The 102,297-nt window shown below is 61.1% G+C and carries 99 protein-coding genes, 1 tRNA gene and 7 pseudogenes (1 of these 107 running past the window's edge); 58 read left to right on the plus strand and 49 right to left on the minus strand.

All coding sequences use genetic code 11. The annotated features are described in order from the left end of the window. From X733_RS150050 to X733_RS150025, 6 genes are all read right to left on the minus strand, one after another. Positions 1-803, minus strand: partial view of an ABC transporter permease gene (locus X733_RS150050; RefSeq protein ID WP_031193354.1) — the 5' portion only. The gene continues 322 nt to the left of window position 1, outside the view; 803 of the gene's 1,125 nt are visible here — the first part of the coding sequence; it begins with the start codon at positions 801-803; its stop codon lies beyond the left edge, outside the window. Beyond that, positions 800-2,377 carry an ABC transporter ATP-binding protein gene (locus tag X733_RS150045; protein WP_023682524.1) on the minus strand — a complete coding sequence of 526 codons (1,578 nt, stop codon included), beginning with the start codon at positions 2,375-2,377 and terminating at the stop codon, positions 800-802. Before X733_RS150045 ends, X733_RS150050 begins: the two co-directional genes overlap by 4 nt. Before the next feature lie 209 nt (positions 2,378-2,586). Next, positions 2,587-3,564: a quinone oxidoreductase gene (locus X733_RS150040; protein ID WP_023818898.1), complete on the minus strand. Its 978-nt coding sequence runs from the start codon at positions 3,562-3,564 to the stop codon at positions 2,587-2,589. A gap of 18 nt (positions 3,565-3,582) precedes the next feature. Further along, complete coding sequence (gene pcsA, locus X733_RS150035) at positions 3,583-4,413, minus strand: phosphatidylcholine synthase (RefSeq protein WP_023682522.1); 831 nt, start codon at positions 4,411-4,413, stop codon at positions 3,583-3,585. Next, positions 4,410-5,024, minus strand: coding sequence for a DUF1326 domain-containing protein (locus tag X733_RS150030; protein WP_023706821.1), 615 nt, complete (start codon positions 5,022-5,024; stop codon positions 4,410-4,412). The genes pcsA and X733_RS150030 overlap by 4 nt, the downstream gene beginning before the upstream one ends. A 14-nt stretch (positions 5,025-5,038) precedes the next feature. After that, positions 5,039-5,926, minus strand: coding sequence for a DUF2182 domain-containing protein (locus X733_RS150025; RefSeq protein WP_023688485.1), 888 nt, complete (start codon positions 5,924-5,926; stop codon positions 5,039-5,041). Positions 5,927-6,021: 95 nt separating this feature from the next. On the opposite strand from X733_RS150025, the gene X733_RS150020 reads away from it, so the two are divergent. Then, positions 6,022-7,233, plus strand: coding sequence for a UbiH/UbiF family hydroxylase (locus X733_RS150020; RefSeq protein WP_023818899.1), 1,212 nt, complete (start codon positions 6,022-6,024; stop codon positions 7,231-7,233). Here the strand turns inward: X733_RS150020 and X733_RS150015 are convergent. Then, positions 7,210-8,172, minus strand: coding sequence for an AEC family transporter (locus X733_RS150015; protein WP_023734007.1), 963 nt, complete (start codon positions 8,170-8,172; stop codon positions 7,210-7,212). The two genes, X733_RS150020 and X733_RS150015, sit on opposite strands and share 24 nt — an antisense overlap. A 224-nt stretch (positions 8,173-8,396) precedes the next feature. Between X733_RS150015 and hspQ the strand changes: the two genes are divergently transcribed. Further along, a complete protein-coding gene (gene hspQ / locus X733_RS150010) occupies positions 8,397-8,720 on the plus strand; it encodes a heat shock protein HspQ (RefSeq protein ID WP_023668971.1) in 324 nt (107 codons plus the stop codon). 81 nt (positions 8,721-8,801) lie between these two features. Here hspQ and X733_RS150005 read toward each other — a convergent pair whose 3' ends face one another. Then, entirely contained in the window at positions 8,802-9,425 is a 624-nt protein-coding gene (locus tag X733_RS150005) for an invasion associated locus B family protein (protein WP_023668972.1), read from the minus strand. A 260-nt stretch (positions 9,426-9,685) separates the two neighbouring features. Here X733_RS150005 and X733_RS150000 point away from each other — a divergent pair, with 260 nt between their 5' ends. Beyond that, complete coding sequence (locus X733_RS150000) at positions 9,686-11,506, plus strand: extracellular solute-binding protein (RefSeq protein WP_023688488.1); 1,821 nt, start codon at positions 9,686-9,688, stop codon at positions 11,504-11,506. 49 nt (positions 11,507-11,555) lie between these two features. Beyond that, positions 11,556-12,236, plus strand: a complete 681-nt coding sequence (locus X733_RS149995) for a DsbA family protein (RefSeq protein ID WP_023688489.1) — start codon at positions 11,556-11,558, stop codon at positions 12,234-12,236. 6 nt (positions 12,237-12,242) lie between these two features. Here X733_RS149995 and X733_RS149990 read toward each other — a convergent pair whose 3' ends face one another. Beyond that, positions 12,243-12,650 (minus strand): hypothetical protein, encoded by a 408-nt coding sequence (locus X733_RS149990; RefSeq protein WP_196813629.1) that lies wholly within the window; start codon positions 12,648-12,650, stop codon positions 12,243-12,245. Positions 12,651-13,281: 631 nt separating this feature from the next. On the opposite strand from X733_RS149990, the gene X733_RS149985 reads away from it, so the two are divergent. Both X733_RS149985 and mgtE read left to right on the plus strand, forming a co-directional pair. Then, the gene (locus X733_RS149985; protein WP_023818900.1) at positions 13,282-15,168 is read left to right on the plus strand and encodes an ABC transporter ATP-binding protein/permease; all 1,887 of its coding nucleotides are present in this window, start codon (positions 13,282-13,284) and stop codon (positions 15,166-15,168) included. A gap of 289 nt (positions 15,169-15,457) precedes the next feature. Further along, on the plus strand, positions 15,458-16,825 hold the full coding sequence (mgtE, locus tag X733_RS149980) for a magnesium transporter (RefSeq protein WP_023818901.1): 1,368 nt from the start codon (positions 15,458-15,460) through the stop codon (positions 16,823-16,825). Between the two features lie 73 nt (positions 16,826-16,898). Here mgtE and gor read toward each other — a convergent pair whose 3' ends face one another. The 3 genes from gor to rpiA form a co-directional block, all read right to left on the minus strand. Continuing rightward, positions 16,899-18,290, minus strand: coding sequence for a glutathione-disulfide reductase (gene gor / locus X733_RS149975; protein WP_023818902.1), 1,392 nt, complete (start codon positions 18,288-18,290; stop codon positions 16,899-16,901). Between the two features lie 124 nt (positions 18,291-18,414). Then, on the minus strand, positions 18,415-19,032 hold the full coding sequence (locus tag X733_RS149970; RefSeq protein ID WP_023668979.1) for a DUF2059 domain-containing protein: 618 nt from the start codon (positions 19,030-19,032) through the stop codon (positions 18,415-18,417). Beyond that, positions 19,019-19,750 (minus strand): ribose-5-phosphate isomerase RpiA, encoded by a 732-nt coding sequence (rpiA, locus tag X733_RS149965; RefSeq protein ID WP_023748796.1) that lies wholly within the window; start codon positions 19,748-19,750, stop codon positions 19,019-19,021. The genes X733_RS149970 and rpiA overlap by 14 nt, the downstream gene beginning before the upstream one ends. 155 nt (positions 19,751-19,905) lie before the next feature. Between rpiA and X733_RS149960 the strand changes: the two genes are divergently transcribed. Both X733_RS149960 and X733_RS149955 read left to right on the plus strand, forming a co-directional pair. Next, positions 19,906-20,589, plus strand: coding sequence for a phosphoglycolate phosphatase (locus X733_RS149960; protein WP_023818903.1), 684 nt, complete (start codon positions 19,906-19,908; stop codon positions 20,587-20,589). Between the two features lie 128 nt (positions 20,590-20,717). Continuing rightward, positions 20,718-20,792, plus strand: a tRNA-Val gene (locus tag X733_RS149955). Positions 20,793-20,830: 38 nt separating this feature from the next. Here the strand turns inward: X733_RS149955 and X733_RS0134855 are convergent. After that, positions 20,831-21,103, minus strand: coding sequence for a hypothetical protein (locus X733_RS0134855; protein ID WP_023818904.1), 273 nt, complete (start codon positions 21,101-21,103; stop codon positions 20,831-20,833). Between the two features lie 197 nt (positions 21,104-21,300). Next, positions 21,301-23,481 (minus strand): DNA/RNA non-specific endonuclease, encoded by a 2,181-nt coding sequence (locus X733_RS1000000167180; RefSeq protein ID WP_023818906.1) that lies wholly within the window; start codon positions 23,479-23,481, stop codon positions 21,301-21,303. Between the two features lie 605 nt (positions 23,482-24,086). Here X733_RS1000000167180 and X733_RS149950 point away from each other — a divergent pair. Continuing rightward, positions 24,087-24,773, plus strand: coding sequence for a Crp/Fnr family transcriptional regulator (locus tag X733_RS149950; RefSeq protein ID WP_023752266.1), 687 nt, complete (start codon positions 24,087-24,089; stop codon positions 24,771-24,773). Between the two features lie 7 nt (positions 24,774-24,780). Here the strand turns inward: X733_RS149950 and X733_RS149945 are convergent, their stop codons facing one another. Both X733_RS149945 and X733_RS149940 read right to left on the minus strand, forming a co-directional pair. Next, positions 24,781-29,103, minus strand: a complete 4,323-nt coding sequence (locus X733_RS149945; RefSeq protein WP_023818907.1) for a cytochrome P450 — start codon at positions 29,101-29,103, stop codon at positions 24,781-24,783. A gap of 129 nt (positions 29,104-29,232) precedes the next feature. Continuing rightward, positions 29,233-31,005, minus strand: a complete 1,773-nt coding sequence (locus tag X733_RS149940) for an adenylate/guanylate cyclase domain-containing protein (protein ID WP_023714203.1) — start codon at positions 31,003-31,005, stop codon at positions 29,233-29,235. A gap of 351 nt (positions 31,006-31,356) precedes the next feature. On the opposite strand from X733_RS149940, the gene X733_RS149935 reads away from it, so the two are divergent. From X733_RS149935 to X733_RS149930, 4 genes are all read left to right on the plus strand, one after another. Further along, positions 31,357-31,614 carry a PepSY domain-containing protein gene (locus tag X733_RS149935; protein ID WP_023668990.1) on the plus strand — a complete coding sequence of 86 codons (258 nt, stop codon included), beginning with the start codon at positions 31,357-31,359 and terminating at the stop codon, positions 31,612-31,614. An 83-nt stretch (positions 31,615-31,697) separates the two neighbouring features. Then, a complete protein-coding gene (locus X733_RS1000000170825) occupies positions 31,698-32,072 on the plus strand; it encodes a hypothetical protein (protein WP_245274433.1) in 375 nt (124 codons plus the stop codon). Positions 32,073-32,144: 72 nt separating this feature from the next. Beyond that, complete coding sequence (locus X733_RS1000000170830) at positions 32,145-32,438, plus strand: hypothetical protein (RefSeq protein WP_245259919.1); 294 nt, start codon at positions 32,145-32,147, stop codon at positions 32,436-32,438. Positions 32,439-32,529: 91 nt separating this feature from the next. Continuing rightward, the gene (locus tag X733_RS149930) at positions 32,530-33,000 is read left to right on the plus strand and encodes a hypothetical protein (protein ID WP_023682505.1); all 471 of its coding nucleotides are present in this window, start codon (positions 32,530-32,532) and stop codon (positions 32,998-33,000) included. Positions 33,001-33,096: 96 nt separating this feature from the next. On the opposite strand, the gene X733_RS149925 is transcribed toward X733_RS149930, so the two are convergent. Next, the gene (locus X733_RS149925; RefSeq protein WP_023682504.1) at positions 33,097-34,977 is read right to left on the minus strand and encodes a murein L,D-transpeptidase; all 1,881 of its coding nucleotides are present in this window, start codon (positions 34,975-34,977) and stop codon (positions 33,097-33,099) included. A 229-nt stretch (positions 34,978-35,206) separates the two neighbouring features. Next, positions 35,207-35,935: pseudogene (locus X733_RS149920) on the minus strand (3-oxoacyl-ACP reductase family protein); the annotation flags it as partial. A gap of 101 nt (positions 35,936-36,036) precedes the next feature. Between X733_RS149920 and X733_RS149915 the strand changes: the two are divergent. Both X733_RS149915 and X733_RS149910 read left to right on the plus strand, forming a co-directional pair. Beyond that, positions 36,037-36,645, plus strand: a complete 609-nt coding sequence (locus X733_RS149915) for a TetR/AcrR family transcriptional regulator (protein WP_023668995.1) — start codon at positions 36,037-36,039, stop codon at positions 36,643-36,645. Between the two features lie 62 nt (positions 36,646-36,707). After that, positions 36,708-37,106, plus strand: coding sequence for a rhodanese-like domain-containing protein (locus tag X733_RS149910; RefSeq protein ID WP_023682502.1), 399 nt, complete (start codon positions 36,708-36,710; stop codon positions 37,104-37,106). Between the two features lie 45 nt (positions 37,107-37,151). On the opposite strand, the gene X733_RS149905 is transcribed toward X733_RS149910, so the two are convergent. After that, a complete protein-coding gene (locus X733_RS149905; RefSeq protein ID WP_023668996.1) occupies positions 37,152-38,060 on the minus strand; it encodes an alpha/beta fold hydrolase in 909 nt (302 codons plus the stop codon). Between the two features lie 48 nt (positions 38,061-38,108). Here X733_RS149905 and X733_RS149900 point away from each other — a divergent pair, with 48 nt between their 5' ends. Further along, positions 38,109-38,561 (plus strand): MarR family transcriptional regulator, encoded by a 453-nt coding sequence (locus X733_RS149900; RefSeq protein WP_023668997.1) that lies wholly within the window; start codon positions 38,109-38,111, stop codon positions 38,559-38,561. Positions 38,562-38,587: 26 nt separating this feature from the next. On the opposite strand, the gene X733_RS149895 is transcribed toward X733_RS149900, so the two are convergent. Beyond that, positions 38,588-39,199 (minus strand): pyridoxamine 5'-phosphate oxidase family protein, encoded by a 612-nt coding sequence (locus tag X733_RS149895; protein WP_023668998.1) that lies wholly within the window; start codon positions 39,197-39,199, stop codon positions 38,588-38,590. Between the two features lie 65 nt (positions 39,200-39,264). Next, positions 39,265-39,618: a DUF971 domain-containing protein gene (locus X733_RS149890; protein WP_023714205.1), complete on the minus strand. Its 354-nt coding sequence runs from the start codon at positions 39,616-39,618 to the stop codon at positions 39,265-39,267. A 198-nt stretch (positions 39,619-39,816) separates the two neighbouring features. Between X733_RS149890 and moaA the strand changes: the two genes are divergently transcribed. From moaA to X733_RS149825, 14 genes are all read left to right on the plus strand, one after another. Then, positions 39,817-40,812: a GTP 3',8-cyclase MoaA gene (gene moaA, locus X733_RS149885; protein WP_031193366.1), complete on the plus strand. Its 996-nt coding sequence runs from the start codon at positions 39,817-39,819 to the stop codon at positions 40,810-40,812. Between the two features lie 52 nt (positions 40,813-40,864). Beyond that, positions 40,865-41,365: a hypothetical protein gene (locus tag X733_RS149880; RefSeq protein ID WP_023818909.1), complete on the plus strand. Its 501-nt coding sequence runs from the start codon at positions 40,865-40,867 to the stop codon at positions 41,363-41,365. Between the two features lie 96 nt (positions 41,366-41,461). Then, positions 41,462-41,818, plus strand: coding sequence for a hypothetical protein (locus tag X733_RS149875; protein WP_023669002.1), 357 nt, complete (start codon positions 41,462-41,464; stop codon positions 41,816-41,818). Beyond that, positions 41,815-42,039: a hypothetical protein gene (locus X733_RS1000000170500; RefSeq protein ID WP_155924212.1), complete on the plus strand. Its 225-nt coding sequence runs from the start codon at positions 41,815-41,817 to the stop codon at positions 42,037-42,039. The genes X733_RS149875 and X733_RS1000000170500 overlap by 4 nt, the downstream gene beginning before the upstream one ends. Before the next feature lie 5 nt (positions 42,040-42,044). Next, positions 42,045-42,965, plus strand: a complete 921-nt coding sequence (locus X733_RS149870; protein ID WP_023730566.1) for a DMT family transporter — start codon at positions 42,045-42,047, stop codon at positions 42,963-42,965. Positions 42,966-42,972: 7 nt separating this feature from the next. Next, positions 42,973-43,605, plus strand: coding sequence for a molybdenum cofactor guanylyltransferase MobA (gene mobA / locus X733_RS149865; RefSeq protein ID WP_023706846.1), 633 nt, complete (start codon positions 42,973-42,975; stop codon positions 43,603-43,605). Then, positions 43,602-44,105 carry a molybdopterin-guanine dinucleotide biosynthesis protein B gene (mobB, locus tag X733_RS149860; RefSeq protein WP_023738823.1) on the plus strand — a complete coding sequence of 168 codons (504 nt, stop codon included), beginning with the start codon at positions 43,602-43,604 and terminating at the stop codon, positions 44,103-44,105. Before mobA ends, mobB begins: the two co-directional genes overlap by 4 nt. 319 nt (positions 44,106-44,424) lie before the next feature. Continuing rightward, positions 44,425-45,210: an ABC transporter substrate-binding protein gene (locus X733_RS149855; protein ID WP_023688509.1), complete on the plus strand. Its 786-nt coding sequence runs from the start codon at positions 44,425-44,427 to the stop codon at positions 45,208-45,210. Positions 45,211-45,285: 75 nt separating this feature from the next. Further along, the gene (locus X733_RS149850; RefSeq protein WP_023669007.1) at positions 45,286-46,002 is read left to right on the plus strand and encodes an ABC transporter permease; all 717 of its coding nucleotides are present in this window, start codon (positions 45,286-45,288) and stop codon (positions 46,000-46,002) included. Then, entirely contained in the window at positions 45,999-46,829 is an 831-nt protein-coding gene (locus X733_RS149845; protein WP_023688511.1) for an ABC transporter permease, read from the plus strand. The genes X733_RS149850 and X733_RS149845 overlap by 4 nt, the downstream gene beginning before the upstream one ends. A gap of 103 nt (positions 46,830-46,932) precedes the next feature. Next, entirely contained in the window at positions 46,933-47,802 is an 870-nt protein-coding gene (locus X733_RS149840; protein WP_023750707.1) for an NAD(P)-dependent oxidoreductase, read from the plus strand. Between the two features lie 9 nt (positions 47,803-47,811). Continuing rightward, positions 47,812-48,516 carry a DNA alkylation repair protein gene (locus X733_RS149835; RefSeq protein ID WP_023738821.1) on the plus strand — a complete coding sequence of 235 codons (705 nt, stop codon included), beginning with the start codon at positions 47,812-47,814 and terminating at the stop codon, positions 48,514-48,516. Further along, positions 48,476-49,060, plus strand: a complete 585-nt coding sequence (locus tag X733_RS149830; RefSeq protein WP_023818910.1) for a GNAT family N-acetyltransferase — start codon at positions 48,476-48,478, stop codon at positions 49,058-49,060. The genes X733_RS149835 and X733_RS149830 overlap by 41 nt, the downstream gene beginning before the upstream one ends. A gap of 46 nt (positions 49,061-49,106) precedes the next feature. Further along, a complete protein-coding gene (locus X733_RS149825; protein ID WP_023818911.1) occupies positions 49,107-49,676 on the plus strand; it encodes a DUF3299 domain-containing protein in 570 nt (189 codons plus the stop codon). Between the two features lie 48 nt (positions 49,677-49,724). Here X733_RS149825 and X733_RS149820 read toward each other — a convergent pair whose 3' ends face one another. The 4 genes from X733_RS149820 to X733_RS149805 form a co-directional block, all read right to left on the minus strand. After that, a complete protein-coding gene (locus X733_RS149820) occupies positions 49,725-50,216 on the minus strand; it encodes an Lrp/AsnC family transcriptional regulator (protein WP_023669013.1) in 492 nt (163 codons plus the stop codon). Positions 50,217-50,359: 143 nt separating this feature from the next. Next, positions 50,360-50,977 carry a uracil-DNA glycosylase family protein gene (locus X733_RS149815; protein ID WP_023714215.1) on the minus strand — a complete coding sequence of 206 codons (618 nt, stop codon included), beginning with the start codon at positions 50,975-50,977 and terminating at the stop codon, positions 50,360-50,362. Continuing rightward, positions 50,977-51,588, minus strand: coding sequence for a glutathione S-transferase (locus tag X733_RS149810; RefSeq protein WP_023752261.1), 612 nt, complete (start codon positions 51,586-51,588; stop codon positions 50,977-50,979). The genes X733_RS149815 and X733_RS149810 overlap by 1 nt, the downstream gene beginning before the upstream one ends. Before the next feature lie 39 nt (positions 51,589-51,627). After that, entirely contained in the window at positions 51,628-52,251 is a 624-nt protein-coding gene (locus X733_RS149805; protein ID WP_023750711.1) for a thermonuclease family protein, read from the minus strand. Between the two features lie 75 nt (positions 52,252-52,326). On the opposite strand from X733_RS149805, the gene X733_RS149800 reads away from it, so the two are divergent. After that, on the plus strand, positions 52,327-53,850 hold the full coding sequence (locus X733_RS149800; protein WP_023818912.1) for a HAMP domain-containing sensor histidine kinase: 1,524 nt from the start codon (positions 52,327-52,329) through the stop codon (positions 53,848-53,850). A 9-nt stretch (positions 53,851-53,859) separates the two neighbouring features. On the opposite strand, the gene X733_RS149795 is transcribed toward X733_RS149800, so the two are convergent. Further along, a complete protein-coding gene (locus X733_RS149795; RefSeq protein ID WP_023818913.1) occupies positions 53,860-54,858 on the minus strand; it encodes a nicotinate-nucleotide--dimethylbenzimidazole phosphoribosyltransferase in 999 nt (332 codons plus the stop codon). Between the two features lie 187 nt (positions 54,859-55,045). On the opposite strand from X733_RS149795, the gene X733_RS149790 reads away from it, so the two are divergent. Next, complete coding sequence (locus X733_RS149790) at positions 55,046-55,279, plus strand: DUF1289 domain-containing protein (protein ID WP_023824914.1); 234 nt, start codon at positions 55,046-55,048, stop codon at positions 55,277-55,279. 13 nt (positions 55,280-55,292) lie between these two features. Beyond that, entirely contained in the window at positions 55,293-55,997 is a 705-nt protein-coding gene (locus X733_RS149785) for a TIGR02281 family clan AA aspartic protease (protein WP_023818914.1), read from the plus strand. 5 nt (positions 55,998-56,002) lie between these two features. Here the strand turns inward: X733_RS149785 and dusA are convergent, their stop codons facing one another. Next, positions 56,003-56,995, minus strand: coding sequence for a tRNA dihydrouridine(20/20a) synthase DusA (gene dusA, locus X733_RS149780; protein ID WP_031193371.1), 993 nt, complete (start codon positions 56,993-56,995; stop codon positions 56,003-56,005). Positions 56,996-57,122: 127 nt separating this feature from the next. Here dusA and X733_RS01000000166270 point away from each other — a divergent pair, with 127 nt between their 5' ends. Next, a complete protein-coding gene (locus X733_RS01000000166270; RefSeq protein ID WP_245274434.1) occupies positions 57,123-58,136 on the plus strand; it encodes a site-specific integrase in 1,014 nt (337 codons plus the stop codon). Continuing rightward, positions 58,025-58,273: a tyrosine-type recombinase/integrase gene (locus tag X733_RS1000000170835; protein WP_245274440.1), complete on the plus strand. Its 249-nt coding sequence runs from the start codon at positions 58,025-58,027 to the stop codon at positions 58,271-58,273. The genes X733_RS01000000166270 and X733_RS1000000170835 overlap by 112 nt, the downstream gene beginning before the upstream one ends. A gap of 96 nt (positions 58,274-58,369) precedes the next feature. On the opposite strand, the gene X733_RS01000000166275 is transcribed toward X733_RS1000000170835, so the two are convergent. Next, the gene (locus X733_RS01000000166275; protein WP_196813733.1) at positions 58,370-59,287 is read right to left on the minus strand and encodes a LysR family transcriptional regulator substrate-binding protein; all 918 of its coding nucleotides are present in this window, start codon (positions 59,285-59,287) and stop codon (positions 58,370-58,372) included. Between the two features lie 33 nt (positions 59,288-59,320). Next, positions 59,321-60,511, minus strand: coding sequence for a YcaO-like family protein (locus tag X733_RS1000000168110; protein ID WP_155924213.1), 1,191 nt, complete (start codon positions 60,509-60,511; stop codon positions 59,321-59,323). Between the two features lie 192 nt (positions 60,512-60,703). On the opposite strand from X733_RS1000000168110, the gene X733_RS149770 reads away from it, so the two are divergent. Further along, positions 60,704-62,410 (plus strand): tetratricopeptide repeat protein, encoded by a 1,707-nt coding sequence (locus X733_RS149770; RefSeq protein WP_155924214.1) that lies wholly within the window; start codon positions 60,704-60,706, stop codon positions 62,408-62,410. A gap of 26 nt (positions 62,411-62,436) precedes the next feature. Here the strand turns inward: X733_RS149770 and X733_RS149765 are convergent, their stop codons facing one another. Then, on the minus strand, positions 62,437-62,754 hold the full coding sequence (locus X733_RS149765; RefSeq protein ID WP_023738810.1) for a hypothetical protein: 318 nt from the start codon (positions 62,752-62,754) through the stop codon (positions 62,437-62,439). 186 nt (positions 62,755-62,940) lie between these two features. Here X733_RS149765 and X733_RS149760 point away from each other — a divergent pair, with 186 nt between their 5' ends. Next, positions 62,941-64,377 (plus strand): S8 family serine peptidase, encoded by a 1,437-nt coding sequence (locus X733_RS149760; RefSeq protein WP_023818918.1) that lies wholly within the window; start codon positions 62,941-62,943, stop codon positions 64,375-64,377. Between the two features lie 594 nt (positions 64,378-64,971). Here the strand turns inward: X733_RS149760 and X733_RS149750 are convergent. Further along, positions 64,972-66,345: an FAD-binding oxidoreductase gene (locus X733_RS149750; RefSeq protein WP_023818920.1), complete on the minus strand. Its 1,374-nt coding sequence runs from the start codon at positions 66,343-66,345 to the stop codon at positions 64,972-64,974. 247 nt (positions 66,346-66,592) lie between these two features. Here X733_RS149750 and X733_RS149745 point away from each other — a divergent pair, with 247 nt between their 5' ends. Together X733_RS149745 and X733_RS149740 are read left to right on the plus strand one after the other, a co-directional pair. Then, positions 66,593-70,147, plus strand: a complete 3,555-nt coding sequence (locus X733_RS149745) for an adenylate/guanylate cyclase domain-containing protein (RefSeq protein WP_023818921.1) — start codon at positions 66,593-66,595, stop codon at positions 70,145-70,147. A gap of 52 nt (positions 70,148-70,199) precedes the next feature. Beyond that, positions 70,200-70,460, plus strand: coding sequence for a DUF4242 domain-containing protein (locus X733_RS149740; protein ID WP_023738806.1), 261 nt, complete (start codon positions 70,200-70,202; stop codon positions 70,458-70,460). Between the two features lie 198 nt (positions 70,461-70,658). On the opposite strand, the pseudogene X733_RS01000000166280 reads toward X733_RS149740, so the two are convergent. From X733_RS01000000166280 to X733_RS0134895, 3 genes and pseudogenes are all read right to left on the minus strand, one after another. Then, positions 70,659-71,303, minus strand: a pseudogene (locus X733_RS01000000166280) (alpha/beta hydrolase); the annotation flags it as partial. Between the two features lie 303 nt (positions 71,304-71,606). Then, a pseudogene (locus X733_RS1000000168115) lies at positions 71,607-72,068 on the minus strand (adenylate/guanylate cyclase domain-containing protein); the annotation flags it as partial. 474 nt (positions 72,069-72,542) lie between these two features. Next, positions 72,543-73,334 carry a DUF1194 domain-containing protein gene (locus tag X733_RS0134895; RefSeq protein WP_196813734.1) on the minus strand — a complete coding sequence of 264 codons (792 nt, stop codon included), beginning with the start codon at positions 73,332-73,334 and terminating at the stop codon, positions 72,543-72,545. Between the two features lie 250 nt (positions 73,335-73,584). On the opposite strand from X733_RS0134895, the gene X733_RS1000000170840 reads away from it, so the two are divergent. The 6 genes and pseudogenes from X733_RS1000000170840 (at position 73,585) to X733_RS1000000171465 (ending at position 80,041) form a co-directional block, all read left to right on the plus strand. Beyond that, positions 73,585-74,367, plus strand: coding sequence for a winged helix-turn-helix domain-containing protein (locus tag X733_RS1000000170840; RefSeq protein WP_245274435.1), 783 nt, complete (start codon positions 73,585-73,587; stop codon positions 74,365-74,367). Positions 74,368-74,384: 17 nt separating this feature from the next. Next, positions 74,385-74,483: pseudogene (locus X733_RS1000000171455) on the plus strand (hypothetical protein); the annotation flags it as partial. Beyond that, positions 74,467-76,455: pseudogene (locus X733_RS1000000171460) on the plus strand (AAA family ATPase); the annotation flags it as partial. The pseudogenes X733_RS1000000171455 and X733_RS1000000171460, both read left to right, overlap by 17 nt. A 297-nt stretch (positions 76,456-76,752) precedes the next feature. Beyond that, a pseudogene (locus X733_RS1000000170235) lies at positions 76,753-78,042 on the plus strand (type I secretion system permease/ATPase); the annotation flags it as partial. Between the two features lie 19 nt (positions 78,043-78,061). Continuing rightward, positions 78,062-79,399, plus strand: coding sequence for an HlyD family type I secretion periplasmic adaptor subunit (locus tag X733_RS149735; protein WP_023818925.1), 1,338 nt, complete (start codon positions 78,062-78,064; stop codon positions 79,397-79,399). Positions 79,400-79,666: 267 nt separating this feature from the next. Then, complete coding sequence (locus X733_RS1000000171465) at positions 79,667-80,041, plus strand: conjugal transfer protein TraD (RefSeq protein ID WP_081740675.1); 375 nt, start codon at positions 79,667-79,669, stop codon at positions 80,039-80,041. On the opposite strand, the gene X733_RS149730 is transcribed toward X733_RS1000000171465, so the two are convergent. Next, entirely contained in the window at positions 79,981-80,319 is a 339-nt protein-coding gene (locus X733_RS149730; protein WP_023818926.1) for an AIPR family protein, read from the minus strand. The two genes, X733_RS1000000171465 and X733_RS149730, sit on opposite strands and share 61 nt — an antisense overlap. A gap of 237 nt (positions 80,320-80,556) precedes the next feature. On the opposite strand from X733_RS149730, the gene X733_RS149725 reads away from it, so the two are divergent. Together X733_RS149725 and X733_RS149720 are read left to right on the plus strand one after the other, a co-directional pair. Then, positions 80,557-80,745: a hypothetical protein gene (locus X733_RS149725; protein WP_155924215.1), complete on the plus strand. Its 189-nt coding sequence runs from the start codon at positions 80,557-80,559 to the stop codon at positions 80,743-80,745. Between the two features lie 121 nt (positions 80,746-80,866). Beyond that, positions 80,867-81,406: a hypothetical protein gene (locus X733_RS149720; RefSeq protein WP_023818928.1), complete on the plus strand. Its 540-nt coding sequence runs from the start codon at positions 80,867-80,869 to the stop codon at positions 81,404-81,406. Between the two features lie 22 nt (positions 81,407-81,428). Here X733_RS149720 and X733_RS149715 read toward each other — a convergent pair whose 3' ends face one another. The 10 genes from X733_RS149715 to X733_RS149670 form a co-directional block, all read right to left on the minus strand. After that, entirely contained in the window at positions 81,429-82,022 is a 594-nt protein-coding gene (locus X733_RS149715; RefSeq protein ID WP_023818929.1) for a hypothetical protein, read from the minus strand. Further along, the gene (locus X733_RS149710) at positions 82,019-82,606 is read right to left on the minus strand and encodes a L,D-transpeptidase (protein WP_023818930.1); all 588 of its coding nucleotides are present in this window, start codon (positions 82,604-82,606) and stop codon (positions 82,019-82,021) included. Before X733_RS149710 ends, X733_RS149715 begins: the two co-directional genes overlap by 4 nt. Next, on the minus strand, positions 82,587-83,753 hold the full coding sequence (locus X733_RS149705) for an AAA family ATPase (RefSeq protein WP_023818931.1): 1,167 nt from the start codon (positions 83,751-83,753) through the stop codon (positions 82,587-82,589). Before X733_RS149705 ends, X733_RS149710 begins: the two co-directional genes overlap by 20 nt. Then, positions 83,750-84,346, minus strand: coding sequence for a TadE/TadG family type IV pilus assembly protein (locus tag X733_RS149700; RefSeq protein WP_245274436.1), 597 nt, complete (start codon positions 84,344-84,346; stop codon positions 83,750-83,752). The genes X733_RS149705 and X733_RS149700 overlap by 4 nt, the downstream gene beginning before the upstream one ends. Positions 84,347-84,387: 41 nt before the next feature. Continuing rightward, positions 84,388-84,915, minus strand: a complete 528-nt coding sequence (locus tag X733_RS149695; protein ID WP_023818933.1) for a TadE/TadG family type IV pilus assembly protein — start codon at positions 84,913-84,915, stop codon at positions 84,388-84,390. 4 nt (positions 84,916-84,919) lie between these two features. Then, positions 84,920-86,380 carry a pilus assembly protein TadG-related protein gene (locus X733_RS149690; protein WP_023818934.1) on the minus strand — a complete coding sequence of 487 codons (1,461 nt, stop codon included), beginning with the start codon at positions 86,378-86,380 and terminating at the stop codon, positions 84,920-84,922. A gap of 72 nt (positions 86,381-86,452) precedes the next feature. Beyond that, entirely contained in the window at positions 86,453-86,731 is a 279-nt protein-coding gene (locus tag X733_RS149685; protein ID WP_245274437.1) for a hypothetical protein, read from the minus strand. A 4-nt stretch (positions 86,732-86,735) separates the two neighbouring features. Next, complete coding sequence (locus tag X733_RS149680) at positions 86,736-88,181, minus strand: type II and III secretion system protein family protein (RefSeq protein ID WP_023818936.1); 1,446 nt, start codon at positions 88,179-88,181, stop codon at positions 86,736-86,738. Positions 88,182-88,235: 54 nt separating this feature from the next. Beyond that, positions 88,236-89,291 carry a Flp pilus assembly protein CpaB gene (cpaB, locus tag X733_RS149675; protein ID WP_023818937.1) on the minus strand — a complete coding sequence of 352 codons (1,056 nt, stop codon included), beginning with the start codon at positions 89,289-89,291 and terminating at the stop codon, positions 88,236-88,238. 89 nt (positions 89,292-89,380) lie between these two features. Continuing rightward, positions 89,381-89,563, minus strand: a complete 183-nt coding sequence (locus X733_RS149670; protein WP_023818938.1) for a Flp family type IVb pilin — start codon at positions 89,561-89,563, stop codon at positions 89,381-89,383. Positions 89,564-90,461: 898 nt separating this feature from the next. Here X733_RS149670 and X733_RS149665 point away from each other — a divergent pair. From X733_RS149665 to X733_RS149635, 7 genes are all read left to right on the plus strand, one after another. Then, positions 90,462-91,838, plus strand: coding sequence for a CpaF family protein (locus X733_RS149665; RefSeq protein WP_023818940.1), 1,377 nt, complete (start codon positions 90,462-90,464; stop codon positions 91,836-91,838). Further along, complete coding sequence (locus tag X733_RS149660; RefSeq protein ID WP_023818941.1) at positions 91,838-92,809, plus strand: type II secretion system F family protein; 972 nt, start codon at positions 91,838-91,840, stop codon at positions 92,807-92,809. Before X733_RS149665 ends, X733_RS149660 begins: the two co-directional genes overlap by 1 nt. 10 nt (positions 92,810-92,819) lie before the next feature. Further along, entirely contained in the window at positions 92,820-93,770 is a 951-nt protein-coding gene (locus tag X733_RS149655; protein ID WP_023818942.1) for a type II secretion system F family protein, read from the plus strand. 51 nt (positions 93,771-93,821) lie between these two features. Next, positions 93,822-94,373: a tetratricopeptide repeat protein gene (locus tag X733_RS149650; RefSeq protein ID WP_023818943.1), complete on the plus strand. Its 552-nt coding sequence runs from the start codon at positions 93,822-93,824 to the stop codon at positions 94,371-94,373. A gap of 1 nt (position 94,374) precedes the next feature. Beyond that, a complete protein-coding gene (locus tag X733_RS149645) occupies positions 94,375-94,881 on the plus strand; it encodes a prepilin peptidase (protein ID WP_023818944.1) in 507 nt (168 codons plus the stop codon). A gap of 269 nt (positions 94,882-95,150) precedes the next feature. Next, positions 95,151-95,840 carry an isoprenylcysteine carboxylmethyltransferase family protein gene (locus X733_RS149640; RefSeq protein ID WP_155924216.1) on the plus strand — a complete coding sequence of 230 codons (690 nt, stop codon included), beginning with the start codon at positions 95,151-95,153 and terminating at the stop codon, positions 95,838-95,840. Between the two features lie 279 nt (positions 95,841-96,119). Beyond that, positions 96,120-96,866, plus strand: coding sequence for a phosphatase PAP2 family protein (locus X733_RS149635; RefSeq protein ID WP_031193386.1), 747 nt, complete (start codon positions 96,120-96,122; stop codon positions 96,864-96,866). Between the two features lie 219 nt (positions 96,867-97,085). Here the strand turns inward: X733_RS149635 and X733_RS1000000168140 are convergent. After that, a pseudogene (locus tag X733_RS1000000168140) lies at positions 97,086-97,313 on the minus strand (helix-turn-helix domain-containing protein); the annotation flags it as partial. 325 nt (positions 97,314-97,638) lie between these two features. On the opposite strand from X733_RS1000000168140, the gene X733_RS149630 reads away from it, so the two are divergent. From X733_RS149630 to X733_RS1000000169605, 3 genes are all read left to right on the plus strand, one after another. After that, complete coding sequence (locus X733_RS149630; protein ID WP_023818948.1) at positions 97,639-97,854, plus strand: hypothetical protein; 216 nt, start codon at positions 97,639-97,641, stop codon at positions 97,852-97,854. 544 nt (positions 97,855-98,398) lie between these two features. Beyond that, the gene (locus X733_RS149625) at positions 98,399-98,620 is read left to right on the plus strand and encodes a hypothetical protein (RefSeq protein ID WP_023818949.1); all 222 of its coding nucleotides are present in this window, start codon (positions 98,399-98,401) and stop codon (positions 98,618-98,620) included. Between the two features lie 427 nt (positions 98,621-99,047). After that, positions 99,048-99,233, plus strand: coding sequence for a hypothetical protein (locus X733_RS1000000169605; protein WP_023818950.1), 186 nt, complete (start codon positions 99,048-99,050; stop codon positions 99,231-99,233). Positions 99,234-99,422: 189 nt separating this feature from the next. Here X733_RS1000000169605 and X733_RS149620 read toward each other — a convergent pair whose 3' ends face one another. Beyond that, positions 99,423-99,644, minus strand: coding sequence for a DUF768 domain-containing protein (locus tag X733_RS149620; RefSeq protein ID WP_023818951.1), 222 nt, complete (start codon positions 99,642-99,644; stop codon positions 99,423-99,425). A 1,321-nt stretch (positions 99,645-100,965) separates the two neighbouring features. Between X733_RS149620 and X733_RS1000000169610 the strand changes: the two genes are divergently transcribed. After that, a complete protein-coding gene (locus tag X733_RS1000000169610) occupies positions 100,966-101,346 on the plus strand; it encodes a hypothetical protein (RefSeq protein WP_023741140.1) in 381 nt (126 codons plus the stop codon). A gap of 271 nt (positions 101,347-101,617) precedes the next feature. Here X733_RS1000000169610 and X733_RS149615 read toward each other — a convergent pair whose 3' ends face one another. Both X733_RS149615 and X733_RS1000000170855 read right to left on the minus strand, forming a co-directional pair. After that, complete coding sequence (locus X733_RS149615; RefSeq protein ID WP_023818953.1) at positions 101,618-102,136, minus strand: hypothetical protein; 519 nt, start codon at positions 102,134-102,136, stop codon at positions 101,618-101,620. After that, a partial coding sequence (locus X733_RS1000000170855; protein WP_245274441.1) for a transposase occupies positions 102,133-102,297 on the minus strand: 165 nt, incomplete at its 5' end. The genes X733_RS149615 and X733_RS1000000170855, both read right to left, overlap by 4 nt.

Consider the following 102,297-nt stretch of genomic DNA (forward strand, 5'->3'; position numbering starts at 1 on the left):
GAGACTTCCGAAATGCCGGCAAGCCCAGCCAGCGCGCCTGACAGCAGGAAGGCGAAGAACACCATGCGGTTGAGGCCGAAACCGGCGAAGCGCCCTGCCCTCGGGCTGGAGCCGAGCACGCGGACCTCAAAACCCTTGAGCAGGCGGCTCATCAGCACCCAGATCAGCACGGCTGCAACAAGCGCGAAGACAAAACCCCAATTGGCGCGGCCGGCATCCGGCATCAGTTCCGGCAGGACCGCCGAGTCATTGAACTGGATCGTCTGCGGGAAACCGTGGCCCTGTGGATCGCGCCAGGGGCCGCGCACCAGCCAGTCGAGGAAAAGCTGGGCGACATAGACCAGCATCAGGCTGGTCAGGATTTCGTTGGTGCCGAAGCGCGTCTTCAAGAGAGCCGGGATTGCTGCATAGGCGGCACCGCCGACCATGCCGAACAACAGCATCAGCGGCAGCACCAGCGGGCCTTCGAACCCGGGAAACAGCACCGGAATGGCCGAGCCGAAAATGCCGCCGAGGATGAACTGTCCCTCAGCGCCGATGTTCCAGATGTTGGCCTTGTAACAGACCGACAGGCCGACCGCGATCAGGATCAACGGCGCGGCCTTGATCGCCAGCTCATGCAGCTGCCAGACCTGGCTGATCGGCTCGATGAAATAGATCTCAAATGCGCTCAGCGGGTTGACGCCGAGCAGCGCGAACAGAACCGCGCCGGCGATGATCGTTAGGGCGAAGGCGATGAAGGGCGACAGCGCCGAAAAGAGCATAGAGCGCTGCGGGCGTTTGACGAGTTCGAGGCGCATCATGCCGTCTCCAGACCATGTTCGGCGTGGCCAGGCTCGGCGCCGCCCATCAACAGACCGACCTTTTCGAAAGTTGCCTCGGCAATCGGCAGCGGTTTGGACAATTCGCCATTGTGCATGACCGCGATCGCGTCCGAAATCTCGAACAGCTCATCGAGGTCCTGGCTGATGACCAGAACTGCCGAGCCGCTGCGCGCCAGTTCGATCAGCGCCTGGCGGATGTGGGCGGCGGCACCGGCGTCGACGCCCCAGGTCGGCTGGTTGACGACCATGACGGCAGGGCTGCGGTCGAGTTCGCGACCGACGATGAATTTCTGCAAATTGCCGCCCGAAAGGGCCGCGGCTTCCGGATCGGGCGCGCTCTTGCGCACATCCATGGCCACGATGATGCGCTGGGCGGCGGCATAGACCGCACCGCTTTTGACCGCGCCGCCGGCGCCGACAAAAACCTTGCCGTCGGTGGCGTGCCGCGACAGAAGCAGATTTTCCGAAAGCTTCATGCGTGGCGCGGCGCCATGGCCGAGGCGTTCTTCCGGCACGAAGGCAGCGCCCATCAGCCGCCGGCCTGTGATCGAGAGCGAGCCGGCATCCTTGCCGCGGATGCGCACGGATGCGGCGTCCTGCTGCAGCACCTCGCCGGAGACGGATTCGAAGAACTCGCCCTGGCCGTTGCCGGCGACACCGGCAATGCCGATCACCTCGCCGGCGCGCACAGTGAGGTTGATATTCTTCAGCGGAATCGAAAACGGCGTTGCCGGCTTGCGGCTGAGGGCGCGGATTTCGAGCAGCGGCTGCGCGGTCTCGATGCCTTCGGCCGGCGCACGCACCACGGCCTTCACCTCGTTGCCGACCATCATGCGAGCCAGCGACGAAGCCGTTTCCTCGCGCGGATTGCAATGGCCGACGACCTTGCCGTGACGCAGCACGGTGGCGCGGTCGCAGATGCGTTTGACCTCTTCCAGCCGGTGCGAAATGTAGAGGATGGATTTGCCCTCCGAGCGCAGGCGCTCAAGCGTTTCGAACAGCTTGTCGGCTTCCTGCGGCGTCAGCACCGAGGTCGGCTCGTCGAGGATGATGAGCTGCGGCGTCTGCAACAGGCAGCGGATGATCTCGATGCGCTGGCGTTCGCCGACCGAGAGATCGCCGACCAGCGAGTCCGGATCGAGCGGCAGGCCATAGCTGAAGGAAAGCGCCCTCGCCTTGGCCGCGATCGAGCTGATCGGTGAGCCGTCATCCAGAGACAGAGCGATATTCTCGGCCGCGGTCAGCGCCTCGAACAGCGAAAAGTGCTGAAACACCATGCCGATGCCGAGCTTCTTCGCCATGCCCGGACTGGTGATCCGCACCGCTTCGCCGTTCCAGAATATCTCGCCGGAATTGGGCTCCAGCGAACCGAACAGCATCTTGACCAGCGTCGACTTGCCGGCGCCGTTTTCGCCAAGCAGCGCGTGGATCTCGCCCTTGGCGATGTTGAGGTCGATATGATCGCACGCCGTCAACGTGCCGAATATCTTGGTCAGGCCACGAACCTCAAGCAGGTTCGCTCCATCATGATCTGCACTCACAGTGCCTCCCATCCGGTTCCCGGACATGTTCTGTGTTCCCGCCAGCATGGTATGCGCTGGCCGCTCTCGTGCGAAAGCAGCACCCACCTTGAAAGAGCTTCAAGAATTTCAGCGGAAACTCAAGGGGTAAAGACCGACCTGCTTCGTACAACAGACCGATCGCCCGGTTTTTCGTGCAAACAGTGCCTGGCGTCGCGGCAAAACGCTGAAAGCAAGGCAGATCAGGGGATCAGTATGGTCGTGCCCGTGGTCTTGCGCCCTTCGAGATCGGCTTGCGCCTTGCCGGCGTCCTTCAGAGCATAACGCTGGTTGATCTTGATCTCGACCGCACCGCTCAACACCACGTCGAACAATGCCGCGGCGGAGACTTCGAGGTCTTCACGCTTGGCGTTGTAGACGAACAAAGTCGGCCTGGTAGCGAACAGCGAGCCCTTCTGCGCCAGCAGCGACATCGAAAATGGCGGGATCGGTCCAGAGGACTGACCGAAAGAGACGAACATGCCGAGCGGCTTCAGACAGTCGAGCGAGGCCGGGAATGTGTCGTTGCCGACCGAATCGTAGACGACGTCACATTTCTTGCCGCCGGTGATGGCGGCGACCCCGGCGACGAAATCCTGCTCCTTATAGTTGATGACATGGCCGAAGCCATGCGCCTTGGCGAGCTCGATCTTGTCGGTTGAGCTTGCCGTGCCGATCACGGTGGCGCCGAGATGTTTTGCCCATTGTCCCAGGATCAGCCCGACGCCGCCGGCGGCGGCATGAAACAGGATGGTGTCGCCTGCCTTCACCTTGAAGGTCCGGCGCAACAGATACTCCGCCGTCATGCCTTTAAGCATCATGCCGGCGGCCTGTTCGTCGCTGATGCGGTCCGGTACCTTGACCACGCGGTCGGCGGCGACAATGCGCTGTTCGGCATAGGCACCGACATTGACGGCATAGGCGATGCGGTCGCCCGGCTTCAGCCAGTCGATGCCTGCGCCGACCTCGAGAACCACACCTGCCGCCTCGCCGCCCGGGATCAGCGGGAAGCCGCCGGGCGGCGGATAGAGGCCATTGCGGTGATAGACATCGATGAAATTGAGGCCGATCGCGGTGTGCCTGACCAGGATCTGCCCGGCGCCGGGTTGTCCCGGATCGGCGTCTTCATAGGTCAGGACTTCCGGACCGCCATGGGCGTGGATACGGATTGCTTTGGACATTTGTGGGCTTTCCTGCGGTCAGGCTTTCTTAGTGTCCGGCTTGGCGCCGAGTTTGGGGAAGAACTGCATGATACCGCCGATGCAGGCGAGGTAAAGTCCGGTGATGGTGATGCCGACCTTGGTAAAGACGCCGACCTGTTCGCCCAAAACGCCGATCTGGTCGTAGAAGGCGGCAAGGGCCGCCTGCGCCAGCGCCAGCGCACCGAAAGCGCACCAGAGCAGCGTCATGCCAAGATTGATTGGCCGCAGCCGCACCACCCGCACGGGATGGATGAAGTTGATCGGCACGAAGGTCAGGATGCCGGCCGCCACGACGACGCCGAAGGACACCCACTGTCCGGGCTCGATGACGAACAGCGTGAACACGACCATGTTCCAGACGACCGGAAAGCCTTTGAAGAAGTTCTCCTTCGTCTTCATTCCGGTGTCGGCATAATAGATGGCGCTGGACACCACGATGATGGCCGCCGACAGGAACGACAGCCCTTCGCCCATGAAGCCGCGCTGGTAGAGTGCGAAGGCCGGGATCAGCACGTAGGTGACATAGTCGATGATGTTGTCGAGGAGTTCGCCCGACCAGGTCGGCAAAATCTCCTTGACCTCGAGCTTGCGGGCGATCGGCCCGTCTATGCCGTCGACGAACAGCGCCAGCCCCAGCCACCAGAACATCGCCGTCCAGCGTTGCTCGCTTGCCGCCACCAGCGACAGGAAGGCCAGGAACGAGCCAGACGCGGTCAACAGATGCACCGAGAATGCCCGCGCCTGCGGCCAGGTGACCTTTTTCTTCGGCCTCGGAATCCGGTCGGTGATCTTTTTGGCGGCGTTTCTGGCGGTTGTGTTCTTGCTCACGGGCCCCGCCAATCCAGTTTGCAGATTTCGGCCGAGCGGCCGGCAAAGTTCCAGTTGCGGCCGAAAGCCCGCATCTTGCTCTTGTCGGACCTGGCCACGATGATCTCCGGCGCGATCCAGTATTCCGAGTTGCCGATCACGGTATCCTTCTCGCGATCCTTGCCGGGAATCGGTGTGACCGCCCCGTCGATGATCTTCGGTATCTGGAAAATACGGGTCTTGTCACGCGTCTCGTAGGTGATCGGCACCTGCTCGACGCCGAGGAACTTGCCGACAAGGATCGACAACAGCGCGGTGGTTCCGCCGGCCTTCCCGGTGAAGATCCTGGTCAGCGCTTTCACCGCATAGACGGAGGCTTGCTTGTCGATGAACAGGCCTGCGGTCCAGTTGCCGCGGCTCATATAGCCGGGGATTTCCATGACCAGACCGAGATTGAGGCCGGACAGGTCGACCTCGCCGAAATGGCCTGCGTCGATGCGGAAGCCCGCCCAGGTCTGGCAATAACCCTCCGTCGGCGGATGGCTGCCAAGCGACAGTACGCAAGGACAAAAAACCGTGCAATTGCAGGAGAGCACGAGCTCTCCTTTCATTGCCCAGCCTTGCTCTGCCATGGAATTATCCCCCGTCATGCCGAGACTACTAGCAGGGCGATTGCCCAGACAAGCAGTATCGCACCGGCCACTCGGGTTGGAAGGCTGCCGGTGGTCTGTTTTTCGATCAAGGTGAACAGGCCGATCAGCGCCATCCAGAACACGTTCATCGCGCCGACGGCAAACATCACCAGCATCAGCGCCCAGCAGCAGCCGAGGCACCACAGGCCCTGCTTCAGCCCTAGCCGGAAGATGCCACCCGGCTCCGCGCTCCAGTTGGAAAACAGTGTCGAGAACGGGTTCCGGCATTTTGTCAGGCAGGCCTGCTTGAGGCTGCTGAACTGGTAGAGGCCGGCAACCAGCAGCGCGGCCGCCGCGGCAAGGCCGCTCACCGGATCGAGCAATCGAGCGGAGGACGCAAATGCGTGGACGAGCAACGTCAGCACCGCGAAGCCGATAGAGGCGACAAGCCATGTCGAGAGGTAGCCGGCAACCAGGACCAGCGGGTGGGCCACCGGCTCGCCCTTGATGCGGGCGGTGTCGGCGATTTCACAATAGGTACGGATCATCGGCGCCGCCGACGGCAGCATCGTCGCCACAGCCATCGAAAACCACATCACGATCAACGCCAGAAGCTGTGCGCCGCCGGCATCAAGTGGTGCGGGCGTCAGGCACATGCCGAAGAAGCGGTCGAGGACATCCGGCAGCGGCAGTTGCGGCAGATATCGCAGGACCACATCGCCTGGTACGCCGGGGAGCCGGCCTTCGGCGTCGCGGATCGCCATGGCGCCGAGAATGAACCAGGCGAGCAGAATGCCGCCGGCGATGGCGATGTTGACCGTCAGGCGGGGGCTGCGGGCCAGGCTTGCCGTGGCGCGGCCGGCGCGGTCGAGGTGGCTGAAATCGTCCTGCTGGCCGGTCATGACAACCGAATGAGCCTAATCGCCGCGTTGATCAAGCCGCATGGTCTGACCTATATCCATGGGTAGACACCTGCATCGCAAACTGGAAGTCCAATTTGGATCATCGCGAGACAGCACGGATACTGGTAGCCGGCAGCGGCCCTGCCGGACTGATCGCGGCGCTCGGTTTCGCCGAGGCGGGCTTTCCGGTAACCCTGGTCGGACCCGAAGCAGGCGGGCCCGATGGCCGGACCACGGCGCTGATGAACCCTGCTCTCAACGTTCTCGATCGGCTGGGCGTGCTGGCCGAACTTGCGCCGAAGGCCGCGCCGCTGAAGGTCATGCGCATCGTTGATGCGACCAGCCGGCTGATCCGCAGCCCGGTGGTGACTTTTCGCGCCATAGAGATCGGCGAGGAGCAGTTCGGGCTCAACCTGCCCAACAGTGCGCTGAACCCGACGCTGGCCAAGTCCGTCGCGGCGCATCCCGGCATCGAATGGCTGACGTCGATGGTCGAGAGTTGGCGTCTGGACGCCGATCAGGCGCATGCCGTCTTGACTGATGGTCGCGAAGTCTCGGCCTCGCTCGCGGTCGCTGCCGATGGGCGCCTGTCGCCGGCGCGTGAGGCGGCGGGCATAGTGGCCTCGGTGCGATCCTACCGCCAAGCGGCGCTGGTGCTGAATTTCGGCCATCGCAGCGAGCATGGTTTCACCTCGACCGAGTTCCACACAGAGACCGGGCCGTTCACCCAGGTACCGCTGCCCGGCAACCGCTCCAGCCTCGTCTGGGTGGTGAAACCGGAGACGGCGAAGGACCTCGCCGCACTCGATGACGTGACACTTTCCGAGCGTGTCGAGCAGCAGATGCAGTCGATGCTGGGCCGGGTGTCGGTTGAGCCCGGCCGACAAATTTACCCGCTTTCAGCGGCATCACCGGGGCGCTTCGCGCAAAACCGTGTGGCGCTGGTCGGCGAGGCTGCACATGTGTTCCCGCCGATCGGGGCCCAAGGTCTCAACCTCGGCATCAGGGACGTTGAGGATCTGATTGGAATCGCACGCGAAAATCGCGGCGACCCTGGCGCCGCAAGGCCTTTGGCCGCCTATGATTCCAGGCGCCGTCCCGACGTTCTGGCGCGTTCGGGCGCGGTCAATCTGCTTAACATGTCGTTGCTGTCGGACATGTTGCCGGCGCAGATGGCACGCAGCGCCGGCCTCAATGTGCTCGGCAGTTTCGCGCCGCTGCGCGCCTTTTTCATGCGCGAAGGCTTGAGGCCGGGCAGCGGCTTTGCGGCGCTTACCGGCGGTTCAGGGAAACAGGTCCGGCGGTAAGATGCCGTGGCGGATCATGTAGAGCAGCCCGGTCACCGTCAGCACCGAGAGACAGGTGGTGATCATGACGCTGGCCGAGGCGCGTTGCACCCAGACGCCATATTGCTGGGCGATGACGAAGACGTTGGTTGCAGTCGGTAATGCCGCCAAAAGCACGGCTGAAAAAACCCAGATTTCGGAAAAGTTCCCGATCCAGCTCAGCACGACGTAGCAGAGCAATGGATGCAGGATCAGCTTCAGCGCCGCGATCGACGCCAGTTCATGCGGCACGCGGTTGAGCGGCCGGAGCGCAAGCGTCACGCCCATGGCAAACAGGGCACAAGGGGCGGCTGCCCGCGAAAGATATTCAAGCAGGCGATCGACCGGCTGCGGTGGGTGAAAGCCGAGATAGGCGGCGCCGACGCCAAGCGCGGTCGCGATGATGAACGGGTGCAGGACGATTTTCCTGACTACGCCGAGGATGAGCCGCCACGGCGATGTCTTGTCGTCGCCCGACAGCGCCATCATCATCGGCGCGATGGCGAAATGCATGATATTTTCGAAGCAGAAGATCAGCGCGACGGGAACCGCCGCTTGTTCGCCGAAGGCGAGCAGCGCCAGCCCCGGCCCCATATAGCCGATATTGCCGTAGGCCGCGGCCAGCGCCTTGATCGTCGACTGGGCGATCTCGCCGCGCGACGCCGTCACCGACCATACGAACATGATCGAGAAGATCGTGTAGGTGGAAAATACCGAGCCGAAGATGAAGCGCCATTCGGTCAACTGTTCGAACGGCGTGCGGGCCAGCAATTGGAAGAACAGGGCAGGAAGCGCGACATAGACGATGAAAGTGTTCATCCAGCCAAGCGCCTCCAGCGGCTGCCTGGTCATGCGTGCGACCAGAAAGCCGATGAAAATCAGCCCGAAGAACGGAAGAACAAGACCGACGACGTCAGACATTTTTGCCCTGGCCCGAAACCCCTGGACCGGGCTAGCCCGTAGCTTCATCGGGCGTCAAGCGCTTCGGCATTGAACTGACACGCTATCTGCGCCAAATAAAGCCTGATCCCAGACCTAAGTCGGGCTCGATTTTTGGCCACGGTGTGTGTAAATTCAAAGTCTTAGAGCGCTCTTCGCACATTCGAGGGGACGCCGGGCGCTCTAGAGGCTTAGTGGTGAGTATGATGAAAACGGCCAAATTTTCGATCGGACAGGTGGTTCGTCATCGGCTGTTTCCGTTCCGCGGCATCATTTTCGATGTCGATCCGCAATTCGCCAACACCGACGAATGGTACGAAGCCATCCCGGCCGACGTGCGGCCGCGCAAGGACCAGCCGTTCTACCATCTGCTCGCTGAAAACTCGGAAACCGAATACATTGCCTATGTCTCCGAGCAGAATCTGCTCGAGGATCAATCGGGCGAACCGGTCCGGCATCCGCAGATCGGCGAGATGTTCGACAAGCGGCCGGACGGACGCTATGAGCCGAAACGCCAGTCGAGACACTGACATCACCTTGCATAGACGTGACGACAACAAAAAAGCGGGGCATGACCCCGCTTTTTGTCGCTCCGGTATCTGTCCCGGCGATTAGTTGGCGGCTTTGGCCTTGGCCTGCTCGTCCTTGAGCTTCTTGGCGAAGTCCTGGTTGTTCTTGACGACGAAATCCTGGAGTTTTTTCTGCCGATCCTCGATGTCCGACTGCTGCAGCGGCGCGCCGTCAAAGGCGCCGCTGAAGCCGGTCAAGGCAACCTTGATTGGATTTGGCTGACTCTGGAAGTTGATCGAGGTCAGCGTGATCGCCTGTCCCTTCTTGAAGGACGCGACGAGCGCGTCGGTCAGCGGCACTTCGGCAACGCAACGGTCGGCGAAGCAAATGACATAATCCAGCTTCGTCGCCTTGCCGGCGTCTATTTGCAGGGCGATGCCGGGGGGCACCAGGCGACCTGGGGGAACCGTGACCTGGAAGACCTTGCGGTTTACCTTGCCCTTCAACTCGATCAGGCTGACGCCGGTGACGAACTGGCCGTTGCCGGCAGTGATGATGTTCTGGACATTGCAGATGTCGACATCTTCCTGCTTGGTGCAGGCCTTGAACCAACCCTGCGGAATCTGTTGCTGTGCCGAAGCGGTGGGAAGTCCGGCGCCCAGAAAGCCGACCACGCCCGCGGCCAGGACCGAAAGGCGGTATGCGTTGCTGTTCAGGCTCGTCATGTCGTGCATTTCCTCTCAAATGATCCCGGGACCGGCTTCTTCGCGCCGTGTGGTCCTGCTACCTGTTGCCGAATTGAGGCAACAGAATGACTTCGGAGCGCGTGTTACACTGCATGAGCAGCCGAATCCAGCCCGCCGCCTGCAATTCTTGGCCTCGCAATTTGGGTCGTGCGATTTGGGTTGATGTATCTGGCCGGAGCGCCGCGGCGCCATGTTAGGGTGCACTCCGAATCATCAAGCCGCCCAGTAAGGAGACGGTCATGGGCCGCATTCTTGTTTGGCTGATCGCCGCAATTTCGTTCTTCGCCTTTGCACCCGGCGTGGCGATGTCGGAACCGAAACATGCCATCGCCATGCAGGGCGAGCCGGCGCTGCCAGCCGACTACCAGCATTTCGACTACGTCAATCCCGATGCGCCCAAGGGCGGCAACATCACTTACTGCGTCGTCGGCAGCTTCGACAATCTGAACCCGTTCATCCTGAAGAGCCTGCGCACCACGGCGCGCGGCATGCAGGACCTCATTTTCGGCAATCTCGTCTTCGAGCCGTTGATGATGCGCAACTACGACGAGGCCTTCAGCCTCTATGGCCTGCTCGCAGACACGGCCGATATGGATCCCGAGCGCAAGTGGATCGAGTTCCATCTCAACCCAAATGCAAAGTGGTCCGATGGCGAGCCGGTGACGCCGGATGACGTGCTTTTCACCTACGATGTCTTCACCGACAAGGGCCGCCCGCCCTATAGGGACCGCATGAGCCTGATCGCCAAGCTCGAAAAGACCGGCGATCACAGCGTGCGCTTCACCTTCAACGACAAGGCCAATCGCGAGACCCCCTTGATCATCGCGCTGACGCCGATCATCCCAAAGCACGCCTTCAACAAGGATACCTTCGACAAGACGACGTTGAAGCCGGTGATCGGCAGCGGTCCCTATACCATCGACAAGGTGCAGCCGGGACAGCGCATCGTCTTCAAGCGCAATCCAAATTACTGGGGCAAGGACATCCCTTCCAAGCGCGGCTTCGACAATTACGATCAGATCACCATCGAGTACTTCCTCAACGCCAACGCCAAGACGGAAGCGTTCAAGAAAGGCATCTGCGCCATTTACGATGAGGGCGATCCGGTCAAGCGCGAGCGCGATATCGATTTTCCCGCCTTCCATCGCGGCGAGGTGATCGCCGAGACCTTCGACACCGGCATACCGCCCGTGGTGACCGGGTTCCTGTTCAACACGCGGCTGGAGAAGTTTTCCAATCCGGAGGTGCGGCGCGCGCTCGGCATGCTCTACGACTTCGAATGGGCCAACAAGAACCTGTTCGGCGGCAAGTACACGCGCACGATGAGCTACTGGCAGAATTCCGAACTTTCCGCGCTCGGCCATCCCGCCAGCGACAGGGAAAAGGCGCTGCTGGCGCCCTACCCCGGCCGCGTGCCGGCCGATGTCATGGACGGCAGCTGGCGCCCGCCGGTGAATGACGGCACCGGCCAGGACCGCAAGGTACTGAAGCTGGCGTTCGACCTGCTGAAGAGCCAGGGCTACGCCGTTAGGGACGGCGTCCTGCTGGATCCCAAGGGAAACCCGTTCGGTTTCGAGATCCTGACGGCGTCGCAGGACGAGGAACGCTTTGCCGCCATCTATCAGCGCTCGCTGGAAAAGATCGGCATCGCGGTGACCATCCGCAGCCTCGAGGCCGACCAGATCCAGTCGCGCAAGCAGCGTTTCGACTTTGAGGTTCTTGTCGGGTCGAGCGGGTTCAGCAACTCGCTGTCTCCCGGTATGGAGCAGAACCTTCGCTGGGGTTCTTCAGAGGCCAAAAGAGAAGGTTCATTCAATCTGGCCGGCGTCGCCGATCCGGCGGTCGACGCGGCGATCGACGCGATGCTGAGAGCACGGACCAAGGAAGACTATGTCGCCGCCGTGCGCGTGCTCGACCGATTGCTGATCTCCGGCAATTACATGGTGCCGATGCAGTACAACGCGCAGCAATGGCTCGCTTACTGGAATTACCTGGACCATCCCAAAAAGACGCCCATATTCGGTTATCAATGGCCGACCTGGTGGCGCAAGCCGAACTGAGCGTGGCCGAGATCGGTCTCGCTGAAACGTTCGGCTGCAGGAGATCAAGATGAGCGATGACAATTCCATTACCGTCGACGTGGTTTCCGACGTCGTCTGCCCCTGGTGCTTCGTCGGCCAGAAGCGGCTGGATAAAGCGATTGCCGCTGCCGGCGACGTTGAGGTTCATGTGCGCTGGCGGCCGTTCCAGCTCGACCCGACCATCCCGCCCGAGGGCAAGGACCGGCGCGAATACATGCTGGCCAAATTCGGCAGCGACGAGCGCATCCGTCAGATGCATGCCCGCGTAGAGCCGCTCGGCGAAGCCGAAGGCATCGATTTCGCTTTCGACGCCATCAAGGTCGCCGCCAACACGCTGGACGCGCATCGTGTCATCCGCTGGGCCGGTGCCGCCGGTGAAGCCGTGCAGAACCGGCTCGTGCGCCGGCTGTTCCAACTGTATTTCGAGAAAGGCGGCAATATTGGCGACCACGCCGTGCTGATCGATGCCGCCCGCGAGGCCGGCATGGACGCTGCCGTGGTCGAAACGCTCCTGCCGACCGATGCCGACGTCGAGGAGGTGCGCACAGAAATCGCCACGGCATCGCGGATGGGGATCACTGGCGTGCCGTGCTTCCTGCTCGAAGGCAAATACGCCGTCATGGGCGCGCAGGACGCCGACACGCTGACTGATGCCATCCGCCAAGTCGCGGCCGCAAAGGCCAAGGGCGAGCTGGAAAAGGCCGGCTGACCGAAGTTATTTCACCGTCACCTTGGCTTTGCTGAGGAAGAAGCCATGCCCGTTGCTGCCCGTGCAGGTCAGTCCCTTGGTTGACGACTGGCAGGTAAACGGCCCTTTGCTCCAGCTGTTGCCATAGGCCAGCTTCGCGACATCGCTGCAGCAGCCCTGCTCTCCCGGATTCTTGATCAATGTCGCCGGGCCGTTCGGCCCAAGGATCACGGTGACGTAGCTGGGCTCGACGCGCGAACAGCTCAGTTCCGGACCGCCATCCTGTGGTTCGTAGGTGCTGGTGCCGCCCTTCGGCGTGTAGATGCAGCCGATGTTGCCGGACGGAGCATTGAACTCGATTTGCCCTTCGGCGCTTGCCGGAATGGTCTGGCTGACGGCATGCGCAAGAGGCAGCCAGGCAAAGAGCGTCACCATTGCGGGAACGGCTGCGCGTGCAAGCATTGGGGAGCTTCCTTGTTGGGGACCGGACATGCATCGGTGCCGACAGTGCCCGGCAAGGTTCATTCCAGTGCGCTTGATTGTCAAACGGTGTTGAGCTGCAGCTAAAAAGCGCGTGCCCCCTCATGAACAGTCGCTTTACAGGAGCGACGATCTTGCGTGCCCAACCGTGATGGCCGGTGAAATGATTCGGGCGACCTGGGGCGATCACGGACGGCAATTTTTCGGGCGATCCGGTTAGCGCGCGGTGGGAAAACCGGCCGACGGGCAGGCCTTTTGGTCACAAAGCCGTGTATGAGCCTTCCCTCAGGGAATATTTTCGCACATCTGAGCGTTCTCGCAACACATTGAAACAAAGGACAAATTCGGCCCAAAGACGGCGGTCTCGCAGCACCAACTGTTGCCTCATGGCAACGGGGGTGGGCTGCCTCACATTCGCCGGCATAAAATTCATAGAAAATGATCAATTGGTGTTACTATCCGTAACAAAACTAAAAAAGGTTTGGGCGGGATTGTGATTCGGGTCGACAGACCGCGACGTTCAATATCGGCACTTTGGAACCGCGACGCCCCCGCCGGGCCGTCGCCCCTGACGCCAGTATCATCGATGCGGACCTTCTGGGGACTGATGCGGGCCTACTGGTTCTCGGACCGGTGGAGAGAGGCCTGGGCTCTTACCGTCGTCCTCGCACTCATCATAGCCCTGTCGAGCAAGGCCGACGTCTGGTTTACCGTGTTGGCGGGCGAACTGGCAGCCTCAATCGCTTTTTTTCACGACGCCGCGAATACCACGCCCCTTGAATCGGTGCTTACCAATGCCGGCCTGCTTGTGCTGCTGGTCGTGTTCAAGGACATGGGAATCATAGGCGCCTGCAAATTTGTATCGGCGACATTGCATCGCAAATGGCGCGCCTGGTTGAACGCGCGTTTCAATGCGGCGCTGCTCGATACCAACCATACGCACTACCACGCTCAGAATGGCTCGCCAGATGCGCCAGCGCCCGACAACATCGATCAGCGCTTGCAGGAATCGATCAAAGACATGGCGGGCGGCGCCATCGGGCTTGCCCAAGGTGTCTTCGGCGTCTTCACCTCACTTTATTTTGTCGGCGGCGCTTTGCTGGCGAATTCCGTGGAGGTAAAAGGCCTGGATGCCCTCGGCAGCTATGGCAGCGCCGTCCTCGCTCTGCTGGCGGTTGCCATCTATGTGCCCGTCAATACCTGGATCGCGATCAAACTCGGCGGAATGCTGGAGTGGCTCAATGTCAGGATGCAGAAGGCCGAAGGCACCTATCGCAGCGAGCTGATCACCTTGTTGCGCCGCAGTTTCCATGTGTCGGCGTCGCAAGGCGAAGACGTGCAAAAGACGATACATGGACGGCTCTATCTGGATATCGATACCACCTGGTCGAAGCTCAACATCGTCAACACCCTCTATGCGGGATTCGAATCGGTCTATAATTTCGTCGGGGCCAAAGTTGTCGCCTACGGACCTGGTCTGGTGCCGTTCATCCACAACGGCGTCGACCTCAAGGGCTACATAACCGGTTCCGAGCAGGTCAACGCGCTGATCAGCAAATGTTCCTGGTTCATCCATGTCATGCCGAGTCTCGCCACCTTGCGGGCCAACAGCCAGCGCGTCATTGAATTGGCGCACGCCATTGAAAACGTCCAACAGCCGCAGGAATTCTACAGCCAGACCGGCCGTTCCGATTTCCACTATGCCAGCCAGAACCCGGTCTTCGGCCTGACCATCCAGAAGCTTGAACTGGCGCATCAGGGTGAAGACGCCACGCCGTTCCTGAGCGCAGCCAATCTGCGCTTTCGGCGCGGCGAGTGGGCATTCCTCAAGGGCGAATCCGGCTGCGGCAAGACTTCGCTGATCAAGGCGATCAACGGCTTGTGGCCTTATGGCCGCGGCACCATCGTCTTCCCTGACGGTGTGAGGAGCTTCTATGCCGCCCAGGAGGTCAAGCTGCAGCAGGTGTCGCTGAAGCAGCTGGTGTGCCTGCCCGGCTCCGAGGACGACTATGGCGATGCGCAGGTCGCGGCAGCCCTGCACAAGGCCGGCCTTGGCGATTTCATCGAACACATGGCCGATGAAAGCCGCGAGGGAAAGATCTGGGACCAGCTGCTGTCCGGCGGCCAGAAGCAGAAGCTGGTGGTGGCCCGCATCGTGCTGCAGCAACCGGGACTGCTGTTCCTCGACGAAGCGACCGGCGCGCTCGATCCGGATGGCAAGATCGCCTTCCACCAGGCCATCAAGGACAACTGTCCCGATGTCACGGTGATCAGCATCATGCATGAGGCGGTGGCGCCACGCTCGGCCTCGGGCGAGGAATTCTACCACAGCGTGGTCACGATCGCCGACGGCGTCGCCACCAAGAGGCCGCTTGTTCCGAACCTTCCGCGCGAGCTCACCACCATCCTTACGCAGCCGCGGCCGGTCGAGGACAAATGGATGCGTTTTTCACGCCGGCTGAAGCAGAAATAGCAGCCACGCCGAAGCGCGTTCCGCCACTGGCGGCGGGGCACTCGCTCCCTCCCCCTTCAATAATCATCACAGTCTCGCGATTGGGCGGCTCCCGGCTGTTTTCCGCCACCCCCGCGATTGACTCGCCAAGATGCGCTCCTATGTTGCGCCCGCTCGCTGAATTCCAACTCGAACCCGCGAGCAGAAAGGTCACCGCGCCATGCCTGGCGACAGTAGTCGAACGCAACCGCCGTCCGCCTCGATGTGACCTCTAACGGCTCACGTCCCGCCGGACGGCAAGGAGTGAGCCATGAACGAATTTACCCCCGTCGTAGCAAGCGACGATGCCGTCGCTATCGCGCGCATCCTTGCCAATGATCACGTCGCCGATGTCGTCGAGGCCCTGAACCGGGAATCTCGCGATACCGCGATAGAACTGCTTTGCGAAATGCCGTTCGAGCGGCTGGTCGAGATCTTCGACCAGCCTGAACTCGACGGCGCCTCCGATCTGGCCGAGGCGCTGCCGCGCGCCAAAGCGTGCAAGCTCCTGACCGCCATGTCGGTCGACCGCGCCGCCGATATCCTGCGCGAACTGGACGAACCGGCGAGCTCCGAGCTGCTCGGCGGGTTGGTCCCGCCGCTGCGGGCAACGCTGCTTTCCATTCTCGGCTATCCCGAAGGCAGCGCCGCCTCGATCATGACGACCGAATTCGTCAGCGTGCCGTCGGACTGGTCCGTCGGGCGCACGCTCGACTACATCCGCAAGGTGGAGCGGACGCGGGAGACCGTCTACGCCATCTACATCGTCGATCCAGACACGCATGTGCTGGTGCGCTCGACCGGCCTGCGCCGGCTGATCACCGGCGAGCCGGACGATCCGATCCTGTCGGTGGCGCCGGATCGCGCCCCGGTGACGGTGACGCCGCTGACCGATCGCGAGACACTGGCGCAGACGATCTCCAAATATGACCTGCTCGCGGTTCCCGTCGTCGACCACGGCAAGATCCTCGGCATCGTCACCATCGACGACATCATCGACATCATGATCGAGGAGACGACCGAGGACGCGCACCGTTTCGGCGGCATGGAGGCGCTCGACGAGCCCTACATGAAGATGAGCTTTCTCGCGATGATCAAGAAGCGCGGCGGCTGGCTGTGCGCGCTGTTCATCTCGGAGATGCTGACCGCCAACGCCATGCAAAGCTATGAAGGCGAACTGGAGAAGGCGATCGTGCTCACTCTGTTCATCCCGCTGATCATGAGCTCGGGCGGCAATTCCGGTTCGCAGGCGACCTCGCTCGTCATTCGCGCGCTGGCGCTGCGCGAGATCGGCCTTCGTGACTGGTGGCGGGTGGCGTTGCGCGAATTGCCAACCGGCCTGGTACTCGGCGCCATGCTTGGCGTGGTCGGCATCTGCCGCATCGCGCTCTGGCAGTATATGGGCTTCTACGATTATGGGCCGCATTGGCCGCTGATCGCGGCGACCGTGGGGGCAGCCCTTGTCGGTATCGTCACCTTCGGCTCGCTGTCGGGGTCGATGCTGCCGTTCGCGCTGAAACGGATCGGCTTCGATCCGGCGAGCGCCTCGGCGCCGTTCGTCGCCACGCTGGTCGATGTCACCGGCCTGGTGATCTATTTCTCGGTGGCGCTGGTCATCCTGCGCGGCACTTTGTTGTAATAAGCTTCAGGCCTCCCATCGCGGTGGCACAGCGGCTGCCATGGGGGGTTCTTCAAGATCGAGCGCGCGGGCGTCAATCGACCCGCACGCCGTTCTTCACGCGGTAGGTGGGCTTGTACATGGTGACCAGTTCCTCCGCTGCCGTCGGGTGGACGGCCATGGTGCGGTCGAAATCATCCTTGGTGACGCCGGCCTTCAGCGGAATGCCGAGCAACTGCGCCATCTCGCCGGCGTCCGGCCCGAGGATGTGCGCGCCGAGCATTTTTCGCGTGGCGCCATCGACCACCAGCTTCGTCAGCATCTTTTCGTCGCGGCCCGACAGCGTGTGCCGCATCGGCCGGAATGTGGCGCGGTAGATTTCGATATCGGAGTAGCGCTTGACGGCATCGTCCTCGGACAGCCCGACGGTGCCGATCTCCGGCTGTGAGAAGACGGCGGTCGGGATGGTGTCGTGGTCGGGCGCGGTCGGATTGCCTTTGAATGCGGTCTCAATGAAACACATGGCCTCGTGGATCGCCACCGGTGTCAACTGCACGCGGTTGGTGACGTCGCCGATCGCCCAGATGTTGTCGATGTTGGTGCGGGAATATTCGTCGACAACGATGGCGCCGGTTTTGCCGAGTTCGATGCCGACGCCTTCCAGGCCCATATTCTCAGTGTTGGGGAGGCGGCCGATGGCGAGCATGACCTGGTCGACTGTCAGCACCTTGCCGCCGGTGACCAACGCATCCAGCCTGCCGTCCGGCCGTTTGCGGACCCATTCCGACACGGCGTGGCAGAGGATCTTGATCCCCTTCTTTTCCATGGTTTCGTGCAGCATGTGCCGCAGGTCCATGTCGAAGCGCGACAGTATCTCCTTGCCACGATAGACCAGCGTGGTGTCGACGCCCAAGCCATGGAAGATATTGGCGAATTCTACGGCGATGTAGCCGCCGCCCTCGATCATGATCGCCTTCGGCAGTTGCTTGAGGTCGAAAACCTCATTGGAAAAGATGCAATGCTCGTGACCGGGCAGCGCCGGGTGCGGCGCCGGCCGGCCGCCGGTGGCGATCAGGATCTGGTCGGCGGTGACGGTGCGGTCATCGCCCAGGAGATGCACGACATGCGGGTCGACCAGCATGGCGCGCGAGTGGAACGTCTCGCCGCCGGCGCCTTTCACGTTCTTTTCGTAGATCGCTTCCAGACGGGCAATCTCGCGGTCCTTGTTGGCGACCAGCGTCGGCCAGTCGAAGCTGGCCTCCGGCACCGTCCAGCCATAGCCGGCGGCGTCGGCAAAATGCTCGGGAAATTGCGAGGCATAGACATAGAGTTTTTTCGGCACGCAGCCACGGATGACGCAGGTGCCGCCATAGCGGTATTCCTCGGCGATGCCAACGCGCTTGCCGAGCGCTGCCGCCACGCGCGCCGCCCGAACCCCGCCGGAGCCGCCGCCGATGACGAAGAGATCGTAGTCGTAGCCGGCCATGCCGTCGCTCCTTGCCTCAAGAAATGTTTGCGACAGGTAGGCTGCATGAAGCCAAAAGAAAAGCCCGGTTTCCACCGGGCTTTCTGGTCCAGCGGCAAGGATGCCGGTGGCGAAATCAGACGTCTTAGTTCTTCGGCGCTTCCGGCTGGTCACCGTCTGCGGGCGCATCGCCGTCGGCAGGTGCAGCGCCATCGGCGGGGGCAGTTGCGTTATCCGGCGCAGGCGCGGCCGGAGCAGCGGCCTTCGCGGCGGCTGCCAGCGTTTCGCCGACCTGCTGGGCGAGATCGCGCGCCAGGCCGTTCTGCCAGATGTCGGCGGCCTTGACCAGTTCGCGCGTCACGTTGGGGCCGTTGTCGAGCAGCTTCTTGCCGGCATCGGAATTGTAGAAGGCGGCGATGTCGGTGAGATCCTTCTCGGAGAACACCTTGGCATAGGCGAGCGCTGCTTCCTTCTCCAGATCGGCACGGCGCGAGGCCAGCGCCAGTGCCTTTTCGCTGACGGTCTTGCCGATCAGCTCCTGCATATCAGGGTTCTTCTGGATGAGCTGCTGCTCGAGCGAGGCCGCCGCTTGCGGCAGGATGTTGTCGAACGAGTCGGTCGCGTGGATTGCCGTGACCGCCGCCCGCGCCGCCTTCAGATGCGATTCCGTGATCTCCTGCGAGAACGCCGGGGAGGAGAAGGCGAAAACGGCCGAAGCCGCCAGAACGGCGCAAAGATTGCGAACCCGGTTATGCAACATCATGATCGGTAGAACTCCCTGGTTTTCGGGCGGCATGGACGGTTTGGATGCCGTCGCCGCCGGCGATGATGGCCGCTGACGCCAGCCCGATGAAAAGACCATGCTCGACCACACCAGGAATGGCATGGAGAGCATTCGAAAGCGCTCTTGTATCCGGAATGCGGCCAAAAGATGCATCGAGGATAAAATGGCCGCCGTCTGTAACAAAAGGCTGGCCCCCCGTCATCCTCAATGTAACCGGGCCGGAAAGGCCGAGACTTTTGGCCGCTGCCGCGACCGCGATTTCGGTCGCGCGCAGGCCGAACCGGTTGACTTCGATCGGCAAGGGAAACCGGCCAAGGGTGTCGACCATCTTCGAGCGATCGGCAATGACGATCATGCGCTGAGATGCCGCCGCGACGATCTTCTCGCGCAGCAGCGCGCCGCCGCCACCCTTGATCAGCGTCAGCGCCGCGTCGATCTCGTCGGCGCCGTCGACGGTAAGGTCGAGCTCGGGCGTTTCCTCAAGCGTCGACAGCGGCACGCCAAGTTCGCGGCAAAGGGCTGCGGTGCGCTCCGACGTCGGCACGCCGATGACGGACAAGCCGGTGGCGATCTTTTCGGCCAGCAGCCGCACGAATTCGTCGGCCGTCGTCCCGGTGCCGATGCCGATGCGCATGCCGTCGCTGACATGGGCAAGGGCTGCCCGCGCGGCCTCGACCTTCAACTGCCTCGCATCCATGCTCGCCCCGGGGATTTGGCTTGGTTCTGATTTTTCTGGATGCGCGCTCCTAGCACTTTTGCCCGCAGGGTCAAAGACTTTGGCTCGCACCGGCTTGCCTGAAAGAAGCGCAGCCGCTATCGCCTGCCTGCAATGCATCAGCCACAGGACAGGCCATGACCCAACCGATCATCGTGTTCGACCTCGACGGGACGCTGATCGACACGGCGCCGGATCTGCTCGACAGCCTTAATCACAGCCTTGCCGCCAGCGAGCTTGCCGCTGTCGACGAAGCCGGCTTCCGGCGTTTTGTCGGCCAGGGCGGACGGGTGATGATCGAGCGCGCACATACCGCGCAACAGAAGTCGCTGGCGGTGGACGAGCACGACAGGTTGCTCAAGCTGTTCCTCGACCATTACACACTCAACATCCCCGGCAAGTCGCGCCCCTACCCCGGCGTCGTCGAGGCGATCGCCCGCTTCGAGAAGGCCGGCTATTTGCTTGCCATCTGCACCAACAAATATGAGGCGAATTCGAAAGCGCTGATTGGGGCGCTCGGCCTGACAAAGCATTTCGCCGCGATCGCCGGCCAGGACACGTTCGCCTTCCGCAAGCCCGACCCGCGCCATCTCACCGAAACCATCCGGCTCGCCGGCGGCGACCCGGCCCATGCGCTGATGGTCGGCGATTCGCAGACCGACATCGACACGGCCAAGGCCGCCGGCATTCCCGTGGTTGCCGTCGATTTCGGCTACACCGACCGCCATGTCAGGGAATTCGAGCCGTCGGCGGTGATTTCGCATTTCGACGCGCTGACGCTCGACCTGGCGGAACGGCTGATTGCTGCGGCGGCCGGCTGAACGAAACGGGCGATTGCGCGGCAGCGTCCGCCCTTGCCTATTTCAGGCGTAGAAGGCAGGCGCATCGCCTTGACTTCAACGGCCTGCCTCCCTTATATCGCGGCTCGCTTGGCCTTCGGGCAACGAGCGGGCGATTAGCTCAGCGGGAGAGCACACCCTTCACACGGGTGGGGTCGCAGGTTCAATCCCTGCATCGCCCACCATTTTCTTTCCCGGAACAGCACACTCCAAGCCAGCACTCCTAGCAGCTGCAACTCGCCCCTTCCCCACCAAAATTCTTCTGCGCAAAGTTCAACGCGCTTGAGTAGCTCGTATAGCTCTGGAACTGGCAGACATCGGAGCCGTTCCGCACCTTCATCTGCTCGAGATCCCAGAACGTGACCTCGATGTGATCGTTGGCGCAATAGACCGTGTATTTTTCAGGCTCCAGCGCGCTGGCTTTCTGCAGCGGCATGGAGACGGCAGGAATGGAAAGTACGGAAAGTGCAAGCATGACGGCGTGACGCGTGCGCATGTAAAAACCCCGAATGAAAACCAGCCCGTATTATTGCCGCTATCTTGAAGCGCTGCATCACGGCTTTTTGACGAACGACTTCTTTCCGGTGCCCGGCTCGCCGCTCGGGGGCGCGTGGCCGGCAGCAGGGAGGTCGGCTTGGATTGCGTCCATTCGGTCATGGTGTTCCCTGCAAGGCATCGCAGCGCCGCGCGAGCCTAAGCCTTCTTCTTTCGTCTCCGTGATCCCGCCCGCATCGCAATTTCGGTGCCGCGAACCGTTTCGTACTGGTCGGCATCGACCAGCGACTGGTCGAAGCTGACGCCGGTCATTTCGGAGATTTCGGTCAGCGGGTACATGGCGCCGATGAACTCGTCGGAGACGGCAAACTCAAGCTGCGTGTCCGACAGATCCTGTTCGAGCACGAAGCCGTAGCTGGCGATGCCGTCACTGACGCGGGCGACCACCACCTTCCAGAAGCGGCGCGGCACTAGCGCGCGAAGACTGGTGCCTTTGGGACCCTTGCCGGCAAAGGTCCGGTCGTCTTCGGCGAGGACCGGCCCGGCGAAGACGCAAAGCCGCTCGCTCGCCGCCTCCGACAGGACGTGGTTCTCAAGATCGCCCCAGTTCTTCTCGCCGCTGTCGGAGCGGTTGTAGCCTTCGACCTGGGGCGAGCAGTTGGTGACATGGAAGGAGCAGACATTGCCCCTGAGCAGCAGCTCGAAGGTGCTGCCCCAGGCCACGTCATCGCGCCTGACGATATGGCCCTTGTCGAAGGCGCCCTGATCCTGGGTGTAGAAGACGTCGGGGATCTGGTACTTGTCGTCGAGCCGCAGATCCGGGAACCAGCGCTCGCTGAACAGGCCGCCGCGCGAATAGTTGCGGCCCTTTTCCGGCTCGCGCAGGTTGCTCTCCTCGGTGACGTTGGAGGCGGTGAACAGCGCCAGCCGCCGCTTGGCGTGCATCTTGAGCGAAAAATTCTGGTAGTCCAGCCGCGTGCCCCCGTCCCTAAGTGGCGCCAGCACGGAGAGGTCGGTGGCCTCAGGCATGGGCACAATGACCGGTGCGAGTTTAGTGCCGCCAGAGAGAAATTTCTCGTCGTAGCCCTTATAGCCGGCATAGTCCGCGACCGTTTTGGGAACGAATGCGCCGCCTGGAGGGGTCGGCTTGGCCGCTTCGAGTTCGACCGATTCCGTGACCGCTTCATGGGCAGGCGTTGCGCCGAGCGAGACGGTGATGCGCAACGGCACTTCGAAGGTGACGCTGCCGCCCGGCGAAACGACGACGCCTCCGGATGAAGGCGTCTGGGTGGCGACGCCCGGGATCTGCTTGACGCCGCCGACTTCAACCAGGTTTACGCCCTCGGCCGGCGACCCACTGTCCGCCTTGTTCCACCATGCGCCCCAATCGTTGGGGCCGCCGCTGGCGGCGCCGGCGAAATTGAGGCCGAGGTCGACGACACGCTGGTCCTTGGCGAGCGCGCCGGTGGGCACGGCGTAGTTGCGCTCGAGATAGCGGCCGGCGAAATGCAGCGCCACGACCTCGCCGGTGGCGAGGTTGATCATGGCGGTGCCGGAGTTGCCGCCAGTGGTCGAGCAATCATGTGTCGCCGCGCTGACGATCTTGCCGAAACTCTCCGTATCGAAGCCGCCCTGCAGCATGCCCGGTTGCAGGCGCTTGACCTGGAAACGATTGCGCATGAGCTCGTTCTGGACATCGACCGCGTTGCGATTGTCGAACGCGGGATAGCCGATGGCGACGACTTCCTGGCGCAGCATATCGCGCGCGTCGGCGACCGCGAGCGACAGCGGCGTGATGTTGTCGGGCAGGCCTTCGACTTCGAGGATCGCCATGTCCCAATAGGGATGGATCATCCGGACATTGCGGATCTTGAAGACGTTTCCCGCCGCCGAATCGCGCTTGAAGTCGATGCCGGCGGCGCGGCCGTTGATGAATTGCAGATTGCGGTCGCCAAGGCCGTCCGCAAATATCTGCGCCACATGACGGTTGGTCATCAGCAGGTTGCGGCCGACGACGAAGCCCGTGCCGCCGTAAGGGATATTGGTGTCCCACAACAGTTCGATACGCCCGATCGCCGGCAGGGCGGCTTCGATGCGCTGCTTCAATGCGGCCTCGCTGGTAAGCTTGGTCCACAGCGAGTGGCCCGGTGTCGGAGCGCCGTCGAAAGTCAGCGTCGTAAAGGTGCCATCCTTGATGTCATAGACCGGCCGCAACTCCGGGATGATTATGGCTTCCAGATCGGAAAGCTGCTCGGGCGCGACTTCGGCGCCCCGCGCGAGGCTCTCCATGCCAGCGCGCGCCGATTCAAACGCCGCCTCCGTCTTGCCGGCTTCCGCAGGCGCAAGGGATTCCAGGCCGCCGCCTGCCATCGTCTCCATGTTGCCGAGGACCGATTCAGTCCCCTCGCCCCCGGTGACGAGATCGAGATATCNTCGAGATATCGACGGATTCGCTGCTCTCTGCTGACCGGCATAGTCGCCCCCCCAAAGGTTCTGTCGAAGTAAAGAAGTGTATTGCCCCATTTTAGACTGGTGCAATTCTGACTGGCAGGCAAGGAAACAAATCAACTCGCGTCGAAGATGACCGAAGCGCAACGTCGGCATGTCTCTTTGCCGCAGTCGCTCGCGCGATGTATGACGCTCGCATTATTTCAGCGATGCTGTATGTGATCTCCGTCACAGACGCTCACGCTGTTTGCGCCCACCTATCGCAACGGGTGGAAGGGCCATTGCGGCCGCTCGGTTTTACAGAAATTTTATCACCTATCCATTTTTATCAGTTGGCGCCTGCACGCGCGGCTCCTCTCGCCGCGCGTGCAGGCGGCTTTCCGCCCGGCACGAGCCAGGCACTGGGCGCGACCACTGCGCCAAGCCTTTACAAGGCGTAATCGCAACGGATGAACGCCGGCCTTTGACGCGGTGCACTCTTGCCTTAGACTTCGGCCCTTAAACTTCGCCGATTGCGGCAATTGGGAATTTGGAACATGGCTTTTGGCGGCCCAAACGACAGAAACGATCTGCCGCGCCTGGCACGCATCGATCCAAAGCTGTTCGATATCCTGTTCAGCGGCTGCAAGGTCGAGCGCTACGCCGCCGGCCAGCATCTGTTCGTCCAGGAAGATGCCGCCGACCGGATCTACGGGGTGATGAGCGGCACGGTGGAAATCTCGATCTATTCGCCTGGCGGGCAGAAGCTGGTGGCCAATATCGAGCTGTCGCGCAGCCTCGTCGGCGAGATCGGCGCGCTTGACGGGCGGCCACGCACCGCCACCGCCATCTGCCTGACCGCTTGCGAGCTGGTTTCGCTCACCAGGACACAACTCTTTGATCGCATTGAGAGAAATCCACCGCTGGCACGCGCGATGATCGAACTTCTGTGCGCCCGGCTGCGCTGGGTCAGCGGCGAACTCGGCGACCAGGCCTTCTTCGGCATCGAGGCGAGGCTCGCCAAACGCCTGGTCTTCCTGGCCAAGGTGATGGCCGACAGCGCCGGCTGGATCCCGATCTCGCAATCGGAACTCGGAGAGTTCCTCGGCGCCACGCGCGAGTCCGTCAACAAGACGCTCAACGACTGGCGCAACCGCTCGTTCATTGCCATCAAACGCGGCGGGCTGCGTATCACGGACACCGGGGCACTGCGCCATATCGCCGAGTCGCAGGACGACGACTGACGCCGAATCAGAGCCGCGAAATCAGGTAGCGCAGCGCCGAGCGGCTGGGCATGAAGAAGTATCCACCCCCCTTGGTGGTGACGAATTGCGGCATGTCACGGAGCGTCGTGACCTTTTCCCATGACGGAATGGTGAACCTGCCATCACCGCCGCGCGAACCAATCGTCGGGTCCTTTTCAGCGACGAGGCCCTGGAACGTGGCCGACGAAACCCAGGTCTGCTGAATGAATTCGTACTGGCGCTCTATGTCGGCGTTGAGGCACATGAACAGCAGCCCCTTTTCGACCTTGCCATTCTTGCCGTCCTGCTTCTGATAGGTGCGGCCGACCCGCAGGATACGATGGCGCTTGCCGATATTGATCTGCGTATCGCGGTCCTCACCCAGCGAGTCGCGTGGGTTGGAACGGCGAATGTGGGCACCAAGCGGGCAGCGATGGCCTTGCGGATCCTCGGCGCCAGCGGCGAAGTTGTTGTCGATGACGCGTCCCGGATGATCGGGGTTGCGCACCAGCGAGCTACCGTTCTGCCAGCGGCCGAGCATCTTGGCGGCAATCCAGTCTTGCGTGATGGCTTGGTTGCCGAGTTGGCTCGCGACCAAGGCTGCAGCCTTTTTGCAGTAGTTGTTGAAGACGTCGACGTGCTGCTCGAACTGGCGAATAACCAGGAATGAACCGTTGCGCCCGAAATCGCGCGGCGGTGGCGGCAGGCCCGGAATCAGCCGGCTACGGCGCACCTGCGAAAGGATTCCAGTCCGATCGCGTGATGCGCTTACCGAGGGCGAGGCTGGATAGAACCCATGCTCATCACGATAGCCGAACAGGAACTCGCCGGGCGCGACCAGATGCATGGGCGCGGCGCCCCTGCTGGCGCGGGTCGTGCCCCGGACAACCGGCTGCGAAATCCCGTCCGCGAAACCGAAATGCTCGTAGGCTGGCCCACGTTCCGACCGATCGTCACGCTTTGCCCCGTCGGACGATTTCGTCTTCGTGTCGGTCGGACCCCGGTTTACGGCGAGCGGCAGTTCGGCGACGACCTTCATGCCTGCACCGGTCGTCTTCCGTCTCACGGTGGCAATCTCGGTCTTCAACCGTCCCGGGTCTTCAGCATAGCAGACGATGACCAGGTCCACAGGGTTCTCCAGCGACCCCCACTCCCATTCGTCCGGGCCGTCGCGGCCTCGGTCGTCCAGTATGCGCCCACGCTCGGGGTTGCCCATGCCATGGCGAAAGGCGATCGGAAATGTTTCCAGTGGATCGCCCTCCACACCCTCGCCGAGCCCAAACTGCCGCAGGCCACCGGGACCAAAGGCGACTATCATAGCGCGGCCGGCGGGCCTGCCTTCGCCGAAACTCGTCTGCTCGACAACGAAATCGAGCCAGGCTCTGCGCTTGGGCGCCGGCAACTTGTCCGGCACCCGGATCGCAAGCATATGCGAATAAGCGAGCGGGCCGAGCGGGCCGAAGAAGATGGACTGGATCTCGCCGGTTTCCAGCTGCTGTTCGAGAGGCGCCGGAAAGGCAGAGCTGATATTGGCCAGCAGCGAAGTGGTCTTTTGAACGGTGGTCGTTTCGCTCGCCGGGCGCCGTAGCGAACCGAACAAGCTCAGCCAGTCGCGCGCCTCGTTGCCGACGGCGGAAGCAATGCCGCGCCTGACCCGGGAATTGATCCGGATGCGCTCTGTGTTGATTTGGGGATAGGCGGAGTACCAGAACAGGGTCGGCACCTGCTGGCGCCGCGCCCAGCGCTTGAAACGATCGCCGTCGCGCGCGCCGTCCAGGAACAGCCATTGTGTGCGTGGATAGCCCACGGTGTTGCTCCACACGCCGGTGAGGCCAGCGGACGCCTTGGCGATGAAGTCCTCAAGATAGCTTTCCCAGCTGCCGCCGTAGTTGGAGAAGAACATCAATCGGTTGGAGCCGGGCAGCAGTATCCAGCGGGCGAAATGGATGGTGTTGATGGTGTTGAGGAAGCCTGGCTTGAATACCTTCTGGGCAGCTATCGAGATCAGGTAGAAAGAAAACCTGAGCGCCAGCCGCCGCAGGATGCCGGCCTTCATCGTCGAAATCGCAGTCAGATGGTTCTGTGCCGCGTGGCCCTCCTTGACGAGTATCGCGTTCAATTCAGATATGCCGATCGATGTGCTTTCCGGCCGATCCCTGTCCTCGCGGCGTCGCAGCGCCAGCAAGCACGAAAACGCCAGCAGCGCCGCTGCCACCAACACTCCAAGTCCGGACAACAGAAGTGAGGTGATTGCCACGGCTATAGCGGTGAAGGAGATTTCCTGGGAACTGATGTCGATAGATCTGCCGAACACCACACTGTAGGTCATGTACCAGCAAGCAGCCCAGATGATCGCCACCGTGACGAAGACCGGTGGTACCAGCAACGTCGTCATCAGAGCACGGCCCCAATGACCCGGCGGCTTTTCCAGCAGGCTCTCGGCCGGCTCGAACGCCCAGGCAAACGTCTCTAATGACTGGACATGCTGGCGAACTTCAGCGAGCACGGCAGGAGCGTTGCCGGCGCCTTTGCGTGGCCGCTCGACGATGTCGCGCACGGCTTCGAAAAGCTGCTGCTCGGCCTTGATACGCTGGACCGAGTGCCCCGGCGTGCCCGAAAACACCAGTCCGGCATTGCTGCCGAAGGACGGCGATATGTCGACATTGTGCTTGCGCAGGAAATCGTTCAATGCGCCGCCATCGCGCAGATCGCAGACATCCTTGAAGATCGGCCGTAGCCGGTGCCCGATGGCGTGCGTGACCGCATCGATGACATCGTCGATGCTGCCGTCACCGGAAATCTCGAGAACCAGAGCTCCTTTTTCCTGACCGGAATCAGCGCCGATCTCGCCGGTGCCGACCACGGTCAGGCTGGTGAAGTGGACGGTGCCGGCAATGTCGAGCGCGGTGCGGATATCTTCGACGGCCGGGTTGCCGAGGCTGGCAACCTTGTCGCGGACAGCATCCAGCGACGCGGATCGGGTGACCGGGCAGACCACCGTCACCATAGACTGCGTTACGGTGCGGCAGAGTTCTGCCCGTTCGAAATCGACCTTGAGGGTTTCGGGATAGGCGCCGATGCGGGTCATCCGCCCGGCCTTGCCGGGCATGCGGCGCACGCCCTGCTTCTGGAACAGGGCGCGCAGGCTTTCGCCGATCTGGATCCTGGCAATCTCGGCGCCGATGCACTGATGAATGCCGTGGCCGAACACCATGTAGTCGCGATGCGGGCGCGATGTGTCGAACTGGTCCGGGTTCTGCACGGCGTCGGCATCGAACATCGCCGACAGCGTCGCCGGCATCACCACCGTGCCGGCCTTCACCAGGCGCTCGCGGCGCGTACCCTTGCCGATGATCGCGTCGCGGGCCGTGTAGCGCCAGGGGCCGACCCAGATCGGCTTGAAGCGCATGGCTTCAAGGACGGCCCTGTCGAGCTTGGCGGTATCGTTTTCGGCCAATGCGGCATCGATAGCCTGCCTTGCGTCGGGCCGCGACAGGATCACGTCGAGGCAATTGCCGGCGGCCAGCACATTGGTCGGGACGAAGCCGGCGATCATGCCCAGCATGATCGAATTGAGGTCGTCCCGCGACAGGCGGCCCTGATCCATCTGGACAACCAGCCTCGCCAGCGGTTGCTCGGCCTTCAAGCCCCGGTCCCTGGCCGACTGGATGGAGCGATCGATGACTTTGAGAAGACGGTCGCCCGCCACCACCGCAAGTTCGCGCATGACGGGGCTCGCCGTCGGGTCCGAAAAGAACAGCGCACTCAGCGCGATCGCCCAGTCGGCGAATTCGGATTCATCGTCGATCTCGACGCCGAAATAGTCTCGACAGATGTGCACCGGGACGATCTTCATCAACCTGGAGATCGCATCGAAGCCGGGGCTGGCGCGCGTCATGATCTCTTGCGAATGACGCGCCGCGATCGGCCTGACGGCGGCTTCGACCTCGGCCGGCGGGAATGCACTCAGCACCGACGATTTCATGCGCCGGTAGTCGGCGCCGTCCTGCATGCCGAGGATGAAGTTGGATCCCCGGGCAAGCTCGGTCATTTCCGGGCCGTATGGGGTCTGGAATTCGTCGCCGCGCTCCAATATGTCGCGGACATCGGCGTTCTTGGTGACCACGAGAACGCCGAAAAGTTTGCCGGTCGGCCGGAAACGCCGCAACAAGGAAAGCGCCCAGCGGGGGTCTTCGGCCAGAGACCCGACGATGCGCGCAATCAGCCCTGTCTTGCGGATCCGGCCGAGATCGAAGGGCGGCATTTCCGACAGCGGGCGCTGGTTTCTCTGGGCCGCGCTAATAGCGTTGAAATACTTCAGTTTGGTCATGCGCGTTCAAGCCCCCCGGCTATCCACGTTATTGCGATGCCGGCCGTTCAACGCCTAGGTTTGCATCGGTTGCACGTATGTGAATCTTTTCACAGTTGGTCCATGTTCCAGCCAGCACTGACGCCATGTTCATTTGGCCAGTTGGAAATTGGCGACGAGGAACTCGTTCGCGGCCTTGTCGGTGAACGGTATCCAGCGCACACGCTGTTCTGAAAAATCGGGATGCCGGGTGGTGAAAATGGCCATCTCGCGCCGCGCCTGTTCCGGCCGGCCGCTTCGCATCAGCGCGCCGATCTTCAGGAACCTGGAATAAAAATAGCCGGGAGACAGGTTGAGCGAGCGGTCAGCGGCAGCGATCGCCGCCGGCCAGTTCTCGACCAAACAATAGGCCGCCGTCAGTTCCCCCAGATTGTGGAAGCGGTAGAGGTCGAACGGGCTCAATCGCTCGGTATCGAGAAAGAACGGTATCGCGGTCGCGGCATTGCCGAGCAGCAGCTGGGCGCTGCCCATGGCCGAGCGCGCGAAGGCAAAGCTCGGATTGATGTGGATCGCTTCCTCGAGATGGTCGACGGCCGACCGCGGTTCGCCGCGCATGATGTCGACGGCGCCGAGATGGGCGTGCGGGCGCGCATCCAGGCTGTCCACCAGCAACGCCTTGCGGGCAAACTGCTCGACCTTGTTCAAATCGTCGCTGTCGCCGAAACGCAGCCATGCCCGCCAGAAATACCACCACGCCAGTTCGTTGAGCACGGCGCTCGAGTTGGCGTCCTCGCGGTAGGCCTTCTGGAAGAACTCGAGTGCGGTTTCGGTGTCGCCGCGGGTGCGCCGGTTCATGTGCCAGCGGCCCCGTCGCACCAGTTGCCAGGTCTCCAGGCTTTCCCAGGGAACCTGGAAGGTGCGTGCCTGTTCCGCCCGGTCGACCTCCTTGTCGAGGATCGAAACGATCTCAGCGCCGATCTGGTCGCGCAGGTTGAAGATGTCGACCAGATCGCGATCGAAGCGCTGCGACCACACCAGCCGCCCGTTGGACGCGTCGGCCAGCGAGGTGTTGAGGCGGATCTGGCCACCATTGCGCATCAGCGTGCCGCTGACGATGTAGCGCGCGCCGAGCGCGTTGCCGATCACCCGGGTGCCCAGCGTGTCGTCGCGGAACTGGAAGCTGGAGCCCTTGGCGATGACCGAGAGCCATCTGGTGTTGGATAGACCATAGATGATGTCCTCGGCGATGCCGTCGGCCATGTAGCCGATGTCATGCTCGCCGCCATCGGCGTGGAAGGGCAGGACGGCGATCGCCGGCGGCCCCTTGGACGACAGCTTCTGCTGCGCATTGGCCTGGGGAATGGCCGCGAACGACGCCGCCGGCGAGGATCCGTTGCCGCTGCGGCCGGCGATCAGAACGCGCACCGGCAAGGCGATGTTCTTCAGCATGAATTCGCCGAGATCGGTGAATTCGGCCGCCGTCTTGTCCTTCACATGGTGCCAGGTCGTCTCCGAAACGGCGAGACCGTTGCCCGGCGCGAATTCCTGGATTCTCGCCGCGATGTTGACGTCGTCGCCGTAGAGGCGGCCACCACGCACGATGACGTCGCCGGTGTTGATGCCGGCGCGAAACGGCATGCGCATATCGTCGGCAACCTCGGCGTTGAGGGCGACGATGCGGCCCTGGAAATCAAAGGCCGCGCGCAACGCCTCGATCGGATTGCCGAACTCGGCCATGATGCTGTCGCCGGCGTCGCCGAACGTGCGGCCGCCAAATGTGCCACAGCTGTCGGCGATGATGTCGCGCCGTTCCTCGAATGCCGCGACAGCAGACTCGTCGTCGATGCCCATCAGCCGCGAGAACCCGACGGCATCGATAGAAATGATTGTCGCCAGCTGACGGGTGTAGTTCCGTACAGCCATGTTCGAGCCCCCGCTCCCTTTCTGGTTCTGGTCCAGCACAGGCGACGACCCGTTCCTGAAACACTTCGCCGCGCGCTGAGAGATGAAGATTCCGGCGGGGTTGGCGCGCCATGCCACCCCGCCAGGACCAGAAGTCTAGCAGGGTCTTTGGCAAAGCTCTACCACCATCGGGTTGTCCAGCGCGGGCCGTGGCAGCACTCATGGTTGGCCGGCGGTTGGCGCAAATATGGGCGTGCCGTCGCTCTGAGCGCCGCGATCCAGGGCTTCACGGAACCTGCGCGACGTCACATCTCGGAACAAACTGTGCTGCCTGCGAGTTTCCGGTGCGGTTCATACCAAATGAGGGTAATCATGCGAAATCTTGTTCTGGCGACCGGTGTCGTCGTTCTTCTGGCCGGCTCAACGGCCTTTGCCGCGGATGACAGCCCGCTGCCGCCGACGAATGCCCAGAAACTGTCGGCAATCATCGCCAAGGTCGAGCAGCGCGACGGCTTTCGCTATGTGAAGGAGGTCGACTGGGACAAGGACGGGTACACCGTCACCTATTACACCGCCGACAAGGCGAAAGTCGAAATCACCTTCGATCCCGTGACCGCCGAACCGAAATAGCGCCGATACCGCACCGCTTCGGCAATTCCGTCCGCCACGTTTTTTGCCTACGATGGTGGCAGTTGTCGGACAACGGGGCGACCATGCTTTCTTCCAATCGAATTGCCAACTCGCTTGCGCTTGTCGTCGCACTGGCTGGCGCGGCGGTCTGCCTTGGTCCAGCGCGTGCCGACGGGCCGTCCTTCGATTGCCGCAAAGCCAGCCTGCCTGTGGAAAAGGCGATCTGTGCCGACCCGCAACTGTCGGCAATTGATGCCTTGGTGGCCGAGGCCTTTACGGGTTTCGAGCCAGCCTTTGGCGGCGACAAGCGCAAGATCGCCCGTGCGCTCATCGCCGACAGGAACGCCTGTGGGCAGGATGCTGCCTGCATCGTCAGCGCCCAGAACAACGCGCTGCAGACCTACGGCAATGCGCCGTCCTGGGCGCAGGACTACAACATCGCCCTGATCGGCAAGTAGGCGCTCGACACCGCGGCCCGCCATCCGGGCAGCCCCGACCATCGCCTGCCCTCGTCGATCGGCCAATGCGCCTTGACCCACATCACCGCGCTGACGACGCGGCTCGGCGACGACCCGCTGGAAACCGCCCGCCCTGAAGCCGGCAGCCTGGCGCGGTTCAGCAATGGCGGCGCCGGGGTTTCCTACGAGCGGGAGCCTGGCCTTGCCAGTTCGAAAGCCGGCGATCCTGTCGTCATGTGCCTGATATCGATCCCGAGGGATTGTCCGCAGGGCGACGAGCGCGGGCGGGTCTATTACGGCGTCGACCTCACGATAAAAGGCACATGGGTTTTGCCGGATTCGCAACATCTATGCGGCGGCGCCTGAAGATTTGCCGCAAAGCACTGCTGGATGCACTCTTGCGCCGATCCGCCTTTGATGGCTGAGTGCGCGTAACAGTTGCAGGGCACGGGGGTGCATGGCCATGGTTAAGCATGTTTGGAAGCGCATCCTGATGATGCTTGCCGGCTATTTCGTTTCGGTGCTGATCGGATTGTTCGCGGTCGTGGCGATATATTGCGCACTCGCCGTATTGCCCAACGCGCCGGACTATTTCGGCGCCATGCAATTTTCGCCCATTGTCGTGCTGCTGTGGCCGCCGCTCGGCATGGTCGTCTATTTCCTGACGATCGTGCTGACCGGCCTGCAGACGCTGATCTTCGCGCTGCTCGCCGAATTCTTTGCCCTGCGCAATTTCCTGGTGCACATGCTGTTTGGCGCCGCTGCCGCTGCAGCCGGCTTTTTCCTGGTCTGGCCGGCCGCGGAAGAGGATGCCGGACGCTGGGCCGATATCGGCATCATCGCCGCCGCCGGCCTCGTAGCCGGTCTGGTCTATTGGCTGATCGCGGGCCGCGACGCCGGCTTCCGGCGTCCGCTCATCCAGCGCTGATCGCAGGAAACGGGCGACCGTCCATCGGCCAACAATCTAATAAAACCAGAGAGACAAAGTGAGTTCCTCGTTCGTTGAACGAGGAACTCCGCTGGTTCAGCTCGTCGGCGAGCGCACCGCTTCAGTCGCGTCCAGCGCCTGCATCAGCCGCGTGTCGCGGTCGTAGACGTCGTTGAAATATTCGACTTTGCCGGACAGGTCCGGCCAGGCAGTGAAGTAGGAGACATAGACGGGAATCGTGCGTGTCACGTCTTCGCTGGCATGGCCGTGCTTGAGCTTTTCGGCGATGTCGTCGACCGAGACGCCGAGCACCGCCGCCGCCATCCCACGTGGATCCTGAAGGCGAATACAGCCATGGCTGAGCGCCCGCATATCGCGCTGGAAGAAGGATTTTTGCGGCGTGTCGTGCATGTAGATGGCGTGCTTGTTGGGGAACAGGATCTTCAGTTCGCCCAGCGCATTGGCTTCGCTCGGCTGCTGGCGCACGCTGTAGGGAATGTTGGCGCCGTAGGCGCCCCAATTGACCGAGGAAGAGGGAACCCGCCTGCCGCGCGAGTCGGTCACCTCGTAGCCGGCACGGTCGAGATAGCCCGGATCGCCACGCAGCCTTGGCAGCATCTCGTTGACGATGATCGACTGCGGCACGCCCCAATAGGGATGGAAATCGACCTGCTTGATCTCCTTGAAGAAGAAGGCGGTCTGGTTGGTGGTCCGGCCGATGACGACGCGGGTCTTCAGCTTCTCCTCGCCATTGTCGATATAGCTGGCGGTGAAGGCGGGCTGGTTGATGAACACCCGCGGGCTGCCGAGATCGGACGGCATCCAGCGCAATTCTTCCAGCGCGACCTGCACCTTCTGCAGCCTGTCGGCCTTGGACGTGCCGGCGAGCGAGGCGACGGTGCGCGGGCCGATGACCCCATCGCCCTTCATGCCGGCCTTCACCTGCACGGCCTTGATGATCGGAACCAGTTCGGGAACATAGACATCGCTGGTGCCGAGACGAGACAGGATCTCGCCATAGGCGCCGCCCATCTCGTCGTCGAGATTGCGCGCGATCAGCGTCAGCAGCTTCGGCAGTTCGGCGCTGGTCTCGCCGGGCTTCAGCAACAGCTTGGGATCGACGACGATTTCGTTTTCGGCGCTCGCCTGCAGCGATTCAAGTTCGACGCGCAGCGCCTGATATTCCGCGTTCTGCGGGTGCCGCGATTCGAGGTAGGTGCGCACTTCCTGGGTGTGGGCCAGCGTCTTGAGCGCGCCTTCCATGTCGACCGGCTTCGGCGGAAATTCATAGTAGCCGGTGATGCGATTGGGATCGACGCGCCCGCTCTGGGCGTCACGGGCATAGCGCAGTACGCGCGCCGACAGCGCCATCTCGAAGCGGACGAGTTCCTTCAGATGGGCGTCGGCATCGACTGCCGATGCGTTGGCTGCCGGCACCTCGACCGTGTAGTCGGCCGACGTGAGACCATAGCTTGCGGCTTCGCCAAGCACCCGCACCGCATCCTGGGCGCGGGCATTGGGATTGCCCTCGTTCACCCAGATGAAATCAGGATTGGCAGAGTAATAGGCAATCAGTGCCTTGGCGATATCGGGCTCGGCATAGAGTTCATAGTCGCTGAGGCCTGCAACGGCTTCGCGGAAGGCGGTGCTGGTCGCCGACGGAACAAAGGCGGCGTCTTCAGCTGTTGCCACCTGGGGAGGTGCTGCCACCAATGCGGTAAAGTCGACGCGCACCAGCCGGTCGGCCTTGTAGGTGTAGTAGGACGGGCTGCCGATCCTGGTGCCGCCACCGCCCGACACGGCGGGCTTCGGCTTGCGCTTCGGCGGCGGCGGGAATTCGCCTTGCGGCCTGTGCTTGACGCCACCGCCGAACAGCATGTCGAACAGGCCTTGCGCGCTTGCCTGCGGCACACCGAAGGCCAGTGCTGCCGCCACTGCAAGCGGCATCACGGTGGCTTTATTTCCGAGGAATCTCATTAATCACCCGCTCCGGCTGCAAGCCGGCTCCCGTTCCGCGCCGCTAGACGATCTTGCCAACCGCATGGCGGATGTAAGGCGCTACTATACCGATTCATACCGATTTCGTTAAGCTTCCATAAATTTCCGCGGGCCTGTTGCAGAACGGTTTCACAACATCGTGACGTCTGGAGCGGCGTTGCCGCCCCAGACCGGTCAAAGCGGCTGCTGCTTCAGGCGTTGGCGCCACGTCGATGGTGAGCGCGGCGCCGGTGACGAAGCGCCCTTCCGGACCGGCGAGCCAGGCAACCATGCCGGCGATCTCGTCAGCCTTGCCGAAGCGGGGCGTCGCCATCTTCCGCCGCTGGTGTTCGGCATGTGGGGCTTGGGCCGGGTTCATGTCGGTGTCGGTCGAACCGGGATGAACGACATTGGCGGTGATTCCGCGCGGACCGAGGTCTCGCGCCAGCGCCTTGGTCAGGCCGACGAGCGCTGCCTTGCTGGTCGAATAGGCGCTGAGGCTGGTGTCGGTGACGCGCTCGGCCAGATTGCTGCCGATCGAAATGATGCGGCCTCCCTCGCCCATGTGAGCCGCGGCCGCCTTAGAGGCCACGAACGGCGCTCTCAGATTGACCTCAATGGTTTCGTCGAAGTCGGCCAGCGACATTTGTTCGATGGGCGCCGCGCGCCAGATGCCGGCGCTGTTGACCAGGATGTCGAGCCGGCCGAAGGCATTCACCGCCTCGATGACCGAATTTTCGATGGCGGCAGCGTCGCGATTGTCGGCTTGGATGGCGATCGCGCGACCACCTGCCGCTATAATCTCGGCGACGACAGCTTGGGCCGGCGCCGCGCTGTTGACGTAGGTGATGGCGACGTCGGCGCCATCGGCCGCGAGCCGTTTGGCAATCGCAGCACCAATGCCGCGGCTGCCGCCGGTGACCAGTGCTGCCTTGCCGTTCAATCCGTTCGCTGACATGTCATTTCTCCTTTTATGTAACGGTCGATACATAAATATCTGGCAACCTTGCCTCGCGACGTCAAGTGAATTATGTATCGATCAACACAGAAAAGAGCGCCATGCCGGAAAGAGGCCGCCCCCGCACCTTCGATCGAACCGCCGCCTTGCGGCAGGCGATGGAGCTGTTCTGGGCCAAAGGCTATGAGGGCACCTCGATCGCAGACCTGACCGCGGCGATGGGGATCAGCTCGCCCAGCCTCTATGCCGCCTTTGGCAGCAAGGAGGCGCTGTTTCTGGAAGCGACCGAGTATTACACCCGCAACGAAGGCACCGAGATCTGGAGCGCGCTGGACGAAGCGCCGACGGCATGCCAGGCGATCGAGAATTTCCTGCGTCAGACGGCAAAAGCGTACTCTCAGGACGACCGCCCGCAGGGCTGTCTCATCGCACTGGGCGCACTGCACCAGGATTCAAGCAGCGGCGCGATCTGCGATGATTTGCGCCGCCGCCGCGCCGAAAACCACACCCTCTTGCTGAGACGGCTGGAACGCGGTGTGGCGGAAGGCGAATTGCCGGCGGGCTTCGACAGCAACGCGGCGGCGACCTTCTATGCGACGGTCCAGCACGGCATGTCGATTCAGGCCCGCGACGGCGCCTCGTGCGACGCGCTCATGGCCACAGTGGCCGGAGCGATGGCGGCGTGGCAGGGGCTGGTCGGAACAGCGTGACAAAGCGCGGAGCTTGTGCTGGAAATCCAGTCGGCGGCGAAATGCGCCGGGAGGGATCATCCGTGAAAAAAGGGTATCGCGAGTTGCTCGACGAGGCCAATGCCGAGATCGAGGTGGTCTCGCCCGAGGAAGCGGCCGGGCTGCTCGACGACGAGGACACCATCTTCGTCGACCTGCGCGATCCACGCGAGATCGAGCGGGACGGCCAGATCCCCGGCGCCAAACATGTCACTCGCGGCATGCTGGAATTCTGGATCGATCCCGAAAGCCCTTACCACAAGCCGTTCTTTGCCTCGGGCAAGAGCTTCGTCTTCTTTTGCGCCGGCGGCTGGCGCTCGGCGCTGGCCACCAAGACGGCGCAGGATATGGGGCTGTCGCCGGTCAAGCACATCCTTGGCGGCTATACCGCCTGGAAGGCGGCCGGATTGCCGGTCGAGCCGGGCGGCAAGAAGAAGGGCTAGCTCACCGCTCCGGCGTTGTCGGAGTCGACAATACACCCATTGGAATCAATGCAGTATCGGCTCGCGCTCGTTTTTGACAAAAGTCACAGCGCGTTCGACAACACCTTTGTCGGCGAGAATGCGACGGTGGCCGAGCCCATCGGCCCAGTGCAGCCGCACATGGCTGCCGGCGCCGGCATAACGTGTGGCATGATCGGCGGGGACTTCGCGGTCGTCCGGCGCGTGGATGACCAGCGTCGGCACCGGCGCTTCGGCCAACTGGCGGTCGCCGGTGAATTCATGCAGCGGCCGGCCCGACAGCCTTTTCACCTGATCGGCCATGGAAACCTGCGAACGCGGACCGACATTGAGCATGCGGCTGAAGTCGGCGAAGATCGCCGGCAGGGAACTTGGCGCGGCGACCAGCACCAGCCGCTCGGCCGCGACGGGCTGGATACCCTTGATCGAACCGGCAATGGCATTGGCGGCGACGGCGCCACCGAAGGAATGGCCGACGATCGCCTTGAACGGACCGAACCATTCGCCGGCGACCCTGACCGCCTCGACCGCATTGACCATATTGAGATGACGGCCCAGCGACTGGCCATGGCCCGGCAGGTCGAGCGAGGCGACCCGGTAGCCCGCATCGCGAAAGCCTTCGATCAGCGCCCGCATATATTCCGTGCGCGAACGCCAGCCATGGACCACCAGCACCGTGCCGGCAGACGCCCTGCCCGGCTCGGGCCGGAATTCGTGCACCATGACGCAGCCGGCCTTGGTCGTCAGCCGATGATGGCGCGCCTCGGCCATGAAGCCGGCGGCGCGGTCGACCGCACGCCGCTCGCCGTCGCTGAGCGCCTTCACGCTCGGCGTGCGGCAGAACAGTTCGAAGGCCGCGCGCCCGCTCAGGCGGGGCGCCACATGCTCGGCGGCGCGGAACACGCCCCGGATGACCTTCAGTCCAAATGATGCCATAGTGGCGATCCATCCATTCCGTTCAAGCATGAACATAATAGTTCAAACATGAACATTAAACAAGAGCTGCCCTGGGACAACCCGCGCTTTCGCAACTGGGTCGCGGTGGCGCGCGCCTGCCATGTGCTGGAGCGTGCGCTGGCGGTAAAGCTGGCGCCGCTGGATCTCAAGCCGGCGCAGCTCGACGTGCTGATGAACCTCTATCGCCATCCCGGCATGTCGCAGCACGATCTCGCCCGCAAACTGCTGGTCGGCCGCTCCAACATCACCATGCTGTTGCCGCAGCTCGAGGCGCGCGGCCTGCTGCGCCGCGAAGGCGACGAGAAGGACAAGCGCGTCCTGCGGCTGACGCTTACCGAGGCCGGCACGGAGCTTTTGATGAAGGCGCTGAAGGTGCATATGGCGCTGATCGAAAAGGCGATGAGCCAGTCGACAGCGGAACAGTGCGACATGATCGGCGAACAGATGCGCAAGATCTATGACGTGCTGAAGGATACCTGAGCCGTTCGATCCACGCGCCTCCCACCTCACCACATCGTCTTCTTCGCCCGCTCCGGCCATTCCTTGTCGTAAGTACCGGCATCGATATTCTTGCGGCTGGTGACTTCCAGGATTGTTCCGGGTGTCGGCAGCGATTTCGGGTCGACGTGCTTTGCCGGGTTCCACAGCTCCGAGCGAACGATGGCGCGGGCGCACTGGAAATAGACCGAATCGACATCGACCAAGGTGACCGAGCGCGCCGGCTTGCCTTCGACGGCGAAGGAGGCGCAAAGCGCGGCGTCGGTGGTGATGCGGGCGCGGCCGTTGACGCGCAGCGTCGTGCCCGAACCCGGCACAAGAAACAGCAGCCCGACGCGAGGATCGCGGATGATGTTCTTAAGCGAATCGGCGCGGTTGTTGCCGCGCCTGTCCGGCATCATCAGCGTTTTCGGGTCATGCATGCGCACAAAGCCGGCGAGATCGCCGCGCGGCGAACAGTCCAGCCCTTCCGGCCCGCTCGTCGCCAGGGCGACAAAAGGCGAGGCTTCGATGAAGGCGGCATATTCGGGAATGACGTGGTCGAGTTCCTTGACCGTCGACGCTTCGCCGGGCAGGCCGTAGAGGGCTTCGAGCTGTTCGACCGTGGTGATGTCAGACATTTTCCCGTCTCCGAACCGTTGCCAGCGTTACCCCCAGTCAATGACGTTTTGCCGACAGTGCCGAACTAGCGGTCGCGGCTCAGTCCGTTCTCCTGGAGCTCGGCGAGATAGGCATTCCAGCGCGCGTCCTTTTCGTGGCCAAGCGTGTGCAGGTAATTCCAGGTGAAGATGCCGGTGTCGTGAAAATCGTCAAAGGTGATGCGCACGGCGTAGTTGCCGACCGGCTCGATCTTGAGGATGGCCACGTTGCGCTTGCCGGGAACCGTCACCCGCTGGTCCGGCGAATGGCCCTGCACCTCGGCCGAGGGCGAAGCGACGCGCAGCAGTTCGGCCGGCAATTCGAACGGCCGATGATCGGGAAAGGTGACGGACAGCAGTTTTCTGTCCTTCGAGACCCTGAGTTCCTTCGGCGCCGTCATTGTTCTGCATCCCGTCAATCCGCCCTTCCCTACGCTGCTTCGCGCGAGCGGAAAAGGCCATTTGGACCCGGCCGACACCGGATGTCGGCCAGGGAATGTCACCAAAGATCGAGAGCGGCTATCTTGAATGGCGGGTTGGATCGTATCACATAGCCGTATATAACGGCGCCACTCGCAGCCACGGGAATGCTTGAACGCATGGACATGATCGATCCCTTCGGTCGCACGATCAGCTACTTGCGCGTGTCGGTCACCGACCGCTGCGATTTCCGCTGCACCTATTGCATGGCCGAGGACATGGCGTTCCTGCCCAAGAAGGACCTGCTGTCGCTCGAGGAACTCGACCGGCTCTGCACCGTCTTCATCGAAAAGGGCGTGCGCAAACTGCGCCTCACCGGCGGCGAGCCGCTGGTGCGCAAGAACATCATGCATCTGGTGCGCCAGCTGTCGCGGCACCTGAAGAGCGGCGCGCTGGAAGAGTTGACGCTGACCACCAATGGCTCGCAGCTGTCGCGCTTTGCCGCCGAGCTTGCCGATTGCGGTGTCGAGCGCATCAATGTCTCGCTGGATACGCTCGATGCCGACAAGTTCCACGCCATCACCCGCTGGGGCCATCTCGGCAAGGTCATGCAAGGCATCGATGCCGCGCAGGCGGCGGGGCTGAAGGTGAAGCTCAACGCCGTTGCGCTGAAGGACTTCAACGACGTCGAGCTGCCGGAGATGATGCGCTGGGCGCATGGCCGCGGCATGGACTTGACCGTCATCGAAACCATGCCGATGGGCGAGATCGACGCCGACCGGACCGACCAGTATCTGCCGCTATCGCTGCTGCGCGCTTCGCTCGAGCGCCAGTTCACGCTGAGCGACATCCCCTACAAGACCGGCGGTCCGGCCCGCTACGTCCATGTCGCAGAGACCGGCGGCAGGCTGGGCTTCATCACGCCGATGACGCATAATTTCTGCGAAAGCTGCAACCGCGTGCGGCTGACGTGCACCGGCACGCTCTATATGTGCCTGGGTCAGGAGGATGCCGCCGACCTGCGCGCGCCGTTGCGTGCCTCAGAAGGCAACGAGCTGGTCGCTGCTGCCATCGACGAAGCGATCGGCCGCAAGCCGAAAGGCCATGATTTCATCATCGACCGCCGCACCAGCCGCCCGTCGGTGTCGAGACATATGAGCGTCACCGGCGGCTGATTTTCTCCGCGATTGGTGCAGAATGCTTCCGTTGGAAGCGAGGGGGATTTCCATGCAGCGTGTTTGCCAAACCGGGCTGTCAGCGCTGGTCGTGGCCCTATCATTGGCGACCACAGTGGCGCCCGCAAAGCCGTTCACCTACATCAATGCGCGCTATGGCACGGTGTGCACGTTCCTGAGCCAGATTTTCAGCAAGCCGATGCCTGAGTCCCTCAATGGCGACGGTCGAAAATGGCTTAGCCCCGATGGTGCGAGCTTGTCCTGTTACGGCGGATACAAGCTGACGGAAGATACGCCCGACAGTCTGGTTGAAAAGGAAAAAGCCGACCCTGACTCTGGGGAAAAGGTCACTTACAGCAAAACCGGTAAGAACTGGGCAGTGGTCTCAAGCACCAAAGGCGACAAGATCTTCTATACCCGAATCGTCTTCGAAAAAGAGGATGCAATCCATACAGTCTGGATCGAATATCCCGCCTCGCTCAGGGCCAAGTACGACCCACTGGTCGGCGCTATCGGCGACAGCCTGCATGGGGCTGAGCAACACTGGGAATAAATCGCTCTCGACGCTGCAAACCCGATTTACCGCCATCGCGTTCCGCCCTAAATTTCGGCCTATAGCGGCTCGTCGCTCGGTTTGGGGGAATACGACATGCGCACATTCTTACTTTCTCTTGCAATGCTTGGGTTTGCCGCCGCGCCGGCAGCAGCACAGTCCATCGGTGGCAGCTACACCGTTGCGGGCACCAATTTCGACGGCTCGAAATATGGCGGCGAAGCCACCATCACGCTGACCAGCGAGACCACCTGCACCATCCATTGGGAGACGGGCGGATCATCGTCGGACGGCATCTGCATGCGCAACGACGATGCCTTCTCCGCCGGCTATGTCATGGGCAAGGAAATCGGTCTCGTCGTCTACAAGGTAGAGGATGACGGCTCGCTGCACGGCCTGTGGACCATCGCCGGCAAGAACGGCAGCGGCACCGAGGTGCTGACCCCGAAATGAGCCTGCTGGTCATCCGGCCAGCCCTCTTAGCGATTTTGTGGGCCACGGGTGAAAATCCGTGGCCTATTTCTTTGACGTTGCTGTCTTGCCGCCGGCTGCTACAGGCTTGGGCGGTTCACCGTTTCGCCGAAACGTCGAACCGCTTTATTCTTTGTTTTCACGCAATTCCGGACGGAAAACCGTTTCACACTTTTCTGGAATTGCTCTTGCAAAACCGGTAACGCCCTTGCCTCTTTCCCCAAACATTCGCGGCGCGCTGTGCATGATGGTGGCCATGATCGGCTTCACCCTCAACGACGCCATCACCAAGTTCTCGTCGGAATCGATGAACATGGCGCAGGTGATGCTGGTGCGCGGCGCCTTTGCGTCGCTGCTCGTCGGCCTGCTCGCCTGGCAGCAAGGCGCGCTCGCGCGACCGAGGTCGATGCTGCAGCCGCTGGTGACGCTTCGCGTGGTCGCCGAGGCCGGCGCCACCGTCGCCTTCCTTGTGGCATTAGCGCATCTGCCGATCGCCAATGTCTCGGCGGTGCTGCAGGCGCTGCCGCTGGCGGTGACGATGGGGGCGGCACTCGTATTCAGCGAAGCGGTCGGCTGGCGGCGCTGGCTGGCGATCGCGGTCGGCTTTGGCGGCGTGCTGATCATCGTGCGGCCAGGCTTCGAAGGCTTCAGCATCTATTCGCTGTACGCACTCGTCAGCGTCGCCTGTTGCGCAGTACGTGACCTCGCCACCAAGCGCATCCCGAGGGCTATCCCGACCTTGCTGGTGTCGACGGCAACGGCAATCGCCATGACCATCGTTGGCGCCGTGCTGCTGTCGCCGATGGGCGGCTGGACGCCGATGTCCGGCAAAGGCTCGGCACTTTTGGCATTGGCGGCGGTGCTGGTGCTGATCGGCTACCAGTTCATCATCATGGCAATGCGGGCCGGCGACATCTCCTTCATTGCGCCATTCCGCTACACCGCCCTCTTTTGGTCGATGCTGCTTGGCCTCATCATCTTCGGCGATGTTCCCGACCTGCCGATGATCGTTGGCTCCGCCATCATCATCGGCTCCGGCCTCTACGCGCTCTATCGCGAACGGGTCGTCGGCCGGCAGAAGCCGGCGGCCGAAAGCGCTGGACCCGACATGGCGCCGGACGGCATATAGGTTGGCCATGAGCCAAGACATTGCAGGAATTATCCTGGCCGGAGGCCTGTCACGGCGCATGGGCGGCGGCGACAAGACTTTGCTAGCGCTTGGCGAGCGTCCGCTTCTCGACCATGTCGTTGCCCGCCTGGCGCCGCAGGTCGGATCGCTGGCGCTCAGCGCCAATAGTGACCCGGCGCGCTTCGCCGCGGCCGGTCTTCCGGTTCTCGCCGATGCGGTGGAAGGCTATGCCGGACCGCTGGCCGGAATTCTCACCGGCCTCGAATGGGCGGCAGCGAATACCGCTTTCAAGGCATTGGCGACGGCCGCCGGCGACACGCCGTTCCTGCCGGTGGACCTGGTCGAGAGGCTGGCTGCGGCTGTTGACGAGCGACCAGGCTCCATCGCTGTTGCCAGTTCCGGCGGCAGGCGGCATCCGACCTTTGCGCTGTGGCCGCTCGGGCTGCGTGAGGCCTTGCGCCATTTCCTGATCGACGAGGACAACAGGCGCGTCTCCGCCTTCATCGAGCGGCACGACTGTGTCGAAGTGGAATTTCCGTTGCTGACCCACGGCAGTGACGAGATCGACCCGTTCTTCAACATCAACACACCGCACGACCTTGCGGTGGCCGAGCGTCTGTTGCAGAGCATCGGCCCATGAACATCTTCGGCATCACCGGCTGGAAGAATTCCGGCAAGACCACACTGACCGAGAAGCTGGTCACAGAGCTCGTCCGGCGCGGCTGGACAGTGTCGACGGTCAAACACGCCCATCATGAGTTCGACATCGACAAGCCTGGCGCCGACAGCTTTCGTCACCGCCAGGCGGGCGCCACCGAAGTCGCGGTGGTGTCGGGCAAACGCTGGGCGCTGATGCATGAATTGCGCGGTGAGGACGAGCCGACGCTGGAGACGGTCCTGTCGCGGTTGGCCCCGTGCGACATCGTGCTGGTCGAAGGCTACAAACGCGAGGTGCACAAAAAGATCGAGACCCGGCGGCAGGAGGCCAAGGACCGCTCGCCGCTGTCGGCGAACGACGGACATATCGTGGCGATTGCCGCCGACTTCGCGGTTACCGGCGAAAGCCTGCCTGTGTTCGATCTCGACGACACGGGAGGGATAGCCGACTTCATCGAGCGCATGACCGGCCTCAAACCTTGAGGCGCCTGCCCTCGCCCGGGTCAGCCGCCCTCTTCAGCCGTTGCATTGTCTAAGCGCGTCTCGCCTGAACGGCCTCATGCGACGCGCTTCAGGTTGTTTTATTTATGCATGTCGTCGTCCCAAAACCGCTGCGCACTTTTGGGCGACATGCATTAACCCGGCGTCGGCATTGGCTGGACCCGCAAATCCCGCAAGCAACGGTTTTACAGTTGCTTTTCTCCCGAAAACAGTGGGAGTATCGCGCCAGCGGGCGGTCAAAAGCACCGCCCCACAGAGCCGTTCCGGAACGACGGCCGGGAGCCATAAAGAGAGGACTATCATGCGTATTGCACTGCGTATCGCGCTCGCCGCATCGGCTGCGCTGCTGACGCTCGGCGTCGCCCAGGCTCAGGAAACGACCCTGAGAATCGGCACCGAAGGCGCCTACCCCCCATTCAACAACCTGACCTCCGACGGCCAGCTCGTGGGCTTCGACATCGACATCGCCAAGGCGCTCTGCGACGAGATGAAGGTCAAGTGCACCTTCGTCGCCCAGGATTGGGACGGCATCATTCCGGCCCTGCAGGCCGGCAAGTTCGACGCCATCGTCGCCTCGATGTCGATCACGCCGGAGCGCGCCGAGAAGGTTGACTTCACCCACAAATACTACAACACGCCGTCGGCGATCGCGGTACCCAAGGATTCGACCCTCAAGGGCGTGACCAAGGAAGACCTGGCCGGCAAGACCATCGGCGTCGCAACCACCACGACGCATTTCAATTATGCCTCGAAAACCTATACGGACAGCACGGTCAAGGGCTATCCGAGCAGCCCCGAAGAGCAGGCTGATCTCGCCAATGGCCGTCTCGACGCGATCGAGGACGATATCGTCGTGTTGCAACAGTTCCTGGATTCGCCTGATGGCGCCTGCTGCAAGATTCTCGGCCAGCCTTCGCCGCAGCCGGTCGATATCTTTGGACCGGGCGCCGGCATCGCCGTGCGCAAGGGCGAGACGGATCTGGTCAACAAGTTGAACAGCGCCATCGACGCAATCCGCGCCAACGGAAAGTACAAGGAAATCAACGACAAGTACTTCAAGTTCGACGTCTTCGGCGCCGAGTCCTGATCGTCTGAAACAAGGCGGCAGGGGAAATTTCCTGCTGCCGCCTTGGCCTGACAGAAGTGGAGACAAGACCCGTCAATGCCAAGCCAGAACATATGGATACTTCTCACTTGGGGACCCGATGGCTGGATTGACGATATTGCCTATGGCGCACTGGTCACCATTGCGCTCGCGCTGGCGACACTGCCGATCGGCCTGACGATCGGCTTTTTCGTCGCCTGGGCAAAACAATCCGAAGAGCCGTCGCTTCGCGTGGCTGCCAACATCTACACCACGGTGTTTCGCGGACTGCCGGAACTGGTGACGCTTTTCCTGTTCTTCTTCGGCATGCCGATCCTCTTGCAGTATGTCATCCGTCTGTTCAGGCCGGAAGCGACGGTCGATGTCGACAGCTTCCTCGCCGGCATGATCGTGCTGTCGCTGATCTTTTCGTCGTATTCCAGCGAAGTCTTCCTGTCGGCCTTTCGCGCCATTCCGAAGGGCCAGTATGAGGGCGGCTATGCGATCGGGCTGTCGAAATGGCAGACGATGCGCAAGGTGATCCTGCCGCAGCTGCTGCGCATCGCCTTCCCCGGCCTTGAGAATTGCTGGCTGAGCCTGCTCAAGGACACGGCCCTGGTGTCGGTCGTCAATCTGGCTGAAACCTTGCGCAACGCCGGCGTGGCGGCCCGTGTCACCAAACATTCCTTCCTGTTCTACAGCGTCGCGGCGATGGTGTTCCTTATCCTTGCCATCCTGTCGTCGATCGCCACCGGCTTCATCCTGCGTTCGCTCGGGAGAAGGGAGGCACGATGAGCGTCGTGACGCGCGCCGCCGTCGACATCGAGAAGCCACCACCACGGGCGCGAGGCTGGCCGCGGGCCCGTATCGTCGGCTACGCGCTGGTCGGCTTCTGGATCCTGTTCGGCATCGGCATCGCCGTCTATCTGGTTTACGCCTGGAATGGCGAGTTCTTCGCCAGATACGCGCCTGCCTATCTGCAGGGCTTGGGAACCACGCTTGCGCTGGTGGCCATCTCGATGGTGCTCGGCGCGCTCTTTTCGCTGCCCGTCACCTATGCCCGCATGTCGAAGAACCGCTATTTGTCCGTCCTGGCCTATTGCTACGTCTATTTCTTCCGCGGCACGCCACTGCTCGTCCAGGTCTATCTCGTCTATTACGGCCTGGGCTCATTCCGGGTGCAGCTCGAATCCGTCGGACTGTGGTGGTTCTTCCGCGACGCCTTCAATTGCGGTGTGTTTGCCTTCGCGCTCAACACCGCCGCCTACCAGGCCGAAATCCTGCGCGGCGCCATAGAAAGTGTTCCGAGAGGCCAATGGGAGGGCGCTGCTTCGCTCGGCCTGCACAAATTGCAGACGCTGCGCAAGGTCATCCTGCCGCAGGCGTTTATCGTGGCGCTCCGGCCCTACGGCAATGAACTCGTCTTGATGATCAAGGCCTCCGCCATCGTTGCCATCATCACCGTCTATGATTTGATGGGCAACGCGAAGCTCGCCTACGCCAAGTCCTTCGACTTCCAGGCCTATGTCTGGGTCGCCATCGTCTATCTGGTGATGGTCGAGATCCTGCGACATGGCGTCGAATGGATCGAGCGGCGGATCACCATTCATCTGATCCGCTGAGCGGTCGGCTGTACCAGTCGATCGGCTCATGCGCGTCTTGACGAATGGCGCGTAGAGCCTAGAGCTTTCCAAGACAATTCCGTTCCGTCTGAAGGGCAAACTCATGGCATCTGTGGCATTTCTCGGTCTTGGCGTGATGGGCTATCCCATGGCCGGGCACCTCAGGAACAAAGGCGGCCACGACGTCACCGTCTACAACCGCACCGCGGCGAAGGCGGAACAATGGGTGGCCCAGCATGGCGGCAAGTCTGCCGCGACGCCGGCGGACGCCGCAGAGGGCCAGGATTTCGTCTTCTCCTGCGTCGGCAATGACGACGATCTGCGCTCGGTGACGACCGGGGCCGATGGCGCCTTCGCCGCGATGAAAAAAGGCTCTGTCTTCATCGACAACACCACCGCTTCGGCCGAAGTCGCGCGCGAACTGGCCGACGCCGCTGAAAAGGCCGGCTTTTCCTTCCTCGACGCGCCGGTTTCCGGCGGCCAGGCGGGCGCTGAGAACGGCGTGCTGACGGTGATGGTCGGCGGCGAGCAGGCTGCCTTCGACAGGGCCAGGCCGGTCATCGACGCCTTTGCCCGCATGGTCGGGCTGATGGGGCCGTCGGGCGCCGGCCAGCTCACCAAGATGATCAATCAGATCACCATTGCCGGGCTGGTGCAGGGACTGGCCGAAGGCATCCACTTCGGCAAGAGGGCCGGGCTCGACATCGAGAAGGTCATCGAAGTCATCTCCAAGGGCGCTGCCGGGTCCTGGCAGATGGAGAACCGCCACAAGACGATGAATGCCGGTAAATATGATTTCGGCTTTGCCGTCGACTGGATGCGCAAGGATCTCGGCATCTGCCTCGATGAAGCCGACCGCAATGGCGCGAGACTGCCGGTGACCGCCCTTGTCGACCAGTTCTACAAGGATGTGCAGGCGATGGGCGGCAAGCGCTGGGACACCTCGTCCCTGCTGGCGCGCCTGGAAAAATAGGCGTTCGCAATGGCCGAGCTTTCGCCCCAATCGAACGCCGACGAGATCGTCGCCCATTTGCGCTCGATCGGCTCGGAGGACAATCGCCGCGGTATGCTGCGCTACGGCATCAAGATCGAGCGCGCGCTCGGCATCTCACATCGCATGCAGCGGCAGATCGCCAAAAAGATCAAGCGCAACCACGAGCGTGCTTTCGAGCTTTGGCAGACCGGCATCATGGAGGCGCAGTTCATCGCTTCCGTCACGGCCGACCCGAAGCGCTTCTCAGCCGCGGATGCACGACAATGGGCCGCGTCCTTCGATTCCTGGGACATCGTCGACGGCGTCTCCGATCTCTTCGTCGACACGGACGCCTGGAAGGAGCTGATTGAAGAGTTCGCGGCGGACGAGCGCGAGTTCGTTCGACGCACGGCCTTCGCCATGATGGCGTGGTCCGTCGTGCACCGGAAGCAGGAGCCGGTGGCGACTTTCCTCGGCTTCCTGCCGATCATCGAAGCGCATGCCACCGACAGCCGCAATTTCGTGAAGAAGGCGGTAAACTGGGCGCTTCGTTCGATCGGGAAGCGATCGTTGGAGATGCACGGCGCTGCCCTTGCCGTGGCCGAACGACTGGCCCAGTCGGCCGACAAGACGGCGCGCTGGATTGGCAAGGACGCCGTACGGGAACTCACCAATGCCAAGATCATCGAGCGGATCGCCGCCAGAAAAGGCTGACCTAGCCAACGTCCGGTTCACCGAGGTGACGCGGCAGACGCGCGCCGATTTCGAAGGCCTCTTCGAAGCGCAAGGCGGTCCGAAGTATTGCTGGTGCATGGCCTGGCGGCCCCTGCCCGGCCGCCGCGAGCATGTCCAGCACGCCGAGTTGAAACGGGCCATGATGGCGCTTGTCGAGGCCGGTACGCCGGTCGGAATCTTGGCCCAGATTGACGGCAAGACCGTCGGCTGGTGCTCGGTCGCGCCGCGCCAGACATATCGGAAGCTGACGTCGCAACAGGACGATGACGAGACCGGCATCTGGTCGATCGTCTGCTTCTATGTGCCAAGGGCGCTGCGCGGCGGCGGGCTGGCGGCAGCGCTGCTTGACGCCGTCATAGATCACGCCTTTGCCAAGGGCGCCGGCGTGATCGAGGCCTACCCGGTCGACGAGGCATCGCCGAGCTACCGTTTCATGGGGTTTCGCGACATGTTCATCGCTCGCGGGTTCCATGAGGTCGGCATGGCCGGCTCTCGCAGACATGTGATGCGGCTCGAGCGTTGACGCGATCGGCCGCGGCGTCTTTACTCCTGCACAAAGGAAGCGGCCGATGAGCAGTCCTCTCAAATCGACCTTGGCGCTTGCAGCCGCGTTGTTGGTGTTCACCGCTACCAACGCCTCAGGCCAAACCGCGCACATCTTCTGGAAAGATCTGCGTCCTGCGACGCAGGCGGTGGCCGAAGATGCCGGCCTGCCGATGATTGCGGCAAAACTGCCCGATCGTGGCGAGACATTGTCGCTCAACCTGCAGGACAAGACGGTACAATTAGCCGGCTATGCATTGCCGGTCGACCGTGATGGCGATCTCGTCTACCAGTTCCTGCTGGTGCCGTGGACAGGCGCTTGCAGCCACATGCCGACGCCGCCGCCCAACCAGATCGTGCTGGTGACGCCGGCTCGTCCCTACAAGATGTCGCAGGCCTATGAGTCGGTTGCCGTGACCGGCGCCTTGCGGCCCGGCTTGGAGAAGAGCCAGCTGTTCATTCTCGACGGCGTCAGCATCATCCAGTCCGGCTACACCGTACGCAAAGCCGATGTGGTGGCAGTCGACAAGGTGCCGGACACGATCACGCTGCCGGTCAACTCGCCCTGGAGTTTCCTCAACAAAAAGAAAAACTAAGCGCCGCCTGCTTGTGCAGCGTCACCGCCCAGTCACGGACAACCGCGCTCAGGCCGCGTTGGCGCCGGATTCCTTGTCCAGCAGCATGTAGTCGAGCGGCATTTCGGTCGTGTACTTGATCTGCTCCATGGCGAAGGACGACGATACGTCGCGGATCTCGATCTTGGCGATCAGCCGCTTGTAGAAGGCGTCATAGGCGGCGATGTCGGGCACCACGACGCGCAGGAGATAGTCGACGTCGCCGCTCATGCGGTAGAATTCGACCACTTCGGGAAATTCCTGGATGACTTCCGAGAAACGCCGCAGCCATTCATGGCTGTGCGAATTGGTGCGGATCGACACGAAAACGGTGACGCGCACATTGACCTTTTCGTGGTCGAGGATGGCGACGCGCCGCTTGATGACGCCCTCTTCCTCCAGCTTCTGGATGCGGCGCCAGCACGGCGTCGTCGACAGGCCGACTTTCTTGGCGACATCGGCAACCGCGAGCGTCGCGTCCTCCTGCAGGAGGCGGAGAATTTTTCTGTCGAGGCGATCCATTGAGGTGCTCCTGGTGCAGGCCGCGTTCCCTCGGGCGCGACGCGCTTTGGGAATAGATTGGCTATACTCCCTCTTATTTCGACCTTTCACAAGAAAGAAATTCTGCCGGATGGCACAAAAGCGAGTGATATCTTGCTTAAAGTCTAATCTATGCGATAGCGGATTTCCGATCTCAGAAACGGCAGCAAATCCATTTCAAACCATGGATTCTGCTTCAGCCATCCTGAGTTGCGCCATGACGGGTGTGGCAGCGGCAGCACTTTCGGGCTGGCCAGCGCATCCCAGATGGTGCGCCAGTCCTTCACGGTTTCGGTCAGCGACGGCCGGCGCGTGGCGCCCATATGCCAGGATTGCGCGTAGGAGCCGATTGTCAAGACGAGGTCGATCTGCGGCATCAGCGCCATCAGCGGCGCGCGCCAGGCCAGCGCGCATTCTCGGCGCGGCGGCAGGTCACCGCCCTTTGCGTCCTGGCCGGGGAAGCAGAACCCCATCGGCACGATGGCGAATTTTTCCGTGTCGTAGAATTCCTCGCTGGTTACGCCCAGCCAGCTTCGCAAGCGGTCGCCGGACGCGTCGGTGAACGGCATGCCCGACAAATGCACCTTTGTGCCTGGCGCCTGGCCGGCGAGCAGGATGCGGGCGCTGGATGATGGCAGCAGCACCGGGCGCGGCTCGTGCGGCAGTGGCCTGCCGACTGGAGTGTCGACGCAGATGCGGCAAGCGCGGACCTTTGCCGTCAGGCGTTCGAGTTCCGCCTCCATCAGGCGGAAGCGCTCGGGCGACTGGAGACGGCACTGTACCAGCGCAGCACGTTTGTGCACTCGTCCGGCACTTTGATGCGCGCCGGTTTCATGAAATCCATGGCGATCATGCCGGTGATATCGGCGATCGAATAGGCGTCGCCGGCGGCGAATTCGCAGTTTGCCAGTTCGGGCTCGAGCAGTTTCAGGAATTCAACCGCTTTCGCCTTGTTGGCCTCGCCCCATTCGGGGATCTGCGGAATTTCCCATTCCTTCATCGCCGGATGGATGTGGCGAAAAGCCTGGGCGACGCAGCTGAGCAGATTGAACTCCATGCGCCTTTGCCACATCTCGACCTTGGCCTTGCCGAGCGCGCCTTGCCCGAACAGCGCCGGTTCGGGATGCAGTTCCTCGAAATAGCGGCATATGGCGACGGATTCGGTGAGGATGGTACCGTCGTCGAGCTCGAGCACCGGCAGCCGCTGCAGCGGGTTGCGCGACCTGACCGGCTCCTGCTTGTGCCCCATCGCACCCATGTCGACCGGCACCAGCGGCACTGCGATGCCCTTTTCGGCGAGGAAAACCCGCACGCGCCGCGGATTGGGGGCGCGGCCGCCGTCGAACAGTTTCATGCTTATCCTCCCGATCTGGTCCTTCAACTATAGTGCTCGTCACCAGAAGCGAAACATCTCTCGCAAGGCGTCACCGACCGAAGCCAGGGTGCCGTGCTTTCTTTCGAGCGGGCCGCCGTGGTGGCTTTCGCGCCAGTCTTGCGGCTGATCGAAAGTGCCGGCCCAGATGCCAACCTTGCCGGCGCGGGCAATGGCCTGCTCGGTGTCGAAATCGCCATAGGCAATGGCCCAGCCGGCCTCAACCTGGGCCCGGTTGAGATCCTTTCCACCGGCCTTGCAATCGCCGAGCAGGCGGCCGTAGCGGTCGCGCTGCCAGCCGCTGCAGGTCACCGGATTTCCTGATATCAGCCGCACCAGCGCCTGGCGCGCCAGCCTGCCGCAGGCGTAGTCTGCGCCATCCCTACGGCAGATCTGCTGGTATTCCGGAGCGTCGATGCCGCGCATGCGGATACGTTCGGTGCCAAGAGTGAGTGAATCGCCATCGTTGACGATCGCCACCCCTTGCGCCTTGCGCGTCTCGAAACGGTCGAGGCGTGCGGCGAGCAGGATCAGCAGGCCGAGCAGAATGACCGTCAGCGCGTAATCCAGCAGCTTGCGCCACAGGCTTCGCGGCGGCGGCGGATAGTATCGCCGGCGCGGCCTTGGCGACCACGAACGGCTCATATGGCAAACCGTCTCTTAATCATTCGAACGTAGCTTAACGAATTGAGATCGCTGCGCGCATAAATCGAAGTTTCCATGCCTCTGCTACGCTCGAACACAGCGGATAAATTCATTGTGGACCGCCGGAAACCGCACCGCAACAGCGATGTGGCGCGCGCGGTGCGCAAGACGCGCGACCGTCTTTCGCAGCAGGTCGGCAATCTCGACTTCGACCGCGAACTGCTGAAGCTGCACGCCGGGACCATGGTGGGCGGCGCAGCCGTCATCCCACTGCTGGTGTTGGCGGTCGCGGCGGCCGGGCTGCTGGCCGGTGTGGACAAACAGATCAGCGTCTGGGCGCTGTTCACCCTGATCTGCTATTCGATCGTCGCCTTCATGGCGCGGCGCGTCGGCCGCACCGAAGCTGCCGAGCTCAACCCTGTTCGCACCCGCAGGGATTTCCTGATCGGACATTCGCTGTGCGGCCTCGGCTGGGCGTGGTTCGCATGGCTCGGCTGCGCCACCTGCCAGATCGACCAGTTCCAGGCCGCCAAGGCGGTGGTGCTGCTGCTGGCCATGGCGGCGACCGCTATCATGGCGTCGTCCTTGCGCGGCTCTCTGCTTGCCACCTTCGTCGTTCCGGTGGCGGTCTATGCCTATGCTGAAACGAAATTTTGGGTGCCGGTCGGGACGATCATGGTCGCCCTGCTGGTCGCGGCATTGCCGTTCTTTGCCTATATCGCGCGCCATCTCAACCGCTCGTCGCTGATACTTCTGTCCTTCCGCTCCGAAAAGGACGCGCTGCTCGCCGAGGTGGAGACAGCGAAATCAATGTCGGACGAAGCTCGTCGGCGGGCCGAAGACGCCAATCTGGCGAAGTCGCGCTTCCTTGCTTCTATGAGCCATGAGCTGAGGACGCCCCTCAACGCCATTCTCGGGTTTTCCGAGGTGATGGCCAATGAGGTGCTCGGGCCGATGAGCAACCCCACCTATCGCGACTACGCCCGCGACGTGCACGATTCCGGCCAGCATCTGCTCGACCTGATCAACGAAATCCTTGATCTGTCGCGCATCGAGGCCGGCCGCTATCAGCTCAACGAAGAGCCGGTGATGCTGCTCAACATCGCCGAAGATTGCTGCCACATGATGGAATTGAAGGCGCGCAACAAGGACATCCGCATCGTCCAGGATTTCGAAAGTGCCCTGCCGCGGCTGTTCGCCGACGAGCGCGCGGTGCGGCAGATCACGCTCAACCTCCTGTCCAACGCCATCAAATTCACCGCCACCGGCGGCGAAGTTCGCGTGCGCGTCGGCTGGACGGCGGGCGGCGGCCAGTACATTTCGGTCAAGGACAATGGGCCGGGCATACCGGAAGACGAAATCCCGATCGTGCTGTCCGCCTTCGGCCAGGGCTCGATCGCCATCAAGAGCGCCGAACAAGGCACCGGGCTCGGACTGCCGATTGTGCAGGGCCTGCTCGCCATGCATGGCGGCGAATTCGAACTTCAGTCGAAATTGCGCGAAGGCACCGAGGCAATCGCCATCTTCCCGCTCGCCCGAGTGATGGAGGAACTGCCGGCGCTGCCGACAAAGGCGGTCGCGGCGGCTCGCCGACGCTGACAGCTTGTTCTAGGCTTTGACCGCCGCCGCCATGCCCGAACTGGTAAGCGCCGCCGCCTTGACCAGACCGGCGGCAAGGGCGGCCCCTGCCCCTTCGCCGTGGCTGATGCCGAGATCGAACAGCGGCCTGAGGCCGAGCCGCTCAGCGGCAAGCCTTTGGCCGGGCTCCGGCGACAGACTGGCCATCAGGCAATGATCGAGCGCACCTGGGTTGGCGGCATGCAGCACGGCAGCGGCGGCGGTCGCGGCGAAGCCATCGAGCAGCACCGGGATTTTTTGCATCCGGGCGGCGAGGATGGCGCCGGCAATGGCCGCGAATTCGCGGCCGCCGACCCGGCGCAGTGCTTCCAGGGGGTCCTTCAGAGCCGCACCATGCAAGGCGACGGCTTTATCGACTACATCAGCCTTGCGCGCCTGCATGGCCGCGTCGGCGCCCGAGGCGGGGCCGACCCAGTCGGCGCCGCTGCCACCGAACAGGGCAGCGCACAAGGCCGCCGCAACGGTGGAGTTGCCGACGCCGAGATCGCCAAGGCAAATCAGATCGGCGCCACCGGCGATGGCTTCCATGCCGAAGGCCATGGTGGCGGCGCAGCCGCGTTCGTCGAGGGCGGCGTCCTCGGTGATGTCGGCGGTCGCAATGTGCAGCGCCAGGTCGAACACCTTGAGGCCAAGATTGTTGGCGACGCAGATCTGGTTGATTGCCGCACCGCCGGCGGCGCACAGCTCAACGGCGTTTGCGGTCGCAGCGACAGGGCGCGGCGAGATGCCGTGGCGGGTCACGCCATGGTTACCGGCGAAGATCGCCACCAGGGGCCGGTTCACTGCCGGCGGGGCGCGCCCGCTCCAGGCAGCAAGCCAGGCGGCGATGTCCTCGATGCGGCTAAGCGAGGCTTTCGGCTTGTCGGCCTTGGAAAACAGGGTGCGCACCCTGTTTTCCGCGACTGTATCGGCAGGCGGCAGGCTCGCCAGCAGATTGCGAAAATCGTCGAAGGGCAGCGCGCTGGTCATGTCGGTCCTGATCATCCCCTGTGGTTGATCAGCGGCATAACCGCCTTGCCCGGCCGGCACAACTCCCCTCGACATTGGCGCGAAAGCGGTTGCCCGCGCCGCATTCCGAAGGGCTTGCATTGGCTTTGCCGTTGCACCATGTGGAGATGGAACGAGGGATTCCGGACGGAACCTGCAAGAGAAAGTCATGACGGCCATCGAATCCCCGTGCATCCTGGTCTGTTCGATCGACATGAAAACCGGCTTCTGCTTCGGCTGTGGCCGCACGCGCGATGAAATCGGCGCCTGGATGGGCATGACGCCGGAGGTACGCCGCAGCGTCATGGCCGAGTTGCCGGCCCGATTGGAAACGGTCGAGCGCCGGCCGCGCCGGGAAACACGCCGCAGCCGCATGGCGCGCGAGCGCGACGTCCTCTCTTGAAACGGCAGGTCCAATGAACCGACTGTTCTGGATCGTGACGGCGGCGATCGGCCTCGGGCTGGTGCTGCTGATGATCAACAACGACGCCGGCACCACGTTCGGCGTCGAGAATTACGATTTCAGCCGTCTGGTCTGGCTGGGGGCGATCGGCTTGCTGGTCAGCGCCGGCCTTGTCCGGTCCGGCAGGCCGCTCGGCGTCATGGCCCGCAATCTCGGCACGTGGGCCCTAATCGTGCTGGCGCTCGTCGCCGGCTACCAGTACCGCTACGAGTTGCAGGATTTCGCCAGCCGGGTGACGGCGGGCCTCGTTCCCGGCAGCCCGCTGGCGCTCGGCGTCGAAGACGGCCATGCCACCGTGACCCTGGACAAGGCCGACAGCGGCCATTTCGAGGCCCGCATCACGATCAACGGCGCGCCGATCCGCACCGTCGTCGATACCGGCGCGACCAGTACAGTGCTCACCGCCGAAGACGCGCAGGCGGCCGGCTTCAATCCGGCAGCGCTGAGCTTCACCGTCCCGGTCTCGACCGCCAATGGCATGGCGCGCGCCGCTTCGGTGCGCACCGACGAACTGGCGATCGGCGGCATCGTGCGCAAGAACATGCAGGTGATGGTCGCCGCGCCCGGCGCGCTCAGCCAGAGCCTGCTGGGCATGAATTTCATCGGTTCGCTGTCGGGTTTCGACGTGCGCGGCGACCGGATGATTCTGCGCGACTGAACTGCTTAAGCGGCCTTTTCAACACGGTCGAAATCGACGGCAGCGAACGCAGCCTTCAGCACATCCGGTCCGGCGCCGGGTTTCGTCGCGTCGGTAGATAGTATCTGCCGGAAGCGGCGCGCGCCGGGCAGGCCGTGGAACAGCCCGACCATGTGGCGAGTGACGTGGCCGAGCCGCCCGCCCTGCTCGATATGCCGCGCCGTGTAGTCGGCCATCGTGTCGATCAGCGCGGCAAAATCGTAGGTGCCGGCCTTGCCGCCGTAGAATGCCGCGTCGACGCCGGCCAGGATGCCTGGCGTGTGGTAGGCCGCGCGGCCAAGCATGGCGCCATCGACATGATCGAGGTGGCGAGCCGCCTCTTCGAGCGATTGAACGCCGCCATTGATGCCGACGAATTTGTTCGATTTTCCCGCCTTGAGGCGATAGACCCTGTCATAGTCGAGCGGCGGGATGTCGCGATTTTCCTTCGGGCTCAGACCCTCCAGCCAGGCCTTGCGCGCATGCACCCACAGCGCGTCGGCGCCGGCCGCGAAGACGCCGTCGGCCAGCGCGTCGAGCGCGGGCTCCGGATCCTGCTCGTCGACGCCGATGCGGCATTTGACCGTCACCGGGATTGTCACCGCCGCCTTCATCGCCGCCACACAATTGGCGACGAGGTCAGGCACTTTCATCAGGCAGGCGCCGAACGTGCCGGACTGGACGCGGTCGGACGGACAGCCGACATTGAGATTGATTTCGTCGTAACCGAACGCCTCGCCGATGCGCGCCGCCTCGGCCAGCTTTTGCGCATCGGAGCCACCGAGCTGCAGTGCCACCGGATGTTCGGTCTCGTCAAAACCAAGCAGCCGCTCGCGGGCACCATGGATGACAGCGTCCGCCACCACCATTTCGGTGTAGAGCAGCGCACGCTGCGTCAACTGGCGGTGGAAGAACCGGCAATGCCGGTTTGTCCAATCCATCATGGGCGCAACGGAAATCCTATGGGCTTGATTTATCACGGTTTTTCTCGTATTTTCGGGGCCTCAAAACGTGCACACGTTCGCCGTTATACGACACGATATCCGTCAGTTTTCGCATTTTGTACCCCTCCCTGTGCACACAGCGTGCACGAAAAAGAGACCACCCATGGCGTCCATCAACAAGTTGGCTTCCGGCAAGTGGCGTGTGCAGGTTCGCTGCAAGGGCCACTCCCTCAGCACCAGCTTCTCGCTCCGCAAGGACGCCGAGATGTGGGCGCGCCGAATTGAGCGAGAAATCGACCTGGGTCAGAAGCCTACTCCCAAGCACAAGGACGGGATCAAAACGGTCTCCGACCTGATCGACCTGCATATCGCCGATATGACGGAAGTTGGCAAGTTGATCGGGCGTTCGAAGGCATTCAGCCTGGACCTGCTACGAGCCAGGCTCGGAAGGCTCAACATCGCGGATCTCAGTCGCGAACAGGTCATAAAGTTCGGCAAGGAACGAGCCGAGGAAGGCGCCGGACCTGTCACCGTTGGAATAGACATCGGATACATCCGGACATTGCTGGTGCACGGCGCGGCTGTGCATGGACTGCCTTATTCAGCGGACCCGGTGGAACTTGGTCGTGTCGCCCTCGCCCGCTTGGGTCTTGTTGGCAAGGGCAACGAACGCGATCGGCGGCCGACACTTGGCGAGATAGAGGCCCTGATCAGGTACTTCAGAGAAAACAACTTCCAGATTATCCCCGTCGACAAGATCATCCGCTTTGCGATCGCCCCCGCCATGCGGCTCGGGGAAATCTGCAACGCCACGTGGGAGGACCTGAACGACCGCAACAACACCCTGCTGATACGAGATCGCAAGGACCCACGCCACAAAAAGGGCAATCACATGCGTATCCCGCTCCTCGATGTGAGTGGTTATGACGCCCGCGCGATCCTCGAAGAGCAGCGTTTCTCCACTGAGGGAAAGGGACGCATCTTCCCCTACAATGGGAAGTCGGCCGGAACCGCTTCCGACGTGCCTGTCATGAACTTAAGGTCGAGGACCTGCACTTCCAAGACCTGCGTCACGAAGGCACAAGCCGCCTGTTTGAAGCTGGCTTCAGCATCGAGCAGGTCGCCATGGTCACCGGGCACAAGGATTGGAAGATGCTCCGCCGCTATACCCACTTGAGGCCGGAGCAACTTCATGTGATCGCGGCGAGGCTTCAACAGACACCGCCACATACGGAGTTGCGGCAATCGGCTAATACCACTTTGCCAGACATCCGCCGTTGCTGGGAGGACGACGACGAATCCAGCATGGATTGAGCGATGTTGTCAGGGGTCGCAAGGATTGGAAGAAGTTGCGTTGATATACGCATCTCAGCCGGAAACCCTGCACACGATCCGAACTGCGAGGGCAGCCTAGCCGACCGCCAATAAATTGGCGCTTCCTAAGGAAACCGCAGGCGGCTCCGTGGAAAACGCAGCGATAATCGCCTCGAGCGAGACATTCAATGCGCTGGAAAAGGTCCTGCCCTTCTGCCAAATTGCGACGTAGTGATAGAGCGCGGAAGGTTCCACTGGCTTTATTCCTAGGTTAAACGCCGCGTACTCACGCGCGATGATCTCGTTTGTGATCGAAATGCCCAGGCCAGCCGAAACGTATCCGGCTTCGTGACCGTTGCAATCGAATTCCACCAGTATGTCTGGCTCAACGCCGGCGAAGCGCAAGGCATTGAAGTTCATCTGGTGAGCGGCGAACTGGGGATCGATATCGACGATCGTTTCGCCTGCCAGGTCTTGCGCCTCGATACAGGTTCGTTTTGAGAAACGGTGGTCGGGATGAAGGATGCATACGTTTCGTGCCGACCCAAGCGGAACCCATTCAAACAGACTTGCGTTCAGCGGCAGTCTCGAGATTCCAAGATCCGCCCGACCTGCCAGGATGTGCTCGCCGATCTGCTCGTAGCTTTCTGAAATCGAGCGGACATTCGAAGCGGTCTTTGAGTGGATGATCGCCACGACCTTGGGCAAGGTCACGAACCGAAAACGGAAGGCGCGGCAATCGCGATCCGCTGCTTTTCCTGGTTCTTCATCGCGAAGATCGACGCTTCCAGCCGATCCAGGGACGTCTCTCAAGAGCACGGGACAACGCCTCTTGAGCGGGATGAGCACACCAAGCTGTTCCTTGAAGAACGAAGGGAACGCCGCCCGGAGCCGGACGCTACCCAGCCGTACGGAAATGGCTAGTTCTGCGCGTTTCACTACAGCGGCACACACTCCAAGAGTCGCGAGGCTAAAGCCGCTTGGCTGAACTTTTGCGGTGCGCGACCTGTCCAACGCCGGTGAACTCCTCGACAACGCGGGCTGAGGTCAGTACAAAATAGCGGTCGGATTAAGGTCCGATTCTGAAATAGGACTCTTGCGCGCGCCCATGGCTACCGGAACTTCGAACAGCCGGCCCTTGGCGTATCGGGGCCAGATAGGGCGAAGCGCAGGTGCGAGGACGCGGACGACGGTTGGCGCATCGTCGCGGGACAAGCACACAACGAACAGGTCAACGGCCTTTGACCTGAGTTTGCCGAGAACGTCCTCCGGCCCGGCGTGCTCACGGCGATGGTCAGGCCGACCTGAGGGCGTCAAATGGCTGTTTCGTCGCAACGACGCGGCAGCAGCCCAAGCGACGAAATTCGGTGGGATGGCCTGCCTGGCGGCAGACATCGGCCGTGCGAAACTGGCGGAAAGCATGAACTGGCAGACCTCGCCCAGAGCACCCTCAATGGCCTGATGCAGATCCGGGCCAGCAGCGGAACCAAACCAGAATCCTTTGCCATCCTCGCCATATGCCAGCGCGGCGACAACCGGGATCTCAAGATCATTGGTTAGGTCAATCAAATGAAGCTTCCGATGAAGTGTCCGCAACCAGCTACGAAACAACCTCACCAACTCTTCCTGACTTTGCGGTATCGTGACTTCCGGCAATTTAAGGCGATTATACCACCATATGGACACCGCATCGCGTTCAACAAGTTCGAGAACGGCACGTAGCGTCGCCTCTTCTCTATTTAGGCCAGCGGCAAGCCCCGAACTGTCTGCCAAACAAAATCCGAAATCGTAACAATTCGGGTATGAAAGCAGACAAGACGCTGCCGGCGCATATCCTCGATTTCCTGTTGAGACATGCTCGATCTCCAACCATGATATCGCTCGCCCAGTGTTGAAAGGCCCGGGTATCCATTGGTCTCGATCAGCGCTGGAGTTCCAAACCTCCGCATGGGCCAACTGTCGGGGCGAATACTTCAAAAGATCCCGAGGATCTATTGCCGAACCTTCCATCTCATCGAAGTTGGCCACCACGACCTGTTCGCGACCGGTATATACGGCACTGCTGCGCTCGATGCCTTCCATCACCGTCCGACTGAAGGCCTCGTCTGCGGTTCGGGCGCGCCCAGAAACCAGGCGTCGGCGGCCGGTGTGGTCCGGTGCCAATACGGCGGCGGCGACGTGAAAGGGACATTCAGTGGGCAGCGGCAGTACTGCAGGCGGGCTGGCGAACGTGATCAAAGGGAACCTCAGCGCCTTTCGCGACCTAATGTGGAGCTTCGCCTGCGATGTCCCGGGCAGGCCGACGCTGCATTCCAACTGGCTAATACGCCGATTTGTAGGTAGGATGACTTCTGCGGTGCAACATAATCAACAATTCGGGCTGACGTGCAAACGATAGTATCTGGCGAGGCCGCCTCGTCCGGTACGATCGTGGCCGAGACGCGGAAAGAACTCTTCATCCTGGCCGGTGACATGGTCGGATACAGCGAGTCCGTCTTCCGGAACCCCGAGACGGGCGTCCGTAATCTCGTCGCGTCGCGCAACGCGTTTGTGAAGGCGCTGAAGGCAAATGGCGGACGGATAGTTTCGACTCCGGGTGACTTCGTCCTGGCAGCTTTCGAGTCTGCTTCGGACGCAGCGGTTGCTAGCATAGCAGCACAATCAGCGCTTCTCGAAAATAGGCTGCAAGATAGTCGCTGGCGGGTTGGAATTGCGTTCGGAGAGGTTTTTGAAATCGATGGCGACATCTATGGACATGCAGTCAACGTTGCGTCCCGCATTCAGGGAGTAGCGGCGCCCGGCCAGATACTTATGTCCGACGATGTCGTCCGGCGATTTCCTGATGGGTTTTCGGTCGTTACCGAAAGTATTGGCTCTAAGCGCCTGAAGAATATTAGCGAGACCGTTCACGTATATTGTGTTGTAAGCTCTAAACCGGATGAATATCGCTCCGACTTTGTAGGGGACATTCAGCAATATAGAGAGAATATTGTAAAGCCGATTGTTGAAATTCAACCGTTTGAGCCGCAAGACGACTCGCAATCGGCGCGGTTCGTCGCGTCATCTCTGCAAGATGAGATTCATCTTGTCTTGGCGCGGCTCACCAATTCGATCTCGGTTCGAGACACGACCGCCGTGGCGCGAGGCAAGCCCCATTATGTCTTGCGATCGAGCATCAGCGCGCGCGGCCAGCATCTCCGGATCATGCCTCGGCTGATTTCGGTGTCTGACGGCGCGACCATCTGGGCCGAGCGATACGACTACGATCTTCGCGACAGCTTCGACGCCCAGGACCAGATTGCCTCGGAAGTCGTATCTGCTTTGCAATTGGCGCTGACCGACGGGGAACAGGCGCAGATTTGGAAGCGTGGAACACGCAGTGGTTTGGCGTGGGAGACCTTTCAGCGAGGTCATGACGAGGAGCGCCGATACACACGGGAGGGGCATCGGCGGGCGAAGGAATTCTATTCCAGTGCACTGGCCATGGATCCCACCTACCTGTGCGCCCTGGTAGCTTTCGGGTTCTGCTATCTCGACGAGGTGCGTCTGGGCTGGGCAGAGAACGACGAGAAAGCGATCCACGAGGCCGAACTTCTATACGAGCGTGCCTCGCGCATTGACGCCGGCCATTCGGACGTGCTGGCTCTGCTGGCATTCTTGCGATTTCTTCAACGGAAGCCTCAGGAGGCGCAGCGGGCCATGGATGATGCCGTCGCGGTCGCGGGTCACAGTCCAGAAATCGTAGGATACCAGGGCGCGCTCATGGATCTGCTCGGCAACTACCCTGCCGCCATTCGGGCCTATAATCGCGCGGCTTCGCTGAGCCACCATGTCTCGCCTTGGATATCGGCCAATCTTGCACTCTCCAATCTGGCGGTGGGGAGAGCCAAAGAGGCTGAATTGATTTGCCGCGAGGTGGTCGCATCGCATCCCGGTTACGTTAGAGCGTGGCTTGCTTTAACGGTCGCGTTGATGCGTCAGGACAAGGTCAGTGAAGCGCTTCGGGCGGCGAGCCGTGTGCTGGACCTGGACCCGAAATTCACGGTGACGGAGTGGTCGCACGGCAGGCCATTTGCGGATGAAGCCCTGCTGGCCGCGTTCGCGAGAGACATGGAGAAGGCTGGCCTTCCCAGTTAGAAGCCGGCCTCACAGGGTATCCGCGCTCATCGACCGCAGCCGAAGAGGGCTGCCGCGCTCATTCCGGCAACGAAATCCTGATTGCGTGCAAGGTAGTCCCTGAGTTGGTCACGCGTTGCAATGCCTGCCGGGGGCAGCGGCACGACTATCTTCACGACGGTCGGATCATCGATTATGGCCAGTGCGGGCCTGTCAAGGATGTCATTAAAGGCCGCAGTGAGTGAGTACTCGTCCATGGCTCCGATGGACCCGGAACTTTCCGGCAGTACTCGAAACCACTCCGCGATTATGGCCTGCGCGATTTCCGTCTGCTGCCGATTACGCTTTGCCCTCGCCCGTGCCATCAAATCCCCCTATCTGTAACCGGCAGACACCATGAGCCCGTCAAACGAGCACCCCGCTGAAATGTCCCCCAAGCCGCCGCTTGAGAAATCGGGGAAGGACGGTGAGACATTATTGCCACGCCCACCTTTTCAAATTACTCTATTGCGAATTGGCGACTTGGGCAATCGGCCCGGTGGGGGTTTGGCATGCGCTGCTTACCGACTCTGTTCGTCGCAAGCCTGATCCTTGCAAACGCGCCGCTTGCGAACGCGGGTGAGGAGTCATCTGGCGCGACCCCGTTGGAGCCTATTCCTGGCACCGTGATTTCCGAGATGCAGGCCAAGGCTGACAGCACGTCAATCATATGGCTCAAACGCGGAAAGGATTACACTGAGGCTGACGTCAACCAGATAGCGCGAACAATTCTCGGGGAAGCCTTCATCGATCAAAACGGAGGCGAAAAGTATTTCTCCGATAACGTAGGCAATCTGCATTCGCTCAGCGCGCTCACACTTCCCGTATCAGCCGCGACCGCCCGCGCTCGGGTGGCTGAAGAGAAGATCCTCGAAGTAGGCGAGATCAGCTCAAATTCGCTGATTTTCGGCATGGGCTTCGAGTGCGGGGACGAAGACGATCAAAAAGCCATCTCCACTACGGAGTCTCTCCCTAGGAACATCAAGCGGGTCAACCCCAGTCCTGTGGATGCGAGCGCGCTGACGAAAACCGTTTGGATTGTCGACAGCGGCATCGGCCCTGGGTCAGATATCGCCAACGAATTGCAGATCGTCGAGCAGCGACTTTGCACGGGGAGTTGCGTTTCCGAAACGCCCGCCGATCCAATCGGACACGGAACCATGGTGGCCGGGATAATCGGCGCAAAAAAAGGAAACAATCTAGAACTGATTGGAGTGGCTCCGGGGATCAGGATACGCGCGCTGCGAATATTTACCGCATCATATCCGGTCGACCTGTTGAGCAATGCGCTTACGGCCCTTCAGTATGTCAAGACATACGCCGCCGCAGGCGATGTTGTGAACGTGAGCTTTGGAGCCTATTACAATCCGCTGTATGTACCCGGGGCAACGTCTGGAACGACAGAGCCCAGTCCGGAATCGAAGGTTGAAGACCTTCTGCGGGACCTTGCGCAAAACAAGCAGCTTTTTATTTCGGTTGCTGCCGGAAATACCGACGTCATTGGCGGTTCGGGATACGTGCAGACCATCTCTCCCGCTCGTGCTGGCGGATACCGGTTTCCTTCCACGGGCACTCCGACTGGAGCAGTAATCACCGTTTCTGCGGTGAGGAAGACCGACGTGTTCTGGAACTTTTCCGCTTATGGAAACGGCAACATCGACATGACTAGTGGCATCCAGATAGGACCGCCTGATTTCGCTGCGCCCGGCGTAAAGATCCGATCGCTATGGCCGGGCAACGTCGCAAACCCGAATGGCCAGACAAACGTTTGCTCGGGAACCTCATTTGCAGCTGCACACGTTTCGGGCTTGCTGGTGTACGGAATTCCAAAGCCCGACAAGAGCGCCCTTTTCGATCCGTCTGCGCTTGTTCCTGGCAAGCTTCCGGGGAGCGACAAGCCGAGTGACTACAGCGTTGCCAGGCAAGATCCAATCGCTACGAAGCCCTAAGCTGTTGGTAACGGGACGCGTGTCGCCTCGGTCGCAGTGATGTGGACATAGCTGTTGCACAACGGGCAGAGTGCGGTCCGCACATTGTTTGGCGACATCGGATCATCCAAATTTTGCAAGCTCGACCGAACGCCGATGACGAATGAGCAGTCCTCGGCCCACGACACAGGTGCCTGGAGGGCAGCTCCAACGCGCAACCGGGGTCGCGAGCTGGCGAGTGCGGAAGCAACCGCCCCGAAATTGCTAACCGATATGGCTCCGAGACCCCGAAGAAACCGTGAGAATAAGTCGCGCCGACTGAGCATTGCCGGTCTCCGTCCGATGAGCCCATGCTAGGCCCGCTCCACACGTTTGTCGAGGGTGTTCCACAGCGCGAGGTGACCCTCGAATGTCCACTTCAGGGGTGCAGGACTGATTTTCCGAGGGCCGAACTCAACCCGACGCGTGGCGCAACCGCGACCTCCAGCCTGGTCGCCGTCAACGTCCGCTTTCAGGCGTCGGCAGAGCTCACTTCAACGGCCGACATGGGGCGCAAAGCGGACTTTGCACATTGACCGCCTTAGACCCGGTATGGACGGACCACCTCTACTGAATCTATATGGCGGGACGGATGTTTTGGTTGACGCGGAAAAGGTTGGCAGGGTCGAACTTCCCCTTTAGGGCCGCGAGGCGCGGATAATTGTCGCCGTAGCTCGCCTGAATACGCTCATCGCCTTCATCATCCATCATGAAATTGGGATAGGCGCCGCCTAGGTCAAACGGATGAACAGCCTGCCAGTAGTCGGTGGCCCACTTCTTGAGGGCCGGCGCCATGCCCGGATCGGGATCTATCCCGGCGATCACCATGGACCAGGTCACATCGCGGGCGTTCCAGGCGCTGTCCGCTTTGCCCCGGCGATGCACCGCGCCATCGACCGGGTAAAGATGCATGCACGAACCCGGGCTTGCCTTGCTTGCATGTAGGAGATGGGCGTCGATGGCGACATCTGGCAGCTCTCGGACAAAATCGCCCTTCCAATACCATTGCAGCCCGGCCGGATAGAGCGCGTCGAACAAGGTCTGCAACGCCGTGTAGGGGATCGGGCCGGCCCAGTCGATCAGCGGCTTGGGGAGAGCCGCGCGGATGGCGTTGACGGCCACTTCGCCGCCCTCGCCGTTATGCGCGACAACGAGGACACACATCTGTTTGTTCCAGTGCTCCGGTGGGAAAGGAGCGCCGCCAGGGACCGATTGCAGTCCGAGGAAGATGTAGAAATCCTCCGGAGCTTTCGCCTGGAAATCCCGATACCAGCGCATCACCTCAGCGGCATCGCCAACATCGAAGATGATCGGTCCGCCATAGAGCATTTTCGCTGGGTGCGTGCGAAACAGGAAACTGGTCACTACACCGAAGTTTCCTCCGCCGCCGCGAAGCGCCCACAAGAGATCTGCATTCTCGGCTTCGCTGGCGGTCATGAAACTCCCGTCGGCCAACACCACATCGGCTTCGATGAGGTTGTCTACTGCCAGGCCATATTGCCGGCTGAGGTAGCCGTGGCCGCCGCTCAGTGTCAGGCCGGCGACCCCAGTGGTCGAAATGATCCCGAAGGGGACTGCCTGGCCGAAGGCGTGGGTAGCATGGTCAACTTCGCCAGTCGTGCAGCCGGGTCCGACCCGCACCGTGCGGTTCCTTGGATCGACTCGGACGCCTTTCATAGTCGAGAGGTCGATCACGAGGCCATCGTCGACGCTGCCGAACCCCGGTCCATTGTGACCACCCCCGCGGATTGCAATCGGAAGTCGCCTATCACGTCCGAAGTTCACTGCGGCCATGACGTCTCCGGCATCGGCGCACCGGGCAATAATCATCGGCCGCTTGTCGATCATACCATTGTATAGCTTGCGGGCATCGTCATAGCCGACGTCGCCGACGCCGATGACTTGGCCCCGCAGACTCTGTGCGAATTCCGCAATTTGCGTCCTATCCATTCCAGCCTCCAAGGAAGGCCACCCGAGAGCTTCGAGCTTCACCCGCGGCGCTCAATTTCCCGACTTTTATCTTGCGCCGAAAGCCACGCGTGGTCCAACCGAAATTGATATCCCGCGCCTCCTTCGCGGACCGTTCTGGCCATCGAGGAGTTTTGGCCGGCTGCTCGTCTCGATCTCCCGATCTGAAAGGTGGTGCCGCCACGAGATTCGCGCTAGTTTGGATCGCGGTGCCGCATGAGAAAGCTCGATGCAAACAATTGAGGATTGGCTGAGCCACCTCGGTCTCGGCAAGTACCTGGAGGCGTTCCTCGAAAACGACGTCGACCTTCGAGCGCTTCCCCATATCACGGACGCCGATCTCCAGGAGCTTGGTGTCTCGCTCGGGCACCGGAAGATCATTCTGGCCGCGATCGATGGACTTGGACAGCCTCACCCCAACGGAGCTCGTCTTGCCTCGGTTCCAGTCGGTAGGCCGGAAGCTCAGACCACCGAAGTGCCGCAAGAACCAGCTGCCGACCGGCGGCTCCTCAGCGTGCTGTTCTGTGATCTGGTCGGCTCGACGGCGCTATCGGCGCAGCTCGACCCGGAAGACATGCACGAGCTCACACGCCGCTATCAGGACAGCGTCGCTGGCGCAATCACCCGCTTTGGCGGCTATGTCGCCAAATATCTAGGAGACGGCGTGCTTGCCTATTTCGGGTGGCCGATGGCTTACGAGGATCATGCAGAGCGTTCCATTCGGGCTGGCCTCCAGGCCCTCGCCGCAGTCGAGGCCATCCAATCGCCCGACGGCGAGCAACTGAAGGCGCGTATTGGCATCGCATCGGGCCACGTGGTGGTCGGCGACATTGCGGGCAGCAGCGTGAACGAGCGCGCCTCAATCGCAGGGGACACACCCAATCTCGCGGCGCGCCTGCAAAGCGCTGCCGCTCCCGGTCAGATCGTCGTTGCCGACAGCACGCGTCGGCTCGCCGGGCAGTCCTTCGAGATCGAGAGCCTCGGTGAGCAGGAGTTGAAAGGCTTCAAATCGCCTATTGCCCTATTCGCGGTTCGTGGCGAGCGGGAGGTGGAAAGCCGGTTCGACGCAGCGCACGATCGCGCTTTGTCGAAGTTCGTCGGCCGAACCAGCGAAATCGGCATTCTTCTCGAGCGCTGGGAGTTGGCCGAAGCCGGCCAAGGCCAGGCGGTTTTCGTGTCGGGAGAAGCGGGCATCGGGAAGTCGCGCCTCGTGGATGCGCTCGAGGAACGGCTTTATGAGAGCCATCATGAGCTAATCCGGCTGCAGTGCTCCCCCTATCACATCACCTCAGCCTTCTACCCCATCATCCAACGCCTAAGCCGGCTTGCAGGCTTTTCATCCGCCGACAGCGAAGCCATGCGCGATGAAAAATTTCGCGCGATTGTTCAACGTTACGGGGAACATCCCTCGGAGGTCGGACCGATCTACGCCGAGTTGCTCTCGCTCGACCTCGGCGGCGCGTTCAAACCGCTCGATCTCTCCGCCCAACATCGTAAGGAACTCAGCGTCCACACATTGGCGAACCGCGTTCTGCTCGCTGCGAAGATTGCGCCGGTGCTCTTTGTCGTCGAGGATGCGCACTGGATCGATCCGTCGACTAATGAATTTCTCACAGAAGTTGTGAACCGCGTGCATGGTGCGGCCGTCCTTGTCGTTGTGACGCACCGACCGGAATGGACCGCCGGGTGGGCAACCGGACTGGCTCAGGTGACGACGCTCGCCATTGGGCGCCTGACGAAGCAACAGATGCGAGAGCTGATTGAATCGATGCTCGCGGATATTCCCGACCAGCTTGCCGACCGAATTGCCGAGCGAACAGACGGTGTACCATTGTTTGTCGAGGAGCTGACGCGCTCAATCATGGAGAGCGGAAAGGCGGCGTCGCTCAACGTCGAGATCCCAGATAGTCTGCAGGGCTCCCTTATGGCGCGACTCGATCGTTTGACAGCGACGGCCAAGGAAGTCGCACAAATTGCCTCTGTGATAGGCAGGGAATTCGATCGTGGCCTACTCTCGAAAGTTGCCGGACTCGAAGACAAGGGTCTCGACGACGCGTTGCATCAGCTCATGTCCACCCAACTCGTCGTGACTGGAGGCGTTCTGCAGGACGCGCTCGTTTTCCGCCATGCGCTCATCCAGGATACAGCTTACCAGTCGCTTCTCAGTCGGCGGCGCCGCCACTATCATGAAGCGATAGCCAGGGTCCTCATCGACGGATATCCCGATCTCGTCGTCACGCAGCCCGAGCTCATTGCCCAGCACTACGTCAGGGGACAGCAAAATGAGCTTGCCCTCCCGTACTGGATGATGGCCGGCGAACGCGCGCTGGGGCGATCAGCCAACTACGAGGCGGTCGACCATTTTCAGAACGCTCTTGCTATAGCGGAGCACTTGCCGAAAGGACGGGCTCAGCAAAAAGATGTGCTCGAGGCGACCCTAAAACTCTGCGAAGCACTGAGCGCCGCAGGCCGGTTGTCGGACTCCGTTGCAAAATACGAGCTGACCGCGCGACTGGCTCGCGAGGCTAGCGATACCAAGGCCTTCATCCGCTCTGCACTCGGTTTTGATGCCGCCCAGTTCCTTTCCTCGAAGCCGCTCGCCGAATCGCTCCAGCTACTCAGGGAAGCGATGGGCAAAATCGACCACGACGATCAGAAATCGCGCTGCCAGCTTCTCACCCGCCTTGCGCGCGCATATGCGTACCTTGGCGACGCTAAGAACAGCGCGAAATACCATAAGGAGGGCGTCAATCTGGCTCGGCAGCTTGATGACAAGCCTTCGCTCTTGGAACTCTCTGTCTTGCCTTTCCTAACCCCGACGACAGTCAAGTCTGCCGCGGAGGCAACCGATCGGACTACTCGCATAGACGAAATAAAGCGCCTCTCGGCTGAGATCAACGACGACGACATGCGGGGCCGAGCCCTAATACTCGACGTTTACGTCTCCACCGAATTGGGCAATCGTACTCGAGCCGATCTAGCGATCGATGGATTGGAAGAGCTCGGAACGCTACGCCAGCGGCTCCACCTCCTTTGGATGGCTCGGCATGCCCGGGCCATGATGGCTATTCTTGAGGGACGTTTCACGACGGCTGAGGCACTTGCAGGAGAAGCACTAAGCATGGGTAGACAGACGCATGGCGCGGAAGTCGAGGGCGTCTACGGCATGCAGATGTTCGCGATCCGACGTGAACAGAGCCGCCTGTCGGAGGTCGCACCGGTCATGAAGCGTTTGATCCAAGAGAACCCCGATGAAACCACCTGGTTGCCAGGTTTTGCGTTGGTTGCATGTGATTTGGGCTATCGGGACGCAGCGCAGCGTAGGCTGAGGGAGCTGGCTCGCACCGGTTTCGCAATGCCGCTAGATGCGAAGCGAAGCACGTCCCTCTCGTTCATGTCGGAAGTCGCGATCAGCCTCGGCGACACAGAGGCGGCGCAAACGATCTACGACCTTATGATCGCCTACAAGGATATGACCATCATGGCGGGAGTCGCAACTGTCTGCTTTGGAGCAGCGAGCCGCTATCTAGGAATGTTGTCCGCCTCGCTAGGTGACTTCGAGAAGGCCGCCGCGCACTTCGAGCATGCACTCGAGATGAACGCAGCCAGCAGTTCAAGACCGTGGCTCGCGCATGCACAGGCCGAATATGCGAGCCTGCTTATGAAAATCGGTAGCAAGAAAGCGATCGAGAGAGCAATGTCACTATCGGAGCAAGCCTCGGCAACTGCGGTCGAACTGGATATGGTCCGTTTGAAGAAGAGGTTGCAACCGACCCTGCATTAAGGGGCTCGGTCGTGCTTCGCCGGCATCAACACGGTTCAGAAGGAGCCTTCTCATGCCACGCTACGTCATCGAACGAGATTTTGCCGAACAGCTTAACCTTTCAAAGGACTCGGTCGAAAATGTCAATTTGATCAATGACGAGGAAGGCGTCCAGTGGATCATCTCCTTCCTCAGCGCCGACAGGAAAAAGACCTATTGCCTTTACGAAGCGGCTAACCCTGAAGCCATTCGGGCCGCAGCCCGACGAAACAACCTGCCCGCTGATGTGATCATTGAGATCAGTGGCGAGATTGGGCCCAATATGTTCGCTTAGCGCAATAGGCCGCAAGCAGCCAAATGGCGACGCATTTCCAAGTTGGCCCGTCCGTCGCAAACGGGCCGTCTCGCCTGTCACTCGGATGTCTGCTTTTGGGATGCTGCTATGACCGCTGAGCAGCCATTGCGCCATTCATCGGGGCAGCGCACAATGGTCGCCTGCCCCGATGCTACCCGCATCAACTGCCGAACCCGCTCATTTCGAGATGGTCTGCGCCGCTTGGTCTATCGTATCCGCAATCACTTAGGCTGAGTCATAAAGAGCGCATGGCTTGCCGACACAGTGGTCACCTTGGCGCCGATGCGATGCGCCAGGTGAAGCAGCATGGCCTGGTCGAATGCTTTGTCTTCTGTGGCGATTACAGCCCAGCTTGGCTTCGACCGCCAAGCCGCGTTGTTGAGCTTCGTGCCGAAGGCCGACATGTTTATCGGGACCTGCGAGTCCCGCATAAGGCGACGTCTTGGTCACTAACGTCATGAGCGAAACCGGACTTGAAATTCTCCGGCTTCACAAAGCCGAAGCCATTATCGGTGGTTTCGACAACAAACCCGGCGGCAGGTGCAAAACCTTCGTACTGCTGACCAGTTGTCTCCCCGGCATCTGGCGAAAGCGCAGAAACGTAGACCAGCCCGCGACCTTGGGATTGACCCCTGCTTCCGCGATGACGGTGCCGGCCCAGAAGTGCCCAACGAGAACGGTCGGGCCATCCTGACGATCAAGAACACGCTTGGTTGAAGCGACATCATCCTCCAGTGACGTCAATGGGTTCTGGACGATCGTGACGCGATAGCCGTGTTGGGTGAGTTCGTCATAGACCCCGCGCCAGCCAGAACCATCGGCAATAAGTTCTCGGCCGACCCGGACTATGTCGATGTCACCTCCCCGATAAGGGAAGGACGAGTTGCGTGCGATCACATGCAGGTCACGGAACCGCGCCAATTCTGTAATGATGTCTTCAGTAAGCCCATCACTGAAATATCGCTGTTCGAGATCGCTGCTCATGTTTGTGAACGGAAGAACTGCGAGCGAGGGGGGCGTGTGCGACGATCGAAGCGTTCGCGGTTGCTGCGCAGGTGATGACTGTAGAGGATCCGCGTCCATTAAGCGGAAGGCTCGTACGGGCGTCGAGATGTTCTTCAGTTTCTGCTCGCCCATCTCCTCGAATTGACAGGCGACCTTATTGCGCACCTCGTCGTGAATTTTGCCGGAAACGCAGATACCGCCGGGGTCGGCTAGGGCCTCTAGCCGCGCAGCTATGTTGACACCTTCGCCAAAGACGTCAGTTTCCTGGCCAATCACGTCACCAAGATTGATGCCGATCCGCAAATCGATGCGTTGTTTCTCCGACGCCAATGCATTCGCGGCCGCCATTTCTCGCTGCACGTCTACTGCCGCTGCAACGGCGTTTATGGCACTGCCGAACTCGATCAGCATTCCATCGCCCATAAGTTTCACGACACGCTCGCCATGAGCGATGACGGTCGGCGCGAGAATAGAAGCGCGCCGTTCTGTCAATGCAGCAAGCGTCCCAGATTCATCGTCTTCCATGAGCCTGCTGTAACCGACGACGTCAGCCATTAGCAGGGCGGCGAGGCGACGTTCCATGGACCCTTTCCGAGAGAGGGAGCTAATACCAAATCCTTACACGAATACTGCCTTGCGAGCGAACGCGCTTTCAGTTTGCATCTCGGTTTCGGCACTGGAGGCTCTTCATCAGTCGTGTTCGCGCAGCCGGATCGCATACAGCGTCCCCGTGCTCCAACCACTGATGGCCAGTCGCTCGCTCTCTAATCTTGGGAAGGCGCGCCAGTTGCATAGCGCACCCATGACCAAAAGCTCCCTCCAAGTCATGTCCGCTATCGGGCAACAGCGAATTGGCTCCGAATGACCAAGATGCTGAAGGGTTTCGGGTGCCGTCAGCGTTGGGGCCGGAACTTGCCCTTCCGGTTTCGGAACGAAGTTGTCGACAAGCAGCCCTTCGGCTTTGACGGCGTTCGTCGCTGTTAATGCTACCTGCTCTGTTTGATTGTCGGCAGCGATGCGCGAAGCTAGCCGTTGCTGGCACCACATTGCCGAGCCTCATCGGCCTGGCAACTGACCGATCATGTTGCAATCGACCGTGGGGCCGGAACGCTCGGTGTACGCGGCGTAGATTACCTGATCCATGTTCATGGAGATTTCGCGAACCAGCTTTCGACGGACTGCGGTGACGAACATTGCGGCGTCGGTGACGCCGATCGCAAATGCGTCCGGTCCGCCGATGACGCAGCGCTCGAAATATGATTGCAGCCTGGAGGGGTCGTACCGCGCAAACCCGTCGGCCTCGCCAATGCGGGGTAGTGTGATAGGCAGCCCGTTGATCGTCACACCTTCCGCGAGAAGAAACTGCCGGATGGGGTCAATGAGTGCTCCGGCATTGTTCGGTCCGTCGCCGGATACATCAATAACACGGCGCGGGCTGCGCAAGCCGCTCTTCGCGAACAGCCCATTCGCGGCCTGCAACGCGCCAGAAATCGACGTTCCCCGGCCTTCAGTCAACGACAGAGCAGCGAGCCTGTCCGCCAAAGTCAGAGCATCCTCGCGGCTTTCCACAATTGTCCACGGCACGATGACGGTTTGCTGACTTGGCCCCGCCCACTCCAGATAGAGCACTGCGATTCTTCCCAGGTCTCCCGCCTTGATTGCCATCGCGACATCCGCGTGGCGGAAAGCATCAACATAGCCGTCGCGCTGCACTTTTTGCTCAATTCTGCTCATCGACGGCGAGACGTCCACGGCAAGGATCAATTGCAAATCGACTTCGGCCAGGCCGCCCGCGGGACGGTCCGTCGAGTGAGCCTGTGGCGCTGTCGCGAAGAACAGGGTGAGCAAGAAGGCGCCCGCTAGCCGCAGCGCTGGTCTTGCACCCATGTTTCCAATCCGCACTAAGCAGTCCATAGCGAACCTCTCTCATCGACAATGGAGTGTGGAATTGTCGGTCCGGGGCATTTGCCAAGTCACGAACGGCTTACGATCATTCGCCGAAATCCGAGCTCCCCGCACGGGCTGGATGATGATCAGTCTTCGCAGCGCGAAACCGTGCTAGTATGGGACTGCGGCTTCGTGCTTGAGGGGAACCGGCTTGAATAGCTCGCCGCCTACAACGTTCGTACTCAACGGCGTGACCGCCGACGTGAGCAGGGAGACCTTGCGCGACCAGTTCAACAGGACAATCGCAGTTCGCCACCAGACCTTCGCGGTACTTCGCCACCTTCTGGAGAACGCTGATCGAGTCATCACCAAGGATGAGCTGATGAAGGCGGTCTGGAACGGGCTAGCCGTCACCGATGACAGCCTGGTCCAATGCATTCACGAGATCCGTGCGGCGCTCAACGATAGTCGCCAAGCCGTCGTGCAGACAGTGCCGAGGCGCGGTTACAGGTTGGTCCTTCCCTCAAATGCCCGACCAAGAATGATTACAATTCTGGCGGCAGAATTGGCCGCCGGGGTCCGGCCGGCAGGCCAGGATGAGCGGAGCATTGCTGCACCTACCCCGGCCTACAGGAAGGTCCTTGATCGGCTGCTGATAGAACATGCCGGTCATGTCTTCGCGAGCGTCGATGAGACAGTCCTTGCGGAGTTTGCTGGCCCTGTCGAGGCGTTGCGGTGTGCGAACGAGATCCAGTATGAGGTCGATAGACGGAACTGCGAGGTTCCCGAGACAAAGCGGCTGCGCTTCCGCATCGGCGTTGACCTCGGTTACGTCGTCGCCGAGGGCGAGCACCTCAGGGGCGAGGCCGTCGAGGTCGCAGCTTATCTTCAAACCTTGTCACGCCCCGGCGGGATTGCATCACGGAAGCAGTCCGCTCCCAGGCTCAGGACCACCTCTCGCTGGAATTCATCGATCTCGGCGAGCACAAACTGAAGGATGTCGCTCGTGCCTTGCGCATCTACCGCGTATGTCTTGCGTCCGAGGAACCGGTCAGGTCGCCATTTCGCGGTCTCGATGCCTTCGAATTCGAAGATGCCTATCTATTCTTCGGCCGAGCGCGGGCGATTGCCGCCTGCACTGCCAGACTGGAGCAGCAGGCAGCAAGCGGCACGGCATTCCNCGGCATTCCTGCTCATCTACGGAATGAGCGGTTGTGGCAAGTCTTCCCTCCTGTCCGCTGGCCTGCTGCCGTCATTGACGCGACCTGGAGCCGTGGCAGGCATATCCTTGTGGCGCCGCTGCCTGATCCGCCTCTCCGAAGGACCGGATGCATTCGCTGTGTTGGCTGCGGCGCTGCTTCACAGCGCCGCAGTGCCGGAGCTGTCCTCAGAAGCAACAGCCGCGGAGTTTGCTCGACTCTGCAGGAGCACGCCGGATCGAGCCCTGGCGATGGTCCGACAGGCACTTCGCAGGGCCGCCGGGCCGGCCCGCTCGCAGGTCAGACTGCTTGTGGTCATCGATCAACTTGAGGAGCTGTTCACGACGGAGAAGCAGCCGGCGATGCGCGAGGCCCTTGTGCGGTTCATGGCGGTGCTGGCCGCGAGCGGACTGGTGTGGGTGATAGCGGCGATCCGTTCGGATTTCTTTCACCGCTGCGGTGAGGTCCAAGGTTTGTCGGCGCTCAAGGACGGCCTCGCCAGCTACGAACTTCTGCCACCAACCGGCCCAGAGATCGCGCAGATGATCCGCGAACCTGCGGTCGTGGCCGGGCTCCGCTTCGAGGAGAGCGCCGAGTTGGGGCGGCTCGATGACGTGCTGCAGGCGGCAGCAACTGCCGACCCCGGATCATTGCCGCTTCTCGAGTTTGTCCTCGACGCGTTGTACCAAGCCAGTGGCGACCGACGCGTTCTCACCTTTGCGCATTATCATGCGCTTGGCGGGCTCGAAGGCGCAATCGCGCGCCGCGCCGACGAAGTCCTGGACTTGCTGGCGCCCGGGATCCAGGAGGCCTTGCCCGCGGTGCTGCGCGCCCTCACCACGGCGAACCTGGGCGATGAAACGGTCACGGCACGTGCGGCCCTATATACCGAAGTTGCGGGCACTCCCGCGCGATCGGCCCTCGTCAGGGCATTAATCGATGCCCGGCTCCTCGTCAGCGACGAGGACGCCGCAGGGCATGTCTTCGTTCGTCTTGCGCATGAGGCACTGTTGAGCCGTTGGCCGCGCGCCGGTGACATTGTGAATGCAAACCGCGACTTCCTCGCGACGCGCGAACGCCTGAGGGCTGACGCCCACCGATGGCACCTGGAAAGCAGGAATCGAGAGCTTCTCCTTCCGTCCGGCAAACGTCTGGCGGAGGGAGAAGAGTTGATGCTGTCAAGGCGGCAGGAGGTCGACGATGCCGTCCTTGAATACATCGAGGAGTCCTTGCGTGCCCATCGGCAGAAGGAGGAGAAGGACCGTCGCGCGGAGCTGGCGCTGATCGAGGCCGCCCAAGAGGCAAAACGCGAGCGCCTTGAGCGTGAGGCCGAGCGCCGGAGCCTCGCGGCTGCCGCAGCAAACCGGCTTGCCCGACGGACACGGAACGGCGCTGTCGTGGCAATAATGCTCGCTCTTATGGCGGGTGCAGGCGCACTGGTCGCGTTCAAAGCGCGGGAGGAAGCAAGAGGCCAACGCGATCAGGCGCTGCGCAAACAGTTCCTTTCGCTCTCGTTCCTCTCGGAGCGGTCCGCCGCGGCGGGCAACACCGAGGCTGCGATCCGGTTGGCGCTTGAGGCGCTACCCTCGAAAGAGCAACCCGAGCGGCCATATCTCTTTGAGGCGGAGGCAGCTCTCTTCAAGGCGCTGCTGGCGCACCGGCAGATCAAAATCCTCCGCCCTGGCGCCGGTGTGGCGCATGCGGCATTCAGTCCTACAGGTGATCGCATCGTCACCACATCCTATGACAAGACTGCAGCAGTCTGGGACATCTCCAGCGGTGCCGAAACTGCAATTCTAAAAGGTCATGAAGGGCCCGTGGAGAGGGCCGAATTCAGCCCCGACGGGAGCCGTATCCTGACGGCCGCGAGGGACGGCACGGCACGTCTCTGGGACGCCGTCTCGGGAGAGCAGCTCTACATCCTGCGGCCGGTAGGCAATTACCCGACGGCAATCTTCAGCCCGGATGGCACCCGGGTGCTGACGGCGGGAGAGAACAGCGATGCAACGCTCTGGGATGCTTGGACCGGAAAGAAAGTCCTAGGTGTAAGCAGCGACGCATATACGCGTGCTGCTTTCAGTTCAGACGGCCGCAGCTTCGCGACGGCAGGCAAGCATTTTATTTCGATCTGGAATACCGCAGACGGCGTGCTGACGCGGTCGATCCGAGTGACCTCCTGGCCCTACACCTTGGCGTTCATCGGCATCATCTTCCTGCTGCATCCGTGGCTCGGCTTCTTCGCACTGGGCTGTTCGCTGCTCTTGATCGCCATGGCCGTGCTCACCGAGTATCTCGTGCGTTCGCCGCTGAAGCAGGCCAACGACCTGGCGACGACCAACTATAATTTTACCGAAATGAGCCTCAGAAACTCGGAAGTCGTTCGCGCCATGGGGATGATCGACGGTCTCATCCGCCGCTGGGGGCGCGACCGTAACCTGGCGCTGCGGCGCCAAGCGGAGGCAAGCGATCGCGCCGCCCTGATGTCCGGCCTGATCCGGTTCCTGCGGCTCACCATGCAGTCGCTGATCCTCGGCCTCGGCGCCTATCTGGTGATCGAGCGGCAGATCACCGGCGGCACCATGTTTGCGGCGAGCCTCTTGCTGGGCCGGGGGCTACAGCCGGTCGAGCAGATCGTCGGCCTTTGGCGCAGCCTGATCCTGGCCCGGGCGGCGTTGGCAAGGGTCGAGAAGCTGGTCGACGGGGGCGCGCTGAACGAAAGATCTTTCAACCTGCCGAAGCCCACCGGCAAGATTTCGGTCGAGCAGGTCAGCTTTGCAATTGCCAGCCAGCAGAAAGTGCTTCTCCGCGACGTATCATTCCGGCTGGACGCGGGCGAGGCGCTGGGAATCGTCGGCCCTTCCGGCGCCGGCAAGTCGACGCTGGCGCGTCATCTCGCGGGCGTCATGCAACCCAGCCGCGGCACCGTCAGGCTGGACGGGGCCGACCTGTCGCAGTGGGGGCACGACGCGCTCGGCGACCACATCGGCTACCTGCCGCAGGATATCGAACTCTTCGCCGATACGGTCGCCGCCAACATCGGCCGCTTCAAGACCAATGTCGACCAGGAGGTGATAGCCGCCGCGCGGCTCGCCGGCGTGCACGAGATGATCATCCGTCTGCCGCAGGGCTACGAGACCCAGATCGGCGAAGGCGGCGCAGTGCTGTCGGGAGGATATCGGCAGCGGATTGCTCTTGCCCGTGCGGTATTCGGAACGCCGAACCTGATCATTCTCGACGAGCCGAGCTCAAATCTCGACGCCGATGGCGACCGTGCGCTGAGCGAGTGCGCCATCGAGCTCAAGCGCCGCGGCAGCACAGTGATCATCGTCTCGCACCGGCCTTCGACCTTGGCCAATGTCGACAAGATCCTTCTGTTGCGCGATGGCGCCGTCGAGGCCTTCGGCATGAGAAACGAGATCGTGGCGCTGCTCAACCAGCGCGCGGCTCCAATGGCGGTGGCAACCCAATGAGCTGTGGCCGGAGAGATCGATGAGCGACGGCGCCCTCACCTACCGGAGCCTGTCCGGCGAAACCGGTATCCTGGCCCCGGATTCGATCCGGGTGCCGGCCTCTGTCGGCCTGCTGATCATCATTGCCTTCTTCGGTATCTTCGGCGGCTGGGCGGCTTTTGCCCCGCTGAACGGCGCCGTGCTCGCCGACGCCATCGTCAAGGTGGAAGGCAATCGAAAGAGCGTACAGCATTTCGACGGCGGCACGGTGAAGGAGATCCGCGTCAAGGATGGCGACATCGTCAAGGCAGGCGATGTGCTGGTGGTGCTCGACGACACGCACGCCCGTTCCGAATTCAACCTCTATTCGCAGCAATATGCGTTGTTGCGCGCTACCGATGCCCGCATTCGTGCAGAGCTCGACGGCCATGAGGCAGTCGCCTTTCCGAAGGACATCACCGCTGAGCACCAGGCCTATCTGCAGGACGCGATGACCAACCAAATTGCCGACCTCGGGAGCCAGCGCGCCTCGATGGCCGGTGCCAAGCAGATCCTGCAGAAACGGATAGCCGAACTCGACGAGCAGATCGATGGAAAGCAGGCGCGCGTCGAATCTTTTCGTGCGCAGCTCAAGTCGACAATTGATGAAAAGGCAGGCCTCAACAAGTTGCTGAAGGCCGGCCTGACAACGCGCACGCGTGTCCTGGAGCTCGACCGCTCCGCCTCCGACCTGCAGGGCCTGATCGACCAGACTCTCGGCGATATAGCCGGAAACCGCCAGAGTAAGGCCGAGCTTGAAAGCCAGATTGCGCAGCTCACCAACGAGCGCCGCGCAAAACTCTCAACCATGCTGATCGACGCCCAGTCCAACCTCGCCGACCTGGTACCGAAAATGTTCGCCGCGCAGGCCACGGTCGACCGCGCCGAAGTGCGGGCGCCCTATGACGGCCAGGTGATGAATCTCACCGTTTTCTCGACCGGCGCGATCGTCGCCCCCGGCCAGACCATCCTCGACATCGTGCCGACTAGGAATTCGTTGATCGTTCAGGCGCAGGTGAAGGTCGAGGACATATCCAGCCTGCGCGCCGACATGACGGCCGAGGTCCGCTTCACGTCCTACAAGCAGCGTTCGATGCCGGTCATTCATGGACGGGTCACCCGCATTTCGGCGGATCGCGTCACCGACAGCAAGACCGGGCTTCCCTACTATCTTGCCGACGTAGCGGTCGATCCCGCGGAATTGGCCGCGGCCCCACAGATTGCGCTTTATCCGGGCATGCCGGCGTCAGTCATGATCGTCACCGAGGAACGCACCGCACTGGACTACATTTTAGGCCCGCTGGCTGTGTCGTTCCACTCCGCGTTTCGCCAGAAGTAACGAGCTTCGCGCCCAACATATTCGCGTTTTTTCAATTTGCGGACGCGGTCCAAGGTAGGTGGCGAGACCCATCTTATTCGATGGTCTGCGCCATGTCCAAGGCGGCCCAACCCATCCGGGAGCTTATTTCGATTTCTGGCGATTACGGTTGGGGTAGTTCCATGTTGCACGAACTTTCCGGCTCTCTGTCGCTTAAATCCTTTCTTTCCGGGCATGTCTCGGCCCATTCCTTGCTGTCCCTGCAACATGGCTGCAACACAAATTGATATGTTTGTTCGTGTATGTTCGTGCAAATCCATCGCATTACCGATCGGCCTCCTCGTCAAGGCAGGCATCGTTAATCTGACCAACTACGATCGCGCTGCCAACTACGGCGCGATGCTCTGGATGACCGCGAAGGTCCAGAGCCCAGAAGGCGAGCAAGCACAACGATTATGGACTGAGAAGGGTAGCCAGGCGTTCGATGCTGAAGGGCGTGACGAGCGGATGGGACGGCGAACTTACCCACAGTTGGCGCGAGCAGCGGCCGGCACGAAGCCCGAACAGCAGACTTCTCCGGTGCGCCAGCGCCGACGCCGCAGTCAAACGCCCGCGCAGGAAGCTTTCGTCGCTACCGCGCGCACGTTCGTAGAACCAGCGTGACTGACGTTGCATACCGCCCGCCGGGCGCGCCCAGACCGACCCGAAAGCTCCTGCATCCGTCGGTGGAAGCGATGATTGGACGAGAAGTCGGCCATGTCGACCTCGTTCTGATTGTTGGCTGACTGGGAGACGCGCGGCGCGATCTCCTCGATGTCACCATCGTCCAGAATCTCGATAATCTTGAGCGGCACTTGGAGGCGGCTCGCGTCCACATCCTCCTTGCGCCACGCGCGGAAGATCGAACCGGTCGTCTGCCGCGCAATCACGCTGATCAGCAATGGCAAGACCTACGTTGAGCCCACAACCACCGCGTCCGTTTCCGCGGTCTGGGCGAGGAGCTGGGACATGGACGAAGGTTTGCTATCTAAGAATTCGATGACTGCTAAGGCACTGAAGCGCAAAAATCGCGATCGTGGTTACCCGGTGGGCAGGCCATTGGAACCAGCTCGCGCGTTCGGCGTTTCGAGCGGATGATCAGAAGTTTCGCTTACGCCCTTATCCTCGTCCAGGTATCCATGGCGACCGCGCTGGCTACACAGGTCTTCCTTACGACCGCCGAGGAAGCCCGTAACTCAGAACTCTCGCTGGCGCCGGCGCCAGGCGAAGAGGGATGCGCCAAGGCGATGTGGCCCAATATTCCTGAACGATGTTTGAAACGGGTCGAGCCGAAGGTGGTGACGCTCGTGCTTAGCCAAAGCAACTAATGGCGCATGGCTCTTTCTGCTGCCATTCGCGGCTGGCCGCGCTGCCGCAGGACCAGCAAAGGTCTGTTAAGCCTCGCTCAATCTCTGCAAGCTATCTTGTTGCCAGTTTGTCGAGGGTGACATGAAGCGCAAGTCGATAATGCTCTTTGCCTTCCCAGCTCTGATCCTGCTGATCCTGGCAGGGGAGCGCATGGCGACCTTCTTGCTGGGAGCTTATCCGGCCAGTCCTACAATGTGGTGGATCTGGCTTGAACTAAGGCCACTGTCGACGATGTTCTGGCAACAGGTCGATCTCTTTGTGGGCGCTTCGATGGTCCTCGATGCCTCCGTCCTGGCTGCCGCATCAATCGTTTGCTGGACGGCGTGCCGCACAAGAAAGTCGGCTGCCTTCTTCTTCCTTGCCAATCACATCGCCCTGCTTTTTGCCGGGTTGATGATCGCCGTCACCAGCCATTCCGAAACGGCGAGCACGATCGCTTCGTTCGCCGTACCCGGGGGTCTTCCATTCTCGCTAATGGTTGATTTTACCTTGAAGAACACCCTTGTGCTGTTTTTGGGTGTGACAGCATGCGCCTACTGTCATGTTGTCTTTCTCAGCGAAACCCGGCAGCGGTCCGGAGCGCTGGCCGCGAGGCTTGTTGCTTTGCAGCGAGATCTCTAAGGGTGCCCTATTTTTTCCGGCGTTAGTTGATCTTCCGGTAGTAAACCTTGCCGTCGGCCTGCTCTATGCGCTGGTAGTTGGAGCTTGGGGCAGGCGCTGCGGCCGCGATCCTGTTTTTCGCTGGACGCGGCGCATCGACAACGTTGTGGTCGGTCGCGTCTTCGCCATCGAGAACAGCAGGCGCCTCCGCCATGCTGCTGGTCGTGTCGACGGAAGGTTCCGCTGCGCTCGACGTGATTTCGTCATGGGCAATAGGCTGGCTCTGTTCCAGCCGGGCTATGCTCCGGTTGATTTCGCCAAAGCTGCTCTGCAGTTGAGTGTCCAGTTTTTCAAATCGGCTCTGAAAACCGTTGTTGACCGTATCCAACTGGCTGCCGATTCGTTGTTCGAACGTCCCGAGTTGTTCCAGGCGCCCTTCCAAAAATCGCATATCGCTGATGCCGCGGTAGAGATAAACCGCGGCTACCATATTCACCAAGGTGAGCAGGGACGTGCCGATGATGACCGCGCCGATAATGCTTTTGTCGCTCGGTTTCACAACGGCAGCTTGCTCTCCAATGTGGGTTGCTGTCCCAATCTCGATTGCCGGCATGTCCGGTTCGCTGATCATCGTCATTGAACCACCACCTTTGCGCCGATCGCGACGCGCTTGAAGAGATCGATCACATCGGTGTTGGTAAGGCGAAAACACCCCGATGTTCCGTCGAAGCCAACACCCTTGGGATCGTTGGTTCCGTGTATCCGATAGAGCGTGTCACGCCCGTCCCGAAGCAGATAGAGCGCCCTGGCGCCGAGTGGGTTGTAGGGACCGGCCGGCACCATTTGCGGCAGGTCCGGCTGGCGGGCGCGCATTTCGCGGGGTGGGCGCCATTCCGGCCATTCGGTCTTCGCCCCCACCTTGACGACCCCGGTCCAGCCAAATCCGTCGCGTCCGACGCTGATCTGATAGCGAAGCGCCTGGCCTTGTCGGGTCACCAGATAAAGCGCTTTCTCGCCCTTGCGGATAACAATCGTTCCGGGTTGTTCCGTGGTTTCAAAGGCGACGGTCTTGCGCAGGCTGGGGCCCATTGCCGGCAGCGGCGGCCGATCCGAAAGTGCCGATCGCGCGCTGGCGGAGTCCTGGACCGACATCGCCAGCGCCATGCCCATGGCGCAGACCAACCCAAGGACGATCCGATACCTATTTGGCAGCAGCGTCATCGAGCCGCTCTTTGAACATCCGCTTGAGGTCCTTGTTGAAGCGCGCACGCCCATCCACCTCGGCAGGCAGGATAGCACGGTTCAGCGCATCGGTGAGGAGCGCATTGTCCAGCGCGACCGACTTGATGTGCGGCGCCTTGAAGATCTTTTCGAGTTCGCTGCGCGAAAAGTGGTTGCCGAACCATTTGCGCTTATGCTTGTTGGCGACCAGCGTGATGCTGACAGCATTGCCACGCAACTCACGGATCTTCTTGTAGAGCCGTTTGCCTTGCCGCAGTGAGGCGACGTTGAGTTCGAAGACGATGAATATCTCATCGCTCGTCGACAGCACGGAATTGTGCCAAGGCGTCTCGATGTTCGGAAGGTCGATGACGATGTCGTCGAACCGGTAGGCCACAAGGTCCAGCAGCCGGAAGACAAAATCACTGCCCTGCGGTTCGAAGGGCAATTGCGGCCTCTCGAATGAATAGAGCGTCAGCCCGGACGGGCGCGAGAGCTTGATGACGTCCATCAGTTCGACATCGAGCCTCTCCGGCTGGCCGATAATGCCGCCAAGGTCGAACTGGTTGAACTGGTTGAGATAGGCGCCGCAATTGGCGCTCTGGAAATCGAGGTCGACCAGGCAGGTGGAAGCCCCGCGTTCCTTCGATTTCGACGCCAGGAATTCGGCCGCCGACAAAGCGAGCGTCGTCGCGCCGGCGCCGCCGCTGGCGCTGATGAAGGTGATGATGCGGCTTTTGGTTCCCTGGTTGCCGGTGTCGTGGAAGGTCACCGCGTTCAGCAGTTCCTTGCCGTCGAGCGGCTTGTGCAGCCAGTCCGAAGCGTTCATGCGCACCAGCACACGCGTCTGCTCCGACGACAGCTCGTCTGAGACCGCGATCAGCGGCACGGTTGCCCAAAGGGCGCGCGCCTCGACGATGCCCGGCCTTCCGAGCAACTCGCCATTGCCGAGGTCGAGGATGACGATGCCGGGGCGCGTATCCGCGGGCGGCCCCCTAAGGAAGTCGCTCGTCTCGGAAACCCTGACGTCGTAGATCGCCAGCGCATCGAGCCGCGTCGCCACATCGCGCTTGAAATTCGGATCCGACGAGAACAGCGCCACCTGCTTTCGCTTGGTCGGTGTAACCTTGGTGTTGATGGCATTCATGACGCAGTACTCTTCAAATCTTCGCCCGTGACCGTGCTCAGCATGGAGGGCATGTTGATATCGGCGAAACCCATCAGTCCGTTCAGGAAGAAGAATTGGAAGCTCCTGTTCTGCAGGCTTACGCTGATTGTCGGCACTGGTCCGCCCAGCCGCGTCTGGAAGCCGAGGCCCGTGGCGGAATAGGTGATGACAACGTTGCTGCGCAGCAGGCCCGGGAAGAAATGACACATTCCTGGCCGCTGGTTGGCGGCCAAGGCGGGACAGACGTCGTTGGCGGTGTTTGCAGTGTCGCCTCGGAAGATACGGCTGAAGGCGGCAGCATCGAATGCGCCGCCATTGCTGCATGCACCCGTGGTTCCGGTATACGAGCAGACAAACGGACCATAGATGCCGGCCCGTACGGGGGCACCCGGCACCGAGGTGGGGGCGGCGGCAGTCAGATTGCTGACAACCGGATCGGAGATCGACGCCAGCCGGGCACCGACCTGCACGGCCTTGGTCGCCGCGTTCCACTGATACAGTGCGTAGCCGAAATCGACGAAGCCCAGGACAAGCGTAAACAGCAGCGTCGACACGATGGTGATCTCGACCATCGCCGCGCCGTCCTCCGATGTTGCGAAACGCCTGATCATTTTCAGAACCGGATCAACCGCTCCTCATGGAAGCCGCTCAAGGTGATCGGGCTGACGTTGATGAATGACAGCATCCCGACGCCTGTATATGCGAAAGTGCCTGCCGCCCTGACGACGCAGACCTGTGCTGTGGTGGAGCGATACTTGGTAACACCGGCCTCCACGGCGTCGTGGCAAGACCCGCTAGTCACCGTGACGTTCGATTTCTGCCAGCCGGCGACACGCGAGGGTGGTGTCCCGTCCGCGTTGCCGAACACCGCGATGTTTGTGGCGACGTCCGCACAGTTGATCGCAGTGAAGCCCGCATCGGCATAGTCGGTATACATCTGGCTATTGCAGCGCGCTGCATAGCGAGCACCGTCCGAAAGCCCGGCCTCCATCAGCAGCTTGTCGTGGATCAGATTGCCGAATTCGAACACGCCAGCCGACAGGATCAGCATCAGCGGCGTGATCAGCGTCATTTCGACGAGCGCCGCCCCGCCGTGGTCGCGTCGAAATCGATCGAGATGACGGAACAGGGTTCTGATCATCGCGTCACCGGTAGAGCTGTGCTTCGTCGCGCAGGAAATTATCGAGCGTGCCGCGCCCACCCTTGCCGGTGATGTCGATCAGCTCGACATAAATGTCCTTGCTGTCCTTGATAGGCTCGGTGATGAAGAAGCTGCCGAAAGCGCGAACTGGAATATTGTTGGCGCGACCGTTGAACCCCCCGATTGCATTGCAGTCGATGATGGCACCGTAGAGGACGCGCCGGTCTACGCTTGTGACCGGTGTCTGGCCGCAGGACGGATTACCGGTTTCTCCGCTTACCGCTGCATCTCCAGCGATGCTGTCGTTGGTCGCGGGGTTCCCGTCGGGGTTAAGCTCGTAGCGATACATTTCGTAGCGGGTGGCTCCCACGAGCGATGAAGGCAAAGCGCCGCGTGTCGAATGATTGACGGTCCAGTAGCGGCTGGCATTCCAATCGCCGGTGCCCATACGGCCGCCCATCAGGCTGCAGGTGCCGGTGATCTGGCAGGAGTCTCGCTCCAAGCCGACACCCTTTGTTGGGTCGGTCTCAAAGTCGGTTTGGCCGTTGTTGCAGTTGATGTTTTTGAGCCCCATCCGGACATTGGCCGCTGGGCCAGTCGACGTTCCAATGTAACTTTTGCTGATACCGAAGCGGGCATTCAGCCCGTCTTGCACGGGGCCGGTGCTTTGTCCCGGTTCGGTGTCAACACCATCTTGGGCATAGCAGCCGACCGGCTTCACGCGGGCGAGCGACGCTTCCAATGCGTTCGCGCCGTTACCCTCTGGCGAAGCAAGAAAGGCGAAGTTACCAGGTTGGTAGTAGCCATTATCTCGCAGAAGTATTTGGCGACGGCGATACTGCAGCTGATTGGCAGCCATTTCCAACGTTACACCACCGGTGAGGCTCGTATCTTCGTAGGGATTGCACATGAAGACCGGGGTGTAGTCGCAGACGCTCGATTTGAAGCCGCCTACCGCGACCGCGCTCACATTGAAGGAATTGCTCGCGGAGTTGCCGGTCAAGAACGATGCTGGGAAGATTGCAGCGAAGCCGACTGGGGTCACCGTCACCTCGATAAAGCGGGCATTCCTGGCGTCCGTGATTTCATCCGTGATGATATTGGCCGAGGCTATCGGCAAATTGTCGGATGCAGGCAAAGACCGGAGATAGCGTCGCGTCACCCCGGCGGCAGCCAGCGTCTGCGGGACACCTGAACCTACAGTCGAGAAGGTGTAGTTGTTGGCCACAAGCGTAGCCAGGGCGTGGTCACCTCTGGTGATGCTGTCGGATTGACCATCAAGCTCAGCAGCCGCGGCAAGGGCAAACGCGTCCGCGCCTTTCTGCAGATCATTATGCAAATTGTTGACCCGGCTCATATCGATCGCCAGCAGCGAGAAGCCGATGATGGCTGGCAGCATGACGCTGACGAGTATCAGCGCTATTCCCCTCTGATCGTGCCAGAACGCGCGAATGGCTCGCAGCATGGCTTTACTCTTTGCTCCCCTGATGCCAGGTTTCCTCGTTGTGCCTGGCGCACTGAAACCGCATCCTTCTGTTTATTCCACCGTGTTGGTGGCAGGCGCTCCGACATTGACGGTGATGGCCGGCGGGGGGGGCGGCGGTGGCGGAAATTTGTAGCTGTTTGCAATGGCAGCGGCACGCACCCCGTCGCCTCCGATCCTCGTGTTTTTGGACGCAGGATTGAGCGGATCGACCGTCTGCAGCAGCGAATTGTATTTCTGCGTGTCGCCGGCGGCCAGGGTCACCGAGTCGTAGTGGTTCAGATAGTCCGCGGCGCAGCCCGACAGTGCGCAGACGCATAGAATGAGGATCAAGGCGCTATTTCTTGACATAGAGCATCTTGTCCTTCGAATGGAAGTCCAGCATGTGGCCATAAGGGCCGGTCACGCCATCGCCCGTTTCATATCTTCGGATCATGTCCTTGTTCACCTCAAGCTGACCCAGCACGAAGAATTCCGGATCGTTGGCCGGCCGTGTCTTGTCGAACGGCGTCGCCAGCTGTTCGCCGGGCTGCACCGGCCGCACGATATGCGGCGTGACGATGACGACCAGTTCGGTCTCTTCCTTCTGGTTGCTCGAATTACGGAACAGCGTCCCGATAATCGGCACCTGGCCAATCCACGGCACCTGGTTCTGAAGCTTGGTGGTCTTGCTCGACAGCAGGCCACCGACCGCGAAGCTCTGGCCGTCGCGCAGTTCGACGACGGTTTCCAGCTTGCGGTTGGTGAAGATCGGGTCGCCGGCGGTGGTGAAGCCTGTCAAGTCGCTGACTTCCGGCGACAGCCTTATGTGGATCTTGTCGTCTGCAAGCACGACAGGTGTGAACTTCAGATTCACGCCGAATTGCTTGAACTCGATCTGAATCTGGCCATCCTTGTCGAGGCTGCGGATGGGAACCTCGCCGCCGGCGTTGAAGCTGGCTTCCTCACCGGAAAGCGTGGTGAGATTAGGGTTCGCCAGCGTGCGTACCACGCCTTTGGCCTCGAGCGCCTCGATGTACAAGTCGACTTTGATGTTGCTGTCGATAATGCGGGTGAGCAACGCTCCAAAGGGAGTCGAGTTGGAGAGGAGGTTGCTGAGAAAACCTGCGCCGCCGAGCACCACGTTATCTTTGTCGACCGCGGTAATCCCGGTTCCGACCTTGGTGGTGCCGCTGCTGTTGTTGCCCTTGATCGACACGCCGAGATCGCGGCCGGCGTTGCGCTTGGCCTCGAGCACGCGCACTTCGAGATTGACCTGCTGGCTGTCGTCGACAGTGACGGAATTGATGATGTCGTCGGGACCATATTGCTTTGCCACCTCCAGGATGGCTGCCAGAGTGGCGCCGTCCTTGACATGGCCGCCAAGCCTCACCCTGCCGTTCACCGAGCCGACTTCGATGCGCGCCCTGGGCGCCACCTGGCGGATCGCCTGAGCCATGTCGCTGACGTCGACGCCCACCTCGATCTGGATGACACCAAGCGAGCGCTTGTCCGGGGAGAAGAGATTGACCGTGGTGGTGCCGGCGCTCTTGCCAATGACGTAAAGCGTCCGGTCGGTCATCGGCTGGGCATCGGCGATCTTCTCGTCGCCAACGACGATGTCACCGAGATTGGCGCTCACCTGGAGCGTCACCGACTGTGACATCGGCAGGAAAATCCGATGGACGCTTGGGTTTGACACATCGATGAAACGGTCTGCTGCATCAGCCGCAAGGCTCGATGGCAATAGTGCGGCCAGACACGACAACGCGGCCGCCGCTACCTTTAACCAAGACCTCCGCATCCCCAAAATCCCCACTCGCTGCCGACGCAGCCCTATTTTGTTGGCCGCACCTTATCATGGTTGTCGCGGCACGTCATATGTCTCGAGCTTGACACCCCGAAATACGCCGACCGTCGCCCGCGCCGGTGGCTCGGGAGTCACATACTTGACCACTTCCTTGACGACTTCCTGAACTTCGGGTGCTGAGGCCACCGCCGGAGCCGGCTTGACCTTGCTCAGATCGTCGAGCTTGCTTCCTACCCGTTCGACGGCCTGGGCCAGTCCGGCGATCTTATCGTCGGCGCGCTTGCGCTCGGCTGCCGCCTCGGCGTCGGCTGCTGCCTGCCTGGCAAGTTCAGCCTGCCTTTTGGCGACATCGTCGGGCGTGTCGCCGGTCAGGTCCGACAGCGTAATACGCTCCGTCGTCTCACCTTTACTGGCGGCGGCCTGGCGCAGCGCCAGCGACAACTGACCGGCATCGGCGGCAAGCGTAAGTTTCTGGGCGTCCTTGGTGCTGACCTCAAGTGTAACCGACTTCACCACTGTCGGGCTGTCTTTGCTCTCATCGGCTACCTGGTCGACGGCGAGCACCTTCATGCTCTGCAACAGCACGTCGACAAAACTTTGGTCCGCGCCCTCCGCAGTCCGCATCTTGCGCGTCAGCAGCACATCAACCCGGTCGCCCGGGTAAACAAATCCCGCGACGCCGAGGACGTCGTTGACCCTTATGGAAACGGCCTTCATGCCTTCGCCAAGCACCGCCGACAGCGTGGCGCGCTGGCCAGGGCCGGTTATCTTGGTGGCGAGGACAGGTTCGTTGACGCCGATCGACTGCAACGCCTGCTTTGTGCCTCCTCCGGCTGGAAGGTCTTTCGTCAGAAGTTCTTCCGTCGTTTTGAAGGCGCCGGCCGGAACCGCACCAGACGGCCAATCGACCACACGCAGCTTGTCCGCCGACAGCGTGTCACCAAATTTCAGCGCCACTGTCGCCACGACGACAGTATCGCGCTCTACATCTCCTGTTCGTGCCATGGCGCTCCGTTGATTGGCCAGCCAGATATTGGCAAGCACCACCGCGAGCACGCCGAACACGCCGGCGAGGATGATCATTATGACAGTATTAGCGCGCATAGATTTGCCCCGCCAGATTGTGTTTGCGCAGTTCGCTGCGTTCCATCGACGCCGGGGGTGCCCTCGGTGTCGGTGGACCTGTCAAGATATCAGGGGTTAGCAACCAACGTCGTGGACAACGTCGTCCACTGGGTGCCGATCCAAGCGCCGACGACAACAATCGACGCAATCACTGCGATAGTGATGATGCCGAGCAGGATTGTATATTCGACCATTGCAGCGCCGTTTTCGTCATCGCGGAACTGCCGGGTCATAGTCATGAGCTTTTTCATGGCAATTTCTCCTTTTGGAGTTTGAACCCGACGAGACGAGCCAAGGATGAAATCCATACTCAAGCATCTCCGTCACTTTCAATCGCAAGCCCTAGTCCATCGACGCCGAGGATGTCCTCGGCGTCGATGGTGTCGTCAAGCCACTACGGGTTGGCAGTCAACGTCGTGGAAAGCGCCGTCCACCGAGCGCCGACCCAAGCGCCGACGACAACGATCGACGCAATCACTGCGATAGTGATGATGCCGAGCAGGATTGTATATTCGACCATTGCAGCGCCGTTTTCGTCNCAATCACTGCGATAGTGATGATGCCGAGCAGGATTGTATATTCGACCATTGCAGCGCCGTTTTCGTCGTCGCGGAACTGCCGGGTCATCGTCATGAGCTTCTTCATGTCAATTTCTCCCTTTTGGAGTTGAACCCGACGAGACAGAGCCAAGGAGGTAACCCCATACCCAAGCATCCCCCGTCATCTCAATCCTAGGTCGCGTGAAAAAGCAGAGTCAAACGGATTAACAGTTCCTTAACCTTGCAATACCTGATCGGGAGCGGCCTAAATTTCCACAAGATCTTGATTCGATTAATTTTTCAAGCGCCCTTAACCATTCGTTCATAATTCTGCCACAGGTAAGACAAAAGGCTAGCCATATTAGTCGTACGGCATATACCTTTATATCTAACGGCTTACGGGGAGTTGTCGACTGCGTACAGCCTTGTTGCGGTTTGAAAGGTTCCGAGAGGTGTCGTGGAAGGGTGCTTCATCCAAAATAAAACGTTTTTTTTGGAGACCCTCCTTAACTATGTTGTAAGTATCGTCGCCATGGCGCTGCGCGGCGCTTGTGCCTCCCTTGGTTAACGCTTAGTTTCAGGCTTGGGAAATTCAGGGGACTCGGGCGAGATGTTAGGCCGCTTCATCAAAGCACCGGACGAGCGTCAGGCTGTGCAGACTGCGGCCCCGCCAATCACAACACCGCTTGCGCCTGCTGCCGATCTGGCGCCGCAGGGCGACGAGTTCCTGGCGCTGAAAGTCGATCTCCACCGACATCTGATCGACCGGTTCAACCTGACCACCCTAGAAAGTGCGTCTAAGGATGAGATCCTGAATGAAATACGCCCGATCGTGCGCGAATTCGTACGTGGTCGCAATGTGCCGCTGAATGCTCGCGAGCTTGATCAATTGACCAGCGACACGGCCGACGAGATGCTGGGGCTCGGGCCGATCGAGCCGCTACTGAAAGACGACACCATTGCCGACATTTTGATCAATACGCACAAGCGGGTCTTCATCGAGCGCCGCGGCGTGATCGAGGAGACAGCGATCCGTTTCCGTGACGAGGCGCATCTGTTGCGTGTCATCAACAAGATCGTCTCGGCCATCGGTCGGCGCGTGGACGAATCGTCGCCTATGGTGGATGCGCGTTTGGCAGACGGATCGCGCGTGAATATCGCGGTGCGGCCGATCTCGGTGGATGGTCCGCTGGTGTCGATCCGCAAATTCTCGAAGAACCCCTATTCGCTCGAGCGCATGATGGCTTTCAATTCGATCCGCCAGCCGATGGTGGATCTGCTGCGGATCGCCGTGCAGGCGCGCAAATCGATCCTGGTTTCGGGCGGCACCGGCAGCGGCAAGACCACCTTGCTCAATGCTTTGTCCAGCTACATCCCTTCCAAGGAGCGCCTGATAACGATCGAGGATGCGGCCGAGTTGCAGCTGCAACAACCGCATGTCGGGCGGCTGGAGACGCGCCCGCCCAATGTCGAGGGCAAGGGCGAAGTGCGGCAGCGTGAATTGCTGAAGAATGCGCTTCGCATGCGGCCGGACCGCATTATCGTCGGCGAGGTTCGCGGCGAGGAAGCTTTTGACATGCTGCAGGCCATGAACACCGGCCACGAGGGGTCGATGACCACGATCCACGCCAACACGCCGCGTGATGCGATATCGCGGCTCGAGCAGATGGTCGGCATGGCTGGCATGCCGATGAGCCACGAATCCATTCGCGCACAGATTGCATCGGCCATCGATATTATAGTGCAGACGCAGCGCCTTTCCGATGGTGGCAGGCGGGTCGTTTCGATTTCGGAACTGACCGGCATGGAAGGCAATGTCGTCCAGCTTCAGGAGATCTATCATTTCGTCCGCCGCGACGTAGGTACGGACGGAACTATCATTGGCGACTTTCGTGCGACCGGTGTCCGGCCGAGATTTGCCCAGGAGGCGGCGACTTTGGGGCACCAATTCGCCAAAGACGCCTTCAATCCGCAGGTTTCGCTGTGATGCCGACCGGCCAGACTCTGCTCTACTTCATTTATGTGCTGGCAGCGGCATCCGTTATCCTCGCCGCCGAATCCCTCTACCTGTCTTTTGCGGGGCGGCGGGCGCGAGTGGGCGCGATCAATCGGCGGCTGAAGCGATTGGGAGAGGAATCTCCGGCCGAACAGAGTTTGCAAGGACTGTTGCAGGAGCGCGGGCTGACGGCATCAGGCGATTACCTTTTCGGCGCGGTTGCGCTGAATAGGCTTTATACGCAATCGGGCATTACTGGTAATCCGCTCGCATTTGCGTCGATGTTCCCGCTCGCTGGCTTGGTGCTGGCTTTGGTGCTGTCGTTGCTTCTGGGATTCTCGGCCATTGTGGCGGTCATAGCCTTCGTGCTTGTCGGGTTAGCGCTCCCACTTCTCGTCCTGAGGCGTGCCCGTAACAAGCGAATCCAGAAATTTGCAGCGCAGCTTCCTGACGCGCTCGATATGATTGTTCGGTCGCTACGCGCCGGTCACCCAACCACCGTGGCCATCGGCCTGGTTGCGCGCGAGATGCCTGATCCGCTCGGGACCGAATTCGGAATTGTGTCAGACGAAATCACCTTCGGTCTGAGCTTGGAGCAAGCGGTGCGGAAGCTTTCGGAAAGGGTCGGCTTCGAAGGGCTTCACCTTCTGTCTGTGTCTCTCTCAATCCAGGCCAAGACCGGTGGCAATCTGACGGAAATCTTGTCGAATCTCGCCTCCGTGTTGCGCGGACGGCGGACGCTCCGGATGAAGATAAAAGCGCTTTCGGCCGAGGGACGCATGTCGGCCTGGATCATTTCACTGTTTCCGGTTCTCATGCTCGGCATCCTCACGGGCCTCGCCCCGAGCTATTACGGAGATGTGTGGGGAAACCCACTTGTTTTGCCGGTGTTTCTGATCTTCGGACTCTGGGCGCTGCTGGGGGACTTCATCATGTACCGCATGGTCAATTTCGATTTCTGAGGGCACGGACTTGCTGACCAATATTGGAGACTCGGCCCTTATGCTCTCGCTTGCGGTCTTTCTGGCGGCGGCCGCATTTTTTGTCGTGGCCGCGTTGGTTTTGATGCCGGCCCTCCAGACCAGAAGAATGGTTACGCAAAGCCTTTTGTCCGAGGGCATCAGCAATCGGCGATCACTTGGCGCGCGGCAGGAACTCAACAGGATTTCGGCGCAGCGGCCTGTCGATGCCTATTTCCGCGCTCTGGAGAAGGAACGCGGCGAGCCAAATGCGCTTGAAGCCAAGTTGTTCCGGGCCGGATTCTATCAATCCAGTGCGCCGATCATTTACACATTGTCTCGCCTTGCCGCCGTGTGTGTCGGATTCTTGGTAACGTACGCGCTTCTTTCGCGCGTGTTGCCGAATTACTTGCAAGGCGGCATTGCCTTTGCTGGTGCGGCCCTGCTAGGACTTGGCTGTATCGTCATTCCGAGCATCGCGCTCGATCGATTCGAGAATGGCCAAAAGCAGGTTTATCGTCGCGCTTTTCCGGACTTCATGGATATGATGATCACCTGCGCCGATGCCGGCATGAGCCTGGAGGCGGCGGTTGAGCGCGTCGGCGCTGAACTGGCTGGTACCCATAAATGGCTCGGTATCCAGCTTTCGATCATGAATCTGCAGCTGCGCGCTGGAAAGCCGTTGCGGGAAGCGCTGCGTGAACTTGCCGACCGCATCGGTCTCGAAGAGGCGCGGGCCTTGGCGGTTTTGTTTCGGCAATCGGAAGAATTGGGCACCAGCCTGACGGAAGCCCTGCGCGTTTATAGTGACGAGATGCGCACGCAGCGGATCCTGCGCGCCGAGGAGCGCGCCAATGCTTTGCCGGTCAAGATGATGATTCCATTGGGCCTATGCATCTTCCCCGTCGTGATGATGGTGATCATGCTACCTGTGGTCATCCGCATGAAAGGCATTTTCTTCTAGTTGCGCATATGCTTTGGTCCTAATATGGGTCGGGGACTCAAGGGGAGATTTATGAAAAGGCCAATTGCAGTCGTGGCCTGCCTGTTCATGGCGGCACTCGTCGGCTGCCAGACGAACGGGGCGAACACCACCGACCGTGTCGTTCGCACCAACGAGCCGTCGAAAGGCGACGTGACGTCCTTTGGCGACGCTTTCGATGGGTTGAAAACGGTCAGCGACGTCGAATACTATGCGTCCGATCAGGCCGTTGCCGAAGCCAAGAACCAGTTTCGCGCGGAGAACTACGGCAATGCGGGAGCGCTGTTCTACAAGGCGACGCAACTGGCGCCCAACGATGGTGGCGCATGGATGGGCCTGGCCGCCTGCAGCGACCGCATCCACCGCTTTGACCTCGCCGACCGGGCCTACGCCCGAGCCTTCAAGCTGGTTGGCCCGTCGCCCGAATATTACAACAATGTCGGCTATTCCTACCTGCTGCGCGGCAAGCTGCAGGATGCGCGCAGCAATTTCCTCAAAGCCTACGAACTCGCGCCCAACGATCCGACCGTGGTCAACAATCTGAAGCTCCTGTCGTCCAGTGTGCAGAACATCGAGCGGCAGTAGAATGCTGCTTGCCGCTTCGCTGGTGCTGAAAGCGCTCGCCTTACCCTTGCTCGCGAGGATTGCGTGGCTCGACTTCACGACCCAGAAGATTTCCAACCGCGAAGTGCTCCTGCTGCTTTGCCTTGGACTGGGGTCACTGCAGTTCGTATCGATCCTGGTTGGATCATGGTGGGACATGGGCCTGAGCGCGCTGGCCGGTCTCGTCCTGTTTCTTGCTCTCTTCCCTTTCTGGGCATTGCGCAAGGTCGGTGCCGGCGATGTCAAGCTGATGGCGGTCATGCCATTCCTGACCGGCGGAGGCGGTCTTGCAGTGTTCTCTCTGCTGCTGCTGGTTTTCGCCCTCGCCACGGCGTTGATTGTGAAAAACCCGCTCTTGCTGCCTGAGGGCGCCTTCCGTTTCTACGTCCAGCACCTGGAACGCAAGGGCGTCGTGCCGTTTGGCGTACCTATTTCAGCAGCAGCAATCTGCACAATAGCGTTCCAGATCGCATACAGTCAAACGCACTAGGTGGGCCATTGCTCTAGCTCCGCCAGTTAACCTTCTGGAAACCATTAACTTGCGCTAAAACCGACGAAGTGCTTGGATCGTGTCTTGTCGGCGGGGCGCCGTATGGATTTTCTGAATCTCAAAGCACTGTTGATTACGGCTTTGATCTTCGTCCTGATCGAGCATCTGTTCGACCAACCACCCGGTCAGAAGATTCTCAGGAAACCCGTCTTCAACGACTAATCTAGCGTCTTCAACGGCGTTCCCATAGTGCTTGGCGGGCAAATTCAATGAAGCTCCCTTCACCAGCGATACGTGATTTCATCGGGCGCGCAACGATGACGCTTTACTTCACGATCTGCGCGACATTGAAGGCCGGGGCCATAGTCATGGCTCCTCGCGATCTAGAATGGACGGTGGCGCGGATTATCGACGCCATGGCAGACGTTGCCGCTCTCGGCTTCCTCGTGCTTATTGTCGCGACAACAGTGGCCCGCCTTCCACCCGTGAAAACGGCGCAAGGGCTCGAGCCTCGGATTTCGGCCCTGATCGGGTGCTTCGCCACTGCAACTTTGATTGCTGTCCCCTCCGCTCAAATACTTCCGCAGCTTCAGCTTGTTGCCGACCTCATCACCGTCGTTGGTTTTGCCCTTTGCATTTGGTGCCTATGGTGGCTTGGACGATCGTTCAGCATCCTTGCCCAGGCGAGACGACTTGTTACCGCAGGTCCGTACCAGATTGTGCGGCACCCGCTATACGTCTGCGAGGCGATCGGCCTGCTTGGAATAATCGTTGGCAATCCGACATGGATAACCGTTGTAGTCGGCACAGTCGCCCTCACCTTCCAGTATAGGCGGATGGTGAACGAGGAGAAGGTTTTGCGCGCGGCCTTCCCCGAATACCAAGAGTACGCTCAGCGGGTCCCCATGCTCGTGCCGCGCCTCTCTGGCGCAGCGTTGCCAGTGTCCGGCCCACGGTAAGGAGAATTCACCCTATACAGCTTATGCGGTGAGGATATGAGAACAAGAAACTATCTTTGTGCGACGTTGACCATATCAGTCCTGCTGGGGCTCGTTGATATGCTGTGGCTGTCCCATTCGATGGTCCGCTTTTCACCACTTAATTGGTCCGACATTTTAGCAGTTGCACTATGCATTTTCCTATCTGGCATAGTTTCTTGGCTCATAACACGGCGTGTGCGGGACGACGGCTCTCCGACAGGCCAATTTGTTCGCAGGGCTTCCGATTTCCTTGGAAGTTTGACGCTTGCTGCTGCGACATTTGTCCCATTGCTGATCTGCACGACCATCCTAATGCATGTTGGCAGTGCCACCGAGCGCCCGCTTGCCGATCCGGTGCTTGCTTCCATCGACGCGCGTATGGGATTCGATTGGCTTTGGTTTCTATCCATTACCAACAACAAGTTGATAGCTCCGGTGTTAATCTTTGCATACCACGCGCTCGGGCCGCAGGTTCCGCTTGTCCTGTTGTTGAACATAGCCACAAACAGAAACGATAAGATTTTGGAGTTCGTCGCGCTGCTTGCAGTGTCATCCGTGCTGGCGGGAGCGACAATGGCGCTTGTACCGGCTGAAGGTGCCTACGCCTACTTTAAGCCGACTGCAGAGCAATTCAACCACTTCACCGTCCAAGCTGGGATGTGGCACTACGAGACTTTGATGGCACTGCGATCCGGCGAACCGTTCGATCTTGTCATGGCCAAAAGCAACGGATTGGTTACCTTCCCTTCCTTCCACACTGCGCTCGGCATCATGGTCGTCTACGCGCTTCGCGACTATCGCTGGTTGTCTTGGCCTTTAGGCGGCCTGAATGCGATAATGGTCATCTCCACACTTCCCGAAGGCGGGCATCACCTGATCGACGTGTTTGCTGGAGCATTGGTAGGCGTGGCGTCCATCTTTGCCGTCAGAATGATCGGTGCTTATGAGCGGGTCCATGTCGATGGCGCCGCGAGGATCGGCAGCGAGACGGCCAGATTGCGCTGACACTCGCCCGAGGGTGCCTTCCGGCTCTATGTACAGCATCTGGCCGCAAGGGCCTCGTCCCGTTCGGCGTGCCGATCTCGATGGCTGCGATTTGCACGATAGTCTTCGAGATCTACAAAGATCTGGTGCTGGCTGGCAGCTCTGGAATCCTGGATCGGCTTAACTGAACCTCGGCAATCCGCTCGGCCGTCGCGAGGCCGAACGTCGAAAGCGCAACCGCTATTCCACGCTGAGCCGATACCCGATGCCGCACACGGTCGCAACAGACCGGATTGGACGGATCGCGCTCGATCTTGCGGCGCAGCCGGTTGATCTCGACGTCTATGGTGCGCTCGCCGACTTCGGAATCGTCACCGACAAGCTCGTGACGCGGAATGGTTTCGCCGACCCGCGGCGAAGAGCCGGGATCTCCTGCTCGCGGTCGGTCAGCTTCAGCGCGCCTCGCCGCCCCGCTCAGTTCGAGCTTGGACAGCGTGCCATGCGTTCCCCAGCGCTCCTACGACATTGGCAGGATCATCGAAGGTCGCTTCAATGGCAGGTTCCAGATCGAAAAAAGGAAGAGAAGAAGAATCTGTGCGCTCTCTGCACACAGTCTCCCAAATTAGCTGCTTTTGCAGGAGTCGCCTGGTGGTGATCTGACTCGGGAGCCGGCGATCCGCACGGAGGCTACCATTCCTGGCAAAGATTTCCGGCTTCGCATGACCTTCCGCCGCAATCGACGCATCCGCGTAGGCTACGTGCAGTTTCCTGCAGGGGTAAGGGAGTGGTCCCGATGCTTGTGAACCTTCCTATGCTTGTGAATCTTCCTCTCGTCGCCGTTGCTCCCCTTGCCGATTGGGTTCGTCATCGAGCCGAGCAGAAGGCGCTGTTGAAGGCAACGGACGAGTTGAGCGAGTCACCAGACGACGTGCTCGGCGACATCGGGATTTCCCGTGACGACATCACGACGTTTGCGTTCCGCAGCCCGGCGTCGAGACGTAGGGGCTGAGCAATAAAAAGCCCGCCACCGTGAGGCAGCGGGTTCTCTTTTGGAAATGATGAGCTGCCTTTACGGCCGGCCTTCATGGGGCGGGGTTGCGGATGCCTCTGGCCGGACATTCGACGTCATTGAAGCGAGGCACTCCTCCAGACGTTCCAGCCGCGCCTTCTGGCATCGCAGTGTGTGCGCGACGTCATGCAGCCTGGATTTGCCCTGAGAGTTGGCGGCAGCGATCAAGTCTATTTGGAGCCGACTGATCTCGCTCCGCAGATCGCGAGCATCAGCTTCCATCAGACCCCTGATCCATCCAGCCCCGCGCATTCCAGCACACCATCCACCGAGACCTGCGTCGCACGATAGCAGCGAGTTTGCTAACAACCATGCCATGAACCTTCTCGAATTTTATGCATTGCTAATATATAAAAAGCCCGCCACCGTCAGGCATCCGGGCAGTTTTTGCCCGTTCGGATCGATCTGTGAGGTTTGTCACAGACGCATCGACGTATCGGCGTAGGCTACGTACAGTTTCCTGCAGCGGTAAGGGAGTGGTACGATGCTTGTGAACCTTCCTATGCTTGTGAATCTTCCTCTTGTCGCAGTTGGTCCCCTTGCCGATTGGGTCCGTCATCGAGCCGAGCAGAAGGCGCTGTTGAAGGCAACGGACGAGTTTAGCGAATCACCAGACGACATGCTCAGCGACATCGGGATTTCCCGTGACGACATCACGACGTTTGCGTTCCGCAGCCGGCGTCGAGACGTTGGGGCTGAGCAATAAAAAAGCCCGCCACAGTGAGGCTGCGAGCCAAATTCTTCGAGAATTAAACTGGATCGTTCCAGGTTCTGTAGCGCGGGAAGCGCCAGCTAATGGTTTGCGGATGACCGCCTCCAAACATAGCGAGCACAACGCACCCGTCCTCCAGTTCCGCGTCTGGATCAATGATAAGGCTTTCAGCCCGAAGCTCGGGGTAGGTGTCTGTCACCGCAAACACGTTGTAGGCCCACTTGCTGGCGGCACTGCGAGGCAAAACTGCTGCCCCAGGGCCACGTGACCGTGCCGAGACGGTCGCGGGCTATCAGATGCCGTCGAGGTTCTCTTGAGCCGCGACCGAAATTCGACGTAGGCGCTCCCAAGCCGAAACTCAGGGAATCCCTCTTGAAGGCTCAAACGAGAGGACAAGCTAATACCGTTGAGAGGCGCGGGCATGGACGACGGTATGGGCGAGCATCTTGGGGTTTTCGACCTTGACGCTTTGCGCAAGGCTTTCCTCGAGTTCGTAGAAGAGCATAAAACCACGGATCATCCTGAGTGGGGCGAACTCGCCAAGCTGTTCCTCGAAAAAGAACGAGAGCGGCACCAAGAACCGGACCCTGCCCAGCCGGAGGGGTGAACTCACCAGCGCTGTGTGACCGGACCGGCGCAGAAGCCATGACCAGAACAAACCGGGGATTCACGGATTCGCGGTTTCGATCCACATTTGCTCTGAGATGGCATTGGCGTGGCGCTGGCCGGTTAGGTAAGCGAGCCCCTTGTCAGGCAGTCCGGCATGTAGAACATGACCGGCACGTCGGGGAAGCCTTCAGGCTAAGTCCGCCCTTTCGGCGCCACGACGATTCAATTCGATAATCAATTCGAAGACGCTTTCAAGCTCGCCGTTGATCTGGTCGGCAGGAATGCCGGCCTTCTCGGCAGCTGTCATCACTTGGTCTTTCAAGTCGCCAAGGATGAGGTCTCGCCGCGCCACAATGGGCAGTTGTTTGGCTACCCACTTATCGAGAAACTTCAAGCCACCGACGCTCATTTATTAGCAACCTCTCGTCCTTGACACCGCACCCGCCCGCGGCCGAGTGACACCCGATCGCGCGTGACGATTCCCTCCTATGACTTCCGCATTCGGTTGTCGATTCGACTTCGAAGGCCGTGATCGGCCAGCATATGGAATCAGTCGGCCCGGTCACGCGCATCGACGGCGACAAGGTAACCGTCAGCCTCCGGCCACTGGTGACTGTCGACGCCGAGCACGTGCGCGTTGTTGAGAGCCATGTGGAGGTCGCCACTGCGAAAAAAGCCGATTGTTGACAAAGCCTAACGGCGACTGCTTCAGGAGATCAAAGGCCTCGTCGCAGGGGCAGCCGCCGGAAAGAATGGGATTCGGGCCGCTTTGGATTATTATGCGGTTCCCGAGCCAGCACGGCGACAAGTACCGAGCAGTCGAGTTCCTCGTTGAACGAAAAGTGCGGGTCGGCCTCTGGCAAGATCTGAGCCAAGCGTAGCGATTTCAACCTGGCTGTCTTGGCGGCACGTTCTGTGCATTCAACCTCATTGATCGCTTTCGCGGACCGCACTGCACCTGGGCGTTCTCCCAGCCAACACATTTCCTGGTAGCCTCATTCTCACCTCCCCCCAACGCAAATTTCTACATTCGGATGAACCATGTCGCCCTTCATTCTGATGAAGCCCAAGCTGAAGCAGCGGACCAGATGGCCCGCGATTGTGGGCTCGCACCGCCCGGCGAGGTGATGCGAGCCCGGCCGAGTCTTGCGGGACCTCGACCAGCAGCGAACACCCACTCGCTGCCGTTCTATCAACAANCGACGATGGGCTCGCACCGTACAGGGGCAGGTGTGATGCGAGCCCGGCCGAGTCTTGCGGGACCTCGACCAGCAGCGAACACCCACTCGCTGCCGTTCTATCAACAAAGCCCCCAAATTTCAGGTTCCGCTTATATACAAAAAAGCCGGCCTCCTTTCGGCAGCCGGCCAGTTCCAACAGAACAAGGGAACGTGCACTGATGGGGCAGTGCAACGCCCGAAGTGTTCGAGGCCACAATGTTCCAAGGGTGAGAATAACGAGGCAGCCTAGCTAGCGGTTGGTGCCAGCCGCATGGCTTGCCCCCTCCGCCCTCTTGACTGCCCGAGCGGGTTAGGTACCTTCACTGCGTGCCTTGAGAGAAGCGGCCCGGGCACCTTTGGAAATGAAGCCGCGTGATAACCGACGATGGGGGAGCCCTTACGTCGTAGACAACGAGCAGCACGGCTGCCCAAGCACAACTCCAAACAACAACAATCCGGCTTCCGCGCCCATGGCGGCGTTGCGGCCACTAAAAAACATGGAGCAAAGTGATGACCAAAATTGTCGAATATCAGGATAGTGACGTGACGGTGGTATCGCGGAATCCGTTGCGAGGCGCACTGAAACTGGTGACCGATGACGACCACACAACCTTCCTCGAACTGGACAGGGACAGCGCCGAGTGGCTGGTGTCGGCGCTCCTCGACTTCCTCATGGAAGGCAAACACCCAGAAACACCAAAGATGACTGTTGAACCGGCCGCTGACGCCGCCAGAGGCCGCGACCAAGTTCTAACCGCCATTTTTGAAGGCATAGCAGCAGCCTATCAAGCCACGCTCTATGAAAACAATGATCCTTTGGACAATTGCGCGACCTTTGCAGAGACGGCACTAGCGTGGCTGGAGTCGAGTGGCTTAAGAGTGGTGCGTTAAGCCACCTTTGCTGCCTGCACGGTTTCGGGCGAACCGTGCAGGTTGCCCAATGGAGCGAAAGTGGAACAAACAGGGGATTCACATTCCCGGAGTTCCGATCTAGAATCATTCCATGGAAACGGTGTTCGATGATATCGCCAACGCCCTCAGAGAGCCCCGCTCAGACGTGTGGCGCCCAGTCCGCGCCTTCGCCCTCGATCTTGCCGCCAAGCTGTTCCTTGGCCTCGCTGTCGGCCTAGGCGTTTGCTTTGGAATGGCGCTGGCTGGTTAGCTATCTCGCTGCGGCCGACTGAAGTGCGACAGCAGCAAAATCTGCCGTTGAGTTTCCCGAAAACGTAGCAGTCTCTGATTCAGCGGAGGTCGAACTTGTTGATGCATGGATGCCAAGGAAATCCTTTCCACAAAGGGCACTAAAATCTTCGGTGACATTGCTCATGGACCCGGAGGTGGTGCCGGAAGCGATGAGCGAGATAAAAGCGATGCCATCGGCTGGAATGGTGATGGTAATCCTGTCGCCGCTTTCTGCAGCTATCGCGGCAGGTATCTCAGAAGCTCCAACCACTCTGTAAATCTGCGCCGTGACAGACGGGTTGCCGCCATCAAAAGTGAACCCGATGTCGGTCGACGTTGTGTTTTCCAATATGTCGCCGCTGCCGGCTGATATGAACCAGATCTCGGAATTGGCGCTTGAGGGCACATCATGACTGCGCACCAGGCGCCTTGCCCGAAGGTCGCCGACAGTTACGGTATCCAGCGTCCGCAACTCCCCGAAAAAGGTTGTGTGCGTCAAGTTCTGCAAAATGGGGCAGCCATGATGCTGGTCATGATGCTGGTCATGCGGCTTGGCGCATTGGTCTCGACGGCCAAGGCCCTGACCAGGCGCAGGCAGCTTTCGGTGTTGGGGAAGATGCGCACGACATAGGTGCGCCGGCGGATTTCCTCGTTGAGCCG

Source organism: Mesorhizobium sp. L2C066B000, assembly GCF_000502335.1.
Classification (GTDB): Bacteria; Pseudomonadota; Alphaproteobacteria; order Rhizobiales; family Rhizobiaceae; genus Mesorhizobium.

What these genes read in the sequence shown, in the direction of transcription:
- X733_RS1000000167180 (WP_023818906.1), bottom strand. Translation starts at nt 23,481, where the DNA reads ATGGAGACGATGGCAGGCGGCGGCCTGGAATCCCTTGCGCCTGCGGAA.
- X733_RS1000000170825 (WP_245274433.1), top strand. Translation starts at nt 31,698, where the DNA reads ATGCTTTCTTCCAATCGAATTGCCAACTCGCTTGCGCTTGTCGTCGCA.
- X733_RS149820 (WP_023669013.1), bottom strand. Translation starts at nt 50,216, where the DNA reads ATGGATCGCCTCGACAGAAAAATTCTCCGCCTCCTGCAGGAGGACGCG.
- X733_RS150025 (WP_023688485.1), bottom strand. Translation starts at nt 5,926, where the DNA reads ATGACCGGCCAGCAGGACGATTTCAGCCACCTCGACCGCGCCGGCCGC.
- X733_RS149700 (WP_245274436.1), bottom strand. Translation starts at nt 84,346, where the DNA reads ATGGTCGAGATCACCATCGTGTCGACGCTGCTGTTTACGCTTGTCCTG.
- moaA (WP_031193366.1), top strand. Translation starts at nt 39,817, where the DNA reads ATGGACATGATCGATCCCTTCGGTCGCACGATCAGCTACTTGCGCGTG.
- X733_RS149710 (WP_023818930.1), bottom strand. Translation starts at nt 82,606, where the DNA reads ATGACGCTGCTGCCAAATAGGTATCGGATCGTCCTTGGGTTGGTCTGC.
- X733_RS149905 (WP_023668996.1), bottom strand. Translation starts at nt 38,060, where the DNA reads ATGGCATCATTTGGACTGAAGGTCATCCGGGGCGTGTTCCGCGCCGCC.
- X733_RS0134855 (WP_023818904.1), bottom strand. Translation starts at nt 21,103, where the DNA reads ATGCGCACGCGTCACGCCGTCATGCTTGCACTTTCCGTACTTTCCATT.
- X733_RS149740 (WP_023738806.1), top strand. Translation starts at nt 70,200, where the DNA reads ATGCCACGCTACGTCATCGAACGAGATTTTGCCGAACAGCTTAACCTT.
- X733_RS149625 (WP_023818949.1), top strand. Translation starts at nt 98,399, where the DNA reads ATGCTTGTGAACCTTCCTATGCTTGTGAATCTTCCTCTTGTCGCAGTT.
- X733_RS149715 (WP_023818929.1), bottom strand. Translation starts at nt 82,022, where the DNA reads ATGACGATGATCAGCGAACCGGACATGCCGGCAATCGAGATTGGGACA.
- X733_RS149785 (WP_023818914.1), top strand. Translation starts at nt 55,293, where the DNA reads ATGAACCGACTGTTCTGGATCGTGACGGCGGCGATCGGCCTCGGGCTG.
- X733_RS149800 (WP_023818912.1), top strand. Translation starts at nt 52,327, where the DNA reads ATGCCTCTGCTACGCTCGAACACAGCGGATAAATTCATTGTGGACCGC.
- X733_RS149645 (WP_023818944.1), top strand. Translation starts at nt 94,375, where the DNA reads ATGCTGCTTGCCGCTTCGCTGGTGCTGAAAGCGCTCGCCTTACCCTTG.
- X733_RS150005 (WP_023668972.1), bottom strand. Translation starts at nt 9,425, where the DNA reads ATGACGAGCCTGAACAGCAACGCATACCGCCTTTCGGTCCTGGCCGCG.
- X733_RS149705 (WP_023818931.1), bottom strand. Translation starts at nt 83,753, where the DNA reads ATGAATGCCATCAACACCAAGGTTACACCGACCAAGCGAAAGCAGGTG.
- X733_RS149990 (WP_196813629.1), bottom strand. Translation starts at nt 12,650, where the DNA reads ATGGTGACGCTCTTTGCCTGGCTGCCTCTTGCGCATGCCGTCAGCCAG.
- X733_RS149940 (WP_023714203.1), bottom strand. Translation starts at nt 31,005, where the DNA reads ATGGCTGTACGGAACTACACCCGTCAGCTGGCGACAATCATTTCTATC.
- X733_RS149835 (WP_023738821.1), top strand. Translation starts at nt 47,812, where the DNA reads ATGGCCGAGCTTTCGCCCCAATCGAACGCCGACGAGATCGTCGCCCAT.
- X733_RS149640 (WP_155924216.1), top strand. Translation starts at nt 95,151, where the DNA reads ATGAAGCTCCCTTCACCAGCGATACGTGATTTCATCGGGCGCGCAACG.
- X733_RS149995 (WP_023688489.1), top strand. Translation starts at nt 11,556, where the DNA reads ATGAGCGATGACAATTCCATTACCGTCGACGTGGTTTCCGACGTCGTC.
- X733_RS01000000166270 (WP_245274434.1), top strand. Translation starts at nt 57,123, where the DNA reads ATGGCGTCCATCAACAAGTTGGCTTCCGGCAAGTGGCGTGTGCAGGTT.
- rpiA (WP_023748796.1), bottom strand. Translation starts at nt 19,750, where the DNA reads ATGGATGCGAGGCAGTTGAAGGTCGAGGCCGCGCGGGCAGCCCTTGCC.
- X733_RS149630 (WP_023818948.1), top strand. Translation starts at nt 97,639, where the DNA reads ATGCTTGTGAACCTTCCTATGCTTGTGAATCTTCCTCTCGTCGCCGTT.
- X733_RS149815 (WP_023714215.1), bottom strand. Translation starts at nt 50,977, where the DNA reads ATGGAGGCGGAACTCGAACGCCTGACGGCAAAGGTCCGCGCTTGCCGC.
- X733_RS149985 (WP_023818900.1), top strand. Translation starts at nt 13,282, where the DNA reads ATGCGGACCTTCTGGGGACTGATGCGGGCCTACTGGTTCTCGGACCGG.
- X733_RS149620 (WP_023818951.1), bottom strand. Translation starts at nt 99,644, where the DNA reads ATGAGCGTCGGTGGCTTGAAGTTTCTCGATAAGTGGGTAGCCAAACAA.
- X733_RS149890 (WP_023714205.1), bottom strand. Translation starts at nt 39,618, where the DNA reads ATGACGGCGCCGAAGGAACTCAGGGTCTCGAAGGACAGAAAACTGCTG.
- X733_RS1000000169610 (WP_023741140.1), top strand. Translation starts at nt 100,966, where the DNA reads ATGACCAAAATTGTCGAATATCAGGATAGTGACGTGACGGTGGTATCG.
- X733_RS149900 (WP_023668997.1), top strand. Translation starts at nt 38,109, where the DNA reads ATGAACATTAAACAAGAGCTGCCCTGGGACAACCCGCGCTTTCGCAAC.
- X733_RS150045 (WP_023682524.1), bottom strand. Translation starts at nt 2,377, where the DNA reads ATGGGAGGCACTGTGAGTGCAGATCATGATGGAGCGAACCTGCTTGAG.
- X733_RS149825 (WP_023818911.1), top strand. Translation starts at nt 49,107, where the DNA reads ATGAGCAGTCCTCTCAAATCGACCTTGGCGCTTGCAGCCGCGTTGTTG.
- X733_RS149690 (WP_023818934.1), bottom strand. Translation starts at nt 86,380, where the DNA reads ATGCTGCGAGCCATTCGCGCGTTCTGGCACGATCAGAGGGGAATAGCG.
- X733_RS149745 (WP_023818921.1), top strand. Translation starts at nt 66,593, where the DNA reads ATGCAAACAATTGAGGATTGGCTGAGCCACCTCGGTCTCGGCAAGTAC.
- X733_RS149735 (WP_023818925.1), top strand. Translation starts at nt 78,062, where the DNA reads ATGAGCGACGGCGCCCTCACCTACCGGAGCCTGTCCGGCGAAACCGGT.
- X733_RS149790 (WP_023824914.1), top strand. Translation starts at nt 55,046, where the DNA reads ATGACGGCCATCGAATCCCCGTGCATCCTGGTCTGTTCGATCGACATG.
- X733_RS1000000169605 (WP_023818950.1), top strand. Translation starts at nt 99,048, where the DNA reads ATGGACGACGGTATGGGCGAGCATCTTGGGGTTTTCGACCTTGACGCT.
- X733_RS149935 (WP_023668990.1), top strand. Translation starts at nt 31,357, where the DNA reads ATGCGAAATCTTGTTCTGGCGACCGGTGTCGTCGTTCTTCTGGCCGGC.
- X733_RS149855 (WP_023688509.1), top strand. Translation starts at nt 44,425, where the DNA reads ATGCGTATTGCACTGCGTATCGCGCTCGCCGCATCGGCTGCGCTGCTG.
- X733_RS149680 (WP_023818936.1), bottom strand. Translation starts at nt 88,181, where the DNA reads ATGCGGAGGTCTTGGTTAAAGGTAGCGGCGGCCGCGTTGTCGTGTCTG.
- X733_RS149840 (WP_023750707.1), top strand. Translation starts at nt 46,933, where the DNA reads ATGGCATCTGTGGCATTTCTCGGTCTTGGCGTGATGGGCTATCCCATG.
- X733_RS149830 (WP_023818910.1), top strand. Translation starts at nt 48,476, where the DNA reads ATGCCAAGATCATCGAGCGGATCGCCGCCAGAAAAGGCTGACCTAGCC.
- X733_RS149720 (WP_023818928.1), top strand. Translation starts at nt 80,867, where the DNA reads ATGAAGCGCAAGTCGATAATGCTCTTTGCCTTCCCAGCTCTGATCCTG.
- mobA (WP_023706846.1), top strand. Translation starts at nt 42,973, where the DNA reads ATGAGCCAAGACATTGCAGGAATTATCCTGGCCGGAGGCCTGTCACGG.
- X733_RS150030 (WP_023706821.1), bottom strand. Translation starts at nt 5,024, where the DNA reads ATGGCAGAGCAAGGCTGGGCAATGAAAGGAGAGCTCGTGCTCTCCTGC.
- X733_RS149895 (WP_023668998.1), bottom strand. Translation starts at nt 39,199, where the DNA reads ATGTCTGACATCACCACGGTCGAACAGCTCGAAGCCCTCTACGGCCTG.
- X733_RS149650 (WP_023818943.1), top strand. Translation starts at nt 93,822, where the DNA reads ATGAAAAGGCCAATTGCAGTCGTGGCCTGCCTGTTCATGGCGGCACTC.
- X733_RS149845 (WP_023688511.1), top strand. Translation starts at nt 45,999, where the DNA reads ATGAGCGTCGTGACGCGCGCCGCCGTCGACATCGAGAAGCCACCACCA.
- mobB (WP_023738823.1), top strand. Translation starts at nt 43,602, where the DNA reads ATGAACATCTTCGGCATCACCGGCTGGAAGAATTCCGGCAAGACCACA.
- X733_RS149760 (WP_023818918.1), top strand. Translation starts at nt 62,941, where the DNA reads ATGCGCTGCTTACCGACTCTGTTCGTCGCAAGCCTGATCCTTGCAAAC.
- X733_RS149765 (WP_023738810.1), bottom strand. Translation starts at nt 62,754, where the DNA reads ATGGCACGGGCGAGGGCAAAGCGTAATCGGCAGCAGACGGAAATCGCG.
- X733_RS149670 (WP_023818938.1), bottom strand. Translation starts at nt 89,563, where the DNA reads ATGAAAAAGCTCATGACTATGACCCGGCAGTTCCGCGATGACGAAAAC.
- X733_RS149665 (WP_023818940.1), top strand. Translation starts at nt 90,462, where the DNA reads ATGTTAGGCCGCTTCATCAAAGCACCGGACGAGCGTCAGGCTGTGCAG.
- X733_RS149950 (WP_023752266.1), top strand. Translation starts at nt 24,087, where the DNA reads ATGGCTTTTGGCGGCCCAAACGACAGAAACGATCTGCCGCGCCTGGCA.
- X733_RS150015 (WP_023734007.1), bottom strand. Translation starts at nt 8,172, where the DNA reads ATGTCTGACGTCGTCGGTCTTGTTCTTCCGTTCTTCGGGCTGATTTTC.
- mgtE (WP_023818901.1), top strand. Translation starts at nt 15,458, where the DNA reads ATGAACGAATTTACCCCCGTCGTAGCAAGCGACGATGCCGTCGCTATC.
- X733_RS149850 (WP_023669007.1), top strand. Translation starts at nt 45,286, where the DNA reads ATGCCAAGCCAGAACATATGGATACTTCTCACTTGGGGACCCGATGGC.
- X733_RS149725 (WP_155924215.1), top strand. Translation starts at nt 80,557, where the DNA reads ATGGCGACCGCGCTGGCTACACAGGTCTTCCTTACGACCGCCGAGGAA.
- X733_RS149960 (WP_023818903.1), top strand. Translation starts at nt 19,906, where the DNA reads ATGACCCAACCGATCATCGTGTTCGACCTCGACGGGACGCTGATCGAC.
- X733_RS1000000170500 (WP_155924212.1), top strand. Translation starts at nt 41,815, where the DNA reads ATGAGCCTGCTGGTCATCCGGCCAGCCCTCTTAGCGATTTTGTGGGCC.
- gor (WP_023818902.1), bottom strand. Translation starts at nt 18,290, where the DNA reads ATGGCCGGCTACGACTACGATCTCTTCGTCATCGGCGGCGGCTCCGGC.
- X733_RS150000 (WP_023688488.1), top strand. Translation starts at nt 9,686, where the DNA reads ATGGGCCGCATTCTTGTTTGGCTGATCGCCGCAATTTCGTTCTTCGCC.
- X733_RS150040 (WP_023818898.1), bottom strand. Translation starts at nt 3,564, where the DNA reads ATGTCCAAAGCAATCCGTATCCACGCCCATGGCGGTCCGGAAGTCCTG.
- hspQ (WP_023668971.1), top strand. Translation starts at nt 8,397, where the DNA reads ATGAAAACGGCCAAATTTTCGATCGGACAGGTGGTTCGTCATCGGCTG.
- X733_RS149795 (WP_023818913.1), bottom strand. Translation starts at nt 54,858, where the DNA reads ATGACCAGCGCGCTGCCCTTCGACGATTTTCGCAATCTGCTGGCGAGC.
- X733_RS149930 (WP_023682505.1), top strand. Translation starts at nt 32,530, where the DNA reads ATGGCCATGGTTAAGCATGTTTGGAAGCGCATCCTGATGATGCTTGCC.
- X733_RS149695 (WP_023818933.1), bottom strand. Translation starts at nt 84,915, where the DNA reads ATGATCAGAACCCTGTTCCGTCATCTCGATCGATTTCGACGCGACCAC.
- X733_RS149945 (WP_023818907.1), bottom strand. Translation starts at nt 29,103, where the DNA reads ATGACCAAACTGAAGTATTTCAACGCTATTAGCGCGGCCCAGAGAAAC.
- X733_RS149660 (WP_023818941.1), top strand. Translation starts at nt 91,838, where the DNA reads ATGCCGACCGGCCAGACTCTGCTCTACTTCATTTATGTGCTGGCAGCG.
- cpaB (WP_023818937.1), bottom strand. Translation starts at nt 89,291, where the DNA reads ATGCGCGCTAATACTGTCATAATGATCATCCTCGCCGGCGTGTTCGGC.
- X733_RS149880 (WP_023818909.1), top strand. Translation starts at nt 40,865, where the DNA reads ATGCAGCGTGTTTGCCAAACCGGGCTGTCAGCGCTGGTCGTGGCCCTA.
- X733_RS149750 (WP_023818920.1), bottom strand. Translation starts at nt 66,345, where the DNA reads ATGGATAGGACGCAAATTGCGGAATTCGCACAGAGTCTGCGGGGCCAA.
- X733_RS149810 (WP_023752261.1), bottom strand. Translation starts at nt 51,588, where the DNA reads ATGAAACTGTTCGACGGCGGCCGCGCCCCCAATCCGCGGCGCGTGCGG.
- X733_RS149925 (WP_023682504.1), bottom strand. Translation starts at nt 34,977, where the DNA reads ATGAGATTCCTCGGAAATAAAGCCACCGTGATGCCGCTTGCAGTGGCG.
- X733_RS1000000171465 (WP_081740675.1), top strand. Translation starts at nt 79,667, where the DNA reads ATGTTTGTTCGTGTATGTTCGTGCAAATCCATCGCATTACCGATCGGC.
- X733_RS149875 (WP_023669002.1), top strand. Translation starts at nt 41,462, where the DNA reads ATGCGCACATTCTTACTTTCTCTTGCAATGCTTGGGTTTGCCGCCGCG.
- X733_RS149805 (WP_023750711.1), bottom strand. Translation starts at nt 52,251, where the DNA reads ATGAGCCGTTCGTGGTCGCCAAGGCCGCGCCGGCGATACTATCCGCCG.
- X733_RS149915 (WP_023668995.1), top strand. Translation starts at nt 36,037, where the DNA reads ATGCCGGAAAGAGGCCGCCCCCGCACCTTCGATCGAACCGCCGCCTTG.
- X733_RS149970 (WP_023668979.1), bottom strand. Translation starts at nt 19,032, where the DNA reads ATGATGTTGCATAACCGGGTTCGCAATCTTTGCGCCGTTCTGGCGGCT.